At 67.0% G+C, this 112,938-nt stretch carries 106 protein-coding genes, 1 tRNA gene and 2 riboswitches (2 of these 109 cut by a window edge); of the genes, 52 read left to right on the top strand and 55 right to left on the bottom strand.

The genetic code is table 11. The features are described from left to right. Window positions 1–294 carry the end of an ATP-binding protein gene (locus ABUE11_RS07865; protein WP_367068496.1) on the top strand. The gene continues 1,119 nt to the left of window position 1, outside the view, so 294 of the gene's 1,413 nt are visible here — the last part of the coding sequence; its start codon lies beyond the left edge, outside the window; its stop codon occupies window positions 292–294. On the opposite strand, the gene ABUE11_RS07860 is transcribed toward ABUE11_RS07865, so the two are convergent. Then, on the bottom strand, window positions 224–643 hold the full coding sequence (locus ABUE11_RS07860; RefSeq protein WP_367068495.1) for a thioesterase family protein: 420 nt from the start codon (window positions 641–643) through the stop codon (window positions 224–226). The genes ABUE11_RS07865 and ABUE11_RS07860 overlap by 71 nt on opposite strands. Before the next feature lie 178 nt (window positions 644–821). On the opposite strand from ABUE11_RS07860, the gene ABUE11_RS07855 reads away from it, so the two are divergent. The 5 genes from ABUE11_RS07855 (at window position 822) to ABUE11_RS07835 (ending at window position 7,097) form a co-directional block, all read left to right on the top strand. Further along, window positions 822–2,528, top strand: a complete 1,707-nt coding sequence (locus ABUE11_RS07855) for an electron transfer flavoprotein-ubiquinone oxidoreductase (protein ID WP_367068494.1) — start codon at window positions 822–824, stop codon at window positions 2,526–2,528. A 233-nt stretch (window positions 2,529–2,761) separates the two neighbouring features. Then, window positions 2,762–3,730 (top strand): ABC transporter substrate-binding protein, encoded by a 969-nt coding sequence (locus ABUE11_RS07850; protein ID WP_367068493.1) that lies wholly within the window; start codon window positions 2,762–2,764, stop codon window positions 3,728–3,730. A 79-nt stretch (window positions 3,731–3,809) separates the two neighbouring features. Next, entirely contained in the window at window positions 3,810–4,697 is an 888-nt protein-coding gene (locus ABUE11_RS07845) for an ABC transporter permease (RefSeq protein WP_367068492.1), read from the top strand. A gap of 22 nt (window positions 4,698–4,719) precedes the next feature. Next, window positions 4,720–5,514, top strand: coding sequence for an ABC transporter ATP-binding protein (locus tag ABUE11_RS07840; protein WP_367068491.1), 795 nt, complete (start codon window positions 4,720–4,722; stop codon window positions 5,512–5,514). 101 nt (window positions 5,515–5,615) lie between these two features. After that, window positions 5,616–7,097: an amino acid permease gene (locus ABUE11_RS07835; RefSeq protein ID WP_367068490.1), complete on the top strand. Its 1,482-nt coding sequence runs from the start codon at window positions 5,616–5,618 to the stop codon at window positions 7,095–7,097. 73 nt (window positions 7,098–7,170) lie between these two features. On the opposite strand, the gene ABUE11_RS07830 is transcribed toward ABUE11_RS07835, so the two are convergent. Then, window positions 7,171–7,626, bottom strand: a complete 456-nt coding sequence (locus ABUE11_RS07830) for an Lrp/AsnC family transcriptional regulator (RefSeq protein ID WP_367068489.1) — start codon at window positions 7,624–7,626, stop codon at window positions 7,171–7,173. Window positions 7,627–7,998: 372 nt separating this feature from the next. On the opposite strand from ABUE11_RS07830, the gene ABUE11_RS07825 reads away from it, so the two are divergent. From ABUE11_RS07825 to ABUE11_RS07815, 3 genes are all read left to right on the top strand, one after another. Further along, window positions 7,999–9,126, top strand: a complete 1,128-nt coding sequence (locus tag ABUE11_RS07825) for a TRAP transporter substrate-binding protein (RefSeq protein WP_367068488.1) — start codon at window positions 7,999–8,001, stop codon at window positions 9,124–9,126. Window positions 9,127–9,242: 116 nt separating this feature from the next. After that, complete coding sequence (locus ABUE11_RS07820) at window positions 9,243–9,854, top strand: TRAP transporter small permease subunit (RefSeq protein ID WP_367068487.1); 612 nt, start codon at window positions 9,243–9,245, stop codon at window positions 9,852–9,854. Further along, a complete protein-coding gene (locus ABUE11_RS07815) occupies window positions 9,854–11,842 on the top strand; it encodes a TRAP transporter large permease subunit (RefSeq protein WP_367068486.1) in 1,989 nt (662 codons plus the stop codon). Before ABUE11_RS07820 ends, ABUE11_RS07815 begins: the two co-directional genes overlap by 1 nt. 50 nt (window positions 11,843–11,892) lie before the next feature. Here ABUE11_RS07815 and ABUE11_RS07810 read toward each other — a convergent pair whose 3' ends face one another. Continuing rightward, window positions 11,893–12,999, bottom strand: coding sequence for an MBL fold metallo-hydrolase (locus ABUE11_RS07810; RefSeq protein WP_367068485.1), 1,107 nt, complete (start codon window positions 12,997–12,999; stop codon window positions 11,893–11,895). A gap of 88 nt (window positions 13,000–13,087) precedes the next feature. Beyond that, window positions 13,088–13,182: riboswitch (glycine riboswitch) on the top strand. Window positions 13,183–13,199: 17 nt separating this feature from the next. Beyond that, window positions 13,200–13,306: riboswitch (glycine riboswitch) on the top strand. A 38-nt stretch (window positions 13,307–13,344) separates the two neighbouring features. Between ABUE11_RS07810 and gcvT the strand changes: the two genes are divergently transcribed. The 11 genes from gcvT to ABUE11_RS07755 all read left to right on the top strand — a co-directional run bounded on the left by gcvT (window position 13,345) and on the right by ABUE11_RS07755 (window position 25,259). Continuing rightward, window positions 13,345–14,478, top strand: coding sequence for a glycine cleavage system aminomethyltransferase GcvT (gene gcvT / locus ABUE11_RS07805; protein WP_367068484.1), 1,134 nt, complete (start codon window positions 13,345–13,347; stop codon window positions 14,476–14,478). Window positions 14,479–14,575: 97 nt separating this feature from the next. Then, window positions 14,576–14,950 carry a glycine cleavage system protein GcvH gene (gene gcvH, locus ABUE11_RS07800; RefSeq protein ID WP_367068483.1) on the top strand — a complete coding sequence of 125 codons (375 nt, stop codon included), beginning with the start codon at window positions 14,576–14,578 and terminating at the stop codon, window positions 14,948–14,950. A 293-nt stretch (window positions 14,951–15,243) separates the two neighbouring features. Beyond that, window positions 15,244–18,132 carry an aminomethyl-transferring glycine dehydrogenase gene (gene gcvP, locus ABUE11_RS07795; RefSeq protein WP_367068482.1) on the top strand — a complete coding sequence of 963 codons (2,889 nt, stop codon included), beginning with the start codon at window positions 15,244–15,246 and terminating at the stop codon, window positions 18,130–18,132. 281 nt (window positions 18,133–18,413) lie between these two features. After that, window positions 18,414–18,641 (top strand): hypothetical protein, encoded by a 228-nt coding sequence (locus ABUE11_RS07790; protein WP_367068481.1) that lies wholly within the window; start codon window positions 18,414–18,416, stop codon window positions 18,639–18,641. Continuing rightward, entirely contained in the window at window positions 18,634–18,693 is a 60-nt protein-coding gene (locus ABUE11_RS07785) for a DUF1010 domain-containing protein (protein ID WP_367068777.1), read from the top strand. Before ABUE11_RS07790 ends, ABUE11_RS07785 begins: the two co-directional genes overlap by 8 nt. 156 nt (window positions 18,694–18,849) lie before the next feature. After that, on the top strand, window positions 18,850–19,248 hold the full coding sequence (locus ABUE11_RS07780; RefSeq protein ID WP_367068480.1) for an FKBP-type peptidyl-prolyl cis-trans isomerase: 399 nt from the start codon (window positions 18,850–18,852) through the stop codon (window positions 19,246–19,248). Window positions 19,249–19,269: 21 nt separating this feature from the next. Beyond that, window positions 19,270–21,450, top strand: a complete 2,181-nt coding sequence (locus tag ABUE11_RS07775) for an ATP-binding protein (protein ID WP_367068479.1) — start codon at window positions 19,270–19,272, stop codon at window positions 21,448–21,450. Then, complete coding sequence (locus tag ABUE11_RS07770) at window positions 21,440–22,096, top strand: RluA family pseudouridine synthase (protein ID WP_367068478.1); 657 nt, start codon at window positions 21,440–21,442, stop codon at window positions 22,094–22,096. The genes ABUE11_RS07775 and ABUE11_RS07770 overlap by 11 nt, the downstream gene beginning before the upstream one ends. A gap of 35 nt (window positions 22,097–22,131) precedes the next feature. Beyond that, the gene (locus tag ABUE11_RS07765; RefSeq protein WP_367068477.1) at window positions 22,132–22,902 is read left to right on the top strand and encodes an SDR family NAD(P)-dependent oxidoreductase; all 771 of its coding nucleotides are present in this window, start codon (window positions 22,132–22,134) and stop codon (window positions 22,900–22,902) included. A 108-nt stretch (window positions 22,903–23,010) separates the two neighbouring features. After that, a complete protein-coding gene (gene bktB, locus ABUE11_RS07760) occupies window positions 23,011–24,195 on the top strand; it encodes a beta-ketothiolase BktB (protein WP_367068476.1) in 1,185 nt (394 codons plus the stop codon). Between the two features lie 74 nt (window positions 24,196–24,269). Next, window positions 24,270–25,259, top strand: a complete 990-nt coding sequence (locus ABUE11_RS07755) for a tripartite tricarboxylate transporter substrate binding protein (RefSeq protein WP_367068475.1) — start codon at window positions 24,270–24,272, stop codon at window positions 25,257–25,259. A 75-nt stretch (window positions 25,260–25,334) separates the two neighbouring features. Here the strand turns inward: ABUE11_RS07755 and ABUE11_RS07750 are convergent, their stop codons facing one another. Then, complete coding sequence (locus ABUE11_RS07750; protein WP_367068474.1) at window positions 25,335–25,775, bottom strand: universal stress protein; 441 nt, start codon at window positions 25,773–25,775, stop codon at window positions 25,335–25,337. Window positions 25,776–25,870: 95 nt separating this feature from the next. Continuing rightward, the gene (locus tag ABUE11_RS07745) at window positions 25,871–26,629 is read right to left on the bottom strand and encodes a 2OG-Fe dioxygenase family protein (RefSeq protein ID WP_367068473.1); all 759 of its coding nucleotides are present in this window, start codon (window positions 26,627–26,629) and stop codon (window positions 25,871–25,873) included. Window positions 26,630–26,933: 304 nt separating this feature from the next. Between ABUE11_RS07745 and ABUE11_RS07740 the strand changes: the two genes are divergently transcribed. Further along, window positions 26,934–27,941 (top strand): D-2-hydroxyacid dehydrogenase family protein, encoded by a 1,008-nt coding sequence (locus ABUE11_RS07740; protein ID WP_367068472.1) that lies wholly within the window; start codon window positions 26,934–26,936, stop codon window positions 27,939–27,941. Window positions 27,942–28,013: 72 nt separating this feature from the next. Here ABUE11_RS07740 and ABUE11_RS07735 read toward each other — a convergent pair whose 3' ends face one another. The 4 genes from ABUE11_RS07735 to ABUE11_RS07720 all read right to left on the bottom strand — a co-directional run bounded on the left by ABUE11_RS07735 (window position 28,014) and on the right by ABUE11_RS07720 (window position 31,644). Then, the gene (locus ABUE11_RS07735) at window positions 28,014–29,147 is read right to left on the bottom strand and encodes a branched-chain amino acid ABC transporter substrate-binding protein (RefSeq protein ID WP_367068471.1); all 1,134 of its coding nucleotides are present in this window, start codon (window positions 29,145–29,147) and stop codon (window positions 28,014–28,016) included. 129 nt (window positions 29,148–29,276) lie between these two features. Continuing rightward, a complete protein-coding gene (locus ABUE11_RS07730; RefSeq protein WP_367068470.1) occupies window positions 29,277–29,690 on the bottom strand; it encodes a hypothetical protein in 414 nt (137 codons plus the stop codon). A 3-nt stretch (window positions 29,691–29,693) separates the two neighbouring features. Further along, on the bottom strand, window positions 29,694–30,128 hold the full coding sequence (locus ABUE11_RS07725) for a DNA polymerase III subunit chi (RefSeq protein WP_367068469.1): 435 nt from the start codon (window positions 30,126–30,128) through the stop codon (window positions 29,694–29,696). 25 nt (window positions 30,129–30,153) lie between these two features. Further along, entirely contained in the window at window positions 30,154–31,644 is a 1,491-nt protein-coding gene (locus tag ABUE11_RS07720) for a leucyl aminopeptidase (protein WP_367068468.1), read from the bottom strand. Between the two features lie 75 nt (window positions 31,645–31,719). Between ABUE11_RS07720 and lptF the strand changes: the two genes are divergently transcribed. From lptF to rho, 8 genes are all read left to right on the top strand, one after another. Further along, a complete protein-coding gene (gene lptF, locus ABUE11_RS07715; protein ID WP_367068467.1) occupies window positions 31,720–32,817 on the top strand; it encodes an LPS export ABC transporter permease LptF in 1,098 nt (365 codons plus the stop codon). Then, window positions 32,814–33,914: an LPS export ABC transporter permease LptG gene (gene lptG, locus ABUE11_RS07710; protein WP_367068466.1), complete on the top strand. Its 1,101-nt coding sequence runs from the start codon at window positions 32,814–32,816 to the stop codon at window positions 33,912–33,914. The genes lptF and lptG overlap by 4 nt, the downstream gene beginning before the upstream one ends. 33 nt (window positions 33,915–33,947) lie before the next feature. Further along, on the top strand, window positions 33,948–34,328 hold the full coding sequence (locus ABUE11_RS07705) for a CbiX/SirB N-terminal domain-containing protein (protein WP_367068465.1): 381 nt from the start codon (window positions 33,948–33,950) through the stop codon (window positions 34,326–34,328). A 36-nt stretch (window positions 34,329–34,364) separates the two neighbouring features. Next, entirely contained in the window at window positions 34,365–35,306 is a 942-nt protein-coding gene (locus tag ABUE11_RS07700; protein ID WP_367068464.1) for a CysB family HTH-type transcriptional regulator, read from the top strand. After that, window positions 35,303–36,454: a pyridoxal phosphate-dependent aminotransferase gene (locus ABUE11_RS07695; RefSeq protein ID WP_367068463.1), complete on the top strand. Its 1,152-nt coding sequence runs from the start codon at window positions 35,303–35,305 to the stop codon at window positions 36,452–36,454. Before ABUE11_RS07700 ends, ABUE11_RS07695 begins: the two co-directional genes overlap by 4 nt. Window positions 36,455–36,465: 11 nt before the next feature. Further along, window positions 36,466–37,638, top strand: a complete 1,173-nt coding sequence (locus ABUE11_RS07690; RefSeq protein WP_367068462.1) for a VanZ family protein — start codon at window positions 36,466–36,468, stop codon at window positions 37,636–37,638. A gap of 131 nt (window positions 37,639–37,769) precedes the next feature. Continuing rightward, on the top strand, window positions 37,770–38,102 hold the full coding sequence (gene trxA / locus ABUE11_RS07685; protein WP_367068461.1) for a thioredoxin TrxA: 333 nt from the start codon (window positions 37,770–37,772) through the stop codon (window positions 38,100–38,102). A 218-nt stretch (window positions 38,103–38,320) separates the two neighbouring features. Further along, window positions 38,321–39,583: a transcription termination factor Rho gene (rho, locus tag ABUE11_RS07680; RefSeq protein WP_367068460.1), complete on the top strand. Its 1,263-nt coding sequence runs from the start codon at window positions 38,321–38,323 to the stop codon at window positions 39,581–39,583. A 58-nt stretch (window positions 39,584–39,641) separates the two neighbouring features. Here the strand turns inward: rho and ABUE11_RS07675 are convergent, their stop codons facing one another. Continuing rightward, entirely contained in the window at window positions 39,642–40,457 is an 816-nt protein-coding gene (locus ABUE11_RS07675; RefSeq protein ID WP_367068459.1) for a crotonase/enoyl-CoA hydratase family protein, read from the bottom strand. 393 nt (window positions 40,458–40,850) lie between these two features. Between ABUE11_RS07675 and ABUE11_RS07670 the strand changes: the two genes are divergently transcribed. The 3 genes from ABUE11_RS07670 to ABUE11_RS07660 all read left to right on the top strand — a co-directional run bounded on the left by ABUE11_RS07670 (window position 40,851) and on the right by ABUE11_RS07660 (window position 44,275). Beyond that, window positions 40,851–41,105 (top strand): type B 50S ribosomal protein L31, encoded by a 255-nt coding sequence (locus ABUE11_RS07670; RefSeq protein WP_367068458.1) that lies wholly within the window; start codon window positions 40,851–40,853, stop codon window positions 41,103–41,105. 105 nt (window positions 41,106–41,210) lie between these two features. Then, window positions 41,211–42,911 carry a hypothetical protein gene (locus ABUE11_RS07665; RefSeq protein ID WP_367068457.1) on the top strand — a complete coding sequence of 567 codons (1,701 nt, stop codon included), beginning with the start codon at window positions 41,211–41,213 and terminating at the stop codon, window positions 42,909–42,911. Then, window positions 42,911–44,275 (top strand): MATE family efflux transporter, encoded by a 1,365-nt coding sequence (locus ABUE11_RS07660; protein WP_367068456.1) that lies wholly within the window; start codon window positions 42,911–42,913, stop codon window positions 44,273–44,275. The genes ABUE11_RS07665 and ABUE11_RS07660 overlap by 1 nt, the downstream gene beginning before the upstream one ends. A 2-nt stretch (window positions 44,276–44,277) precedes the next feature. Here the strand turns inward: ABUE11_RS07660 and glmM are convergent, their stop codons facing one another. From glmM to ABUE11_RS07640, 4 genes are all read right to left on the bottom strand, one after another. Then, complete coding sequence (glmM, locus tag ABUE11_RS07655; RefSeq protein ID WP_367068455.1) at window positions 44,278–45,612, bottom strand: phosphoglucosamine mutase; 1,335 nt, start codon at window positions 45,610–45,612, stop codon at window positions 44,278–44,280. Further along, entirely contained in the window at window positions 45,609–46,463 is an 855-nt protein-coding gene (gene folP / locus ABUE11_RS07650; RefSeq protein ID WP_367068454.1) for a dihydropteroate synthase, read from the bottom strand. Before folP ends, glmM begins: the two co-directional genes overlap by 4 nt. Window positions 46,464–46,522: 59 nt before the next feature. Further along, window positions 46,523–48,445, bottom strand: coding sequence for an ATP-dependent zinc metalloprotease FtsH (gene ftsH / locus ABUE11_RS07645; RefSeq protein ID WP_367068453.1), 1,923 nt, complete (start codon window positions 48,443–48,445; stop codon window positions 46,523–46,525). A 156-nt stretch (window positions 48,446–48,601) separates the two neighbouring features. Continuing rightward, window positions 48,602–49,255: an RlmE family RNA methyltransferase gene (locus ABUE11_RS07640; RefSeq protein ID WP_367068452.1), complete on the bottom strand. Its 654-nt coding sequence runs from the start codon at window positions 49,253–49,255 to the stop codon at window positions 48,602–48,604. 20 nt (window positions 49,256–49,275) lie between these two features. Between ABUE11_RS07640 and ABUE11_RS07635 the strand changes: the two genes are divergently transcribed. After that, window positions 49,276–49,749, top strand: coding sequence for a YhbY family RNA-binding protein (locus tag ABUE11_RS07635; RefSeq protein WP_367068451.1), 474 nt, complete (start codon window positions 49,276–49,278; stop codon window positions 49,747–49,749). Then, window positions 49,749–50,486 carry a glycosyltransferase gene (locus ABUE11_RS07630; protein WP_367068450.1) on the top strand — a complete coding sequence of 246 codons (738 nt, stop codon included), beginning with the start codon at window positions 49,749–49,751 and terminating at the stop codon, window positions 50,484–50,486. Before ABUE11_RS07635 ends, ABUE11_RS07630 begins: the two co-directional genes overlap by 1 nt. A 48-nt stretch (window positions 50,487–50,534) precedes the next feature. Here the strand turns inward: ABUE11_RS07630 and ABUE11_RS07625 are convergent, their stop codons facing one another. The 19 genes from ABUE11_RS07625 to ABUE11_RS07535 form a co-directional block, all read right to left on the bottom strand. Continuing rightward, window positions 50,535–51,890, bottom strand: a complete 1,356-nt coding sequence (locus ABUE11_RS07625; RefSeq protein ID WP_367068449.1) for a ferric reductase-like transmembrane domain-containing protein — start codon at window positions 51,888–51,890, stop codon at window positions 50,535–50,537. A gap of 45 nt (window positions 51,891–51,935) precedes the next feature. Beyond that, window positions 51,936–52,349 carry a DUF4149 domain-containing protein gene (locus tag ABUE11_RS07620; RefSeq protein ID WP_367068448.1) on the bottom strand — a complete coding sequence of 138 codons (414 nt, stop codon included), beginning with the start codon at window positions 52,347–52,349 and terminating at the stop codon, window positions 51,936–51,938. Between the two features lie 31 nt (window positions 52,350–52,380). After that, complete coding sequence (gene greA / locus ABUE11_RS07615; protein ID WP_367068447.1) at window positions 52,381–52,857, bottom strand: transcription elongation factor GreA; 477 nt, start codon at window positions 52,855–52,857, stop codon at window positions 52,381–52,383. 127 nt (window positions 52,858–52,984) lie between these two features. After that, window positions 52,985–56,230 carry a carbamoyl-phosphate synthase large subunit gene (carB, locus tag ABUE11_RS07610; protein ID WP_367068446.1) on the bottom strand — a complete coding sequence of 1,082 codons (3,246 nt, stop codon included), beginning with the start codon at window positions 56,228–56,230 and terminating at the stop codon, window positions 52,985–52,987. Next, window positions 56,230–57,408 carry a glutamine-hydrolyzing carbamoyl-phosphate synthase small subunit gene (gene carA / locus ABUE11_RS07605; protein ID WP_367068445.1) on the bottom strand — a complete coding sequence of 393 codons (1,179 nt, stop codon included), beginning with the start codon at window positions 57,406–57,408 and terminating at the stop codon, window positions 56,230–56,232. The genes carB and carA overlap by 1 nt, the downstream gene beginning before the upstream one ends. Before the next feature lie 431 nt (window positions 57,409–57,839). Continuing rightward, a tRNA-Pro gene (locus ABUE11_RS07600) sits at window positions 57,840–57,916 on the bottom strand. 33 nt (window positions 57,917–57,949) lie between these two features. Then, complete coding sequence (locus ABUE11_RS07595) at window positions 57,950–58,372, bottom strand: MerR family transcriptional regulator (RefSeq protein WP_367068444.1); 423 nt, start codon at window positions 58,370–58,372, stop codon at window positions 57,950–57,952. Window positions 58,373–58,462: 90 nt separating this feature from the next. Then, the gene (locus ABUE11_RS07590; RefSeq protein ID WP_367068443.1) at window positions 58,463–58,804 is read right to left on the bottom strand and encodes an integration host factor subunit alpha; all 342 of its coding nucleotides are present in this window, start codon (window positions 58,802–58,804) and stop codon (window positions 58,463–58,465) included. Then, window positions 58,801–61,245 (bottom strand): phenylalanine--tRNA ligase subunit beta, encoded by a 2,445-nt coding sequence (pheT, locus tag ABUE11_RS07585; protein WP_367068442.1) that lies wholly within the window; start codon window positions 61,243–61,245, stop codon window positions 58,801–58,803. Before pheT ends, ABUE11_RS07590 begins: the two co-directional genes overlap by 4 nt. Window positions 61,246–61,366: 121 nt before the next feature. Beyond that, window positions 61,367–62,419 (bottom strand): phenylalanine--tRNA ligase subunit alpha, encoded by a 1,053-nt coding sequence (gene pheS, locus ABUE11_RS07580; protein ID WP_367068441.1) that lies wholly within the window; start codon window positions 62,417–62,419, stop codon window positions 61,367–61,369. 108 nt (window positions 62,420–62,527) lie between these two features. Continuing rightward, on the bottom strand, window positions 62,528–62,887 hold the full coding sequence (rplT, locus tag ABUE11_RS07575) for a 50S ribosomal protein L20 (RefSeq protein WP_367068440.1): 360 nt from the start codon (window positions 62,885–62,887) through the stop codon (window positions 62,528–62,530). A 26-nt stretch (window positions 62,888–62,913) separates the two neighbouring features. Then, window positions 62,914–63,117 (bottom strand): 50S ribosomal protein L35, encoded by a 204-nt coding sequence (gene rpmI, locus ABUE11_RS07570; RefSeq protein WP_367068439.1) that lies wholly within the window; start codon window positions 63,115–63,117, stop codon window positions 62,914–62,916. A gap of 178 nt (window positions 63,118–63,295) precedes the next feature. Beyond that, window positions 63,296–63,895: a translation initiation factor IF-3 gene (gene infC / locus ABUE11_RS07565; RefSeq protein ID WP_367068438.1), complete on the bottom strand. Its 600-nt coding sequence runs from the start codon at window positions 63,893–63,895 to the stop codon at window positions 63,296–63,298. 77 nt (window positions 63,896–63,972) lie between these two features. Continuing rightward, complete coding sequence (gene thrS / locus ABUE11_RS07560) at window positions 63,973–65,892, bottom strand: threonine--tRNA ligase (protein WP_367068437.1); 1,920 nt, start codon at window positions 65,890–65,892, stop codon at window positions 63,973–63,975. A gap of 244 nt (window positions 65,893–66,136) precedes the next feature. Then, the gene (locus tag ABUE11_RS07555) at window positions 66,137–67,774 is read right to left on the bottom strand and encodes a dipeptide ABC transporter ATP-binding protein (RefSeq protein ID WP_367068436.1); all 1,638 of its coding nucleotides are present in this window, start codon (window positions 67,772–67,774) and stop codon (window positions 66,137–66,139) included. Window positions 67,775–67,933: 159 nt separating this feature from the next. Then, window positions 67,934–68,983, bottom strand: a complete 1,050-nt coding sequence (locus ABUE11_RS07550) for an ABC transporter permease (protein WP_367068435.1) — start codon at window positions 68,981–68,983, stop codon at window positions 67,934–67,936. An 8-nt stretch (window positions 68,984–68,991) separates the two neighbouring features. Continuing rightward, window positions 68,992–70,032 carry an ABC transporter permease subunit gene (locus ABUE11_RS07545; protein WP_367068434.1) on the bottom strand — a complete coding sequence of 347 codons (1,041 nt, stop codon included), beginning with the start codon at window positions 70,030–70,032 and terminating at the stop codon, window positions 68,992–68,994. Window positions 70,033–70,050: 18 nt separating this feature from the next. Further along, on the bottom strand, window positions 70,051–70,512 hold the full coding sequence (locus ABUE11_RS07540; protein ID WP_367068433.1) for an isoprenylcysteine carboxylmethyltransferase family protein: 462 nt from the start codon (window positions 70,510–70,512) through the stop codon (window positions 70,051–70,053). 272 nt (window positions 70,513–70,784) lie between these two features. Further along, window positions 70,785–72,605, bottom strand: a complete 1,821-nt coding sequence (locus tag ABUE11_RS07535) for an extracellular solute-binding protein (protein ID WP_367068432.1) — start codon at window positions 72,603–72,605, stop codon at window positions 70,785–70,787. 59 nt (window positions 72,606–72,664) lie between these two features. Between ABUE11_RS07535 and fabI the strand changes: the two genes are divergently transcribed. Beyond that, window positions 72,665–73,465: an enoyl-ACP reductase FabI gene (fabI, locus tag ABUE11_RS07530; RefSeq protein WP_367068431.1), complete on the top strand. Its 801-nt coding sequence runs from the start codon at window positions 72,665–72,667 to the stop codon at window positions 73,463–73,465. Window positions 73,466–73,543: 78 nt separating this feature from the next. Beyond that, a complete protein-coding gene (gene yddG, locus ABUE11_RS07525; RefSeq protein ID WP_367068430.1) occupies window positions 73,544–74,443 on the top strand; it encodes an aromatic amino acid DMT transporter YddG in 900 nt (299 codons plus the stop codon). A gap of 61 nt (window positions 74,444–74,504) precedes the next feature. Here yddG and ABUE11_RS07520 read toward each other — a convergent pair whose 3' ends face one another. Further along, complete coding sequence (locus ABUE11_RS07520) at window positions 74,505–74,729, bottom strand: DUF465 domain-containing protein (protein ID WP_367068429.1); 225 nt, start codon at window positions 74,727–74,729, stop codon at window positions 74,505–74,507. Window positions 74,730–74,879: 150 nt separating this feature from the next. On the opposite strand from ABUE11_RS07520, the gene ABUE11_RS07515 reads away from it, so the two are divergent. After that, on the top strand, window positions 74,880–75,791 hold the full coding sequence (locus tag ABUE11_RS07515) for a DNA ligase (protein WP_367068428.1): 912 nt from the start codon (window positions 74,880–74,882) through the stop codon (window positions 75,789–75,791). Between the two features lie 32 nt (window positions 75,792–75,823). Here the strand turns inward: ABUE11_RS07515 and ABUE11_RS07510 are convergent, their stop codons facing one another. Continuing rightward, on the bottom strand, window positions 75,824–77,554 hold the full coding sequence (locus tag ABUE11_RS07510) for a GMC family oxidoreductase N-terminal domain-containing protein (RefSeq protein ID WP_367068427.1): 1,731 nt from the start codon (window positions 77,552–77,554) through the stop codon (window positions 75,824–75,826). A 68-nt stretch (window positions 77,555–77,622) separates the two neighbouring features. Next, window positions 77,623–79,146, bottom strand: coding sequence for a CoA-acylating methylmalonate-semialdehyde dehydrogenase (locus tag ABUE11_RS07505; protein ID WP_367068426.1), 1,524 nt, complete (start codon window positions 79,144–79,146; stop codon window positions 77,623–77,625). A gap of 127 nt (window positions 79,147–79,273) precedes the next feature. On the opposite strand from ABUE11_RS07505, the gene ABUE11_RS07500 reads away from it, so the two are divergent. After that, complete coding sequence (locus tag ABUE11_RS07500) at window positions 79,274–80,245, top strand: LysR family transcriptional regulator (protein ID WP_367068425.1); 972 nt, start codon at window positions 79,274–79,276, stop codon at window positions 80,243–80,245. Between the two features lie 22 nt (window positions 80,246–80,267). Here the strand turns inward: ABUE11_RS07500 and ABUE11_RS07495 are convergent, their stop codons facing one another. Further along, window positions 80,268–80,768 carry an NAD(P)H-dependent oxidoreductase gene (locus tag ABUE11_RS07495; RefSeq protein ID WP_367068424.1) on the bottom strand — a complete coding sequence of 167 codons (501 nt, stop codon included), beginning with the start codon at window positions 80,766–80,768 and terminating at the stop codon, window positions 80,268–80,270. A gap of 26 nt (window positions 80,769–80,794) precedes the next feature. After that, complete coding sequence (gene icd, locus ABUE11_RS07490; protein WP_367068423.1) at window positions 80,795–82,057, bottom strand: NADP-dependent isocitrate dehydrogenase; 1,263 nt, start codon at window positions 82,055–82,057, stop codon at window positions 80,795–80,797. Window positions 82,058–82,192: 135 nt separating this feature from the next. On the opposite strand from icd, the gene ABUE11_RS07485 reads away from it, so the two are divergent. Then, window positions 82,193–82,678, top strand: coding sequence for a DUF192 domain-containing protein (locus ABUE11_RS07485; protein ID WP_367068422.1), 486 nt, complete (start codon window positions 82,193–82,195; stop codon window positions 82,676–82,678). A gap of 89 nt (window positions 82,679–82,767) precedes the next feature. On the opposite strand, the gene ABUE11_RS07480 is transcribed toward ABUE11_RS07485, so the two are convergent. From ABUE11_RS07480 to xseA, 5 genes are all read right to left on the bottom strand, one after another. Continuing rightward, window positions 82,768–83,652 carry a PEP-CTERM sorting domain-containing protein gene (locus tag ABUE11_RS07480; protein ID WP_367068421.1) on the bottom strand — a complete coding sequence of 295 codons (885 nt, stop codon included), beginning with the start codon at window positions 83,650–83,652 and terminating at the stop codon, window positions 82,768–82,770. Window positions 83,653–84,017: 365 nt separating this feature from the next. Then, on the bottom strand, window positions 84,018–84,911 hold the full coding sequence (locus ABUE11_RS07475; protein ID WP_367068420.1) for a PEP-CTERM sorting domain-containing protein: 894 nt from the start codon (window positions 84,909–84,911) through the stop codon (window positions 84,018–84,020). 291 nt (window positions 84,912–85,202) lie between these two features. Then, window positions 85,203–87,440: an NADP-dependent isocitrate dehydrogenase gene (locus ABUE11_RS07470; protein WP_367068419.1), complete on the bottom strand. Its 2,238-nt coding sequence runs from the start codon at window positions 87,438–87,440 to the stop codon at window positions 85,203–85,205. 277 nt (window positions 87,441–87,717) lie between these two features. Then, window positions 87,718–88,299, bottom strand: a complete 582-nt coding sequence (locus ABUE11_RS07465; RefSeq protein WP_367068418.1) for a Fe-Mn family superoxide dismutase — start codon at window positions 88,297–88,299, stop codon at window positions 87,718–87,720. A gap of 139 nt (window positions 88,300–88,438) precedes the next feature. Further along, window positions 88,439–89,776, bottom strand: a complete 1,338-nt coding sequence (gene xseA / locus ABUE11_RS07460; RefSeq protein ID WP_367068417.1) for an exodeoxyribonuclease VII large subunit — start codon at window positions 89,774–89,776, stop codon at window positions 88,439–88,441. A gap of 362 nt (window positions 89,777–90,138) precedes the next feature. Between xseA and ABUE11_RS07455 the strand changes: the two genes are divergently transcribed. From ABUE11_RS07455 to adk, 6 genes are all read left to right on the top strand, one after another. Next, complete coding sequence (locus ABUE11_RS07455; RefSeq protein ID WP_367068416.1) at window positions 90,139–90,768, top strand: MotA/TolQ/ExbB proton channel family protein; 630 nt, start codon at window positions 90,139–90,141, stop codon at window positions 90,766–90,768. A gap of 8 nt (window positions 90,769–90,776) precedes the next feature. Further along, window positions 90,777–91,202, top strand: a complete 426-nt coding sequence (locus tag ABUE11_RS07450; protein WP_367068415.1) for a biopolymer transporter ExbD — start codon at window positions 90,777–90,779, stop codon at window positions 91,200–91,202. A gap of 4 nt (window positions 91,203–91,206) precedes the next feature. Next, a complete protein-coding gene (gene lpxK, locus ABUE11_RS07445) occupies window positions 91,207–92,202 on the top strand; it encodes a tetraacyldisaccharide 4'-kinase (RefSeq protein ID WP_367068414.1) in 996 nt (331 codons plus the stop codon). Window positions 92,203–92,211: 9 nt separating this feature from the next. Then, complete coding sequence (locus tag ABUE11_RS07440) at window positions 92,212–92,394, top strand: Trm112 family protein (RefSeq protein WP_367068413.1); 183 nt, start codon at window positions 92,212–92,214, stop codon at window positions 92,392–92,394. Between the two features lie 8 nt (window positions 92,395–92,402). Next, window positions 92,403–93,188, top strand: a complete 786-nt coding sequence (kdsB, locus tag ABUE11_RS07435) for a 3-deoxy-manno-octulosonate cytidylyltransferase (protein ID WP_367068776.1) — start codon at window positions 92,403–92,405, stop codon at window positions 93,186–93,188. A 122-nt stretch (window positions 93,189–93,310) separates the two neighbouring features. Next, window positions 93,311–93,967, top strand: a complete 657-nt coding sequence (gene adk / locus ABUE11_RS07430; protein WP_367068412.1) for an adenylate kinase — start codon at window positions 93,311–93,313, stop codon at window positions 93,965–93,967. 50 nt (window positions 93,968–94,017) lie between these two features. On the opposite strand, the gene ABUE11_RS07425 is transcribed toward adk, so the two are convergent. After that, window positions 94,018–94,980, bottom strand: coding sequence for an asparaginase (locus tag ABUE11_RS07425; protein WP_367068775.1), 963 nt, complete (start codon window positions 94,978–94,980; stop codon window positions 94,018–94,020). A 76-nt stretch (window positions 94,981–95,056) separates the two neighbouring features. Here ABUE11_RS07425 and lexA point away from each other — a divergent pair, with 76 nt between their 5' ends. The 3 genes from lexA (at window position 95,057) to ABUE11_RS07410 (ending at window position 96,775) form a co-directional block, all read left to right on the top strand. Then, window positions 95,057–95,731, top strand: coding sequence for a transcriptional repressor LexA (gene lexA, locus ABUE11_RS07420; RefSeq protein ID WP_367068411.1), 675 nt, complete (start codon window positions 95,057–95,059; stop codon window positions 95,729–95,731). Between the two features lie 135 nt (window positions 95,732–95,866). Beyond that, complete coding sequence (locus tag ABUE11_RS07415; protein ID WP_367068410.1) at window positions 95,867–96,214, top strand: hypothetical protein; 348 nt, start codon at window positions 95,867–95,869, stop codon at window positions 96,212–96,214. Window positions 96,215–96,277: 63 nt separating this feature from the next. After that, complete coding sequence (locus ABUE11_RS07410; RefSeq protein WP_367068409.1) at window positions 96,278–96,775, top strand: pyridoxamine 5'-phosphate oxidase family protein; 498 nt, start codon at window positions 96,278–96,280, stop codon at window positions 96,773–96,775. Between the two features lie 3 nt (window positions 96,776–96,778). Here ABUE11_RS07410 and hrpA read toward each other — a convergent pair whose 3' ends face one another. From hrpA to ABUE11_RS07370, 8 genes are all read right to left on the bottom strand, one after another. Further along, window positions 96,779–100,825 carry an ATP-dependent RNA helicase HrpA gene (gene hrpA / locus ABUE11_RS07405; RefSeq protein WP_367068408.1) on the bottom strand — a complete coding sequence of 1,349 codons (4,047 nt, stop codon included), beginning with the start codon at window positions 100,823–100,825 and terminating at the stop codon, window positions 96,779–96,781. Window positions 100,826–100,892: 67 nt separating this feature from the next. Next, window positions 100,893–102,233, bottom strand: a complete 1,341-nt coding sequence (locus ABUE11_RS07400; protein ID WP_367068407.1) for a Gfo/Idh/MocA family oxidoreductase — start codon at window positions 102,231–102,233, stop codon at window positions 100,893–100,895. A 103-nt stretch (window positions 102,234–102,336) separates the two neighbouring features. Further along, window positions 102,337–103,047 carry a nitroreductase gene (locus ABUE11_RS07395; protein ID WP_367068406.1) on the bottom strand — a complete coding sequence of 237 codons (711 nt, stop codon included), beginning with the start codon at window positions 103,045–103,047 and terminating at the stop codon, window positions 102,337–102,339. Continuing rightward, entirely contained in the window at window positions 103,041–104,198 is a 1,158-nt protein-coding gene (locus ABUE11_RS07390) for a thiolase family protein (RefSeq protein WP_367068405.1), read from the bottom strand. Before ABUE11_RS07390 ends, ABUE11_RS07395 begins: the two co-directional genes overlap by 7 nt. Continuing rightward, window positions 104,195–105,649, bottom strand: a complete 1,455-nt coding sequence (locus ABUE11_RS07385; RefSeq protein WP_367068774.1) for an AMP-binding protein — start codon at window positions 105,647–105,649, stop codon at window positions 104,195–104,197. Before ABUE11_RS07385 ends, ABUE11_RS07390 begins: the two co-directional genes overlap by 4 nt. A gap of 71 nt (window positions 105,650–105,720) precedes the next feature. Then, entirely contained in the window at window positions 105,721–106,305 is a 585-nt protein-coding gene (locus ABUE11_RS07380) for a biotin transporter BioY (protein WP_367068404.1), read from the bottom strand. A 27-nt stretch (window positions 106,306–106,332) separates the two neighbouring features. Next, entirely contained in the window at window positions 106,333–106,926 is a 594-nt protein-coding gene (locus ABUE11_RS07375; RefSeq protein ID WP_367068403.1) for a CbiQ family ECF transporter T component, read from the bottom strand. Between the two features lie 36 nt (window positions 106,927–106,962). Beyond that, a complete protein-coding gene (locus ABUE11_RS07370) occupies window positions 106,963–107,787 on the bottom strand; it encodes an ABC transporter ATP-binding protein (protein ID WP_367068402.1) in 825 nt (274 codons plus the stop codon). Window positions 107,788–108,104: 317 nt separating this feature from the next. Between ABUE11_RS07370 and ABUE11_RS07365 the strand changes: the two genes are divergently transcribed. From ABUE11_RS07365 to ABUE11_RS07350, 4 genes are all read left to right on the top strand, one after another. Continuing rightward, a complete protein-coding gene (locus ABUE11_RS07365; RefSeq protein WP_367068401.1) occupies window positions 108,105–109,310 on the top strand; it encodes an MFS transporter in 1,206 nt (401 codons plus the stop codon). 85 nt (window positions 109,311–109,395) lie between these two features. Further along, window positions 109,396–110,001, top strand: a complete 606-nt coding sequence (locus ABUE11_RS07360; RefSeq protein WP_367068400.1) for a class I SAM-dependent methyltransferase — start codon at window positions 109,396–109,398, stop codon at window positions 109,999–110,001. Next, window positions 109,998–110,681 (top strand): tRNA-uridine aminocarboxypropyltransferase, encoded by a 684-nt coding sequence (locus ABUE11_RS07355; RefSeq protein ID WP_367068399.1) that lies wholly within the window; start codon window positions 109,998–110,000, stop codon window positions 110,679–110,681. Before ABUE11_RS07360 ends, ABUE11_RS07355 begins: the two co-directional genes overlap by 4 nt. A gap of 19 nt (window positions 110,682–110,700) precedes the next feature. Further along, on the top strand, window positions 110,701–111,285 hold the full coding sequence (locus ABUE11_RS07350; RefSeq protein WP_367068398.1) for a peroxidase-related enzyme: 585 nt from the start codon (window positions 110,701–110,703) through the stop codon (window positions 111,283–111,285). Window positions 111,286–111,315: 30 nt separating this feature from the next. Here the strand turns inward: ABUE11_RS07350 and ABUE11_RS07345 are convergent, their stop codons facing one another. The 3 genes in view from ABUE11_RS07345 to ABUE11_RS07335 are tightly spaced (each overlapping or abutting the next) and all read right to left on the bottom strand, a layout consistent with a single transcriptional unit that may run on beyond the window. Continuing rightward, window positions 111,316–112,011, bottom strand: a complete 696-nt coding sequence (locus ABUE11_RS07345) for an ABC transporter ATP-binding protein (protein WP_367068397.1) — start codon at window positions 112,009–112,011, stop codon at window positions 111,316–111,318. Next, window positions 112,011–112,799: an ABC transporter ATP-binding protein gene (locus ABUE11_RS07340; RefSeq protein WP_367068396.1), complete on the bottom strand. Its 789-nt coding sequence runs from the start codon at window positions 112,797–112,799 to the stop codon at window positions 112,011–112,013. The genes ABUE11_RS07345 and ABUE11_RS07340 overlap by 1 nt, the downstream gene beginning before the upstream one ends. Beyond that, window positions 112,799–112,938, bottom strand: partial view of a branched-chain amino acid ABC transporter permease gene (locus ABUE11_RS07335; protein WP_367068395.1) — the 3' portion only. Its footprint extends 1,156 nt past the window's final position; 140 of the gene's 1,296 nt are visible here — the last part of the coding sequence; its start codon lies beyond the right edge, outside the window; its stop codon occupies window positions 112,799–112,801. The genes ABUE11_RS07340 and ABUE11_RS07335 overlap by 1 nt, the downstream gene beginning before the upstream one ends.

The following is a 112,938-nucleotide window of genomic DNA, read 5'->3' as shown; positions in this document are numbered from 1 at the left end:
GGCCCCATGCTCGCGGTGCGCGATCATGGCCCCGGCGTGAGCGCGGACCGGCTCAAGTCCCTGCAGCAGCGCCATGTGCGCCAGAGTGCGGACCGCGCGGGCTATGGGCTGGGCCTGTCCATCGTGGCCACCATCGCGGCCAAGCACGATGCCCGGCTCACCTTGACATCACCCTTGCCGCACGAGAGCGGCGGTTTCGAGGCGCGCATGCAATGGACGGTGGCTACACCACCAGAGCGCGCATCCAGTCGGGCAGCGGCGCCGCCTTCTGCGCCGGAAAGTCCACCCAGATGACCGTGGCGCCACCGGCGGCCGCCAGCACGCCGGGCCGATCCACGCGCTCGATGGTGGTCCATGTCTCGAACGTGGTGCGCGCCGGGTCGCTCACATAGAGCCTGAGCAGCAGCTGCGCCGGATACTCGAGCTGGCGATAGAAATTGCAGAACGCGTTCACGATCACCGGCCCCTCGCCCCTGGGGTCGGGCTCGCAGCCCACGGCGCGCATCCACTCCACGCGCACGCTCTCCATGTAGCGAAAGTACACCGTGTTGTTCACATGGCCCATGGCATCCATGTCGCCCCAGCGCACGTCCATGTGCATGCTGTGGACCAGCTTCTTGTGCTCGGCAATCTCAATCTTCATCGTTGTTCCGTTCCATCCCGGGCGCGCCCGCGGTGCGCCCTGCACGCGCGACAGTCGCCTAAAGCAACCCGTGCGGCCGAGCCGCGCCCGCGCGTGAATACAATCGTCGCCAGTGGTGCATCAGCCGCTGGGCTGCGCTGCACGGCGATTTTCAATGATCCAAGCAAAAGAGACACCCATGACGAATGAAGAGATTCTTGCCCAGTACGGTCCGCGCGAAGCCATGGAATACGACGTGGTCATCGTCGGCGGCGGGCCCGGCGGGCTGGCCACGGCGATTCGCCTCAAGCAACTGGCGGCCGAGAAAGGCCAGGACGTATCCGTCGTGGTGCTCGAAAAGGGCTCCGAGCCCGGCGCCCACATTCTCTCGGGCGCCATCATGGACCCGAAGGCGCTCACCGAGCTGATCCCCGACTGGAAGGCCAAGGGCGCCCCGCTCAACCAGCCCGTGACCGACGACGCCATGGTGTTCCTGGGCGAAAACTCGTCGTTTCGCACGCCCAACTTCCTGCTGCCCGCGTGCTTTCAGAACCATGGCAACTACATCGTCAGCCTGGGCAACGTGGTGCGCTGGCTGGCCGAGCAAGCAGAAAGCCTGGGCGTGGAGATCTTCCCCGGCTTTGCCGCGGCCGAGGTGCTCTACAACGAGAACGGCTCGGTCAAGGGCGTGGCCACGGGCAACATGGGCGTGGGCAAGGACGGCGAGCCCACGGGCGACTTCCAGCTCGGCATGGAACTGCACGCCAAGTACACCATCTTTGCCGAGGGCGCACGCGGCCACCTGGGCAAACAGATCATCGCGCGCTACCAGCTCGACGCCGAAAGCGACCCGCAGACCTACGGCATAGGCATCAAGGAGCTGTGGGAGATCGACCCGCAGCGCCACCAGCCCGGCTTCGTGCTGCACACCGCCGGCTGGCCCATGGACAACAACACCTACGGCGGTGCCTTCCTCTACCACCTGGAGGACAACAAGGTGGCGCTGGGCTTCATCACGGGCCTCGACTACAGCAACCCCTATCTGAGCCCGTTCGAGGAGTTCCAGCGCTGGAAGACGCATGCCAACATCCGCTGGTACCTCGAGGGTGACGAATCCAAGGGCATCAAACCGGGCAAGCGCCTGAGCTACGGCGCGCGCGCGATCACGGCCGGCGGGCTGTTGAGCCTGCCCAAGTTCGTCTTCCCCGGCGGCGCCCTGGTGGGCTGCGATGCGGGCTTCCTGAACGTGAGCCGCATCAAGGGCAGCCATGCGGCCCTCAAGACCGGCATGCTCGCGGCCGAGGCCGCCTTCGACGCCATCGCCGCGGGGCGCCAGCACGATGAGCTGACGGCCTACCCCAAGGCCTTCGAGGCGAGCTGGCTCTATACGGAACTGAACAAGTCGCGTAACTTCAAGGCCTGGTTCAAGAAGGGTCTGGTCACGGCCACGGTGATGAATGGCATAGAGCAGTTCGCGCTGCGCGGCCACATTCCCTGGACGCTGCACCGCGACACGCCGGATCACGCCTACCTCAAGCCTGCGGCCGAGTGCAAGCCCATCGTCTATCCCAAGCCCGATGGCAAGCTGACCTTCGACCGCCTCTCCAGCGTCTTCATCAGCAACACCAACCACGCGGAGAACCAGCCCGCGCACCTGACGCTCAAGGACGCAGCAGTGCCCGTGAACGTGAACCTGGCCAAGTTCGCCGGCCCCGAGAGTCGCTACTGCCCGGCCGGCGTGTACGAGTTCGTGCCCGACGAGGCGCGCGGCGGCAACGCCCAGCGCCTGCAGATCAACGCGCAGAACTGCGTGCACTGCAAGACCTGCGACATCAAGGATCCGACGCAGAACATCGTCTGGGTGGCACCCGAGGGCGGCGGTGGCCCCAACTACTCCGGCATGTAAGGCGGCAGCGAGGCATTGCATGCATTTTTTGATAGCTTGCGACGCTTGCCCATCAAGCGTGGCAGGCCGTTTTGACTACATGTCGTCATGCCTCGCCCCCTACGGGAAAACAACGGACGCGCCTGCCCTGCACAGGCGCTAGACTCGCCTGCCAAGGCCGCATGACCTTCCTGCATCGGTCTGCAACAAGAAGCACAGGAAACACCGCACGTTCAATTGGAGAGAGAACCGAAATGAAGAGCTTGTCTTGGGCCCCTCTGGGCGCATTTGCCCTGGCCATGGCCGCCCTGGCCCCCGTCGCGCATGCGCAGCAAAAATCCGTCGCCGTGACGGCCATCGTGGAGCACCCTGCCCTGGACGCCGTGCGCGATGGGGTTCAGGCCGCCTTGAAGGCCGAGGGCTACGAATCCGGCAAGAACCTCAAGTGGCAGTACCAGAGCGCCCAGGGCAACACCGGCACGGCGGCGCAGATTGCGCGCAAGTTCGTCGGTGACAAGCCCGACGCCATCGTCGCCATCGCCACGCCCTCGGCCCAGGCCGTGGTCGCCGCCACCAAAACCGTGCCCGTGGTGTTCTCCGCCGTGACCGACCCCGTGGCCGCCAAGCTCGTGCCGAGCTGGGAGCCCTCCAAGACCAACGTGACCGGCGTGTCCGACCTGCTGGCCCTGGACAAGCAGATGGACCTCGTCAAGCAGGTCGTGCCCAATGCCAAGCGCGTGGGCATGGTCTACAACCCCGGCGAGGCCAACTCCGTGGTCGTCGTCAAGGAACTGCAGAAGCTCCTGCCCCAGCTGGGCCTGACGCTGGTCGAAGCCGCCGCGCCCCGCTCGGTGGACGTGAGCAGCGCCGCGCGCAGCCTGATCGGCAAGGTGGACGTGATCTACACCAACACCGACAACAACGTGGTCTCGGCCTACGAGTCGCTGGTCAAGGTGGGCCAGGACGCCAAGATCCCGCTCGTGGCCTCCGACACCGACAGCGTCAAGCGCGGTGCCATCGCCGCCCTGGGCATCAACTACCGCGACCTGGGCGAGCAGACCGGCCGCATGGTGGCGCGCATCTTGAAGGGCGAGAAGCCTGGCGACATCAAGCCCGAAACCAGCACCAAGCTGGAACTGTTCGTGAACCCCGGCGCGGCGGAGAAGCAGGGCGTGAAGCTGTCCGACACGCTGGTCAAGTCGGCCGCACAGGTCGTGCAGTAACGTCAAGGCCTCTGGCCCATAGTGCAGGAGCCCCCGGGCTCCTGCTTTGTTTTCGCAGCAGCCTTCCAAGCCCGCACCCATGTCTCTTTTTTCCTTGCTCGGCGCCATTGAAATCGGCCTGATCTTCAGCCTGGTGGCGTTGGGGGTTTACATCTCCTTTCGGCTGCTGCGCTTTCCCGACCTCACGGTGGACGGCAGCTTTCCGCTCGGCGGCGCGGTCTGCGCCATTCTGATCTCCACCGGCACCAACCCCTGGCTGGCCACGCTCGCAGCCACGGCGGCCGGCGCCGTGGCGGGCCTGATCACGGGCTGGCTCAACGTCAGGCTCAAGATCATGGACCTGCTGGCCTCCATCCTGATGATGATTGCGCTGTACTCGGTGAACCTGCGCATCATGGGCGGGCCCAACGTGCCGCTGATCAACGACCCCACCCTCTTCACCCTGTTGCAGCCCGAGAGCATCGCCGACTATGTGGCGCGCCCCATGATTCTGTTCGTGGTGGTGCTTCTGGCCAAACTGCTGCTCGACTGGTTCTTTGCCACCGAGCGCGGCCTGGCCATTCGCGCCACGGGCTCCAACGCCCGCATGGCACGCGCCCAGGGCATCAACACCGGTGCCATGGTGCTGCTGGGCATGGCCATCTCCAACGCCCTGGTGGGCCTGGCCGGCGCGCTGTTTGCGCAGACCCAGGGCGGCTCGGATATTTCCATGGGCATAGGCACCATCGTCATCGGCCTGGCGGCCGTGATCGTGGGCGAATCCATCCTGCCCTCGCGGCGCATCGTCTGGGCCACGCTGGCCGTGGTCGTGGGCGCCATCGTCTACCGCTTCTTCATCGCCGCGGCGCTCAACAGCGACTTCATCGGCCTCAAGGCCCAGGACCTGAACCTGGTCACGGCCGTGCTGGTCACCGTGGCGCTGGTGATTCCGCAACTCAAGCGCAAGCTCGGCAATCGCAAGGGCTGACATGCACCCGGGAGAACACGCCATGCTGAGCGCACAGGACCTCTACATCACCTTCAACCCCGGCACGCCCATCGAGACCCGCGCCCTGCGCGGCATGTCGCTGGAGATTCCGGCCGGGCAGTTCGTCACCGTCATCGGCTCCAACGGCGCGGGCAAGTCCACGTTTCTGAACGCCATCTCCGGCGACCTGAGCGTGGATACGGGCCGCATCGCCATCGACGGTCTGGACGTGACGCGCCGCCCCGTGTGGGAGCGCGCCGAGCGCGTGGCGCGCGTGTTCCAGGACCCCATGGCCGGCACCTGCGAGGACCTGACCATCGAGGAGAACATGGCCCTGGCCCAGCAGCGCGGCACGCGCCGCGGGCTGCGCGGCGCCGTCAAGCAGGCCGAGCGCGCCATGTACCGCGAGCGCCTGGCCACGCTGGGCCTGGGGCTGGAGAACCGCCTCACCGACCGCATCGGCCTGCTCTCGGGCGGCCAGCGCCAGGCCGTGAGCCTGCTCATGGCGGCGCTGCAGCCCTCGCGCATCCTGCTGCTCGACGAGCACACGGCCGCGCTCGATCCGCGCACGGCCGACTTCGTGCTGCAGCTCACCGCCCGCATCGTGGAGGAAAACAAGCTCACCTCCATGATGGTCACACACAGCATGCGCCAGGCGCTCGACGTGGGCCAGCGCACGGTGATGCTGCACCAGGGCCAGGTGGTGCTCGACGTCTCGGGCGAGGAACGCGCACGGCTGGACGTGCCCGACCTGCTCCAGATGTTCGAGAAGGTGCGCGGCGAAAAGCTGGCCGACGACGCCCTGCTGCTGAGCTGACGCCTCGCCCCATTCGGTCCTCGACCACTTCATCATCCAGCCCCGGCCGCAGCCCCCCGGCTTCACAAGAGTCGACGCGGCCCCGCACACAAGTCCATCCCATGACTGCCAACACCCTCTCGTCGACCGCCAGCGAGCTGCACCGCTCGCTCAAGGCGCGTCACCTGTCCATGATCGCCATCGGCGGCTCCATCGGCACCGGCCTGTTCGTCGCCTCGGGCGCGACGATCTCCCAGGCCGGCCCCGGCGGTGCCGTGCTGGCCTACATGGTCGTGGGCCTGATGGTCTACTTCCTCATGACCAGCCTGGGCGAGATGGCGGCCTATCTGCCCACCTCGGGCTCGTTCGCCACCTACGGCGCGCGCTATGTCGACGAGGGTTTCGGCTTCGCCCTGGGTTGGAACTATTGGTACAACTGGGCCGTGACCATCGCCGTGGACCTCGTGGCCGCGCAGCTGGTCATGGCCTACTGGTTCCCCGATGTCGACGGCGTGGTCTGGAGCGCAGGCTTCCTGGCCCTCATGTTTGCGCTCAACGTCATCTCGGTGCGCGGCTTCGGCGAGGCCGAGTACTGGTTTGCGGCGATCAAGGTGGTGACCGTCGTCATCTTCATCGGCGTGGGCCTGCTGATGATCCTGGGCATTCTGCGCGGCGACGCCCAGCATGAGGGCCTGTGGTCGCATCTGCAGCTGTGGACCATGGGCGACGCACCGTTTGCCGGCGGATTTGCCGCACTGATCGGCGTGGCCATGATCGTCGGTTTCTCGTTCCAGGGCACGGAGCTCATCGGCATTGCCGCGGGCGAATCGGAAGACCCGGCGCGCAACATCCCGCGCGCCGTGCGCCAGGTGTTCTGGCGCATTCTGCTGTTCTACGTGTTCGCCATCCTGGTGATCAGCCTGATCATTCCCTACACGGACCCTCAGCTGCTGAAGAACGACCTGGGCGACATCGCCGTCAGCCCCTTCACGCTGGTGTTCCACCGTGCCGGTCTGCTCTCGGCCGCCGCCGTGATGAACGCCGTGGTGCTGACCTCGGTGCTGTCGGCGGGCAACTCGGGCATGTACGCATCCACGCGCATGCTCTACACCCTGGCCTGCCAGCGCATGGCGCCGCGCATCTTCGCCAGGGTCAGCGCGAGCGGCGTGCCCGTGATGGCCCTGATCGCCACCACCGTGGTCGCCGCGCTGTGCTTTCTGACCAATATCTTCAGCCCGCAGCTGGTCTATGTCTGGCTGCTCAACCTCTCGGGCATGACGGGCTTCATCGCCTGGCTGGGCATAGCCATCAGCCACTACCGCTTCCGCAAGGGCTACGAGGCCCAGGGCCTGCCGCTGTCGGCCCTGCCCTACCGCGCCTCGGCCTTCCCGTTTGGCCCCATCTTCGCCTTCGTGCTGTGCATGACCATCACGCTGGGGCAGAACTACCAGGCCTTCCTGCAGGACAGGATCGACTGGACCGGCGTCATCGCCACCTACATCGGCCTGCCGCTGTTCCTGCTGATCTGGCTCGGCTATCGCCTGGTCAAGGGCTCGCGCATCGTGCCCTATGGCGAAATGCGGGTGAGGCCGGAATCCGTGTAGGCGGAAGAATCCAAGTAAAAATGGCCTCTGACGCTTTCCCACCAAGCGTCAGAAGCTATTGTTTTGATAGCAATCAGACTCCGAGCGGCAGATCGGCCTTCTTGAGCGTGCGCAGCACAAAGCTTGAACGGCTGTGGCGTATGCCCTTGATCCTGTAGAGCTTCTCGCGCAGCAGGCGCTCGTAGTCGCGCGTGTCCTTGACCACCACGCGCAGCAGGTAGTCGTAGTCGCCCGAGACCAGGTGCGCCTCCACCACCTCGGGAATGCTGGCCAGCACCTCGCCAAACTTCTCCAGCGTGTTGTCCGAGTGGCTGTCCAGCGTCACCTGCACCAGCACCGTGTCCGCAAGACCGAGCGCGAGCGGGTTCAGGCGCACGGTATAGCCCTCGATCACGCCGGCCTCTTCCATCTTCCTGATGCGCCCCCAGCACGGTGAGGGAGACAGCCCCACGGCAGCGCCAATCTCCTGCAGGCTGGCGCGGGCATTGGCCTGCAGCACAGAGAGAATTTTTCGGTCAATCTTGTCCATGCCGAACATTATTCATCCTCAAGCCGCTTCGCAGAAAACTTTTCTGCAAAACAGAAAACCAAGGAGAAATTCAGCAAAACCATCTACCCGGACGCGCGCATACTCACTGCATCAAGGCGCTCTTACCGGGGCGCACGACATTGACCAGAACCCACCCGGTTACCGCCGGGCTGGGTCTTGGCAAGGCCGCCAGGCTAAAGGCCTGTCACGCCCACGCATGCGGCGCCCCGCGACAAGGGCCCGTTGACACGCGCGGTACGCACCTGCGCGTAAACCCTCTTTGCGTAAACCCTCTTTGTTACGACCTGCTGCTCGCCAAAGATGTGCGCACTGGACTGTCCAGGCAACCACATCAAGGAAGGAGACAGGTAGATGACCGAGAAGACCACCACCACGGGCCGCCGCAAGCTACTCAAGGGCGCCGCCGTGGGCGCGGGCGCCCTTTCCGTGCCGATGATCAGCACCGCCCAGACCACCACGTTGCGCTTTCAGAGCACCTGGCCGGCCAAGGACATCTTCCACGAGTTCGCGCAGGACTACGCCAAGAAGATCAACGACATGGCCGGTGGCCGTCTGAAGATCGAGGTGCTGCCCGCCGGCGCCGTGGTGCCGGCCTTCCAGTTGCTCGATGCCGTGGCCAAGGGCACGCTCGATGGCGGCCATGGCGTGGTGGCCTACTGGTATGGCAAGAACCAGGCCGTGGCGCTCTGGGGCTCGGGCCCGGCCTTCGGCATGGACGCCAACATGGTGCTGGCCTGGCACAACTACGGCGGCGGCAAGGAACTGCTCGATGAGATCTACAAGACCCTGAATCTGGACGTGGTCTCCAAACTCTACGGCCCCATGCCCACCCAGCCGCTGGGCTGGTTCAAGAAGCCCGTGGCCAAGGTGGAAGACCTGAAGGGCCTGAAGTTCCGCACCGTGGGCCTGGCCGTGGACGTGTTCACGGAGATGGGCGTGGCCGTCAATCCCCTGCCCGGCGGCGAGATCGTTCCGGCGCTCGACCGCGGCCTGCTCGACGCGGCCGAGTTCAACAATGCGTCGAGCGACCGCGTGCTGGGCTTCCCCGACGTGGCCAAGAACTGCATGCTGCAGAGCTTTCACCAGTCCAGCGAGCAGTTCGAGGTGCTGTTCAACAAGACCAAGTACGACGCGCTGCCGGCCGAGCTCAAGGCCATCATCGACTACGCCACGCAGGCGGCCAGCGCCGACATGAGCTGGAAGGCCGCCGACCGCTACGCCAAGGACTACGCCGAAATGGCCTCCAAGCAAGGCGTGAAGTTCTACAAGACGCCCGACGCCATCCTGCGCGCGCAGCTCGCCGCCTGGGACAAGGTGACGGCCAAGAAGGCGGCCGAGAACCCCATGTTCAAGAAGGTCATGGAGTCCATGCGCGCATTTGCCCAACGCAGCGGGCGCTGGCAGAACGACACCACCATCGACTACCGCATGGCGTGGAACCATTACTTTGCCCCGAAGAAGGGCGCAAAGCAGGGCTAGGCCCCGCCGTGCATGGGAAGGCCTGCGCAAGGCCTTCTTTTTTGCCCCCACTGGGCCCTGCGCGTGGCCAGCCCAGTGGCTTCACCTTGTTGCCCGGCCCTCGCGGCCGTACTGCCATGCAAAAATTTCTTCTCGGGATCGACGCCGTGTCGACCTTCATCGGCAAAGCCGCCGCCTGGGCCTGCGTGCCCCTGACCCTGCTGATCTGCTGGGAGGTGTTCTCCCGCTACGCGCTCAACAAGCCCCATGCCTGGGTGCTGGACGCGCAGATCATGCTCTACGGCACCATGTTCATGATGGCCGGCGCCTACACCCTGGCCAAGAACGGCCATGTGCGTGGAGACGTGCTGTACGGCTTCTTCAGCCCGCGCGTGCAGGCCGGGCTGGACCTGCTGCTCTACATCGTGTTCTTTCTTCCCGGCGTACTCGCCATGACCTGGGCCGGCTGGAACTACGCCCAGGAGTCCCTGGCGATCCGCGAGCAGACCTTCTCCGCCGAGCCCCTGCCGCTCTACCCCTTCAAGTTCGTCATTCCCCTGGCCGGCGCGGCATTGCTGCTGCAGGGCGTGGCCGAGATCACGCGCTGCGTGATCTGCCTCAGGCAGGGGGCGTGGCCGCGCCGCGGCGACGACGTGGAGGAAGTGGACGTCGAGAAGCTCAAGCAGATGGTGCATGTGGAGGGCACGGCCTATGACGCCAGCCAGCCCGTGAAGCGGGAGGGCCAGTGATGAAGATCCGCAAGGAACTCTGGTTTGGCCTGACCATCATGGCGCTCGTGGTGGGCAGCGCCGCCTGGCTGCTGCTGAGTGTGGAGACCGTCACCAACGGCCACCTGGGCCTGCTCATGCTGTCGCTGGTGGTGGTGGCCATCATGCTCGGCTTTCCCACGGCGTTCACGCTCATGGGCATGGGCATGGTCTTCACCTGGCTCGCGTATGACCGCGACATCACGCGCACGCTCGACCTCATGGTGCAGGCCGCCTACAAGAGCATGGCCAACGATGTGCTGATCGCCATCCCGCTGTTCGTCTTCATGGGCTACCTGGTCGAGCGCGCCAACCTGATCGAAAAGCTGTTCAAGAGCCTGCACCTGGCCATGGCGCGCGTGCCGGGGTCGCTGGCCGTGGCCACGCTTGTGACCTGCGCCATCTTCGCCACCGCCACGGGCATCGTCGGCGCGGTGGTCACGCTGATGGGGCTGCTGGCGCTGCCGGCCATGCTGCGCGCGGGCTACAGCATCCCGATGTCCGCGGGCGCCATCACCGCCGGGGGCTGCCTGGGCATTCTGATTCCACCCTCGGTGCTGCTCATCCTGTACGGCGCCACGGCCGGGGTGTCGGTGGTGCAGCTGTATGCCGGCGCCTTCTTCCCCGGCATCATGCTCGCGGGCCTGTATGTGGCCTACGTCATCATCATGGCCAAGCTCAAGCCCGCCTGGGCGCCGCCGCTGTCGGACGAGGAGCGCCAGGTGCAGCTGCCGCCCAGAACCGAGGCCCTGCCCGCACACACCCGGCAGTACGCGCCGTGGCGCCTGCTCAACGCGCTCAAGGGCCAGCGCAATGCCGACATACCCGTGGGCTATGTGATGCGCCAGCTCGTCGTGGTGGTGCTGCCGGGCCTGCTGTTTCTGACCCTGGCCCTGACCTCATGGCGCGCCGTGACCACGGTGCAGGTGCAGGAGGCCTACGACATCCAGCCCATTGGCTTCGCCGACGAAGGCCCGAGCAGTTCCGGGCTGGCGGAGCCGCCCGGATCCTCCGAAGACGTCGGTCTGCAGGAACCGCCGGCCGACGACACGCTGCAGGAGCCTCCACAGACGGATGCCGCGCAAGAAACCGACACCCTGCAGGAAATAACCCCGGACATGGCCGTTGACGACGCCCCGTCGGACCAGCCCCCACCCAACGCCGGCGTGGCCGAGCCCGCAGCGCCCGACGCCGCGGCGAACGGCACGCAGAGCCAGCCGGCCCCCACCTGGTGGTGGGTGGGCTTTGCCATCCTGGGTGCGGTCACGGCGCTGTTCTATGTGTTCCTGAGCTTTGCGCGGCTCGAGATCTTCAAGATGCTGCTGGGCTCGTTCTTCCCGCTCATGGTGCTGATCCTGGCGGTGCTGGGCTCCATCGTCTTTGGACTTGCCACGCCGACCGAGGCGGCCGCCATGGGCGCGTTCGGCGGCTTTCTGCTCGCGGCGGCATACAAGCGGCTGAGCATGAACGTGCTCAGCGAATCGGTCTACCTCACCGCCAAGACCTCGGCCATGGTGTGCTGGCTGTTCGTGGGCTCGGCCATCTTTTCGTCGGCCTTTGCGCTGCTCGGCGGCCAGGAGGTGATCGAGAAATGGGTGCTCTCCATGAACCTCAGCAAGGTGGAGTTCATGATCCTGTCGCAGGTCGTCATCTTTCTGCTGGGCTGGCCGCTCGAGTGGACGGAGATCATCGTCATCTTCATGCCCATCTTCATCCCGCTGCTGAGCCACTTCGGGGTGGACCCGCTGTTCTTCGGCCTGCTGGTGGCGCTGAACCTGCAGACGGCCTTTCTGTCACCGCCCGTGGCCATGTCGGCCTTCTACCTCAAGGGCGTGGCGCCGCCCTATGTCACGCTCAACCAGATCTTCCTGGGCATGCTGCCCTTCATGGGCATCCAGGTGCTGGCCATCGTCATGCTCTACATCTGGCCGGCCATCGGCCTGTGGCTGCCGCAGCTGCTCTACAAGTGAGGCGGCCGCGCCATCGGGCCCCGGCCCGGTGGCGCGCACTCATGCTGCACTCATGCCGCAGCCACCCGTTGATACCAGAAGCAGCCGTCGTCTCCCAACGTCCGGGTGATCTCGCCGCGCGCGAGCAGATAGTTCAGGTGCGCCAGGGTTTCGCCCGTGGCCAGGCTCATCTGCATGTTGTCGGCCCCCACGGGGCGCGCGAACAGCACCTCGTACAGATCGACCACGCGCCGCGGCTGATCCAGGGCCGCGCGCAGGCGCTCGAGGCCGCGCATCTCGCCGGCCCGCAGCGCGCCAACGCGCTGATGCAGGCCGAGGAAGGGCTCGTTGTGCGAGGGCAGCACCAGCAGGTCGCCCGGCAGTTCGCGCTCGATCCGGTCGAGCGACTGCAGCCAGTCGGCCAGCGGGTTGGCGTCGGGCTCTGCCGGGAACACCGACACGTTTGATGAAATGCCCGGCAGCACCTGGTCGCCCGATATCAGCAGCTTCAGATCGGGGCAGTACAGGCAGGCATGCTCGGGCGAATGGCCCGTGCCCATGAGCACGCGCCAGCGGTGCCCGCCAATCGTGATCTCCTCGCCATCGTGCAGCCGCCGGTAGCTGTCGGGCAGCGCGTAGATCAGCTTGCCAAAACTGCCAAAGCGCGTGCGGTAGGTCTCCACCGCCTCGTCGTTCCAGCCCGCACGCTGGATGAAGCCAATGGCGTCGTCGGGCGCCTCGCGCCCGGTGTCCACGCTGAGCGCGCGGCAGCTCAGGTACTCCAGGCGGCTGATCCACAGCCGGCAGCCGAACTTGCGCGTCAGCCAGCCGGCCATGCCGATATGGTCGGGGTGCATGTGGGTCACGAAGACGCGCGTCACCGGCCCCGTCAGCACATCGGCAAACAACTGGCGCCAGGCGGTGGCCGTGGCGTCGGACCAGATGCCCGTATCCACCAGTGCCCAGCCATCGCCGTCGCGCAGCGCCCACAGGTTGATGTGGTCCAGGCTGAAGGGCAGCGGCATGCGTATCCACCACAGGCCGGGGGCGATCTCCCTGGCGCTGCCCGCGGCCGGCGGCTGCCCGCAGGGGTAGCTCAGGCCATGGCGGTCTGTGCGTGCATCGGCTGGGGTGTCGGCAGGGATGTCAGCGGGGGCGGCGGTGGCTTGCGGGTTCATCGTCTTCCTTTTCTTGTGGCCGCAGCTTATCGGAAATGCCGCACGCGCATGGCCCAGGCCCCACGGACGCCCCGCCCCAAGGTAGAATTTGCGGCTGTCAGGAGAGAGCCGGTCCCATGCACCGGCCGCCGAAGGCGCAGGCAGATGAGCCAAACGCTCAGGCAAAAGGACTGACGACGCGCCCGCTTTGCAATGGCGGGCGTTTCCTTGCTGGAGAGAGGCGCGCAACCCGTCTTGGGCGCCCACCGAAGGAGCAAACCCGCATCGCCGGGTGAATCTCTCAGGTAAAGAGGACAGCAGGGCAAGCACCGTGGCTCAGGCCATGGCCCGCATTTGCCCTGGAGAATGATCTTGTCCACCACCGAGCTCCTGACCACTCCCCTGAACGCCCTGCACCTCGAACTGGGCGCCCGCATGGTGCCGTTTGCCGGCTACTCCATGCCCGTGCAATACCCGACGGGCCTGATGACCGAGCATCTGCACACGCGCGAGCACGCGGGCCTGTTCGACGTCTCGCACATGGGTCAGCTCAAGCTCATCGGCCCCGACGCCGCGGCCGCGCTCGAGAGCCTGATGCCCGTGGACGTGATCGGCCTGCCCGTGGGCAAGCAGCGCTACGGCCTGCTGCTCAACGACGAGGGCGGCGTGATCGACGACCTGATGTTCTTCAACCAGGGCAACGACACGCTGTTCCTGATCGTCAACGGCGCCTGCAAGGCCGGCGACATCGCCCATATTCAGGCGCGCATCGGCCACCGCTGCCAGGTCGTGACCATGCCCACCCAGGGCCTGGTCGCGCTGCAGGGCCCGCAGGCCGTCACGGCCCTGGCGCGCCTGGTGCCGGGCGTGGAGCAGCTGGTGTTCATGAGTGGCGCCAGCTTCGCCTGGAACGGCGCCGAGCTGTTCATCACGCGCAGCGGCTACACCGGCGAGGACGGGTTCGAGATCTCCGTGCCCGGCGACCAGGCCGAGCAGCTCGCCCGCGCGCTGCTGGCCCAGCCCGAGGTCAAGCCCATTGGCCTGGGCGCGCGCAATTCCCTGCGTCTGGAGGCCGGCCTGTGCCTGTACGGCAACGACATCGACACCACCACCACGCCCGCCGAGGCCGCACTCAACTGGGCCATACAGAAGGTGCGCCGCACGGGCGGCGCGCGCGCCGGGGGCTTTCCGGGTGCGGACAAGGTGCTCGCGCAGATCGACGACGCGAGCCTGCTCACGCGCAAGCGCGTGGGCCTGGTGGCCAAGGAGCGCGTGCCCGTGCGCGAGCCCGCGCCGCTTGAGAACATGGACGGCCAGTCCATCGGCCAGGTGACCAGCGGGCTGCTCGCGCCCTCGCTCAACCAGCCCATCGCGCTGGCCTATGTGCAGCCCGACTACGCCCAGCCCGGCACCGAGATCTTTGCCATGGTGCGCGGCAAGCCCGTGCCCATGGTGGTCACGCCCACGCCCTTCCTGCCGCCGCGCTACCACCGCGGCTGAGCGCACAGCAAAGCTGCTTGCCTTTTCGCCCCTCCAGGGCGGCTACATTGCGCCCTGGGTCTTGTCTGCAACCTGTTTACTCTTTTCGGAGACTTTCATGAGCATCAAATTTTCCAAGGACCACGAGTGGGTCAACGCCGCCGACGCCGGCGCCGCCGTGGTCGGCATCACCGTGCATGCGCAGGACGCGCTCGGCGACGTGGTGTTTGTCGACCTGCCCGAAGTGGGCAAGACCTACGCCCAGGGCGACGTGGCCGGCGTGGTCGAATCGGTGAAGGCCGCGGCCGACGTGTACATGCCCGTCGGCGGCGAGGTGGTCGAGGTCAACGAGGAGCTGCGCGCCGACCCGTCGCTGGCCAACAGCGACCCCCAGGGTGCCGGCTGGTTCTTCAAGGTCAAGCTCGCCAACGCGGCCGAGCTCGACGCCCTCATGGACGAGGCCGCCTACCAGGCATTTGCCGCCAGCGCCTGAGGCCTGTCGGGGCGCCGTGCAGCACATGCGCCGCCGCGCCCCAGGCCTTGCAATGCCACAAATTCGGCTCAAGTAGCGATGCCTGTTGATTGCACGCGATGCCCGCAAAACCCACCGTCATCCCCGCGAAAGCGGGGATCCCCAGCAGTGCCGAATCAACGGCTTGCATAGCACTTGGATCCCCGCTTTCGCGGGGATGACGGAGCCAATAGGCAACGCTACTTGATCCACAAAATCGATAGCTGCTCGCGCTTGTCCAGAGCGGCTTTCAAGTCATTTTTTCCTCAAGACCCATGACTGCCGCCCTGCCCCTGACCGCGCTGGAGAACGCCAGCGAATTCATCCCCCGCCATATCGGCATCGACGCAGCCGACGAGGCGCACATGCTCAGCGTGATCGGCGACGCCTCGCGGCGCGCCCTGGTCGGCTCCATCGTGCCGCGCTCCATCGCGCGCGCGCAGGCCATGGACTTGCCGCCTGCCTGCACCGAGGCCGACGCGCTGGCCGAGCTCAAGGCCATCGCCGGCAAGAACAAGATCCTCAAGAGCTTCATCGGCCAGGGCTACTACGGCACGCACCTGCCTACCGTCATCCTGCGCAACATTCTGGAGAACCCCGCCTGGTACACCGCCTACACGCCCTACCAGGCAGAGATCTCCCAGGGCCGCATGGAGGCACTGGTCAACTTCCAGACCATGGTGGCGGATCTGACGGCCATGGACATCGCCAACGCCTCCATGCTCGACGAGGCCACGGCCGCGGCCGAGGCCATGACGCTGGCCAAGCGCTCCGTCAAGGCCAAGGGCAACGTCATCGTCGTGAGCGGTGACTGCCACCCGCAGACCATCGAGGTGGTGCAGACCCGCGCCACGCCGCTGGGCCTGACGGTGAAGGTCGTGAACAGCGAGGCCGAATGGAACGCCGCCCTCGCCGGCGACGACTACTTTGCCGCCCTCAACCAATACCCCGCCAGCAGCGGCTGGCTGGCCGACTGGCAGGCCAGCAGCGAGGCCATCCACGCCAAGGGCGCGGCCTTCATCCTGGCGGCCGACCTGCTGGCCCTGACCCTGCTCAAGGCCCCGGGCGAGATGGGCGCCGACATCGTCGTCGGCACCACCCAGCGCTTTGGCATGCCCATGGGCGCGGGCGGCCCGCATGCGGGCTACATGGCGTGCAAGGACGCATTCAAGCGCTCCATGCCCGGGCGCCTGGTCGGCGTGAGCGTGGACACCCATGGCAAGCCGGCCTACCGCCTGGCGCTGCAGACGCGCGAGCAACACATCCGCCGCGAAAAGGCCACCAGCAACATCTGCACCGCACAGGTACTGCCCGCGGTGATAGGCAGCATGTACGCCGTCTACCACGGCCCGGCCGGCCTCACGCGCATCGCCCAGCGCGTGGCGCGGCTCACCGCCATCCTCAAGGCGGGGCTTGAGCAGCTGGGCCATGGCCAGTACCACCACGGCACGGCGTTCGACACGCTGTGCCTCAAGACTGGCGACGCTACCAATGCGATAGCTGCCCGCGCAGTCCAGATGGGCGCAAACCTGCGAAAAGCCTGGGACAACTACCTGTGCATCAGCCTGGATGAGACCAGCACCCGCGCCGACGTGGAGCTCCTGTGGAAGATCTTTGCCCAGGACGGCCAGCCGTTGCCCAGCGTCGCCGCGCTGGAAGGCGGCGTCGATACGCTGATTCCCGCCGCGCTGCGCCGCACGAGCAGCTTCCTCACGCACCCGGTGTTCAACACCCACCATTCCGAGACGGCCATGCTGCGCTACATCCGCCAGCTGTCCGACAAGGATCTGGCGCTCGACCGCAGCATGATCCCGCTGGGCAGCTGCACCATGAAGCTCAACGCCACCAGCGAGATGATCCCCATCACCTGGCCGGAGTTTGCCCACATCCACCCCTTTGCCCCGGCCGACCAGCTGGCCGGCTACGCCGAGCTCGACCGCCTGCTGCAGCGCTGGCTGTGCCAGGCCACGGGCTACGCGGGCGTGAGTCTGCAGCCCAACGCAGGCAGCCAGGGTGAGTACGCGGGCCTGCTGGCCATCAAGGGCTGGCACGCGGCCCAGGGCAACGCGCACCGCAACATCTGCCTGATCCCCAGCAGCGCCCACGGCACCAACCCGGCCAGCGCGCAAATGGTGGGCATGCAGGTGGTCGTCACCAAGTGCGACGAGAACGGCAACGTGGACATGGCAGACCTGCAGGCCCAGTGCGAAAAGCACAGTGCCAATCTGGCCTGCGTGATGATCACCTACCCCAGCACGCACGGCGTGTTCGAGACCCAGGTCAAGGAGCTGTGCCAGATCGTGCACAGCCACGGCGGCCGCGTGTACGTGGATGGCGCCAACATGAACGCCTTGGTCGGCGTGGCCGCGCCGGGCGAGTTTGGTGGCGACGTGAGCCACCTGAACCTGCACAAGACCTTCTGCATCCCCCACGGCGGCGGCGGCCCGGGCGTGGGCCCGGTGTGCGTGGTGGAGGACCTCGTGCCCTTCCTGCCCGGCCACGCCAGCGCCGGAATTACTAGCAAAACAGGAGCTGTCAGCGCCGCCCCTTTGGGCAATGCAGCCGTTTTGCCCATCAGCTGGATGTACATCCGCATGATGGGCGCCGAGGGCCTGACGGCCGCCACCGAGGTATCCATCCTCAGCGCCAACTACATCAGCGCGCGCCTCAAGGACCACTACCCCACGCTGTACGCATCCGCCAACGGCCATGTGGCGCACGAATGCATCCTGGACCTGCGCCAGTTGAAGGAATCGAGCGGCGTGATGGCCGAAGACGTGGCCAAGCGCCTGATCGACTACGGCTTTCACGCGCCGACACTGTCCTTCCCCGTGGCCAACACGCTGATGGTTGAACCCACCGAGAGCGAAGACCTGGCCGAGCTCGACCGCTTCATCGCCGCGATGATTGCCATCCGCGAGGAGATCCGCCAGATCGAAACCGGCCACTGGCCCAAGGACGACAACCCGCTCAAGAACGCCCCGCACACCGCCGAGAGCCTGATGGCCCAGGACTGGACCCACCCCTATTCCCGCGAAGTCGCCGCCTACCCCGTGGCCAGCCTGCGCGGCACCAAATACTGGGCCCCCGTGGGCCGCGTGGACAACGTCTATGGCGACCGAAACCTGTTCTGCAGCTGCGTGCCGGTGAGTGAACTGGCGTAAGGCGAGCACCACATGGCTGCACGCGTTGAACGCAGTGCAGCATTTTTAATTCAAAGGCCCGGAAACGGGCCTTTGTGCTTTATAGAATGGCCGAGGCGGCATCGAATGGCAGGCGCGACGGCACACCACCGCAGCCCAGCCAGGCAAGCCGCCATCCGCTGTTTTTTAGGTTTGCCTATTTGGCAGTCATCGAGGGGACATGAGGGGGGCTTGCAATGTTGGCCGACAGGGGTGGTCGCTATACTTGTCGCCTAATTCTAGTTAGAAAGCAGGAATTCAAAATGAGTGATTGGGACTTTCTTCACGAAATGCATGATCGTGGTTATAGCGCAGAAGACATCGCTGACGCCGCAGGATGTGGCTATGCCCCTTGGGAAGCTGCCTATGTCGCAGAGCAGGAAACGAAAGACGCGTTAAAAGAATTACTAGCCCTACGAAGCGCTCAAGAAATTTCTCGTGAGGAATTTTTGAAGGCGAGAGCAAGAATTCTTGGGCATCGCAATGTCTAACCCGGCAGTCAAGCCGACCCGCCTTCGGCGGGCGGCTTACTTTGTGCGTTAGCCGTACCACGCACTACCCGGCGGTCTCAACTCCGAAGTGCAACGCAACGCAAGAGTGTGCAGCGGCGCATGGATGCCGGTCCTCCTGCCCGCCCCGCACCATGCACCCCCACCCAAAGGCCCTACCATCGGGCCTTTGTCGTTTGCGGAAATCATGATGCGCTCCACCTTGGCCCTCGCCATTGCACTGCTGGTCTCAGGCGCCGCCCTGGCGCAGCCTGCGCCCGTCACCACGGCCAGCGGCGTGGTCTATGAGTCGCTCGTCGAGGGCACGGGTATCCGGCCCCAGGGCAACGACCGGGTCAAGGTGCATTACCGCGGCATATCGGCCCAGGGCAAGGAGATCGACAGTTCCTACCAGCGCGGCGAGCCGGCGGAGTTTCCGCTGCAGCGCGTGATTCCCTGCTGGCGCGAGGCGCTCAGGCTCATGCAGGTGGGCGGCAAGGCCAGGATCACCTGCCCGCCCGCAACGACCTATGGCATGCGCGGCTCGACCTCCCTGATTCCGTCCAACGAGACGCTGCAGTTCGAGATCGAGCTGCTCGACGTGCGCTGAACGCCAGCACCCAGGACCGCCATGGACCAACCCGATCTGTCCTTTCTGACGCGCGACGCCGACGAGGCGCCGCCGTCCGCTGCAGCAGCGCAAGCGCCGGCCGCCATGCCCGAGCGCCGCGGGCCCAACCGCGCCAGTGGCGCCGTGGGCCAGCTCATTGCCGAGCTGCGCGCCTCGCAGGCGGAGCTGGAGGCGCAGAACAAGGTGCTGCGCTACAGCCAGGCCGTGGCCGAGAGCGCGTCCGAGCGCTTCGAGGCCTTGTTCTCCAATGTGCCGCTGTCTCTCATGGTGCTGGATGAGCACGACATGGTGGTGCAGGCCAATTCCATGGCGCAGCGCTCGTTCCAGCCCACGGAGCGCGATCGCCCGCTGGTGGCGCTCATGCCCTTCGTGAGCGAGACGCATGCGCCGCGCGTGCGGGCCGCGTTTGCCACGGCCCTGCACGAGGGCACGGCCGAGGCGACCGAGGTGGTGTTCCAGATCGACGCGGACCGGCGCATCACGGGCGACCTGCATATCGCGCGCATCGAGTCCCGCGGGGATGACGGCACGCCGCTGGTCCAGTACCTGTGCGCAGTCATCGACCAGGGGCCGTTGCTGGCCGAGCGCCAGGCGCTGCAGCGCAGCGCCCAGGAGCTGCAGGAGCGCAACGCCCAACTGCACGCGGGCGAGCGGCGGCTGGAGGCGGTCATCAACTCGGCGCTGGACGCCATCATCTGCGTCGACCAGAGCGAGCGCATCACGGTCTTCAACCCCACGGCCGCGATGCTGTTCCAGTGCGCCGCGCGCGATGCCCTGGGCAGCCCGCTGAGCCGCTTCCTGCCCGATGCGCAGCAGATACTGACCTTTGCCCAGGTCACGACCCAGGCCGCGCTGGGCGAGATGACGGCTCTCACCGCCTCGGGGCGCGAGCTGGCCGTGGAGATCAGCGTCTCGTTCGAGCGCCATGCCGAGGGCGAGACCACCACCGTGTTTGCGCGCGACCTCACGGGCAGGAAGCGCGAGGAGGCGCGCCGCAGCGCGCTGGAGGTGCAGCTGCGCGAGTCGCACAAGATGCAGGCCATTGGCACCATGGCCGGCGGCATCGCGCATGACTTCAACAACATACTGCACGCCATCCTGGGCAATGTGGAGCTGGCCAAGGCCGACTGCCAGCCGGGCACACCGCTGCACGAGAGCCTGCTGGAGATCGACAAGGCCGGCCGCCGGGCACGCGACCTGGTGCGCCAGATCCTGACCTTCAGCCGCAACGAGGCGCCTCAGCGCAGCGCCGTGGCGCTTGCGGAGGTGGCGCACGACACCGAGCGCCTGCTGCGCGTGACGCTGCCGCCCGAGATCCATCTGCGCATGCATCTGCCCCCCGACCTGCCTGCGGTGCTGGCCGACGCCACCCAGGTGGAGCAGGCGCTGCTCAACCTGTGCACCAACGCCATCCACGCCATTGGCGAGCGGCGCGGCCATATCGACGTGGATGCCACCGTGGCGCAGCCCGATCAGCACCAGCGCGAGAGGCTGGGCCTGGCCGCGGGCGACTATGTGGCGCTGCACGTGCAGGACGACGGCCCGGGCATGGACGAGGCCACGCTGTCGCGCATCTTCGAGCCCTTCTTCACGACCAAGCCCGTGGGCCAGGGCACGGGGCTTGGCCTCGCCGTGGTGCATGGCGTCATGCGCACGCATGGCGGCGGCATCGACGTGCAGAGCACGCCCGGCCGGGGCAGCCGCTTCACGCTGTACTTTCCCGCGGCGGTGGCCGGGGCCTGCAGCCCGGCACCCGCTGCGGCCCCGGCGCCGGCCGCACCCGCGTCCGCCGCGCCCGGCGCCAGCGAGCGGCCGCGCCATGTGATGTACGTGGACGACGACACGGCCCTGGTGTTCCTGGTGCAGCGCCTGCTGCGCCGCAGGGGCTACGAGGTCAGCGGCTTCAGCGACCCGCACGAGGCCACGCAGGCGCTGCGCGCCGCGCCCGAGCGCTACGACCTGCTCGTCACCGACTACAACATGCCCGGCTACTCGGGCCTGGACCTGCTGCGCGCGGCGCGCGCCATACGGGCCGATCTGCCCGTGGCCCTGGCCTCGGGTTATGTCACCACCGAGATCGAGCAGTCCGCCCTGGCCGAGGGTGCGCGCGCCCTGATCCACAAGCCCAACGATGTGCAGGAGCTGTGCGCCACCGTCGACCGCCTGGCCCATGAACGCTGAGCCGCCCTGCCTGCATGCCGACGACAGCCTGCTGGTGCTGGACAAGCCCGCGGGCCTGCTGTGCGTGCCCGGGCGCGGCCCGGACAAGCAGGACTGCCTGAGCGCACGCGCGCAGGCCCGCTGGCCCGATGCGCTCATCGTCCACCGGCTGGACCAGCCGACCTCGGGCCTGGTGCTGATGGCGCGCGGCCCGGCCATGCAGCGCGCGCTCAGCCAGGCGTTTGCCGAGCGGCGCGTGCACAAGCGCTACCAGGCCGTGGTCGGCGGCCGGCTGTCCGCACCAGGCGACGCCGACGCCGAGGGTTGGAGCGACATCACCCTGCCCATTGCCGCCGACTGGGAGCGGCGCCCGCTGCGCGTCATCGATGGCGCACGCGGCCAGCCCAGCCACACGCGCTGGCGCGTGCTCGCGCATGACGACGCGGCGGACACGACGCGCGTCGAGCTCGAACCCGTCACCGGCCGCACGCACCAGCTGCGCGTACATCTGGCGGCCCTGGGCCACCCCATCCTGGGCGACGCGCTGTACGCCGATGCCGCCACCCAGGCCCGCGCGCCGCGCCTGTTGCTGCATGCCTGCGCCCTGGCCTTCGCGCATCCGCTGCATGGCCGGTGGTATTCCTTTGATGTGCAACCTCCGTTTTGACTAGCCGCGGCGCGATGTGCGGCTACCATGGCGGGATGAGTGAACAGCTTTTCATCCTCACGGGTGCATCGCGCGGCATGGGCCTGGGCCTGGCCCTGCAGCTGCTGCAGCCGGGGCACACGCTGGTCTGCATGTCGCGCCACAGCCGGCCGGAGCTTGCAAGCGGCGCACCGGCCGGCGCCACGCTGGAGCAATGGGAGGTCGATCTCGCCCAGCCCACCCAGGCCGCCGCGCGGCTGCGCGACTGGCTGGCGGCCCAGCCGGCGACGCGCTATGCGGGCGCCACGCTGATCAACAACGCGGGGGTGATCCCACGCATCGCGCCGCTGTCGGCCTGCACCAGCGCGGCTGACCTGGCCGACCAGGCCAACGCCCTGCGCGTGGGGCTGGAGGCGCCCATGCTGCTCACGGCGGCCTTCCTGGGCGCCACGGAGGGCTGGACGCAGACGGCGCGCAAGGTGCTCAATATCTCCTCGGGACTGGGGCGGCGCGCCATCGCGTCGCAGGCAGCCTACTGCGCGGCCAAGGCGGGCATGGACCATTTCACGCGAAGCGTGGCGCTGGACGAGGCCGCCAAGCCCCATGGCGCCAAGGTCTGCTCGCTGGCGCCCGGCGTGATCGACACCGACATGCAGGTTCAGCTGCGCGGCGCCGATCCGGCCGGCTTTCCCGATGTGCAACACTTTGCAGCCCTCAAGGCGGGTGGATCGCTGAGCACGCCGCAGGCTGCGGCGGCCCGCGTGCTGGCATGGCTTGAGCGCGAAGACTTTGGCAGCAAGCCCGTGGCCGATGTCCGCGAGGCCTGATGCGGGGTGAAAACATCGCCTGCCACTACATGTTTCATAGCTGCCAACGCCCACCCATTGGGCGCTGGAGCCCGATTTCCCTTAAACCACCTACCATAGGAGATAACCATGAGCCGTGAAGTTGTAGTCGTCAGCGGTGTGCGCACCGCCATCGGAGGTTTTGGCGGCAGCCTGAAGGACACCCCCACCGTCGATCTGGGGGCGCTGGTGGTCAAGGAGGCGCTGGCGCGCGCCAACGTGGACGGCAAGGACGTGGGCCATGTGGTCTTCGGCCATGTCGTCAACACCGAGCCGCGCGACATGTACCTCTCGCGCGTGGCGGCCATCAACGGTGGCTGCGCCAAGGAAACCCCGGCCATGAACGTCAACCGCCTGTGCGGCTCGGGCCTGCAGGCCATCGTCAGCGCCAGCCAGGCCATTTTGCTGGGCGACTGCGACATCGCCATCGGCGCCGGTGCCGAGAACATGAGCCGCGCACCCTACGCGAGTCTCGCCACACGCTTTGGCGCCCGCATGGGTGACACCAAGATGGTGGACATGATGGTGGGTGCGCTGCACGACCCCTTCCACACCATCCACATGGGCGTGACGGCCGAGAACGTGGCCGCCGAGCATGGCATCACGCGCGAGGAGCAGGACGCGCTGGCGCTCGAGAGCCACCGCCGCGCCGAGGTCGCCTGGGCCGAGGGCCGCTTCAAGGACCAGATCGTCCCGGTCATGCTCAAGAGCCGCAAGGGCGAGGTGGCGTTCGACAAGGACGAGCATTTCCGCCCCGGTGCCAAGCTGGAGGACTTCCAGAAGATGAAGCCCGTGTTCGTCAAGGAAAACGGCACCGTCACGGCCGGCAACGCCAGCGGCATCAATGACGCGGCCGCCGCCGTGCTGCTGATGGAGGCCGGCGTCGCCAAGGCCCGCGGCGCCAAGCCGCTCGCGCGCCTGGTGGGCTACGCGCACGCGGGCGTCGAGCCCAAGACCATGGGCATTGGCCCGGTGCCGGCCACGCAGATGCTGCTGAAGAAGCTGGGCATGACCATCGACCAGATGGACGTCATCGAGGCCAACGAGGCCTTTGCCGCCCAGGCCTGCGCCGTCACCAAGGGCCTGGGCGCCGACCCGGCCAAGGTCAACCCGAATGGCTCGGGCATCTCGCTGGGTCACCCCATCGGCGCCACGGGCGCGCTGATCACCGTCAAGGCGCTGTATGAGCTGCAGCGCATCCAGGGCCGCTACGCGCTGGTGACCATGTGCATAGGCGGCGGCCAGGGCATCGCCGCGATCTTCGAGCGCATGTAAGCAACAGGCGCAGCCGCAGCCGCAGCGGCTGCGGCTGCGCCCGCACCTTCCTGACCCACTTCACCGGTTCATCCATGCATCGCAGACATCTTCTTTCCCTCGCCGCCCTGGCCTGCACGCTGGGCAGTGCCGGCGTTTACGCCCAAGGCGCCCCAGCCGCAGGCAGCTATCCGAACAAGCCCATTCGCATGATCGTGCCCTTCCCTCCCGGCGGCGGCACGGACATCCTCGCGCGCCTCGTGGCGGCCAAGCTCACCGAGGCCAATCAATGGACCGTGGTCGCCGACAACAAACCCGGCGCCGGCGGCACCATAGGCATCACCGAGGCCACCAAGGCTGCCCCCACGGGCTATGACCTGGTCATGGGCCAGAAGGACAACCTGGTCATCGGCCCATGGCTGTACAAGAACCTGCCCTGGGACCCGACCCGCGACCTGACGGCCGTGGCCCATGTGGCCTGGACGCCCGTGCTGATTGCCACCAGCGTCAACTCCAAATACAAGACGCTGGCCGACGTGGTGGCCGCGGCCAAGGCGGCTCCGGGCGCCATCACCTATGGCTCGCCGGGCAACGGCACTTCCATCCACCTCGCCGGCGACCTGTTCGAGAAGGCCGCGGGCATCCGGCTCAGCCATGTGCCCTACAAGGGCTCCAACCCCGCGCTCATGGACGCGCTGGCCGGCAACGTCGAGCTGCTGGTGTCGTCCGTGCCCTCGGCCATGGGCCAGATCAAGGCCGGCAAGCTGCGCCCGCTGGCCGTCACATCGGCCAGGCGCAGTTCCTCGCTGCCCGACGTGCCGACGGTGGCCGAGTCGGGCTTCAAGGGCTTTGACGTGAGCACCTGGTATGGCGTGTTCGCCCCCGCGGGCACACCCGCGGCCGTGGTCAACATCCTCAACAGCGAGGTCAACAAGCTGCTCGCCAAGGACGATGTCAAGGCCGCCATCCAGGCCCAGGGCGCCGAGCCCCAGGCCATGACGCCGGCGCAACTGACCAGCCAGCTCAAGTCCGAGTATCAGCAGTGGAAGGCCATCGTCGAGGCCTCCGGCGCCAAGATCGAGTAGGGCCGAACAAGACCGGTCAGCCCCTCGCAACAACGGCTCCCGCGGGAGCCGTTGTCGTTCGTGCCAAAGCGCGGTTTATTCGCGCACGACCAGCACGGGCACACGCGCGACGCTCAGCACCTTCTGGGTCACACTGCCCAGCACGAGCTTCTCCAGGCCGCGCCGGCCATGCGAGCCGATGACGATGAGGTCGGCCCCAGTGCTCTCCACCGCGCGCTGAATGCCATCGTGCACGGCGTGGCCCTCGCCCACCATGGTGCTCACATCCGTCACCCCCGCCTGGGTGATGGCGGACTTGGCTGCATCCAGTGCAGCGTTCGCCTCGGCGGTGGCCGCGCTCAGGTACTGGGCCTGACCGTAGGCGAAATCGGCCCCCACGCCCGTGAACGGATAGGGATCGATGACATACAGCGTGGTCACCGCACTGCCGAACGCCTTGGCAAGGGCCGCCGCCTTGGCAACGGCCCTCATGGACGTTTCCGAACCATCGACGGGAATCAGGATGTGCTTGAACATGGAACCTCCTTGTAGAAACAGAAACGGATGACAGGCCATTGACCCGGTGCTACTCACAGTGTGGCGTCAGACGACGCCCCTATTCTTGATGCGAATCAATTGTCGGATGCATCTTCGAGGAAACCGCCGCGCCGGCATGTGAGCACCAGCGTGTCCCGCCAGCCATGCTGCACTCCATCGGGCTGCACGGGCGTGGTTTCGTGGATCATGCGCACATCGTCGAGCAGCATGACGGACCAGGGCTCGGCGAGCGTGAACCGCTGTCCGTTGGGCCCGTTCGCCTCGAAGATGCGGGTCTCACCACCCTTGATCCCATGGCGACCGACGAGGAACACCGCCACCAGATCGACACCATCACGATGCGCCCCCTCGGGTGTCGGCCGTCCGATGCCACCCTGGGTATCGATCCGGAACTGGTGCGCCTCGATGAACCAGCGCTCGGGCCTGTCGGCCAGCACCTGCTGCGACAGCGCCGCAACGGCCTTCAGCAACTGCGCCCACACCGGCGCCTGCACGGTCTCTTCATGCATGGGCGCAAACCAGCGCCGCATGCCGCCATGCAGGGCGTTGTACTGCAAGGGCTGCCAATGCGCACGGTGGGGCACCTGCTCCACCTGCCCGTCTTCGACGATGAAGCACGAATGCCGCCTGCGCCGGTAGCGACCGCCGTCCTTCAGGAACTCGTCGGGGGACAGGTCGTCCCAGTCCGGCGCCAGGTCCTGCAGTCGGGCCAGATCACAGCCGGCCCAGGCTGCCGTGTCCTCGGGCTGCAGAACGGCATAGCCGCGGTCGCGCAACTGCCGCACCACCTGACTGGCCGGCGTGTAGGGAGGACATAAGCTGATGTGTGCCATACCTGACAGCTTAACGACTTTGGCGCTGCCGATCGGGCATGCACGGCATGCCGCGCCACAGCCCACGCCACTACGCGCAGCACCTGTAGAGGCCACGTACCCGAACATGTCTGCACGGCAGGGATTCGCGGGCAATATGTAAGCTTGTGTCGCAGTTCGCCGGGATCGGGCGCCACCGGACCCGTGACGCTGCCGCGATCAACGACAATCGACCTCTTCGGTCAATGCCATTTCTTGCACTTCAGCATCCAAGGGCCAAGGGGTGCTCCCTCGCACTGAAAGCACAGCCCGGATGGATTCGACAATGAACATCGTAATACTCGACGACTACCAGGACGCCGTGCGCAAGCTGCATTGCGCGGAACGGCTCGATCCCTACTCCGCCAAGGTCTATACCAACAATGTCAAGGGACTTGGCCAGTTGTCGGTGCGCTTGCGTGACGCAGACATCATTGTCCTGAACCGCGACCGCACGCACATCACGCGCCAGCTCGTGGACAAGCTGCCGCGACTCAAGCTGATTGCCCAGACGGGCCGTGTCGGCCCTCACATCGACATCGCGGCCTGCACCGAGCGCGGCATTGCCGTCACCGATGGCGTGAGTTCCCCCGTGGCTCCGGCCGAGCTGACCTGGGCGCTGATCATGGCGGCCATGCGGCGCCTGCCCCAGTACATCTCCAACCTCAAGCATGGTGCGTGGCAACAGTCGGGGCTGCGCGCTGCATCCATGCCCCCCAACTTCGGCCTGGGCAGCGTGCTGCGCGGCAAGACGCTGGGCATCTGGGGCTATGGGCGAATCGGCCAGATCGTGGCGAGCTACGGCCGCGCGTTTGGCATGAACGTCAAGGTCTGGGGTCGTGAAGCATCCCGCGCGCAGGCGCTCACGGATGGACTGCAGGCAGCGAGCACGCGCGCAGATTTCTTCTCGCAGTGCGACATCGTGTCCATTCACCTGCGGCTCACCGACGAGACGCGCGGCATGATCACACTGGAAGACCTGTCCCGCATGAAGCCCACGGCGCTGTTCGTGAACACCTCGCGCGCCGAGCTCCTGGAAACCGATGCATTGCTCGCCGCGCTCAATCGAGGGCGGCCGGGCATGGCGGCCATCGATGTCTTCGAAAGCGAGCCCATCCTGCAGGGCCACGCGCTGCTGCGCCTGGAGAACTGCATTTGCACGCCCCATATCGGCTATGTCGAACAAGACAGCTACGAGCTGTACTTTGGCGCGGCTTTCGACAACGTGGTCAACTACATCAAGGGCACGCCCACCAACGTGGTCAACCCGGGAGCACTCCAGGTGAGGCGGTAGTCCCCGCCAGCGCCAGGAACGAAAAAAGGGCTTCGTCGAAGCCCTTTCCTGTACTGGTTGCGCGGCAACCGATCAGTTCATCGGCACCTTCTTGCCATCCTTGTACACATAGAGCGTGATCGCGGGGTTCACCAGCTCGCCATTGGGCTCGAACTTGATGTTGGCCGTCACGCCCTTGTAGTTGGACTTGAGCAGTTCGGGGATGTACACCTTGGGGTCCCAGGAACCTGCGCGCTTCATGGCGTCGACGAGCAGCATGGTGGCATCGTACTTGTAGGGGCTGTAGAGCACGAACTGGCCGGGGTACTTGGCGTCGTAGCGCTTCTTCCACTCCAGGCCGCCGGGCATCTTGGCCAGCGAAGCGCCGCCTTCTGCACAGATGACGTTGCCAATCGTCTTGGCGCCCGCAGAGAGCTTGGGCAGCTCGGTGGTGCAAATGCCGTCGCCACCGAAGTACTTGACGTTGGACAGGCCCAGCTGCTCCATCTGGCGCAGCATGGGGCCGGCCTGGGGATCCATGCCGCCGAAGAAGATGCCATCGGGGTTCTTGGCCTTGATGGCCGTGAGAATGGCCATGAAGTCCGTGGCCTTGTCCGTGGTGAACTGCTCGTCGACGACCTTGATGCCCTTTTCGGCGGCCGCGCGCTTGAACACGTTGGCCACGCCCTGGCCGTAGGCCGTGCGGTCGTCGATGACGGCCACGCTCTTGAGCTTGAGCGTCTCGGCCGCGTAGACCGCCAGGCCCACGCCCAGCGCGTTGTCATTGGCGATGATGCGGAAGGTCGTCTTGTAGCCGGGCTTGGTCAGGTTCGGGTTGGTGGCGGCGCCCGTCACATGGGGAATGCCGCAGTCGTTGTAGACCTTGGATGCGGGGATGGTCGTCCCGGAATTGAGGTGTCCCACCACGCCGGCCACCTTGGCATCGCACAGCTTCTGCGCGGCCGCCGTGCCCTGCTTGGGGTCGGATGCGTCGTCTTCGTTGAGCAGTTCCAGCTTGACCTTCTTGCCGCCGATCACCACGCCCTGCGCGTTCATGTCGTCGATCGCCATGCGCACGCCGTTCTCGATGTCCTTGCCGTAATGCGCCTGAGGACCGGACATGGGAGCGACGTTACCGATCCGCACCACCGTGACGTCCTGGGCGCCTGCGATGCCGGCAACCGCTGCGATTGCGGCAGCGACGGTCAGTTTCAACTTCAATTGCATTTGGTTCTCCGATGATTTAAGACGCTGGATCTTCTGAACTGTCCAACACGAAGAAACATATCGCAATTTTTGGTCAGTCCGACCAGGAATCACGCAAGAAAGCCGAAAACACCACAGGGACATACCCGGTCAACGGCTTGCATCCCGTGCGCCGTCCTCTCTGAGCTCCTGCGCGACGGCCTCGTACACGGCATGGCGGACCACGGATTCCACCTCTTCGCGCAAACGCACGACGATGGAGCGCGTCTGCTCCTGCACCACCGCGGCGATGGCCTCGCGCAGCTGCTGGTCCAGCACCAGATCGACGCGCTGCATGAGCCTGTGCACCACGTATTCCTCGATGCCGTCGGGAAGCGCGCCGTCCGACCAGCCCCGGTCAGATGGCGCGACAACCGGCACGACCGGCACTGTTGGTGCGGCAACGCCCTGCGGCGCGGCCCCGCCCACATCCCGGGGAGCGGGCGACTGCGCCCCTTCCGGCAGATGGACCACATCGGTGAGCGTGGGCACGAATCGCGGCGGAAGCCGAGGCGGTGTGCTCATGGACTACCCCTCCTTCAGGACCAGGTCGTGACGAACGATCGCGTAGCCCTGCTCGGCATAGTGGCGCCAGCGCGCTCTGGCCCGGGCCCTGTCGCCTTCATCGGCCTGACTCACCACCTCGACCAGGCGGGCATAACGCTCAAAGCCTGCGGGCACCGCGTCACCCACATTCACGAGCACGTCACACAGGCTGGTGGAAGCAGGATCCGTCGTGAGCAACACCGGGCTGAGCTCACGCAGCTGATCGTCGGCGCCGTCCGCGCAATGCGCGACGAAGTCGACGGGCCTCATGGCCCACAGCATGCGATCGAGGCGTTGCAGATCGGGCCCGCTTCCCGTGATCACCACGCGTGCATCCTGGCGCAACGCCTTGCGCGCAAACCGGCAGACATAGGCGAGCTTGTCGGGCGCATTGAAGTGAAATGCCACCTCGGTCATGAACGCGCGGCTCCCTGCCTGGCCATCACACCGCACGCGCGCGCCTGGGCGCCGCCGCCTTGCGCCGGCTGCCGCTCGTGGCCGCAACGTCGAGCAGGTAGTGCAGCAGCAGGCCAACCGGACGCCCCGTCGCCCCCTTGGCCGCGCCGCCCTTCCATGCCGTGCCCGCGATGTCCAGATGCGCCCAGGGCAGGTCACCGACAAAGCGCTGCAGAAACTTGGCAGCTGTGATGGCGCCGCCTGCGCGCCCGGCAACGTTTGCCACGTCGGCAAAATTGCTCTTGAGCCCATCGGCATAGTCGTCGTCGAGGGGCATGCGCCAGCAGGGGTCGAGCGCCGCGTCGCCGGCCGCCTGAAGGCGTGCGGCGAGCTCGTCGTCGGATGCAAACAAGCCGCTGCGCAGCGCGCCCAGCGCCACGACACAGGCGCCCGTCAAGGTGGCAATGTCGATCAGGGCCTGCGGCTTGAAGCGCGCGGCGTAGGTCAGCGCATCGCAGAGCACGAGGCGCCCCTCGGCGTCGGTGTTCAGTATCTCTATGGTCTGGCCGCTCATGCTCGTCACCACGTCGCCGGGTTTGACGGCCCTGCCGTCGGGCATGTTCTCGCAGGCAGGAATCAGGCCCACGACGTTGACGGCGGGCCTGAGTTCGGCGAGCGCCCGGAACACCCCGAGCACGCTCGCGGCGCCGCCCATGTCGAACTTCATTTCGTCCATCTCGGCTGCGGGCTTGAGCGAGATGCCTCCGGTGTCGAAGGTGATGCCCTTGCCCACCAGCACCACGGGCGCCTGCGTGCGCGGCGCGCCGTCGTACCGGAGTTCGATGAAGCGCAGCGGCTGGTCCGAGCCCTGGGCCACGGCGAGAAAGGCGCCCATGCCCCACTTGGCCACCTGCGCCGGCCCATGCAGCTTGCACTGGATGCCCGCATGCCTGGCCAGCGCCTTGGCCGCATCGCCGATCAATGTGGGGGTGGCGTGGTTGGCCGGGCGGTTGGCCCAGTCGCGCGCGTATTCGATGCCGGTGACCAGGGCCGCCGCGGTAGCGAACTCTGCGCGCGCCGCGGCCGCGTCAGCGACTCCCACCGTCACGCGCGACAGCGCACGCGGTTCGGCCTTGGGCTTGGTGGCGGTGTAGACATAGCTCGCGTCGGCCATCGCACGCACGGCGGCGCCCACGGCGCCCACTTCGGGTTCCATGCAGAACACCAACGCGGCGCGCTTGATGGCCGCGCTCTTCAGGGTAGCGCCCAGGGCCTGCACCGCCTGGCGCACGGCATGCGCGCCGCCCTTGCCGCATCCGAGCAGCACCACCCGGCGCGCGGCAATGCCGTGCGGCGCATACAGCGACAGCTGCTTGCCGGGCTTGGTCTCGAGGTCTCCATCCTTGATTGCGCTGGCGACGAGTTGGGACAGGGCGTCGGCCTGCGGCGCAAGGCCTTCGGGCACCAGCAGCACCAGCAAATCACATTTGTGCGATGCCGCCGCGGCGAGCGAAAGCGTCTTCAGTTCGAAGTTCATAATCGGCGTTTTCTTTCCAGAGCGAGCCATGCGCTCTTGCGTACCCGCGCAACAGCAGCCTCAGGCCCGTTACCAATGTTATTCGATTCATCCATTCGCAAAGAGCTGGCCCGCAGCTTTGGCGCGACCCTGGTGGTGCTGATCACGGTGGTCATGACCATGATGCTCATCCGCACGCTGGGGCAGGCCGCGCGCGGCAACGTGGCACCGGCGGACGTGATGCTCGTGATGGGCTTCACGGTGCTGGGCCAGCTTCCCACGATTCTCGGCCTGAGCCTGTTCGTCACCATCGTCGGGACGCTCTCGCGCATGTACCGCGACAGCGAGATGGCCATCTGGTTCTCCGCGGGCCGCGGCCTGCTGAGCCTGCTGGCGCCGCTGCTGCGCTTTTCCTGGCCGGTCATGCTCGCCATTGCGGCGCTGTCGCTCGCGATCTGGCCCTGGGCCAATCGCCAGATCCAGGAGCTCAGAACGCAGTATGAGCAGCGCAGCGACGTCGATCGTGTCGCGCCCGGGGAGTTTCAGGAGTCGTCCAACGGCTCGCGCGTGTTCTTCATCGACAAGGACTCACCCACCGCGAATGCGGCCAACAACGTCTTCATCGTCACGCGCGAGAAGCAGCGCGAGACCGTCACGTCCGCGCAGAGCGCGCGCCTGGAGGTGCGCAATGGCGAGCGCATGGTGCTGCTGAGCAATGGCCAGCGCCTGGAGGAAGCCATGCAGGACGGGCATGGCCTGCGCATCAGCGAGTTTGCCGAGTACGGCACGCTGCTCGACAGTCACCCGGACGGTGGCATGGATTCAAACAGCGTGAAGATTCGCGACACCTGGGATCTGGCCCGCGACCCGCAGGCCCAGTCCCGCGCCGAACTGGGCTGGCGCATAGGCATGCCCCTGGCCGCACTCAACTTCGTCGTGCTGGGCCTGGCCGTCGCCATCGTCAATCCGCGCGCGCACCGCAGCGGCGGCCTGATGATGGCCCTGTTTGCGTTCATGGTGTACTACAACCTCATGACCGTCGGTCAGGCCTGGGTGGGAACGGGCCGCGTGGGCATGCTCACCTTCCTGCTGGGGCTTCATGGCGGCGCGCTGGCGCTTGCGCTGCTGCTGGTGGCGGCGCGGCACAACCACTGGTCGCTGCGCGCGCTCCTGCGGCACAAGGAGGTCGCGTGAACACCATCCGCCGCCTCATCTACCGCGAGGTCATCGTCAGCGTGGCCTTTGTCACGCTCGCGTTTCTGGCGCTGTTCTTCTTCTTCGATCTGGTGGACGAGCTGCGCTGGACCGGCCGTACAGGCCTGGCCTATCCACTGACCCAGGCCCTGTTGTCCGTCGCGCTGGGCCTGCCCCAGCATCTGTATGAGCTGCTGCCCATCTCCGTGCTGATCGGCACGATCTTCGTCATGGCACGGCTGGCGCAGAGTTCGGAATTCACCATCATGCGCACCAGTGGGCTGGGGCCATGGCGGGCGCTGAGCACGCTGCTGGTGCTCGGCTGTGCCTTCGTCGTCCTCACGATTGCCGTGGGCGACTACCTGGCACCGGCCACCGAGCGCACGGCCGCGCTGATCCGCGCGCGCAGCCAGGGCCAGATCAGCACCGGCGCCACCGGCGCCTGGCTCAAGGAGCGCCAGGGCGACCATTCCTTTGCAGTGAACGTGCGCGCCATCGACGCCGACGGCCAGATGCGCGGCGTACAGATCTTCGAGTTCGATGCCCGAGGCCGCGTGGCATCCACCACGTCGGCCGAGCAGGCGCAGTTCGCCGAAGACGCCTGGGACCTGCAGCAGGTCCAGCGCACGGTCTTCGACCAGCGGGCCAATGGCGACATCGGCGTGACCCGCGTTCGAGAGCCAAGCATGCAATGGCCCACGCGCATCAGCGCCGACATGGTCGCCGCATCCGTGCTCAAGCCCGACAAGATGGCCACGATCGACCTGTTCCACTACATCCGCCACCTGGAGGCCAATGGCCAGTCCGCGCAGCGCTATGAGATCGAGTTCTGGCGCAAGGTGTTCTACCCCCTGAGCTGCCTGGTGATGGTGGTGCTGTCCCTGCCCTTCGCCTACCTGCATTTCCGCTCGGGCGGCATCGCCGGCTATGTGTTCACGGGCGTCATGGCCGGCATCAGCTTCTTTCTGCTCAACAACGTCTTCGGCTTTGCCGGCAACCTGCAGAACTGGTCACCCTGGCTCACGGCGGCGGCTCCGGGCCTGATCTACTCCCTGCTGTCTCTGGCCGCGTTCGGATGGCTGGTGCTGCGGCGCTAGCAGCATTTCAAGCGTTTTTGGGCTCCAAGGCTTATGGATAAAGCGCAAGCAGCTATCATTTTATTGGCCCATGGCTCGCGCGACCCACTCTGGCGCCGCCCCATGGAGGCCGTTGCGGCGCGCATCCAGGCCCGGCAGCCCGATCTGGCCGTGCGCTGCGCCTACCTGGAGCTGTGCGGCCCCGACCTGGGCACGGCACTCGATGGTCTGGTGGCGCAGGGCGCGCGGCATATCGGCATCGTGCCCCTGTTCCTGGGCGCCGGCCGCCATGTGCGCGACGACCTGCCGCGGCAGGTGGCAGCGCTGGCGGCGGCACATCCACAGATCACATTGCGCCTGCAGCCGCCCATTGGCGAGGACGACCGCCTCATCGCGCTGATGGCCGAGATTGCCACCGCATCGTTATACGAATGACGTCATAATGACGCGACTTCTTAAGCGTCATAAGACATGAACCTGCACCAGTTCCGCTTCGTCCAGGAGGCCGCACGCCGCAACCTCAATCTGACGGAGGCCGCCAAGGCGCTGCACACCTCGCAGCCGGGCGTCTCCAAGGCCATCATCGAACTGGAAGACGAACTGGGCGTGGACATCTTCGCGCGCCACGGCAAGCGCCTCAAGCGCATCACCGAACCCGGCCAGCATGTGCTCAGAAGCATAGAACTCATCATGCGCGAGGTGGGCAACCTCAAGCGCATCGGCGAGCAGTACAGCGCGCAGGACAGCGGCACCCTGGGCATTGCGACCACGCACACCCAGGCGCGCTATGTGCTTCCACTGCCCGTGGCCAGGCTGCGCGAGGCCTATCCCAAGGTCAACATCAGCCTGCACCAGGCCACGCCGCACGAGGTGGCGCGCATGGTCATCGACGAGGTGGTCGAGATCGGCATGGCCACGGAGTCGCTGGCCGACTACCCGGACCTCGTCACCCTGCCCTGCTACGAATGGCAGCATGTGCTCGTGCTCCCCCCCGGCCACGCGCTGGCGCAGAAGGAGCGCATAGGGCTGGAGGACATCGCGCACGAATCGCTGATCACCTACCACCCCTCGTTCACGGGCCGCGGCAAGATCGACCAGGCCTTTGCCACGCGCAAGCTGCAGCCGCGCATCGTGCTCGAGGCCATCGATTCCGACGTCATCAAGACCTATGTGCGCCTGGGTCTGGGCGTGGGCATCGTCGCCGAAATGGCCATGCGCGAGGACCCGATCGGGGACCTGGTGGTACGCCCCCTGGGCCATCTGTTCGGCCAGAACGTGGCGCGCGTGGCCTTCAAGCGCGGCGCCTATCTGCGCAACTTCGTCTACAAGTTTGCCGAGCTGCTCAGCGACCGCCTGAGCCGCGACCTCATCGCCCGCGCCATGACCGGCCATGTCAACGACTACGAGCTATGAGCACACCTGCATTTCCGAGCCGCCTGCCCCAGGTGGGCACCACCATCTTCAGCGTCATGTCGGCGCTGGCGCTCGAACACCGGGCCGTCAACCTGGGCCAGGGCTTTCCGGACTTCGACTGTGACCCACGGCTCGTGAACGCCGTCACGCACGCCATGCAGGCGGGTCACAACCAATACCCGCCCATGGCCGGCGTGCCCGCCCTGCGCCAGGCAGTCGCTTCCAAAATTGAAGCAATGCACGCGCGCCGGTACGACCCGGAGGCCGAAATCACCATCACGGCCGGGGCCACCCAGGCCATCCTCACGGCCATACTCGCCTGCGTGCATCCGGGCGACGAGGTCATCGTGCTCGATCCCTGCTACGACAGCTACGTGCCCAACATCGAGCTCGCCGGCGGTGTGGCCGTGCGCGTGGCGCTCACGCCGGGCAGCTTCAGGCCCGACTTCGCGAGGATCGCCGCCGCCATCACGCCGCGCACGCGCCTCTTGATCATCAACAGCCCGCACAACCCCAGTGCCACCATCTGGTCGGCCGAGGAGATGCGCGAGCTCGAGGAGCTGCTGGCGCCGACCAATGTGCTGCTCATCAGCGACGAGGTCTACGAGCACATGGTCTTCGACGGCGCCGAGCACCAGAGCGCGGCGCGCTTTCCCGGCCTGGCCGAGCGCGCCTTCATCGTCTCGAGCTTCGGCAAGACCTTTCACGTGACGGGCTGGAAGGTGGGCACGGTGGCCGCGCCCGCGAGCATGACGGCGGAGCTGCGCAAGGTGCACCAGTTCAACGTGTTCACCGTCAACACCCCCATGCAGCACGGCCTGGCCGAGTATCTGAAGGACCCCGCGCCCTACCTGCAACTGCCCGCCTTCTACCAGGCCAAGCGCGACCTGTTCCGCGCCGGCCTGGCCGGCTCGCGCCTGAGACTGTTGCCCAGCAGCGGCAGCTATTTCCAGTGCGTGGACATTTCCGCCGTCAGCGACCTGGGCGAGGCCGATTTCTGCCAATGGCTCACGCGCGAGATCGGCGTCGCCGCCATACCGCTGTCGGCCTTCTACGCGGACGCCTTTGACCAGCGTGTGGTGCGCTTTTGCTTTGCCAAGAAGGACGAGACGCTGCGCGCGGCCATAGAGCGCCTGCGCAGGCTGTAGGCACACCGCCGATGCGCGCCCTGCTGCTGCTGATCGCCGTGCTGATCGGCTACGGCTCGCTCTACCCTTTTCACTTCGCCGCCGACCCGCATTGGCCGCAGGAGGCCGCAGCACTCTTGACCGCGCCGCTGTGGCCCATGGGCCGCGGCGATCTGGTGGGCAACGTGCTGCTGTTCGCGCCCTACGGCCTGGTCGCGGCCCTGCTGTGCGCACCACAGCGCAGGGGTTATTCCCGGCTGGGCCTGCTGCTCGCACTCGGGGCGCTGCTGGCCCTGGCGCTGCAGATCGTGCAGCTGTGGGTGCCGGGCCGGGTCGCCGCCCTCAACGACGTGATCGCCAATGTCGCAGGCATGTTGCTGGGCGTGGCCATCGCCGTACCGGCACACAGGCTCATGCCCGCCCTGGCTCACCACAGCGCGGGCAAAGTGGCGGGCAAAGGGACGGCCAATGTCATGCCACGCGCCCTGCTGCCGGCCGCGCTGATGCTGCTGTGGGTGGGCTACCAGTGGTTTCCGCTGGTGCCCACGCTGGACCTGCAGAACATGGTCAACGCCGTCAAGCCCCTGCTGCGTGCGCCGCGCATCGACGCCGTGCGCGCCCTGCACCTGGCGCTCGCCTGGCTGGCCTTCTGCATGCTGTGGGATCTGTCCACATCCGGGCGCGTGCGCGCCTGGACCATGGCCGTCGCGGCCTGCGCCATCGTCGGCGCCAAGCTGTTCATCACGGGCGGCAGCGTCTCGCCGGCCAATGCCATCGGCCTCGCGCTGGCCCTGGCCTGCCTGCCCTGGCGCCACCACCGTTTCGCGCTGCCGGCGCTGACCATGGCCATGGTGGTGAGCCTGTTCGCCAGCGGGCTGACGCCGTTCACGCCACTGGCGCAGGCGCAGCCGTTTCACTGGGTGCCGTTCTCCGGCATGCTCGAGGGCAGCATGGGCGTGAACCTGCTGAACCTGCTCGAGAAATGCTTTTTCTACGGCGCATTGATCGTGTTGATCAGCGCCCGGAGCGGCCAGCCACTGGCCGCAGCCAGCCTGGTGGCCCTCTGTCTGGGCCTGATCGAGGCCGCGCAGATGTTTCTGCCGCAGCGCACGGCCGAGTCCACCGACCCCGTTCTGGCGCTGCTGCTGGGCCTCGTCGCATGGCTTGCACGGCCGCAGGCGCCGCCCCGGTGCGTCAGGGCCTGATATCGCCTTTCGCTATGACTGTCATAGCGTCTGGCGATCCGGGCACACCCACCGACGGGGGATTGGTTTCTGTCACAATGCCCCGCATTCAACCTCTGTCCCATTCGCAATATTCCAAGGAACATTCCCCCATGGCCAGCGACCTCATCAAGCAACTGTCTGACGCCAGCTTCGAAGCCGACGTGCTCAAGTCCTCCACCCCCGTGCTCGTGGACTACTGGGCCGAATGGTGCGGCCCCTGCAAAATGATCGCCCCCATCCTGGACGAAGTGGCCGGCGCCTACCAGGGCAAGCTGCAGGTCGCGAAGATGAACGTGGACGAGAACCGTGAGATCCCCGCACGCTTCGGCATTCGCGGCATTCCCACGCTGATGCTGTTCAAGGACGGCCAACTGGCCGCCACCAAGGTCGGTGCCCTGAGCAAGGCACAGCTCACCGCCTTCATCGACCAGCAACTGGGCTGATCGGCCCGCACGCTGGCCCGCCCCGCGCAGGACGGGCCAGCGTCATTCCGTGCGACTGCGGAATTTTTCCTGTCATAATCTGCGCTGACCGCCGCCGCCATCGTCCAACGGCCGGTTTCAGGTCACAGGCTCGCCAGGGCACCCATCGGTCCCGCACGGCACAGCAGCCACCTCCCTCCAGTCACAAGACCTATCTACTCCGCTGCAGGAGTCATTCCATGCACCTTAACGAACTCAAGGCACTGCACGTGTCTGAAGTGCTCAAGCAGGCCGAAGCGCTTGAGATTGAAAACGGCGGCCGCATGCGCAAGCAGGAACTGATGTTCGCCATCATCAAGAAGCGCGCGAAGGCCGGCGAGCAGGTGTTTGCCGATGGCGTGCTGGAAATCCTGCCCGATGGCTTTGGCTTTCTGCGCAGCCCCGACACGAGCTACACGGCCAGCACCGACGACATCTACATCAGCCCCAGCCAGGTGCGCCGCTTCAACCTGCACACGGGGGACATGATCGAGGGCGAGGTGCGCACGCCCAAGGATGGCGAGCGCTACTTCGCGCTGACCAAGCTCGACAAGGTCAACGGCGGCCCGCCCGAGCAGAACAAGCACAAGGTGATGTTCGAGAACCTGACGCCACTGTTCCCCAAGGAGCAGATGCGGCTCGAGCGCGACATCAAGGGCGACGAGAACATCACCGGCCGCATCATCGACATCATCGCGCCCATTGGCCGCGGCCAGCGCGCGCTCATCGTCGCCCCCCCGAAGAGCGGCAAGACCATGATGATGCAGAGCATCGCGCACGCCATCACGGCCAACCACCCGGACGTGCACCTGATGGTGCTGCTCGTCGACGAGCGCCCCGAGGAAGTGACCGAGATGCAGCGCTCGGTCAAGGGCGAAATCATCGCCTCCACCTTCGATGAACCCGCCGCACGCCATGTGCATGTGGCCGAGATGGTGATCGAGCGCGCCAAGCGCCTCGTGGAGCTGAAAAAGGACGTGGTCATCCTGCTCGACTCCATCACACGTCTGGCACGCGCCTACAACAACGTCGTGCCCTCCAGTGGCAAGGTGCTGTCGGGCGGCGTGGACTCCAACGCGCTGCAGCGCCCCAAGCGCTTCTTCGGCGCGGCGCGCAAGGTCGAGGAAGGCGGCAGTCTGACCATCATCGCCACGGCGCTGGTCGACACCGGCAGCCGCATGGACGAGGTGATCTTTGAGGAATTCAAGGGCACGGGCAACTGCGAAATCCACCTCAACCGCCGCCTGTACGAAAAGCGCGTGTTCCCGGCCATCGAGCTCAACAAGAGCGGCACGCGCCGCGAGGAACTGCTGCTCGCGCCCGAGATTCTGCAGAAGACGCGCATCCTGCGCCAGTTCATGTACAACATGGACGAGATCGAGGCCATGGAGCTCATGATCAAGAACATGAAGGCCACGAAGACCAATGTGGACTTCTTCGACATGATGCGCCGCGGCGGCTGACCCACCGGCTCACGCGCACACCACGAACGCCCTGCTCCACGCAGGGCGTTTTGCTTTGTCAGTCGCGGAACTTCGGCTCCTGTTTCTGCATGCTGGCCGCCATGGCCTGCTTCAGGTCCTCGCTCTGCAGCATGGCGGCGTTCCAGGTGGCGACGTAGTTCAGGCTGTCGGCCACGCTGTGGTCGCGCGCGTAGTTGAGCATCTCCTTGCTGCCGCGGATCGACAGCGGCGACTTGGCCGCGATGCTCGCGGCGATCTCCTGCACGCCCGCGTACAGCGCCTCGCGGCTCGCGAACACGCGGTTCACGAGGCCCATGTCGCGTGCCTCCTGCGCGCCGAACACGCGACCGGTGTAGGCGAGCTCGCGCGCCATGCCCTGGCCTATGAGCCTGGGCAGGCGCTGCAGCGTGCCCACGTCGGCCACCATGCCGATGTCGATCTCCTTGATGGTGAAGCTCGCGTCCTCGCTGCAGTAGCGCATGTCGGCGCAGGTGACGAGGTCTATGCCGCCACCTATGCAGCCGCCATGGATGGCGGCGAGCACGGGCTTGCGGCAACGCTCCAGACTGCTCAAGGTGTCCTGCAGGTCGAGGATGAGGCGGCGCAGCTTCTCGCGCTGGCGGCCCTCGCAGTCGTCGGCCACCAGCGCGCCCAGGCCCAACATCATCTGCAGGTCTATGCCCGCGGTGAAGTACCGGCCCTCGGCCTGCAGCACGGCCACGCGCACCTCGGGCGTCTGGTCCACCCACTCAAAGGCCTGGCGGATCTCCTGCCACATGGCAGCGTTCATGGCATTGGCCTTCTCGGGCCGGTTCAGGCGCACGGTGGCGACGTGTGCGTCGAGCGAGACAGCCAGGGTCTCAAAGCTTGGCATGGTGATGACTCCCTGTGTAGAAAAACGCCGTTGAGGCTTGCGTCGGCCAACCTGCGTGCGCCGGATGTCATCCATCTCGAAAAATTGGCGACAAGCCCTTTTGCAGAAAGCGCAAACAGCTATCTTTCCAATAGCAAACAGATCACCCAACCGCGTGCGCAAGGCAAACGTTGGTGCCGCAAGCCCCGCATCATCGGCACGGTTGGCGGCCCTGCATGTCGCCGGATGGACAGCCCTTGCCCGCCGCGCGCCAACGCCCGGTCGGCCGCGGCCACCGCGCAATGCGCCAAATATGCAATAATCAAAGGCTTTTTGCGGAAAGTACGCCGAGTTTTCAATGGGCAAATGGTTGCGCATGGCCGGCACGGCTCCCGCTGACGTGAGAGAGAGATCATGAAAGAAGGCATTCACCCCAACTACCGCGAAGTGCTGTTCGTGGACCTGTCCAACGGCTTCAAGTTCGTCACGCGCTCCTGCGTGACCACCAAGGAAACCGAGACCTTCGAAGGCAAGGAATACCCGCTGTTCAAGCTGGATACCTCGTCGGAATCGCACCCCTTCTACACCGGCACGCAAAAGTCCGTGGACAACATGGGCGGCCGCGTCGAGAAGTTCCGCAACCGTTTCGGCAAGACCGCAGCGAAGTAAGCAGCTTGGCCCGCCCACCCGTGCGTGGGCCTGCTCGTTTCGCAGCCAAGGCAGCCCGGGTTTCACCGCGCTGCCTTTTTTCTTTGTTTCTTCTCCGACGCCCGAGTGAACCTCCCGACCCCCGCCATCGTCGCCCAGAGCGCCGTCCGGCCGCTGCCGCGCTGGGCGCTGCTGCTGCTGTGTCTGGCCTATGCCGTGCCGGGCTTCATCGGCCGCGCGCCCTGGCGCAATGACGATGTGGCGTCGCTCGGCTACATGCTGGAGCTGGTGCAGGGCCGCACCAACTGGTTGCACCCGCTGCTCGCCGGCATGCCGGGCGACAGCGACGGACTGCTGCACTACTGGCTGGGTGCCTGGGCCATGCAGGCGCTCGGCGACTGGCTGCCCCTGGACCTGGCGGCGCGCGTGCCCTTCGTGGCGCTGCTGCTGCTGACACTCTGCGCCACCTGGTACGGCGTCTACTACCTGGCACGAGGCCCGGGCGCCCAGCCCGTGGCCTTCGCCTTCGGGGGTGAGGCCAGCCCCACCGACTACGCCCGCGCCATGGCCGATGCGGGCCTGCTGGCCCTCATCGCCTGCCTGGGCCTGGCCCAGCTCTCCCATGAGACCACGGGCTATCTCACGCAGCTCGCCAGCACGGCCCTGCTGTTCTTTGCCGGATCGGTCATGCCCTGGCGCATGGCCTGGGGGGCGACGGCCGCGCTGGCCGGAATGACGGGCCTGGTGCTCAGCGGCGCGCCCACGGTGGCCCTGCTGCTGGGCCTGGGATGCGCCGCGCTGCTGTGGTGTTCCAGCCAGGACGCGCCGGCGCGCACGCGTCTGGTGGCCGCGCTCATCCTGCTCGGGCTGACGCTGGCTGCCGCCGCTCTGGCCACGGGGCTGGAGATGTGGCGCTGGCGCGTCGTGGGCGCGCAGGACGGCAAGAGCTGGTCCAGCCTGCTGCGCCTGCTGATCTGGTTCAGCTGGCCGGCCTGGCCCCTGACGCTGTGGACGCTGTGGCGCTGGCGGCGGCTGATCGCGAGCGGACAATGGCATCGCCATCTGTGGCTGCCGCTGTGGTTTGCCCTGGTCGCCATAGGCGCCACGCTGACCACCCGCCCGGCCGACCGCGCCCTGCTGCTGGGCCTGCCCGCGCTGGCGGCGCTGGCGGCGTTTGCGCTGCCCACGCTCAAGCGCAGCATCGCGGCGCTGATCGACTGGTTCACGCTGCTGTTCTTCAGCGCCTCGGCCATCACCATCTGGGTCATCTGGCTGTCGGTGCAGACCGGCGTGCCCGCCAAGCCCGCGGCCAATGTGGCACGCCTGGCACCCGGCTTCGTGCCGACCTTCTCGGGCCTGGAGTTCGCCGTGGCGCTCGCCGGCACCCTGGCCTGGTGCGCAGTGGTGGCCTGGCGCACGGCGCGCAACCGCCCCGCCATCTGGAAGAGCCTGGTGCTGCCCGCGGGCGGCGCCACCCTGGGCTGGCTGCTGCTGATGACGCTGTGGCTGCCCATGCTCGACTACGACCGCAGCCTCGCGCCGCAGGTGGCCGAGGTGCGCCGCATCATGGCCAGCCCGAAGGGGTGCGTGGGCGCCCATGGCCTGAGCCGCGCCCAGGTGGCGGCGCTGATGTACCACGGACAGATGCGCGTGGTGGACCTGTCGCAGCTCGCGCCATGCGAGTGGCTGGTGGCCGACCCCGATGAGAGCCCCTCCATCGTCACCCTGCTGCCACCGGGCCAATGGGTGGAGGTGGGCACGGTGCATCGCCCCACCGACCGAAACGACCGGATGATGGTGCTGCGGCGCCTGGACGCCGGCCACTGATGCGCGAGCTCTCCACCATCGCCCGTCATGCGCTCACCGTGCTGGCCGGGCAGCTGGCCGTCATGGCCTTTGGCGTCACCGACACCATCGTCGCCGGCCGCTATGCGCAGGAGGCGCTGGCCGCCCTGTCCATAGGCTCGGCAGTGTTCGTGAGCGTCTATGTGGCGCTGATGGGCGTGCTGCAGGCGCTGATGCCCGTGTGGGCCGAGCAGCGCGGCGCCAACGCACGGGCCGCCATCGGCGTCAGCCTGCGCCAGTCGCTCTACCTGTGGGCCCTGGCCACGGTGCTGGGCATGGCCGTGCTGCTCTCGCCCGGCCCCATACTGGACTGGACCGAGGTGCCGCCCGAGCTGCGCGGCGCGGTGCGCGACTATCTGGCCATACTGGCCTTCGGACTGCCGCCGGCGCTGCTGTTTCGCATCTACAGCACGCTCAACCAGGCCTTGGGCCACCCCCAGCTCGTGACCTGGCTGCAGGTCGGGTCGCTGGTCGTGAAGCTGCCGCTGTCGATCTGGTTCACCTTTGGCGGCGCGGGGCTCGCACCGCAGGGCGTGGCCGGCTGCGCCTGGGCCACGCTCGTGGTGAACTTTGGCCTGGCCCTCGTGGCAGTGGTGATGCTGCGCCGCCACCCGATGTATGAACCGCTGGCCCTGTGGCGCCCGCTCGAGCGCCCGGACGCGGCACAGCTCGGGCATTTTCTGCGCCTGGGTCTGCCGGCCGGTCTGTCCATCCTCGTCGAGGTGACGTCATTCACGCTGATGGCGCTGTTCATCGCGCGCCAGGGCGCGCTGGCCTCTGCCGCGCACCAGATCGCCTCCAACCTCGCGGCCGTGGTCTACATGGTGCCGCTGTCGCTGGCCATTGCCACGAGCGCGCGCGTGAGCTACTGGCGCGGCGCCGGCGACGAGCGCCTCGCAGGCACCACGGCCTTGAAGGGTTTTTGGCTTGCAGCGCTTATGGGCATTACGCTGGCAGCTACGCTTTTAATAGTAAGAGAGCCTGTGGCGGCGCTCTATTCCACGAGCGCCGACGTGGTGGCGCTGGCCAGTGCGCTGCTGGTCTGGGTGGCCGCCTACCATGCGGCCGACGCGCTCCAGACGCTGTGCATCTTCGTGCTGCGCAGCTACCGCATCACGATCGCGCCGCTGGTCATCTACGGCGTGCTGCTGTGGGGCGTGGGCCTGTACGGCGGATACCGGCTGGCCTACCACGGCTGGGCCGGCATGGCGCCCATGCACTCACCGGCCCCGTTCTGGATGGCCAGCGCCGCGGCGCTCGCGCTCACGGCCCTGGCCTTCACCGCCCTGCTGCTGGCCGTGGTGCGCCTGCATCGGCGCCGTGAGGCGCCCACCAAGCTGGCGTAGGCTTACCCCGCCTGAGCGGCCTCTGCAAGACGCTGGGCGCAGCGCTCGGCCTGGGCGGCGTCGCGCGCCTCGACCATGACGCGCAGCAGCGGCTCGGTGCCGCTGGCGCGCACCAGCACGCGGCCGCCGTCACCGAGCTCGCCCTGGACTTGGTGCGTGGCGTCGGCCAGCGCGGCGTTGGCCTTCCAATCCTGCCCGGGCTTGAGGCGCACATTGAGCAGCACCTGCGGGAACAGCGGCACATCCGCCAGCAGCTGCGCCAGGGTCTTCTCGCTGCGCACGCAGGCCTGCAGCACCTGCAGCGCACTGATCAGGCCATCGCCCGTGGTGTGGCGATCGAGCGCCAGCAGGTGGCCCGAGCCCTCGCCGCCAAGCAGCCAGCGCTGGCGCTGCAGTTCCTCGAGCACGTAGCGGTCGCCCACCTTGGCGCGCACGAACTTCACGCCACGGCGCTGCAGTGCCTCCTCGATGGCCATGTTGGTCATCAGCGTGCCCACCACGCCGGGCACATGCTCGTCGCGCGCGAGGCGCTCGGCGGCCATCAGGTACAGCAGCTCGTCGCCGTTGTACAGGCGCCCCTCTGCGTCCACGACCTGCAGGCGGTCGGCGTCGCCGTCCAGGGCAATGCCGAAGTCCGCATGGTTGGCGCGCACGGAGCGCACCAGGGCGTCCGGGTGGGTGGCGCCCACCTCGTGGTTGATGTTCAGGCCGTCGGGCGCGCAGCCGATGGCGATGACGTCGGCACCCAGCTCGTGGAACACCTTGGGCGCGATGTGGTAGGCCGCGCCATGGGCGGCATCGACCACGATCTTCAGGCCGCGCAGCGTCAGGTCATTGGCAAAGGTGCTCTTGCAGAACTCGATGTAGCGGCCGGCCGCATCGTCGAGGCGGCGGGTCTTGCCCAGCGAGGCCGAGTCGGCCCACACGGGCGGCTGCTGCAGTGCGGCCTCGACCTCCTCCTCCCAGGCGTCGGGCAGCTTGGTGCCCTGGGCGCTGAAGAACTTGATGCCGTTGTCCTGATACGGGTTGTGGCTGGCGCTGATGACCACGCCCAGGCTGGCGCGCTGGGCACGCGTCAGATAGGCCACGCCCGGCGTGGGCAGCGGCCCGAGGAGGATCACGTCAACCCCGGCGGAGTTGAAGCCAGCCTCCAGCGCCGCCTCCAGCATGTAGCCGGAAATGCGCGTGTCCTTGCCGATCAGCACCGTGGGGCGCGCCTCGGAACGGCGCAGCACGCGCCCCACGGCATGGGCCAGGCGCAGCACGAAGTCGGGGGTGATGGGCGGCTGGCCTACGGTGCCGCGTATGCCATCGGTGCCGAAGTATTGACGGCTCATGGTGTAGTTCCTCTTGTTGAATGAATGGGGTCTTGCGTGGCGCGCCATACGGCCAGCGCCGCCACGGTGTCGCGCACGTCATGCACGCGCACCACATGGGCGCCGCGCTGCACGGCGAGCAGGGCCGCGGCCACGCTGGCGCCCAGGCGCTCCTCGACCGGCAGGCCGGTCACGGCCCCGAGCGATGACTTGCGCGACCAGCCCGCCAGCAGCGGCCAGCCCGGGCCCAGCAGTTCCTGCTGGCGCGCGAGCAGGCTGAAGTTCTGCTCCACGGTCTTGCCAAAGCCAATCCCGGGGTCGATGCAGATTCGAGCCTTTTCGACACCGAGGGCTTGCAGGGAAAGCGCATGCAGCTGCAAAAATGAGAGTACCTGTGGCACGGCGTCGCCGTCCATGGGGCTGAGCTGCATGGTCTGCGGGTCTCCATGCATGTGCATCAGGCAGATGCCGCAGCGTGGATGCGCTGCCAGCACCTGGGCGCTGCCGCCTTGGCGCGCGGCCCAGATGTCGTTGATGATGTCGGCGCCCAGGTCGAGCACGGCCTGCATCACCGCGGGCTTGTAGGTGTCGACGGAAATGGGCACACCCATGCGCACGGCCTCGCGCACCACGGGCAGCACGCGCGCCAGCTCGTCTTCCAGCGAGACCGGCGGGCTGCCGGGACGCGTCGACTCACCGCCGATATCGAGGATGTCCGCGCCCTCCTTGAGCAACTGCTCGCAGTGGCGCAGCGCGGACGCGGTACTCGCGTGCTGACCCCCGTCGGAGAACGAGTCCGGCGTCACGTTGACGATGCCCATGACCCGCGGGCGCGTCAGGTCCAGATCGAAGCGGGTGGTCTGCCAGTGCATGGAAAACAAAAACGTTGGGCGCCTTGCGACGCCCAACGCTCAAGAGCCGTACCGCCGGATCACGCTGCGGAAGGCGATGGGTCGGGCTTGACCGCCGGCGTGCCGCCATCGGCGCCGCCGCCACCCGAGGGGGGGGTGCGCGGCGTCCAGTCCTTGGGCGGACGCGGCTCCTTGCCGGCCATGATGTCGTCGAGCTGCTCGGCGTCTATGGTTTCCCAGTCGAGCATGGCCTTGGCCATGGCGTGCATCTTGTCCTGGTTGTCCTCGATGAGCTTTCTGGCCAGGGCGTACTGCTCGTCGATGATGCGGCGCACCTCGGCATCGACCTTCTGCATGGTCTCCTCGGAGATGTTGGTCGTCTTGGTCACAGAGCGGCCCAGGAACACCTCGCCCTCGTTCTCGGCATAGACCATGGGGCCGAGCGCCTCGCTCATGCCGTACTTCATGACCATGTCGCGTGCCAGATTGGTCGCGCGCTCGAAGTCGTTGGACGCACCCGTGGTCATCTGGTGCATGAACACCTCTTCGGCGATGCGGCCGCCGAACAGCATGGCGATCTGGTTGAGCATGTACTCCTTGTCGTAGGAGTAGCGGTCCTTCTCGGGCAGGCTCATGGTCACGCCCAGCGCACGGCCGCGCGGGATGATGGTGACCTTGTGCACCGGGTCGCACTTGGGCAGCAGCTTGCCGATGAGCGCGTGGCCGGCCTCGTGGTAAGCGGTGTTGCGGCGCTCCTCCTCGGGCATGACCATGCTCTTGCGCTCGGGGCCCATGATGATCTTGTCCTTGGCCTTCTCGAAGTCCTGCATCTCCACCGTGCGCGCGTTGCGGCGAGCGGCCATCAGCGCGGCCTCGTTGCACAGGTTGGCCAGGTCGGCACCGCTCATGCCGGGGGTGCCGCGGGCGATCACGGCCGGGTTCACGTCCTGGCCCACGGGGATCTTGCGCATGTGCACGTTCAGGATCTGTTCGCGGCCGCGGATGTCGGGCAGCGTCACATAGACCTGACGGTCGAAGCGCCCCGGGCGCAGCAGCGCCTGGTCCAGAATATCCGGCCTGTTGGTGGCCGCGACGACGATCACGCCGAGGTTGGTCTCGAAGCCGTCCATCTCGACCAGCATCTGGTTGAGCGTCTGCTCGCGCTCGTCGTTACCGCCACCCAGGCCCGCGCCACGCTGGCGACCCACGGCGTCGATCTCGTCGATGAAGATGATGCAGGGCGCGTTCTTCTTGGCGTTCTCGAACATGTCGCGCACGCGCGCGGCACCGACGCCGACGAACATCTCGACGAAGTCCGAGCCCGAGATGGAAAAGAACGGCACCTTGGCCTCGCCGGCGATGGACTTGGCCAGCAGCGTCTTGCCGGTGCCGGGCGGGCCGACCAGCAGCAGGCCGCGCGGGATGCGGCCGCCGAGCTTCTGGAACTTCTGCGGATCCTTGAGGAAGTCCACCACCTCCTTGACCTCTTCCTTGGCCTCGTCGCAGCCGGCCACGTCGGCAAAGGTGACGGTGTTGTTGTTCTCGTCGAGCATGCGCGCCTTGGACTTGCCAAAGCTGAACGCGCCGCCCTTGCCGCCACCCTGCATCTGGCGCATGAAGTACACCCAGACGCCGATGAGCAGCAGCATGGGCCCCCAGCTGACCAGGAGCGTCATGAGGAGCGACCCCTCCTCGCGGGGCTTGACGTCGAACTTGACGTTGTAGTTGATCAGGTCGCCGATCAGGCCCCGATCCAGATAGGTGGCCGTGGTGCGGATGCGGCGGTCATCGTTGGTGATGGCCAGGATCTCGGTACTGCCCCCGGGGCCTTCCTGGATGGTCGCACTCTTGATGCGATGCTGGCGCACGTCCTCCAGGAACTCGGAATAGCCCACAGCCCCCGCGCCCATGCCCGTACGGGTGTCAAATTGTTTGAACACCGTAAAGAGCACCATGGCGATGACCAGCCAGACTGCGACTTTAGAAAACCACTGATTGTTCAAGCGGGGCTCCAGATTCAGAAATGGGAAACGGCCGGCGCCGCCTCATGCGGATGTCCCGGCACATTTGGGGATCATTTTAGGCCTTTCAACCACGGCCCTCCCCGCAATTAACCCCGAATCGCCCGATGGTCAAGCGCCCGCGCGGCGCCGAGGAGGCTACTTGAGGCCGATGCCGACCAGAAAGGTCTCGGACGACCTGTCCCGCGACGCCTTGGGCTTGACGGGCTTGACGACGCGGAAGGTGTCCCGGAACAACTGCACCAGCTGGCTGTAGCCGCTGCCGTGAAACAGCTTCACGACCAGGGCGCCCTCGGGCCTGAGGTGGTGCACGGCGAAATCCACGGCCAGCTCGATCAGGTGGCTGATGCGCACGGCATCGACCGACTCCACGCCCGACAGATTGGGCGCCATGTCCGACACCACCACGTCCACAGGCCTGCCCTGCACCGCCTGCTGCAGGCGCGCGAGCACCTCCTCGTCGCGAAAATCCCCCTGCAGAAAGGTTACGCCCTCGATGGGCTCCATGGGCAGGATGTCCAGCGCGATGATGGTGCCCGCAAGCTTGCCCACGGCCGCGCCGCCGGGCGAGAGGCGCCGGCGCACATACTGGCTCCAGGCGCCGGGCGAGGAGCCGAGATCGACCACCGTGCAGCCCGGCCTGATGAGGCCGAACTGCTCGTCGATCTCCTTGAGCTTGTAGGCCGCGCGGGCGCGGTAGCCCTCTTTCTGCGCGAGTTTCACATAGGGATCATTGACATGGTCGTTGAGCCATGCCTTGTTGACCTTCTTGCTTTTGGTCTGAACTTTCATGCGTTGAGATAATACGTCCTATGCCCCAAATTCAATTGACTCCGGCCGAGCGCCGGGAACACCGCGCACAGGCCCACCATCTGGACCCCGTGGTCATGATCGGCGCCGATGGTCTCACGCCGGCGGTGCAAAAGGAAATCGACGCCGCGCTCAACGCCCATGGCCTGATCAAGGTGCGCGTGTTCGGCGACGACCGCGCCGCGCGCGAGCAGATGTACCAGCAGCTCGCCGACGATCTCAACGCCGCACCCATCCAGCACATCGGCAAGCTGCTGGTGCTCTGGCGCCCGATCCCGCCCAAGGAAAAGGCGGTGGACGAGGGCCGCATGCCCGGCCCGCGCGACGTCAAGGTGCTCAAGTTCGGCCGCCCCGGCCAGCGCCCCGAGGTCAAGCAGCTGCGCGTGCTGGGCAACCAACGCCTCACCGCCGGCGGACAGATCAAGCGCGCCAAGAAGGCCAAGCCCAAGTCCATCAAGAAGAGCCAGGGCCAGTGATGAGCCAGTCGCCACAGCGCCATGTGATCTGCATGAAATGGGGCACGAAATACGGCCCCGAGTATGTCAACCGGCTCTACGCCATGGTGCGCCGCCACCTGAGCGGCGACTTCAACTTCGTCTGCCTGACGGACGACACCCTGGGCATTCGTTCCGAGGTGCAATGCCTGCCGATTCCGCCCCTGAAGCTGCCCGCGGGCATTCCCGAGCGCGGCTGGAACAAGCTGGCCACCTTTGCCGCCGACCTGCACGGCCTCAAGGGCACGGCGCTGTTCCTGGACGTGGACGTGGTGGTGGTCGGCTCGCTCGATGACTTCTTCACCCAACCCGGTGAATTTCTCATCATCCACGACTACAAGCGGCCCTGGCGCATCACGGGCAACTCCTCCGTGTATCGCTTCGAGCTGGGCGCGCACCCGGACGTGCTGGAGTACTTTCGCGGCCACTTCGAGGAGATTCGGCGCAAGTTCCGCAACGAGCAGGCCTATCTGTCCGACGTCATGCACAAGCAGGGCAAGCTGCAGTACTGGCCCAAGGCCTGGTGCCCGAGCTTCAAGTACCACGGCATTCCGCGCTGGCCCACCAACTACTGGAAGGCGCCCTTTGTGCCGCCCGGCGCGCGCGTGGTCATCTTCCACGGCGAATGCAACCCGCCGGACGCCCTAGCCGGTCGGCGCAACCGGCGCTTTCGCCACATCGAACCCGCCACCTGGGTGGCCGAGCACTGGCGCGAGTAAGCTCAAGCCAACGCGCGCTGGCGCGTCACCCCACGGGCGCCAGGCGCATCAGCGCATGGCGAACAGCTCCTGATGAAAGCGCCGGGCCACCGGCATGCCGCTGGCGGCAAAGTCCCTGCGCAGGGCCGCGCCAAAGCCCGCAGGCCCGCAAAACCAGATGCTGGCCTGCTGCCAGTCCGGCACGGTCTGGCGAATGCGCTCGCCCGTGAGCCGGCCGTCGCGCCCATCGTGCAGCACATGCAGGCGTATGCCGGCCGCCTCGGCGTCGGCCCTGAGCTGGGCGATGGCGTCCTCGCTCCAGTCGGCCGTGGTGTGAAAGAGGTCGACCTGCTGCACACGCGGGCGGCCCACATAGGCCTGCCGGTCCATGGCCAGCTGCTGCATGCGGGCAATGAAGGGCGTGATGCCTATGCCACCGCCTATCCAGATCTGCCGCGCGCAATCGTCCTCGAAGGTAAAGCAGCCGTAGGGGCCCTCGATGCGCGCGGGCTGGCCGATGTGCAGCACCTCGGGCAGACGCTGCGTGTAGTCGCCCAGTTCCTTGGTGACGAAGGTGAGCCGCGGCTCGGCCGGATTCCAGGCCGAGGCGATCGTGAACGGGTGTGCATCGTCGGTGTCGCCCGTCGTGACGAAGGCGAACTGACCCGGCTTGTGCCCCGGCCAGCCTTGGGGGATGTCGATGTCGCCCCTGAGTACGCGCAGCTCCGGAAAGTATTGCAGCTGGGTCACCGTGCCAGCCACCTTGCGGCGCGCGCCCACGCGGCGCGCCAGCACCACCAGCGCCGCGGCGCTTGCATAGGCCAGCAGGAGCGCCATGACCAGGCCCAGGGGGCTGGACCAATACGGGAGTTTCATCAGCACCACGGTGTGAAACACCAGGACCAGGTAGGCCAGCGCCAGCCACCTGTGCGTCTGGTAGAACGCGCGGTAGGAAATGCGGTGGATGAGCGCCACGGCGATCAGCAGCACGGCGGCGTAGAAGGCCCATTCACCAATGCCTTCGGCCGTGCCGCGCCAGGTGCGCAAGACCTCCTCGACCGCACTGCCGGCCGCAGGCCGCGGCCCGCGCTCGGGGCGGGTCAGCCAGCCGAAGCCGACGGCCCACTTGGGCCCCTTGGCCCAGAGCCAGTGGACGATGGCGAGCACCAGCCCGCCTATGCCCAGCCACTTGTGCAGGCGGTACATCTTGTCGAGCCCGCCGATCCAGCGCTCGGGCCAGCGCGGCCGCAGCGCAAGAATCATCGCCACGCTCATGCAGGTCATGGCCAGAAGGCCGCTGATCTGCACCATGGCGCCGCGCAGCGGAAAGAACCCGGCCACACGCAGCGCCGCGGGGTCGGCAGCAAACCAGAGCACGGCGACCAGCGCCAGCGCGGCCCAGAAGATGGTCTTGATGCGTGTCATCAACAAATCTCCGCGCCGCACAAACAACCGAAGCTGCCCTGCAGGCTACTCACCCTCACGCGCCGTGATCCACAGCACGCGCAGCGCGCACAGCCACTGCAGCAGATACATCAGGCTGCCGGCACCATGCCACAGGCGCAGGTTCTGGCGCGCCACGATGCGCGGCGCCACGCCGTACTGCACGAGCAGCGCGAGCAGCAGGCCGCCGATCACAAAAACCATAGCTGTTCGCGCCCAGCGGGCTTGCGTTTGCGCATGTTTTGGCTTTGAAATGACCAGAAGAAGTGCGCAGCATGCTATGGAAACATAGGTCTGCGCCTCGAACAGCCTTGCCGCCATATTCCCCGCCTGCGCCGGCGTGGGCAGGTGGGCGAACAGCAGCGGCACGGCCAGAAAGCCGATGGCCGACAGGCTGCCCCACCACAGGGCGGCGGAGAGGACGGGAAGGCGTTCGCGCATGGGCTGCGGGGGTCTAGAGGCTCCCGGCCGCTCAGATGTAGCTGACCGCGACCACCTCGTAGCGGCGCACGCCGCCCGGGGCCTGAACTTCGGCGGTGTCGCCCTCTTCCTTGCCGATCAGGGCGCGCGCAATGGGGCTGGAGACGTTGATGCGACCGAGCTTGAGGTCGGCCTCGTCCTCGCCCACGATCTGGTAGGTGACGGTGTCGCCGCTGTCCTCGTCCTCGAGCTCCACGGTGGCGCCGAACACCACGCGGCCGCCCGCATCGAGCTGGGCGGGGTCGATGATCTGGGCCGCCGACAGCTTGCCCTCGACCTCGAGGATGCGGCCCTCGATGAAGCCCTGGCGGTCCTTGGCGGCCTCGTACTCGGCGTTCTCGCTCAGGTCGCCCTGGGCGCGCGCCTCGGCAATGGCGTTGATGACGGCGGGGCGCTCTACGGTCTTGAGGCGGTGCAACTCGGCCTTCAGTTGCTCGGCGCCGCGCTTGGTGATGGGAATGGTGGCCATGGGTCAGTCTCCAGATTCCAGAAGCAAAAAGCAAACCGCCGCGCGTTGCCGGGCGGCGGTTATTCATTCAGGCGTGGATTATGCCGCGTTTGCCGCGCGGCTCGTCCACTAAAACCCGCTGCTGCACTCAGGCGGCCAGGCGCGCATGCAGTTCCTGCACGGAGTACACGTCGAGCTTGTCCAGATGCTTCATGCCCTCGACCGCGGCCTCGGCGCCGAAGATGGTCGTGAAGGTGGTCACACGCGCCAGCAGCGAGCTGGTGCGGATGGCGCGCGAGTCGGCGATCGCGTTGCGGCGCTCCTCCACCGTGTTGATGACCATGGCGATCTCGTCGTTCTTGATCATGTCCACGATGTGCGGGCGGCCCTCGGTGACCTTGTTGACCACCTGCACGGCCACGCCGGCATCGGCGATCGCGGCCGCCGTGCCCTTGGTGGCCAGCAGCTCGAAGCCCATGGCCGCCAGGTCGCGTGCAATCGCCACGGCACGCGGCTTGTCGGCGTTCTTCACGGTGAGGAACACCTTGCCCGAGCGCGGCAGGCGCGTGCCGGCACCCAGCTGGCTCTTGACAAAGGCCTCGCCGAAGGTCGCGCCCACGCCCATGACCTCGCCGGTGGACTTCATCTCGGGGCCGAGGATGGTGTCCACGCCGGGGAACTTCACGAACGGGAACACGGCCTCCTTGACGCTGAAGTACGGCGGCGTGACCTCCTTCGTGATGCCCTGCTCGGCCAGGCTCTGGCCCGCCATGCAGCGCGCCGCCACTTTGGCCAGCTGCACGCCCGTGGCCTTGCTGACGAAGGGCACGGTGCGGCTCGCGCGCGGGTTCACCTCGAGCACGTAGATCACGTCGCCCGCGTCCGTTTCCTGGATGGCGAACTGCACGTTCATCAGGCCGACGACGTTCAGGCCATGGGCCATGGCCGTGGTCTGGCGCTTGATCTCGGCCACCGTCTCGGCCTTCAGGTAGTACGGCGGCAACGAGCAGGCGGAGTCGCCCGAGTGCACGCCGGCCTGCTCGATGTGCTCCATCACGCCGCCGATGAAGACGGCGCCGGTGGCATCGCGCACGCAGTCCACGTCGCATTCGATGGCGTTGGACAGGAAGCGGTCGAGCAGCACGGGCGAGTCGTTGCTGACCTTGACGGCCTCGCGCATGTAGCGCTCGAGGTCGCGCTGCTCGTGCACGATCTCCATGGCACGGCCGCCGAGCACGTAGCTCGGACGCACCACGAGCGGGTAGCCGAGCTCGGCCGCCTTGGTCAGCGCCTCTTCCTCGGTGCGAGCCGTGGCGTTGGGCGGCTGGCGCAGGCTCAGGTCATTGAGCAGCCTCTGGAAGCGCTCGCGGTCCTCGGCCGCGTCGATCATGTCCGGCGTGGTGCCGATGATGGGCACGCCCGCGCGCTCCAGGCCCAGGGCGAGCTTGAGCGGCGTCTGGCCGCCGTACTGCACGATCACGCCCTCGGGCTTTTCCTTGTCCACGATCTCCAGCACGTCCTCGAGCGTGACGGGCTCGAAGTACAGGCGGTCCGAGGTGTCGTAGTCGGTGGAGACGGTCTCGGGGTTGCAGTTGACCATGATGGTCTCGTAACCATCCTCGCGCATGGCAAGTGCCGCATGCACGCAGCAGTAGTCGAACTCGATGCCCTGGCCGATGCGGTTGGGGCCGCCGCCAAGCACCATGATCTTCTTCTTGTCCGTGGGCCGCGCCTCGCATTCCTCGTCGTAGCTGGAATACATGTAGGCGGTGTTGGTTGGGAACTCCGCCGCGCAGGTGTCCACGCGCTTGTACACGGGGCGCACGTTGAGGCGCTTGCGCGCATCGCGCACGTCCTGCTCCGTCGTGTGCAGCAGCTTGGCCAGGCGCCGGTCGGAGAAGCCCTTTTGCTTGAGCGCGCGCAGCTCGGCCGCGCCGATGCTGGCCAGCGCCGCGTCACCCTTTTCGGCGTAGAGCTTGTCCAGGTCGAGCTCGATCTTCACGATCTGCTCGATCTGCACGAGGAACCAGCGGTCGATCTTGGTGAGCTCGAACACCTCTTCCACCGACATGCCCTGGGCAAAGGCGTCGCCCACGTACCAGATGCGCTCGGGGCCGGGCTCGCCCAGCTCCTTTTCCAGCGTCTCGCGGTCCTGGGTCTTCTCGTTCATGCCGTCCACGCCCACTTCAAGGCCGCGCAGGGCCTTCTGGAAGGATTCCTGGAACGTCCTGCCCATGGCCATGACCTCGCCCACGCTCTTCATCTGCGTGGTCAGGCGGCTGTCGGCGGTAGGGAACTTCTCGAACGCGAAACGCGGAATCTTGGTGACCACGTAGTCGATCGAGGGTTCGAACGAGGCCGGCGTGGCGCCGCCCGTGATGTCGTTGCGCAGTTCGTCGAGGGTGTAGCCCACGGCCAGCTTGGCAGCGACCTTGGCGATCGGAAAGCCCGTGGCCTTGGACGCCAGCGCCGAGGAGCGGGAGACGCGCGGGTTCATCTCGATCACGATCATGCGCCCGTCCTTGGGGTTCACCGAGAACTGCACGTTGGAGCCGCCCGTATCCACTCCGATCTCGCGCAGCACGGCAATGCTGGCGTCGCGCAGCAGCTGGTATTCGCGATCGGTCAGGGTCTGTGCCGGGGCCACGGTGATGGAGTCGCCCGTGTGAACGCCCATGGGGTCGAGGTTCTCGATCGAGCAGACGATGATGCAGTTGTCCGCCTTGTCGCGCACCACCTCCATCTCGTACTCCTTCCAGCCCAGGAGCGATTCCTCGATCAGGAGCTCATTGGTCGGCGAGGCCTCCAGGCCGCGCTTGCAGATGGTCTCGAACTCCTCGGGGTTGTAGGCAATGCCGCCACCCGTGCCGCCCAGCGTGAAGCTCGGGCGGATCACCGTGGGGAAGCCCACATGCTTCTGCACGGCCCAGGCCTCGTCCATGCTGTGGGCAATGCCCGAGCGGGCGGACTCGAGCCCGATGCGCGTCATCGCATCCTTGAACTTCAGGCGATCCTCGGCCTTGTCGATGGCCTCGGGCTTGGCGCCGATGAGCTCGACCTTGTACTTGTTGAGCACGCCGTTCTTCCACAGGTCGAGCGCGCAGTTGAGCGCCGTCTGCCCGCCCATGGTGGGCAGGATGGCGTCGGGGCGCTCCTTGGCGATGATCTTCTCGACCGTCTGCCAGGTGATGGGCTCGATGTAGGTCACATCGGCCGTGGCCGGGTCGGTCATGATCGTCGCGGGGTTGCTGTTGATCAGGATGACGCGGTAGCCCTCCTCGCGCAGCGCCTTGCAGGCCTGCACGCCAGAGTAGTCGAACTCGCAGGCCTGGCCGATGATGATGGGGCCGGCGCCGATGATGAGAATGCTTTTGATGTCTGTGCGCTTGGGCATTATTTTTTCTCCTGGCTCGCCGCCGCCATGGAGTCGATGAAGCGGTCGAACAGGTGGCCGATGTCGTTGGGGCCGGGCGCGGCCTCGGGGTGGCCCTGGAAGCTGAAGGCCGGGCGGTCGGTGCACTCCAGGCCCTGCAGCGTGCCGTCGAACAGGCTCACATGGGTGGCCCGTGCGTGCGCGGGCAGCGAATCAGCCTCCACGGCAAAGCCATGGTTCTGGCTGGTGATGCAGACATGGCCGCTGTCCAGCGTCTTCACCGGGTGGTTGCCACCATGGTGGCCATGGGGCATCTTGAAGGTCTGCGCCCCCAGCGCCAGGGCCATGATCTGATGCCCCAGGCAGATGCCGAAGACCGGCATGCTACTGGCCAGGAAGGTGCGCGCGGCCTCGATGGCGTAGGTGCAGGGCTCCGGGTCGCCAGGGCCGTTGGAAAGGAAAATGCCATCGGGCTTGAGCGCCAGCGCCTCCTGGGCGGAGGTCTGCGCCGGCACCACGGTCAGCTTGCAGCCGCGCTCGGCCAGCATGCGCAGGATGTTGCGCTTGACGCCGAAGTCATAGGCCACCACATGAAAGCGTGGCGCCTCCACCTTGCCGAAGCCCTTGCCGAGTTGCCACTCGGTCTGCTCCCAGACGTAGGGGGTGGGCGTGCTGACCACCTTGGCCAGATCGAGGCCGGCCATGCTCGGTGCATTGCGGGCGGCGTCCACGGCGGCGGCGATGCGCTCGTCCGTCACCTCCTCACCGGCGGCCAGGCCCACGATGGCGCCGTTCTGCGCCCCCTTCTCGCGCAGCAGGCGCGTGAGCTTGCGGGTATCGATGTTGGCAATGGCCACCGTGCCCTGGGCGGCAAGAAACTGCGGCAGGCTTTGCTGCATGCGGAAGTTGCTCGCGATGAGCGGCAGGTCGCGAATGATCAGGCCCGCCGCCTGCACCTTGGCGGACTCCATGTCCTCTTCGTTGACACCGTAGTTGCCGATGTGGGGATAGGTCAGGGTGACGATCTGCTGGCAGTAGCTGGGATCCGTGAGGATTTCCTGGTAGCCCGTCATGGCGGTGTTGAACACCACTTCGCCGACGGTGGTGCCGGCGCTACCGATGGAATTGCCAATAAAGACCGTGCCGTCTGCGAGCGCCAGGATGGCTGGCGGAAAAGCTGTCTTGAGAGACGAAAGCACTGGGTTCTCCGAAGTGAGTCGGGTCGCCCGGAATCCGCAAAAAACTGTCTTGCGGACTGCTGCTTGGTTGGGATTTGCTTTGGATGCGGCCGGGCGACGTTTTTGCGGGAAAGCCTCTCATTATAAATCGATAGGCGCCCAGACTTGCTTGCGGCCGATGCCACAACCCGTCAGCATGCCAAGACCCCAGAGCGGGACGCGGAAACCATCAGCGCATCAAAAAGGCCCACAGTGCACCAAAGCCTTCTGAACTGTGGGGGCAAACGTGGGGGCAAACCTACCTGCAAACAGTTCCATACAAAGAGGAAGCAGCAAAGGCAGCCTTGCCGAGCACCCCTCGGGGCACGTGCGTCAGTTGGTACAACGAGCCCATCGCGGGCCAGAAAGAGAAAAGGACTTAGCCCCTTTTCGAAGCTAAGTCCTTGTATAAATGGTCGGCGTGGCGGGATTCGAACTCGCGACCCCTTGCACCCCATGCAAGTGCGCTACCAGGCTGCGCTACACGCCGACAAGACTTGTATTCTATATTGAAAATTTGGCGCTAAAGAAGAAAAGCGCGAATTTCTTCCAATTCTTTTCGGAGCTGCGCGACGTCAAGGGGTGTGCAGGGACGTTCGTCCAATGGCGTACCGGTCTGTGCGGAGGGCGCGGCCTCGACGTCTTCGACCTCGACGGGCAGATCTGCCGCGTGGACCTCCCTGTCCGAATGCGCCAGTTCCTGCAGGCGGTTGCGTGCGCCGCTGATGGTGAAACCCTGGTCGTACAGCAGATCACGAATGCGCCGGATCATCAGCACCTCATGGTGCTGGTAGTAGCGGCGATTGCCACGGCGCTTGACCGGGCGCAGCTGCGAGAACTCCTGCTCCCAGTAGCGCAGGACATGGGGTTTGACGCCGCACAACTGTGCCACCTCACCGATGGTGAAGTAGCGCTTGGCCGGAATGGGAGGCAGCACAGAGCTCATGAGGTCAGTGTTGGGGCCGCAAAGCGTTGGAGCGTACTACCGCCACCAGCGGCTTGCCAGCCCCGCGGGCCGTAGAAACGCAAAGCAGGGTCAACTGCCCTGGATCTGCTCCTTGAGCTTGCTGCTGGCGTGAAAGGTCACCACGCGCCTGGCCTCGATGGGGATGGCCTCGCCCGTGCGCGGGTTGCGCCCGGGCCTGGGGGCCTTGGTGCGCACCTGGAAGTTGCCGAAGCCCGAGAGCTTCACGTCCTCGCCCGCCACCAGGCTTTGCACGATGCGTTCGAAGAACGCGTCCACCATGTCCTTGGATTCACGCTTGTTCAGCCCGATCTGCTCGAACAGCAGATCGGCCAGCTGCGCCTTGGTCAAGGCCTGCGTCTCGAGGCTATCCACCGTGAATTCGAACGCCTCGGGTTCGGTACCCAATGTCATCGCAACCTCGCTCCAGTCTGTTGGCCCAGGGCCTGCAGTACGGTTTGTACGGCGCTGTCGATCTGCGCCTCGGTGAGTGCCTCTGCATCGCTGCCCAGGGACAGGCGGATGGCAAGGCTTTTCTCGCCCTGGGCCAGGCCGCCCGCGGGCACGCCCTCGCCTGCGCGCTGCGGCTGGGGGCGGAACACGTCGAACAGCGTCGCCGAGCGCAACAGCTGCGCGGGCAGTGCCGCCGCAATGGCGCCCATCACTTCGTCGTGGGTGACGCGCTCGGCGACGACCACGGCGATGTCGCGCTCGACCAGCTGGCGCTTGGCGACGGCGCGGAAGGCCGGCACCTGGCGCTGCAGCACGGCGTCGAGCTTGAGCTCGAACAGCACCGGCGCACCGGGCAGGTCCCAGGACTGGCGCCACTGCGGGTGCAGCTCGCCGACGAAGCCTATGGCCTGGCCATCGAGCAGCACGCGTGCGCAGCGGCCCGGGTGCAGCGCGGGGTGGGTGGCGAGCTCGAAGCGGGGTTTCAGCGGTGCCAGCAGCGCCTCGACATCGCCCTTGGCATCGTAGAAGTCCACGGCCTTGTCCTTGCGCCCCCATTGCAGCGCATCCGACGCGCCATAGGCCAGGCCCGCCACGCGCATGGGCTGGGCATAGCCGGCCACGGTGCTGTCGCTGGCCGGCACGCTGGCGTCGCGCAGGAACACGCGGCCGAGCTCGAACACGCGCACGCGGCCGGCCTTGCGGTCCAGGTTGAACTTCAGGACCTGCAGGAGCGAGCCCAGCAGCGACGAGCGCATCACGCTCAGCTGGCTGGCGATGGGGTTGAGCAGGCGAATCGGCGCTTCGTTGCCGGCCAGCTCCCGCTCCCATCGTTCCTCGACGAAGCTGAAGTTGATGGTCTCCTGGTAGCCGAGCGCGGCGAGCTCGCGGCGCACGGCAAAGCTGCTGCGGCGCGCCTCGGCGCGCAGCTTGGGGCTGGTGGGCGCGAGCGGCGCGGTGGTCGGCAGGTTGTGGTAGCCCACAACGCGCGCCACTTCCTCGATCAGATCCTCCTCGAGGCGCAGGTCGAAGCGGAAGGACGGCGGCACCACGGTGACCTCGCCCTCGCCCTGCTCTACCGGCAGTCCCAGGCGCTCGAGTGCATCGACGCATTGCGCCTGCGTGAGCGGCATGCCGATGACCTTGGCCGCGCGCGCCACGCGCATGCGCACGGGGTTGCGGGCGGGCATGTTGGCGCGCTGGTCGTCGATGGGCGCGCAGACGGTGTCGGACGTGCCGCAGATCTCGACGATGAGCGCGGTGATGCGCTCGATATGCTCGACGGTGAGCTCGGGGTCCACGCCGCGCTCGAAGCGGTGGCCGGCGTCGGTCGAGAAGTTGTAGCGGCGCGAGCGGCCGGCGACGGCCTCGGGCCACCAGAAGGCGGCCTCGACATAGATGTGGCGGGTGTCATCGGACACGGCCGTGGCGTCGCCACCCATGATGCCGGCGAGCGACTCCACGGCCTCGTCGTCGGCGATCACGCCGACCTTCTCGTCGACGCCGATGGTGTTGCCGTTGAGCAGCTTGAGCGATTCGCCCGCCCTGCCCCAGCGCACATCCAGGCCGCCGTGGATCTTGTCGAGGTCGAAGATGTGCGAGGGGCGGCCGAACTCGAACATCACGTAGTTGGAGATGTCCACCAGCGGCGAGACGCTGCGCTGGCCGCAGCGCGCCAGGCGATCGACCATCCACTGGGGCGTAGCCGCACGCATGTTGACGTTGCGGATCACGCGGCCCGAGAAGCGCCCGCACAGGTCGGTGGCACTGATGCGCACGGGCAGGCGGTCGTCGATGGCCGTGGCGACGCGGGGAAACTCCGGCGCCTTGAGCGGCGCGCCGGTGAGCGCGGCGACCTCGCGCGCGATGCCGTAGACGCTCAGGCAATGCGCGAGGTTGGGCGTGAGTTTCAGCGTGAACAGCGTGTCGTCCAGATTCAGGTACTGGCGGATGTCCTGGCCCAGCGGCGCGTCGGCGGGCAGCTCGAGCAGGCCGCCATGGTCCTCGGAGAGCTTGAGCTCGCGCGCCGAGCACAGCATGCCAAAGCTCTCCACGCCGCGCAGCTTGCCGACCTTGATGAGAAAGGGCTTGCCATCCTCGCCCGGGGGCAGCTCGGCGCCCACCATGGCGCAGGGCACCTTGATGCCCACGCGCGCATTGGGCGCGCCGCAGACGATGGTGAGCGGCTCGGGCGCGCCCACATCGACCTGGCACACGCGCAGGCGGTCGGCGTTGGGGTGCGGCTGGGCGTCCTTGATCTCGCCGACGACGATCTTGGTGAACGGCGGCGCCACGGGCGCGAGCTCTTCGACCTCCAGGCCGGCCATGGTCAGGGTGTCGGCCAGCTCTTGGGTGGTCAGCGGCGGGTTGCAGAACTCACGCAACCAGGATTCGGGAAATTGCATAGTCAGACTTCTTTGGCGTGCTCTTGAAAAGAGAGCTGGACGCGCTTGCCCAGTGGATGATTCAGCAGTGAAATAAATGGAAGATGGCTCAGGACAAGCGCGAGCAGCTCACTTTTTTGCGTTACTGGAACTGCGACAGGAAACGGATGTCGCCGTCGAAGAACAGGCGCAGGTCATTGACGCCATAGCGCAGCATGGTCAGGCGGTCCGGCCCCATGCCGAAGGCAAAGCCGATGTAGCGCTCGGGGTCCAGCCCCATGTTGCGCACCACGTTGGGGTGCACCTGGCCGCTGCCCGCGACCTCCAGCCACTTGCCGGCCAGCGGGCCGCTCTGGAACTGGATGTCGATCTCCGCGCTGGGCTCGGTGAACGGGAAGAAGCTCGGGCGAAAGCGCAGCACCAGGTCGTCGCTCTCGAAGAAGGTCTTGCAGAACGCCGTGAAGGTGACCTTCAGGTCCTTGAAGCTGACGTTCTCGCCGATCCACAGGCCCTCGCACTGGTGAAACATGGGCGAGTGCGTGGCGTCCGAGTCCACGCGGTAGGTGCGGCCCGGGGCAATGACGCGGATCTCGGGCATGGCCTGGCCGGCGTCGATCAGATGGCGGTATTTCTTGACATGCTGTACGGCGTAGCGCACCTGCATGGGGCTGGTGTGCGTGCGCAGCAGGTGCGGCGCCTCGCTCGTGCCGCCCTCGACGTAGAAGGTGTCGTGCATGGAGCGCGCCGGGTGATCCTCGGGCGTGTTCAGGGCCGTGAAGTTGAACCAGTCGGTCTCGATCTCGGGGCCGTCGGCCACGTCAAAACCCATGGAGCCGAAGATGCCCTCGATGCGCTCGAGCGTGAGCGACACCGGGTGCAGGCCGCCGCGTCCGCGCTGGCGCCCGGGCAGGGTCACGTCCAGCGCCTCGGCCTTGAGTTGGCGCTCGAGCTCGGCATCGGCCAGCGCCTGGCGTCGTGCCGTGAGCGCCGCCTCGATCGCCTGCTTGGCCACATTGATGGCGGCGCCGCGCGTCTTCTTCTCCTCGGGCGACAGCTGGGCCATGCCCTTCATGAGCTCCGTGAGGCGCCCCGACTTGCCCAGGAACTGCGCCTTGGCGTTCTCCAGATCGGCGGGAGTTGCGGCCTGCGCAAACAAATCGCGGGCGCCCGCCACCAGGGTATCCAACTCGTTCATAGCGTTCTTGGAATGCGTGAAATAAACAAGGGCCAGTGCCTTTTCAAGCCCTGGCCCTTATTGGTAGTGCGCGAGCAGCTATTGAATCAATAGCCGCCTATCGTGTACTCAAGCAGCCAGCTTGGCCTTGACCTGCTCCACGATGCTGCCGAAGGCAGCCTTGTCATGCACCGCGAGGTCGGCCAGCATCTTGCGGTCGATCTCGATGGCCGCCTTCTTCAGGCCGTTGGTGAACTGGCTGTAGGTCAGACCCAGCTCACGGGCAGCGGCGTTGATACGGGCGATCCACAGCTGGCGGAACACGCGTTTCTTGTTGCGGCGATCACGGTAGGCGTATTGCCCAGCCTTCATCACCGCCTGCTTGGCAACGCGGAAGACGTTGCCGCGGCGACCGCGGAAACCCTTGGCAAGGGCGAGGACCTTCTTGTGACGGGCGCGGGCCGTTACACCACGTTTGACGCGAGGCATGTGTTTTCTCCTTGTTCGTCAGTTGATTACAGGCCGGCGCTGGGCAGCATCTTGGCGATGGAACCCATGTCACCTTCGTGCACGTTGACAATGCCACGCAGGTGGCGCTTGTTCTTCGTGGTCTTCTTGGTCAGGATGTGACGCTTGAAGGCTTGACCGCGCTTGACGGTACCACCCGGACGAACGCGAAAACGCTTCTTCGCGCTGCTCTTGGACTTCATTTTGGGCATGTGAATGCTCCTGTTGCTTGTGCTCGCGAGGCGCCTGCACCCACTGTGCAGGCTTGTTGGCCCCGAGCCACTTCTTGAACGGCAGACCTTTCGGCCCACCGGGCGGTGGTGCGCTGGCACCACCATCGAACCGACCCCGCCTTGCGGCAGTGCCGGACGAATCTGTCGTTGACCCCGCTTATGCCGCGCTCGCAGCGCCTTCGGCCGCGGGCTTGGCCCCGGGCTTCTTGCGCGCCGGCGCGATCATCATGACCATCTGGCGGCCTTCGAGCTTGGGGAACTGCTCGACCTGGATGGTGTCGGCCAGGTCGTCACGCAGCCGGTTGAGCAGGGCCAGACCCAGCTCCTGGTGCGTGATCTCGCGGCCGCGAAAGCGCAGCGTGACCTTGACCTTGTCGCCATCGGCCAGAAAACGGCGGATGTTGCGCAGCTTGATGTTGTAGTCGCCATCGTCGGTGCCAGGACGGAACTTGACCTCCTTGATGTCGATGACCGTCTGCTTGGCCTTGGCCTCGGCCGCCTTCTTCTGCTCCTGGTACTTGAACTTGCCGTAGTCCATCAGGCGGCAGACGGGCGGATTGGCCGTGGCGGCAATCTCCACCAGGTCCACATCCAGGTCGCCCGCCATGCGCAGGGCTTCCTGCAGACTGACGATGCCAATGGGCTCGTTGTCAGGGCCAGACAGGCGCACTTCGGGCGCCATGATTTCCCGGTTCAGGCGATGCTTGCGCTCCTCGCGCTGCCGACGGTCACGAAATTCAGTAGCGATGGTTTTCACCTTCAATCAAAAAAGCTACGAAAAGCGTAGCTGCTCACGCACCACCTGTGCGCTCTCACGCCAGTCTTGATTCAAAATCAGGCTTTGGAGGCGATGTCCTGTGCGATCAGTTCGACAAAGGCGTCGATGGACATCACACCCAGGTCTTTGTTGCCCCGGGCGCGCACTGCGACCGCTCCGGCGGCCTTTTCCTTGTCGCCCGCGACGAGGATGTAGGGCAGCTTTTGCAGCGCATGCTCGCGTATTTTATACGTGATCTTCTCGTTGCGCAGATCAGTCACCACCCTAAGGGCTTGATGCGGCAGCGCTTTTTGCAGCGTTGCGGCAATTTCGCGACAGTAGTCGGCCTGTGCATCGGTGATGTTGAGCACCGCCACCTGCACGGGCGCAAGCCATGTGGGCAGCGCACCGGCATGCTGCTCGATGAGGATGCCGATGAAACGTTCGAGCGAGCCCACGATGGCGCGGTGCAGCATCACGGGGCGGTGGCGATTGCCGTCCTCGCCCACGTATTCGGCGTCCAGTCGCTCGGGCATGGAGAAGTCCACCTGGATGGTGCCGCACTGCCAGTGACGGCCGATCGCGTCCTTGAGCGTGTACTCGATCTTCGGGCCGTAGAAGGCGCCCTCGCCGGGCGAGATCTCGAACGCGCAGCCCGAGGCCTCGAGGCTGTGGATCAGGGCCGCCTCGGCCTTGTCCCAGATCTCGTCGGAGCCGATGCGCGCCTCGGGGCGCGTGGCCACCTTGTAGATGATGTCGGTATAGCCGAAGTCGGCGTACACCTTCTGCAGCAGGCGCGTGAAGGCCAGCACCTCGGGCTGGATCTGATCCTCGGTGCAGAAGATATGGCCGTCGTCCTGCGTGAAGCCGCGCACGCGCATGATGCCGTGCAGGCCGCCCGTGGGCTCGTTGCGGTGGCATTGGCCGAACTCACCGTAGCGCAGCGGCAGGTCACGGTAGCTCTTGATACCCTGCTTGAAGATCAGGATGTGCCCCGGACAGTTCATGGGCTTCAAGGCATAGTCGCGCTTTTCCGACTCCGTCGTGAACATGTTTTCGCGGTACTTGTCCCAGTGGCCGGTCTTCTCCCACAGGGTCTTGTCCAGGATCTGCGGGCCCTTGACCTCCTGGTAGCCGTTGTCGCGATACACGCGGCGCATGTACTGCTCGACCTCCTGCCACAGAGCCCAGCCCTTGGGGTGCCAGAACACGGTACCGGGCGAATGCTCGTCGATGTGGAACAGGTCGAGCTCGCGCCCCAGCCTGCGGTGGTCGCGCTTCTCGGCCTCTTCGAGCATGCGCAGATAGTTCTGCAGATCGTCCTTGCTGGCCCAGGCCGTGCCGTACACGCGCTGCAGCATCTCGTTGCGGTGGTCGCCGCGCCAATAGGCACCGGCCACCTTCATGAGCTTGAAGAATTTCAGCTTGCCGGTGCTCGGGACATGGGGGCCGCGGCACAGATCCTCGAAGCCGCCCTCGCGGTACAGGCTGACCTCCTCGTTCGTCGGGATGCTGGCGATGATCTCGGCCTTGTAATGCTCGCCCAGGCCCTTGAAGTACTCGACCGCCTCATCGCGCGGCAGCACGCGGCGCACCACGGGCTCGTCCTTGGCGGCGAGTTCCGCCATGCGCTTTTCGATGGCGGCCAGGTCCTCGGGGGTGAACGGGCGCTTGTAGGCGAAGTCGTAGTAGAAGCCGTTCTCGATCACCGGGCCGATGGTCACCTGCGCGTCGGGGAACAGTTCCTTGACGGCATAGGCCAGCAGGTGGGCGGTGGAGTGGCGAATGATCTCCAGGCCCTCGGCGTCCTTGGCGGTGAGGATGGACAGAGGGCTGTTTTCCTTGATCAGGTAGCTGGTATCGACCACCTTGTCGCCAATCTTGCCGGCCAGAGCCGCCTTGGCCAGGCCCGAGCCGATCGAGGCCGCCACCTCGGCCACGGTCACCGGGCCGGGGAACTCACGTTGCGAGCCATCGGGAAGCGTAATCTGAAGCATCTGTGCAAATCCTTGTTCAACTGTATGAATCGTGGCGCGCTTTCGGCCCCAGAAAGCAAAAAGCGCGGAACATGGTCCGCGCTTGGTGTGGGGGAGAAAAGCTCTCGTGCAGGCGCGAACGGCCAGCCCTAGCGGCTGGTGGAGGTCTCCGTGGTAGTTCGCGGTGTCATAACCGACATTGCCTTTCTCGCCCTTGCTGAATTGGAAAAGCCTGCATTTTAGCGCGCCAGAGGCCGCCACGTGCTCACGGCGCGCGCGCCGCCTCCACCAGGCGCTGCGTGTAGGGGTGGCGCGGGGCGTCGAGCACCTGCTGCACGCTGCCGCTCTCCACCACCTCGCCATCCTTCATGACGATCACCTCATGTGCCATGGCGCGCACCACGGCCACGTCGTGGGTGATGAGCAGGTAGGACAGCGCCCGCTCCTTCTGCAGCCGCTGCAGCAGGGCCAGCACCTGCTGCTGAATGGTCACGTCGAGCGCGCTCGTGGGCTCGTCGAGCACGAGCAGCTGTGGCTCCAGGATGAGGGCGCGCGCCACGGCCAGGCGCTGGCGCTGGCCGCCCGAAAACTCATGCGGGTAGCGCGCGAGCAGGCCGGGGAACTGCGCCTCGGTCAGGCCCACCTCGGCCAGCATGGCGGCCACGCGCGCGCGCCGCTCGGCCGCGGGCAGATGGGGCGCATGCACGTGCAGGCCCTCGCCCACGATCTCTTCGACCGTCATGCGCGGCGACAGCGACGAGAACGGGTCCTGGAACACCACCTGCACCTGGCGGCGCAGCCGCTGGTTGTGCGCGCCGTTGTGCTGCGCGGGCTGCTGCCAGCGCTGGCCCGCCACCTGCAGCTCACCGCTTGCGGGCAGCAGGCCCAGCAGCGCCTGTGCCAGCGTGGACTTGCCCGAGCCCGACTCGCCCACCACGCCCAGCGTGCGCGCCCGTGGAATGCGAAAAGCCGCCCCCTTGACGGCCACGAACTCGCCCTTGGAAAACCAGCCGCGAAAGCCCGCCAGCGGCACCGGATAGGCCACGCGCAGGCCATCGGCCTGGGCGGCGGGCGCGGCATCTTCGGCCACCGGAGCCTCGATCACGTCACGCCGCGGCGCGCTGCCGATCAAACGACGCGTGTAGTCGTGCCGGGGTGCGGCAAACACCTGGGCGACCGTGCCCTGCTCCACCAGATGCCCCTGCTCCATCACGGCCACGCGGTCGGCAAAGCGGCGCACCAGGTTCAGGTCATGCGTGATGAGCAGCACAGCCATGCCGGTCTGGCGCTGCAGGTCCGACAGCAGGTCCAGGATCTGGCCGCGCAGCGTCACGTCGAGGGCCGTGGTGGGCTCGTCGGCCAGCAGCAGTTTGGGGCGACTGGCCAGCGCCATGGCGATCATGGCCCGCTGGCGCTGCCCGCCCGAGAGCTGGTGCGGAAAGCTCGCGGCGCGGCGCTCGGGCTCGGGGATACCCGTGCTTGCTAGTAACTCAATAGCTGCTTGCGCGCTCTGCGCCTTGGTCAGGGCCTGTTTCAGCATCAAGACCTCGGCCACCTGCTGACCCACGGGCATGAGCGGGTTGAGCGCCGTCATGGGCTCTTGGAACACCATGGCGATGTCGCCGCCGCGCACGCCGCGCAGCTCGCGCTCGGGCAGCTGCAGCAGGTCGCGCCCCTGCATCAAGGCGCGGCCCTCCAGCCGTGCATCGCCCGCCAGGCGCAGGAGCGCCAGCGCCGTCACGGTCTTGCCCGAACCCGACTCGCCCACCAGGGCCAGCTTTTCGCCGGGTGCGATGTCGAAGCTCACGCCGTGCACGACCTCCTTGGCGCCGAAGTGCACGCGCAGGTCCTGCACCTGCAACAGCGGCGCGGGCGATGGGGACAAGGGAGGCGTGATGCGCATGTCAGAAATCCTTGACGCGATACGCCGCGCACATCGCACGATACTGGCGCGGCCGAAGCGTGGGCCACCGCGCAAGGGCCGCCCCGCCGCGCTGGCGGCGTTCCCCCTCCCAGCGAAGCGCAGAGAGGGGGGAAGGCGCGAAGCGACTCAGGGGGGTGTTCATTGCTTTCGCGGGTCGAGCGCGTCGCGCAGCGCGTCGCCCATGAAGGTGAGCAGCAGCAGCGTGGTCACCAGCACGGCAAAGGTGAAGATGGAGATCCACCAGGCGTCGATGTTGTTCTTGCCCTGGCTGAGCAGCTCGCCCAGGCTGGGCGTACCCGGCGGCACGCCCAGGCCCAGGAAGTCGAGCGAGGTCAGCGCCAGAATCGCCGCGCCCATGCGAAACGGCAGAAACGTGACCACGGGCGTCATGCTGTTGGGCAGGATGTGGCGCCAGATGATCTGGCCGTTCTTCACGCCCAGCGCGCGCGCGGCCTTCACGTAGTCGAGCTGGCGGTTGCGCAGAAATTCGGCGCGCACATAGTCCGACAGCCCCATCCAGCCAAACAGGCTCAGCAGCACCAGCAGCAGCGCAATGCTGGGAGCGAACACGGCGCTGAAGATGATGAGGAGGTAGAGCTCGGGCATGGAGCCCCAGATCTCTATGAAGCGCTGGAAGGCCAGGTCCGTCTTGCCGCCAAAGAAACCCTGGATGGCGCCCGCGGCCACGCCCAACGCCACACCCACCACGGTGAGCGCCATGCCGAACAGCACGCTGACGCGAAAGCCGTAGATCAGCTGCGCGAGCAGGTCGCGCCCGCGGTCGTCCGTGCCCAGCCAGTTGTCGCGCGACGGCCCCGAGGGGTTGGGCGCCTTGGCAAAATAGTTCAGCGTCTGCGGGCCATAGGGGTTGAGCGTGTACAGCGCCCAGTTGCCGCCCTCGGTGATGCGCTGGCGCACATAGGGGTCGAGATAGTCGGCAGGGGTCTGGAAGTCGCCGCCGAAGGTGGTCTCGGGGTAGTCCTTGAACATCGGGAAATAGGTCTGTCCCTCGTAGCGCACGATGAGCGGCCGATCGTTGCTGACCAGCTCCGCACCCAGGCTGATGACGACCAGGGTGCAGAACACGACCAGGCTCCAGAAGCCCAGGCGGTTGGCACGAAAGCGGCGCCAGGCACGGCTGCCGGGCGACAGCGACGCGGACGAGGTGATGCTTGGGGGAGCGGACATGCCCATGGTCAATCGAACTTCACGCGAGGGTCCACCCACACGTAGCACATGTCGGAGATCAGCTTGGTCACCAGGCCGATCAGGGTGAACAGGTAAAGCGTGCCCAGCACCACGGGGTAGTCGCGGCGGATCACGCTCTCGTAGCTCAGGAGCCCCAGGCCGTCGAGCGAGAACAGCGTCTCGATCAGCAGCGAGCCCGCAAAAAATGCGCCGATGAAGGCCGAGGGAAAGCCGGTGATGATGGGAATCAGCGCGTTGCGAAACACATGCTTGTAGAGCACCTGGCGCTCGGACAGGCCCTTGGCGCGCGCGGTGAGCACGTATTGCTTGCGGATTTCTTCCAGAAACGCGTTCTTGGTCAGCATGGCCGTCACTGCGAAGCTGCCCGCCACCATGGCCGTGACGGGCAGGGTGATGTGCCAGAGGTAGTCCGTGACCTTTCCCATGAGGGAGAGGCTCTCCCAGTTGGCCGAGGTCAGCCCGCGCAGCGGAAACCACTGCAGCTGGCCGCCGAAGACCACCAGCAGCGCCACGCCCAGTACAAAGCCCGGAATCGCATAGCCCACGAGGATGATGAGCGTGGTGACCAGATCAAAGCGCGAGCCCGCGCGCACGGCCTTGGCCACGCCCAGCGGCACGGCGACCAGGTAGCTGATGAAAAAGGTCCACAGCCCCAGGCTGATGGAGACAGGGAGCTTTTCCTTGACGAGCTGCCACACGTCCTTGTTCTGGAAGAAGCTGCGCCCCAGGTCGAAGCGCGCAAAGCGCCCGAGCATCTGGATGAAGCGCTCGTGCGCGGGCTTGTCGAAGCCGTACAGCGCCTTGATCTGCTCCAGGCGCTTCGCGTCCACACCCTGCGCGCCGCGGTAGGCCATGCCGCCGCCCTCGCCGCCCCCGCCGCCGGCCCCCACAGCGCCGGCCTTGGCCTCGGCCAGGTACTGCTCCACGGGGCCGCCGGGCACGAACTGGATGACCACAAAGGTCAACAGCAGCACGCCCAGCAGCGTGGGCAGCATGAGCAGGATGCGCTTGAGGATGTAGGCGAACATGGCGCTTGGATTATGGGTTCATATCCAGCGCCGCACGCTGCGCATGTACGCCAGATAGGCCTCGCCAAAATGCTGCGCCAGCGCCCGCTCCTCGGGCAGGATCTGAAAGCGCGTGATGTAGGCCACGAACGCCGCCGGCGCCAGCAGCGCCAGCGGGTTGCCCAGGTAGGCGCACCAGGCCAGCAGCTGAAGGGCCAGGCCCAGGTACATGGGGTTGCGCGTGAATCGGTACGGCCCGGACTGCACCACGGTGCGCGCGCGCTCGGGTGTCATGGGGTTGGGCGTGGTGCGGTGGCGGCGAAAGGTCCACAGCCCCCACAGCTCTATGGCCAGGCCCACGCCCGCGAGGAGCAATGCCAGCGCCAGCGCGCCCGGCAGATGCAGCGCCAGGGCCGGCGCCACACGGGCCAGCCACCACGCCAGGGCCGCGCAGGCCAGGCCGATGACGGGTGGGGGGATCTTGTGGTCCAGGTTGATCATTTGTATCAAATCGGGCTGCAAGGCTTGTCCATCAAGCGCAAGCAGCTATGGTTTTCTCAATCAGCGGCACCTATTGACTCCGTCATCCCCGCGAACGCGGGGATCCATGTGTTTCACAAGCCGTTGATTCGGCACTGCGGTGGATCCCCGCGTTCGCGGGGATGACGGGGGGGCCTTGTCGGCGGGGACGTCGACCCATGTTGCCGTGGATCTCCGCGTTCGCAGGGACGAGGGTGGGCTTTGCCAGCATCACGTGCACTCAACAGGTATCGCTACTTGAGTGGCTTTTTGGACCACCAGGTGTCTATGACCCACATCTCGCCGGGCGAGTAAGGCGGCACGACCTCGGGCTTGGCCAGGTGCCAGGCGTCGTACACCATGCGGTGCGTGGGCGCGGACCATTGCGGGATCAGGTAATGCTCGTGGGCAATGATGCGGTCGAGCGCGTGGCAGGCGGGCAGCATCTGCTCGAGCGTCTTGGCCGACACCATGGCCTGGATCACGGCATCGACGGCCGGGTTCTTCACGCCGGGGAAGTTGCCCGAATCCTCCTGGTCCGCGGCCTTGCTGCCGAACAGGTCGGCAAACTCCTGGCCCGGGTTGTTCGTGCCCTGGTAGGCGATGGTGGTGATATCGAAGTCGAACTTCTGCAGCCGCTGCTGGTAGAGCGCAAAGTCCACCGAGCGGAACCTGAGCGTGATGCCCAGCTTGGCCAGGTTGCGCTGCCAGGACGAGAGCGTGCGCATGCCGCCCTCGGTGCTGTCCATGTATTCGAGCTCGAAGGGCTCGCCGCGCGCGTTGCGCAGCACGCCGTTCTTCACCTCCCAGCCCGCGTCCTTGAGCAGCACCAGCGCGCGGCGCAGATGTTCGCGCAGGGCCATGGCGTCCTTGGTGACGGGCGGCTCGAACATGGGGCCGAAGACCTCGGGCGGCAGCTCCTTGCGCCAGGGCTCGAGCAGGGCCAACTCCGCGGGCGTGGGGCTGCCATGGGTCTCGCACATGGTGTTGCCGAAGATGCCGTGCACGCGCTGGTAGGCGCCGTAGAACAGCTGGCGGCTCATCCACTCAAAATCAAACGCCAGGCCCAGGGCCTCGCGCACGCGCCTATCTTGAAGCAGCGGGCGGCGCGTGTTCAGCACATAGCTCTGAAAGCCCGTGGGCAGCTTGTTCGGGAATTCGGCCTTGACCAGCTCGCCCGTGTCGAACTTCTTGCCGTTCACGCGCCGTGCCCAGTCGCCCGCGCTGAAGAAACGCATCAGGTCGAACTCGCCGGCCTTGAGCGCCTCCAGCCGCGCCGTGTTGTCCTTGTAGATCTTGACCTGCACGCGGTCGAAGTTGGCCGTGCCGCGGCGCACGTTGAGGTCGCGCGCCCAGTACTCGGGGTCGCGCACATAGGTGATGTCCTTGCCGAAGTTGACCGGGCCAATTCGGTACGGCCCGCTGCCGATCGGAATGTCCATCACCACCTGGTCGAAGGGCTTCGGATTCCCATCCTCGCCCAGGCCCCAGTCGCGGCTGAAGACCGGCAGGCCGCCCACGGTCAGCGGCAGCTCGCGGTTGGGCTTGTGAAATCGGTAGCGCACGGTGCGCGCATCCAGCACGTCCACGCCCGCCACGTCGATGAGCATGGTCTTGTAGCCCGGCGAGGTGTAGGGCCCGACCAGCGTGTCGTAGCTGTGCTTGACGTCCTGGGCCGTGACCGGCTTGCCGTTGTGAAAGCGTGCCTCGCGCCGCAGACGGAAGGTGGCCGACAGGCCATCGGGCGCCACCTGCACGTCCTCGGCCAGCAGGCCGTAGCCCGTGGCGGTCTCGTCCATGGAGCCCGACAGCAGCGTGTCGAACATCAGCGCCGACAGATAGGCCGGCGCGTTGCCGCGCATGGTGAAGGGGTTGTACTTGTCGAAGGTGGAGGCGCGCAGATTGCTCACCAGGCGCAGCTCGCCGCCCTTGGGCGCGGCCGGGTTCACATAGGGCAGATGGTCGAAGCCGGCCGGCAGAGCCGGATCACCCCACATGGCGTAGGCGTGCGCGGCCCAGGTGACGGGGGCCCACAGGCCCAGGAGGGAGAGCAAGCAAAGGCGCCGAAACTGCATGCGACAATTCTGCCCCACGCGCACGCTGCGCCTCCCCTCTATCTTTCAGGAGAACAACAATGGGTTTCCTCGCCGGCAAGAAGCTGCTCATCACGGGCGTGCTGTCCAACCGTTCCATCGCCTACGGCATCGCCCGCGCCTGCCACCAACAAGGTGCAGAGCTCGCCTTCAGCTACGTGGGCGAGCGCTTCAAGGACCGTATCAGCGAGTTTGCCGCCGAGTTCGGCTCCAAGCTGGTGTTTGACTGCGACGTGGCCGACGACGCGCAGATCGAGAAGATGTTTGCCGACCTGGGCGCCGCCTGGGGCCAGTTCGACGGCTTTGTGCACAGCATCGGCTTTGCCCCGCGCGAGGCGATTGCCGGCAACTTCCTCGACGGCCTGTCGCGCGAGGGCTTTCGCATCGCCCACGACATCAGCGCCTACAGCTTCCCGGCCATGGCCAAGGCCGCCCTGCCCTATCTGAACGACAAGTCCTCGCTGCTCACGCTCTCCTACCTGGGCGCGCTGCGCAGCATCCCCAACTACAACACCATGGGCCTGGCCAAGGCGAGTCTTGAGGCCAGCGTGCGGTATCTCGCCGAGGCCGTGGGCCGCACGGCAGACGGGCGCAGCATTCGCGCCAATGGCATCAGCGCCGGCCCCATCAAGACCCTGGCCGCCAGCGGCATCAAGGACTTCGGCAAGCTGCTCGGCCGCGTGGCCGACGCCGCGCCGCTGCGCCGCAACGTGACGATTGAAGACGTGGGCAACGTCGCGGCCTTCCTGCTCTCGGACCTGGCCAGCGGCGTGACGGCCGAGATCACCTATGTGGACGGCGGCTTCAGCCAGACGGCGGGGCTGTCTGCCGATCAGGTGTAAGCCACTGCATCCAAAGGCCCCGCCGGCTCTGCGGCCCGCGGGGCCTTTTTGCGTCGACACCAATCCCCTTGAGGCCAGATGAAGAACCGCAACCAGGCCACGCTGATCGGCCTCGTGGCCATCTTTTTGTGGAGCGCCATCGTCGGCCTGATCCGCAGCGTCAGCGACCACCTGGGCCCCACGGGCGGCGCGGCCATGATGTACAGCGTGGCCTCGGCGCTGCTGCTGCTGACGGTGGGCTGGGTCAGGCTGGGCGAGTTTCCCCGGCGCTATCTGGCCTGGGGCAGCCTGCTGTTCGTGTCCTACGAGCTGTGCCTGGCGCTCTCCATCGGCTACGCCCACAACAGCCGCCAGGCCATCGAGGTGGGCATGGTCAACTACCTCTGGCCCAGCTTCACCATCGTCGCTGCCATCATGTTCAATGGCCAGCGCGCCAATCTGTGGATAGTCCCGGGCTTTGTCCTGTCCCTCATCGGCATCGCCTGGGTGCTGGGCGGCGAGCAGGGGCTGGACCTGCCGGGCATGTGGGCCAACCTGCAGGACAACCCGCTGAGCTACGGCCTGGCCTTTGCCGGCGCCGTGATCTGGGCCGCCTACTGCGCCCTCACCGCACGCATCGCCCAGGGCAAGAATGGCGTGACGCTGTTCTTCATGCTGGTGTCCGCGGCGCTGTGGGTCAAATACCTGCTCGAGGGCGGCGGCGCCATGGCATTCACTCTGCCAGCCACGGCCTACCTGCTGCTGGCCGCGGCCGCCATGGGCTTTGGCTATGCGGCCTGGAACGTGGGCATTCTGCACGGCAACGTGACCCTGCTCGCCGGCGCCTCCTACTTCATCCCGGTGTTCTCGGCGGCGCTGTCCATGCTGGTGCTGCGCACGCCGCTGTCGCTCGCCTTCTGGCAGGGCGCGGCCATGGTCTGCGGCGGGGCGCTGCTGTGCTGGTGGGCCACGCGCGTGCCGCAAGCCAGGCCGACCTGAGTCCATCCGGGCACAAAAAAGCCGGGAATCCCCGGCTCGTTGTGTGACTGTCAGGCGCCGATCAGGCCTGCGCCCCGTCCAGGCGGCGCAGATGGGCGTAGATCTGGTCCTTGAGCAGCAGCTTTTCCTTTTTCAGCTTCTCGATTTCATGGGCCGTGGCGGCGACCATGCGCTCCTCCATATTTCTGATGCGCTGATCGAGCTCGTTGTGCTTGTCAAACAGCCGTGTGAAATGCAGGTCCTGCCCCTTGATCCTGGTGATCAGTTCACGATATTCGGGAAACATCGGTACTCCTTGCTTGGGTGAATGACCCCTACAGTTTAAGGACATACCCGACGAAGATCCCGGGGAGGCCTCGTGGCCGGCATGGAACAAGAGACGCTACCCACGGCCGCCAATGCGAGACAAGGCATGCACTTCACCCATCCGCTCTCAATGACAGTAGCGCACGTTTTTTTGGCTCATTTTGGCCGCAAATTCTTTGCCATCAAGCGCTGGCAGCTACTGATTTTGATAGCCTTTGCAAGCCTGCCGGCGTGGTCGCTGCCCCCTGCTCCCACGCTGGCGCAACCATACCGCCCTGGCATCGACGTGCGCGCCTACTGGGTCAGCGAGAAGTACGACGGCGTGCGCGCGCTCTGGACCGGGCGGGAGCTGCTGAGCCGCCAGGGGCTGCCGATTCGCGCACCCGCCTGGTTCACGGCGGGCTGGCCCGCCGAGCCGCTCGATGGCGAGCTGTGGGCTGGGCGCGGCAGGTTTGCTGCCGCACAGTCCGCCGTGGCGTCGGCCGCGCCCGATGATGCGCAGTGGCGCCGGCTGCGCTACATGGTGTTCGACGTGCCGGCCGCGCCCGGCGGCTTTGGCGCACGCCTGCCCGTGCTGCAGCGCAGCGTGGCGGCCATGGGCCAGCCCTGGGTGCAGGCCGCACCGCAGTGGCGCGTGGCCAGCCACGGCGAACTGATGGCGCAGTTGCGCCAGCATGACAGGGCCGGTGCCGAGGGGCTGATGCTGCGCCGCGATGACGCGCCCTACCGGGGCGGGCGCAGCGAGGATCTGCTCAAGCTCAAGACCTTCGAGGATGCCGAGGCCCGCGTCGTCGGCCATGTGCCGGGCCAGGGCAAGTACGCGGGGATGACGGGCGCACTGCTGGTGGAGCTGGAGGATGGCCACCGCCTGCGCCTGGGCAGCGGCCTGCCCGATGCGCTGCGCCGCCAGCCGCCGCCCGTGGGCAGCATGGTGACCTACCGCCACAACGGCACGCACGCCAGCGGCCTGCCGCGCTTTGCGCGCTTTTGGCGCGTGCGCGCCGATGCGCCACCAACGAACCTGCAGGCGCCGGACCGCTAACCATCGGGGGCGGAGCGCCCCCAGAGGCCGCCTCATTGCCCCGTGCGGATCCAGTGGGCGGCCCGCTCGGCAATCATCAGCGTCGGGCTGTTGGTGTTGCCGCTGGTGATGGTGGGCATGACGCTGGCGTCCACCACGCGCAGTCCGGCGACGCGGCCGCCGCGGCCGTCGAGCACGCGCAGGTGCGAATCGACCACGGCCTCGGGGTCGCTCTCGCGGCCCATCTTGCAGGTGCCCACCGGGTGGAAGATGGTGGTGGCGATGTCGCCCGCCAGGCGTGCCAGGTCCTCGTCGCTCTGGTACTGCACGCCGGGCTTGTATTCCTCGGGCTGGTAGCGCGCGAGTGCCGGCTGGCCGACGATGCGGCGCGTCACGCGCAGGCTGTCGGCGGCCACCTGGCGGTCCTCCTCGGTGCTCAGGTAGTTGGGCGCAATCGCCGGCGCGTCCCGGAAGTTGCCGCTCTTGAGGCGCACGCTGCCGCGCGAGGTCGGGTTGAGGTTGCACACGCTGGCCGTGAAGGCGTCAAAGCCGTGCAGCGGCTCGCCAAAGGCCTCCAGGCTCAGGGGCTGTACGTGGTACTGGATGTTGGCATGCGGGTAGCGATCCGACGAGCGCGTGAACGCGCCGAGCTGCGAGGGCGCCATGCTCATGGGGCCGCTGCGGTGAAGCAGGTATTCGAGCCCGATCATGCCCTTGCCCCACAGGCTGCCCGCGCGGGTGTTGAGCGTGCTGACGTTGCTGACCTTGTAGACCGAGCGGATCTGCAAGTGGTCCTGCAGATTGCCGCCCACGCCCGGCAGCTCCACCTGGGTCTCGATGCCATGGGGCTGCAGGTGCTGCGATGCGCCAATGCCCGACAGTTGCAGGATCTGCGGCGAGGCCACCGCACCCGCGCAGAGCACGACCTCACGCTGCGCGCGCACGCTCACGACCTCGTGGCCCCTGACGAGCTCAACGCCCGTGCAGGCCATGCCGCCATCGCCGCGCCGCTCCAGCAGCAGGCGCTTGACCTGCGCGCCCGTCCACACCGTGAGGTTGGAGCGCTCAAGCGCCGGGCGCAGAAACGCCTTGGACGTGTTCCAGCGCCAGCCGCCGCGCTGGTTGACCTCGAAGTAGCTCACGCCCTCGTTGTCGCCGCGGTTGAAGTCATCCGTCTCGGGGATGCCTGCCTGGACGGCTGCCTGGGCAAAGGCGTCCAGAATCTCCCAGCGCAGACGCTGGCGCTCCACACGCCATTCGCCGCCGGGCACGTCAAACGTCTTGCGGGCCGGGTTGCCGCTGTCGCTGGCATTGCTGTGCAGGCGCAGGAATTCGCGGCGCTGCGCATCGCTCCAGCCCTGCTGGCTGCCAGGGTCGAGCCGGTAATGATCCTCGTGCGCGCGAAATGCCTGCAAGACCTCGCTCCAGCGCCAGGCATCGTCGCCCGTGAGCGTCGCCCACTGGTCGTAGTCGCGCGCCTGGCCGCGCATGTAGATCATGCCGTTGATGCTGGAACACCCGCCCAGCGTCTTGCCGCGCGGATAGCGCAGCGTGCGACCGTTGAGGCCGGGATCGGCCTCGGTGAAGAAACACCAGTCGGTGCGCGGATTGCCAATGCAATAGAGATAGCCGACGGGGATGTGGATCCAGTGGTAGTCGTCCTTGCCACCGGCCTCCAGCAACAGCACCCGCACCTGCGGGTCGGCACTCAGGCGGTTGGCCATCAAGGCACCGGCCGTGCCTGCGCCCACGACGATGTAGTCAAAGGTGTTGCGGTCCTGCATGGTCTGTCTCCTTGTTCGTGGTCTGCGGACAATCGAAGGGCAGCCCCCATGGGCTGCCCTTGACGGTCTTACTGACTGGTGGGCATCACAAACTCCGCCCCCTTGGCGATGGATTCCGGCCAGCGCTGCATGATGCTCTTTTGCTTGGTATAGAAGCGAATGCCCTCCTCGCCGTAGGCATGCATGTCGCCGAACAGGCTCTTCTTCCAGCCGCCAAAGCCATGCCAGGCCATGGGCACGGGGATGGGCACGTTGATGCCCACCATGCCCACCTGGATGCGGCGGCCGAACTCGCGCGCGATATGGCCGTCGCGGGTGTAGCAGCTCACGCCGTTGCCAAACTCGTGCCGGTTGATGAGATCGACCGCCTGGCCGAAGTCCTCCACACGCACACAGGCCAGCACGGGGCCGAAGATTTCTTCCTTGTAGATGCGCATCTCGGGCGTCACATGGTCGAACAGCGTGCCGCCGAGCCAGAAGCCGTCGGCGCAGCCCTCGCCGGCCGTGCTGCCGTCAAAGCCGCGGCCGTCGACCAGCAGCTGCGCGCCTTCCTTCACACCCTGCTCGATGTAGCCGGTGATGCGGTCATGCGCCGCACGCGTGACGATGGGGCCCATCTCGGCCTCAAGATTGGTGCCGTTGAGCACCTTGAGCGCGCGGGTGCGCTCTATGAGCTTGGGCAGCACCTTTTCGGCCGTGCCCTCGCCCACGAACACCGCCACGCTGATGGCCATGCAGCGCTCGCCGGCCGAGCCATAGGCCGCGCCGATCAGCGCATCGACGACCTGGTCCATGTCCGCGTCGGGCATGACCACCAGGTGGTTCTTGGCGCCGCCCAGGGCCTGCACACGCTTGCCGTGGCGCGCGCCGGTTTCATAGATGTAGTTGGCAATCGGCGTGGAGCCCACGAAGGAAATGGCCTGCACGTCGGGGTGCTCGAGCAGCGCATTCACCGCCTCCTTGTCGCCCTGCACGACGTTGAACACGCCATCGGGCAGGCCGGCCTGTCTGAGCAACTCGGCCATGAACAGGCTGGGGCTGGGGTCGATGGGGCTGGGCTTGAGCACAAAGGTGTTGCCCGCGGCCAGCGCCATGGGGAACATCCACATGGGCACCATGACGGGGAAGTTGAACGGCGTGATGCCCGCAACCGCACCCAGGGGCTGGCGCAGCGTCCAGTTGTCGATGTTGGTGGAGACCTGGTCGGTGAAGTCGGTCTTGAGCAGCTGCGGCGCGGCGCAGGCGAATTCGACGATCTCGATACCGCGCGTGACCTCGCCCTGCGCGTCGGTGAAGACCTTGCCATGCTCGGCCGTGATCATGCGGGCCAGGTCGTCGCGGTGCTCGTTGAGCAACTGCAGGAACTTGTTCAGGATGCGGGCGCGGCGCAGCGGTGGCAGATTGCTCCAGGCCGGGAAGGCGGCCTTGGCCGAGGCCACGGCGGCATCCACATCGGCACCGTTGGCCAGTTGCACATGGCCGGTCACGGCGCCGGTGGCGGGGTTGTAGACGGGCAGTTGCTGGCCACTGGTGGCGGCCACCTGGGCGCCGGAAATCCAGTGGGTGATGGTGCTGTGGTTGCTCTGCGTCATGTCGATCTCCTTGAATCAGGTGTGAGGCTGTGAGGCTTTGGATGGCCCGCAGTGTAGGTAGCCCCCCAGCGCCTGAGAAGGCCAAAAATCCAATTACATTGTTTGAGCAAATGAACAATGAATCGCTATGACACAGGAATCCGCCACCACATTGAGCAAGCTGCCCGTGCTTGCCGACCTGCACCTGCTGCTGGTGATAGGCCAGACGCGCAGCTACACCCAGGCCGCCCGCCGCCTGGGCATCTCCAAGGCCACGGTCAGCCAGCGCATCGCGGCGCTGGAGCGCGCCACGGGCGTGCCGCTGGTGCAGCGCACCACGCGCGCCGTGGCGCTCACCGCCGCGGGGCAACAACTGGTGGACGACACGGCGCCATCGTTTGCCCAGATCGAGCAAAGCTACGCCGCCATCCGCGACCTGGCCAGCACGCCACGGGGCCTGGTGCGCATGACGGCCCCGGTGGCACTGGGGCGCCAGCATGTGTTGCCGGCACTTTCCGCCTTCCTGCTCGAGTACCCGCAGGTGCGCGTCGAACTGGATCTGAACGACAAGCTGAACAACCTCGCCCAGGAGGGCTATGACCTGGCCATACGCCACAGCCACCAGCCGCCCGAGACCTATGTGGCCTGGCTGCTGTGCGAAACCCGGGCCATGCTGGTGGCCAGCCCCGGCTATCTGGAGCGCCGCGGCACGCCCGCCCATCCGCGCGAGCTCGCGGAGCATGACTGCCTCGTCTATCTGCGCGGCAGCATCAGCGTGCAGAACTGGACATTGATGCGCGAGCACCCGCGCAAGGCGCCCGAGCTGTGCCATGTGCCGGTGCAGGGGCCCCTGAAGGCCAACAACAGCGAGGCGCTGCGCGAGGCCGCGCTGGCCGGCCTGGGCATTGCGCTGCTGCCGGACTTCAGCGCCAGCGTGCAGCCGCAGGACAGCCGCCGACTCGTGCCCGTGCTGCCCGACTGGCAACCCCAGGGCTTCTTCGGCGGACGCATCTTCGCCATACGCCCCTGGGCACCACGCGTGCCCCGGGCCGTGCAATGCCTGGTCGAGCATCTGCAGGACTGGTTCGGGAACAAGGCCCCGAACCAGCGGCGCGATTGAAGCAAGGCCCAGCTACAGTTACCTAAAAGACGCCCAGCGCCAGACCCGTCGCCATCGCCTCGCCCAGTGCGCGGCAACGCTCCAGATCCTCGGCGCCGATCTGCTTGGGGGCAAGAATGGCCTCGGGCGTCTGGGCATGGGTACACACGATGAGCGGCTCGGCCACCTCCTTGAGGCGCCAGCCCGTGGCGATGCGCGCGATCTGCCGCGCCGCGTTCTGCCCGTCGCTGCCGGCGCAGATCAGGCTGGCGTAGGGGCGGCCATTGATGCGGTCGAGCGCGGGGTAGTAGCAGCGGTCGAAGAAGTCCTTGAGCTGGCCGCTCATGGCCGCGAGGTTTTCGGGCGTGGCAAACAGATAGCCCTGGGCCGCAAGCACATCGGCCGGCCCCACCTGCGCCGCGTGCAGCAGGTGCACGGCCACATCGCTCTCGCTGGCGGCGCCGGCAGCGGCCGCATCGGCCATCTGGCGCGTGCCGCCCGTCAGCGAGTGATAGACGATCAGCAGGACTCTGGATGGGTTCATGCAACCATTGTCCCGCCTGCGGCAGATCAGTCCATGGCCTCGATCATGACCTTGCCAAAACCCGAGCAACTGACCTGCACCGCGCCCTCCATGAGGCGGGCAAAGTCGTAGGTCACGCGCTTGCTCTCAATGGCCTTTTCCATGGCGCGGATGATGAGGTCGGCGGCCTCGGTCCAGCCCATGTGGCGCAGCATCATCTCGGCCGACAGGATCTCGGAGCCGGGGTTCACGTAGTCCTTGCCCGCATACTTCGGCGCCGTGCCATGCGTGGCCTCGAACATGGCCACCGAGTCCGACAGATTGGCGCCCGGCGCAATGCCGATGCCGCCCACCTGCGCCGCCAGGGCGTCGGAGATGTAGTCGCCATTGAGATTGAGCGTGGCGATCACGCTGTACTCGGCCGGGCGCAGCAGGATCTGCTGCAGGAAGGCGTCGGCAATGCTGTCCTTGATGGTGATCTCGCGGCCCGTGCGCGGATTCTTCAGGCGCATCCAGGGGCCGCCGTCGATCAGCGTGGCGCCGAACTCCTGGGCCGCGAGCTCATAGCCCCAGTCGCGGAAGGCACCCTCGGTGAACTTCATGATGTTGCCCTTGTGCACCAGGGTCACGCTGGGCCTGTCGTTGTCGATGGCGTACTGAATGGCCTTGCGCACCAGGCGCTGCGTGCCCTCGCGCGAGACGGGCTTGACGCCTATGCCCGAGGTCTCGGGGAAGCGGATCTTCTTGACGCCGAACTCGTCCTGCAGGAATTTGATGAGCTTCTTCGCCTTGTCGGACTGGGCCTCGAACTCGATGCCGGCATAGATGTCCTCGGAGTTCTCGCGGAAGATCACCATGTTGGTCTTGTGCGGCTCCTTGACCGGCGAGGGCACGCCACGGAAGTACTGCACGGGCCGCAGGCAGACATACAGGTCCAGCTCCTGGCGCAGCGCCACATTGAGCGAGCGGATGCCGCCCCCCACGGGCGTGGTCAGCGGCCCCTTGATCGAGACCACATAGTCGCGCACGGCGTGCAGCGTCTCCTCGGGCAGCCAGACATCGGGGCCGTAGACGCGCGTGGATTTTTCGCCCGCATAGACCTCCATCCAGTGGATCTTGCGCGCGCCGCCATAGCTCTTGGCCACGGCGGCATCGACCACCTGCAGCATCACCGGCGTGATGTCCACGCCCGTGCCGTCGCCCTCGATATAGGGAATGATGGGCTCGTCCGGCACGTTCAGGGACATGTCGGCGTTGACGGTGATCTTCTGGCCTTGGGCAGGCACCTTGATGTGCTGATAGCTGGTCATGTAGTGGGTCTCCAATCGTGATTGCCGGAGGCAAAAGCCAAAAATGATTCTAGCCTCCACCTATGGCCCGGGCGACGCGCACAAGCCTGCACAATAGGATCAACTACCCGCCCAGGCATCGACCGATTTCCGCCCATGAAGCTCAGCACTCCCGCCCTGTCCCGCTTGCGCCTGCCCCAGACACTCGCCCTGCTCGCCCTCTGCGTCAACCTTTGCGGCAATACATGGGCGCAGGATGGACCGCAGTTGAACCTACAACGAGTGGAGCTCACCGCCGGTATGTACCGCATCCAGGCACAGGTAGCGGCCACGCCGCAACAGCGGTCAACCGGCCTGATGATGCGCCGCCAGATGCCCCAGCACGAGGGCATGCTGTTCATATTCGAGCAGCCGGCCACGCAATGCTTCTGGATGAAGAACACACCGCTGCCGCTCACCGCGGCCTTTGTGGCCGACGATGGCACGATCGTGAATCTGGCGGACATGCAGCCCCTGAGCGAAGCCTCGCATTGCTCTGCCAGGCCCGTGCGCTATGTGCTGGAGATGAACCAGGGCTGGTTTGCCAAGCGCGGGATCAAGGCCGGAGCCCGGCTTGGGGGAGCGGTTTTCCAGAAAAAGTAGCTTCCGCAAAACCAAAAGCCGGTCACCCGTACAGGTGACCGGCTTTGTCGGTGATTGGGTGGGAGCGGACGTCCCACCCATGCCAGCACTCAAGCCTTGCGGCGGCGCGAAGCCAGACCCGCACCCAGCAGGGCCAGGCCGGCCAGGGCCATGGTGCCGGGCTCGGGCACAGCATTGCCCTTGATCTGACCAGAGGAAGTCACCGTCCAGCCAATGTTGCTGGCTGCACCATCGGCGTCGTTGAAGGTGATGTCCATGAACAGGTCGTGCTTGTGGCCGTCTGCGTCGATCAAGCTGTCGGTATCGAACTGTGCCCGCGCGGTGCCTCCGTTAACCTCCAGATAGGCCTGGCCTGCACCAGCCAAGGTGTCGGTATTGTAGGTCGACGTGTAAGTTGTGGCGCCATCAGCAGCGATTACACCCACCCCAAAGTAACCTGACAGCCACGGAGTGCCCCCCGAGATACCTGGATACGACAAAGCGTTCAGATCCCCGGCCAACGGCCCCAGCGCGGGATTGTAATCAACTGTATTCATCCACAGTGCCCACGTTCCACCTACGGATCGCGTCGATGTCACGTTGGAGCTCCCGATGCTGCCGGCATCCACGTAGTGGTCTTGCAAATTGCCAAAAACACCGGTGAGATATTCACCCGGGCCCTTCTGCCAGAACACAGACCCATCCGAAATGCGCGAGATCTGAGCCACCGAGAAGATACCCATGGTATCGGCACTGGGGTTGCTGGAACCCACCGAGCCCGGAGCCGGGGCAATGCCCGCAACACTGTCACATGACCCAACACTATTGCAGACGGGCGTCCCATTAGGGTACTTGGTGGTACCCGAGTCATAGTTGTCAATGGTGAACTTGAAGTCACCACTGATCAGGGTCAGCGGTCCCGCCTGCACGGAACCCATGACACCGACCGACAGGGCCGCGGCGGCGGCCAAAGAGGCAAGTTGCAATTTCAGCATTTCCCACTCCTTGTAATGAAACGGGGCCAAGAGCCGTTTCAGTCACCTACAAGCAGGTACTATGCCAACGAAGTGAGTAACCGCCAACCTCATGAAATTAAAGGAGATTCTCCAAACCCCTAGTCAGGCTGACAAGACACTGTAAAGTTCTCCGACACTCGTACAGCCCAGATAGCCATGGATCGCATTACACCCCTGGGTTGGACGTGTAAAAAATCCCGACACATCGATTCGTGACACTCCAGCACCACGTTCTCGGGGTAGACAATGCGCACCCAAACAAAAAGGCCGGCCCCTAACAGGTGGCCGACCTCGCCCGGTGTCCGGGTGGTGGCGCCGGAGACGCCCCACCCAGCACAACACACTCAGGCCTTGCGGCGGCGAGAGGCGAGACCCGCACCCAGCAGGGCCAGGCCGGCCAGGGCCATGGTACCGGGCTCGGGAACCGCATTGCCCTTGATCTGGCCGGCGGAAGTCACCGTCCAACCAATGCTGCTGGCCTTGCCATCGGCGTCGTTGAAGGTGATGTCCATGAACAGGTCGTGCTTGTTGCCGTTCAAGTCGGTCAGGCCATTGGTGTCGAACTGGTTCTTCGCGCTGCCGCCGGTAACATCCAGATAGGCCTGACCACCACCTGCCAGGGTGGCGGTGTTGTAGGTCGACGTGTAGGTCGTGGTGGTGTCGCCAGCAATGGCACCTGTACCAAATACACCCGACAGCCACAGGGTGCCACCGGTGATGCCGGGGTACGTCAGGGCATTCAGATCCTTGCCAGGGCCGACCAGCGGACCCAGCGTGGGATCGTAGTCGACGTTGTTCATGTACAGCGCCCAGGTACCACCAACGGAATTGGCCGAAGTTACGCAGGAGGTACCGATGCAGCCGGCGTTCACCTCATGGTCCATCAAATTGCCAAAAACCCCGGTGAGATATCCGTCTGTGCCCTTCTGCCAGAAGACCGTATTGTCCGAAATACGCGTAATCAGGGCCACGGAGAAGATACCCATGGTGTCGGCACTGGTGTTGACGGAACCCACGGAGCCCGGCGCCTTGTTGATTCCAGCAGCAGTGTCGCAGGACGCAACCGTGTTGCAGACGGGGGCGCCATTGGGGTACCGCGTAGTGCCCGAGTCGTAGTTGTCAATGGTGAACTTGAAGCCACCACTGATGATGGTCAAGGGATCGGCCTGAACGGACCCCATGACGCCGAGCGACAGGACTGCAGCAGCAGCGACCGAAGCAAGTTTGGTTTTCAGCATTTTCCACTCCTCCTGGTGAATTTGAACAATGAACCCTTCACCAAGAGATAAGCAGATATCGTGCCAGCCACGCAATAAGAACCCAAGTTATTGTATTAAAAGAGTTTTTTCGTGATGCAAATCAGGTGGCGGCGGTGCCTGTAAAATTTTCCGACACTTACCCGGCCCATTCGACTACGGAACGGAAGGCGGTCCGGATTGAACGGTGGAGCTTGCTCGCCGTTTCCTTTTACCTCACACAGCCGCCGGAGCCTCCCCACCGCAGACAGTGGGGAGACGTACCTCACCACGTCAGGTCGCCAGCGTCGCGAGCGCAGCGTTGAACGTGGCGCTGGGGCGCATCACGGCATCGAGCTTGGCGAGGTCTGGCTGGTAGTAGCCGCCGATGTCCACTGCCTTGCCCTGGATGACGTTCAGTTCTTCGACGATCTTGGCCTCGTTGTCGGTCAGCTGCTTGGCCAGGGGCGCGAACTTGGCGGCCAACTCTGCGTCCTCGGTCTGGCCGGCCAGTTCCTGCGCCCAGTACATGGCCAGGTAGAACTGGCTGCCGCGGTTGTCGAGCTGGCCGGTCCTGGGGCTGGGGTTCTTGTTGTTGTCCAGCAGCTTGCCGGTGGCGGCGTCCAGTGTCTTGGCCAGCAGCTTGGCGCGGGCATTGTGGTTCTTGATGCCCAGGTCTTCCAGCGACACGGCCAGGGCCAGGAACTCACCCAGGCTGTCCCAGCGCAGGTGGTTTTCCTCCACCAGCTGCTGCACATGCTTGGGCGCGGAGCCGCCCGCGCCCGTCTCGTACATGCCGCCGCCGGCCATCAGCGGCACGATGGACAGCATCTTGGCGCTGGTGCCCAGCTCCATGATGGGGAACAGGTCAGTCAGGTAGTCGCGCAGGATATTGCCCGTGGCGCTGATGGTGTCCAGGCCACGCACGACGCGCTCGAGCGTGTAGCGCATGGCGCGCACCTGACTCATGATCTGGATGTCCAGACCCGTGGTGTCGTGCTCGTGCAGGTACATCTTGACCTTGGTGATCAGCTCGCGCTCGTGCGGGCGGTACGGGTCAAGCCAGAACACGACCGGCATGCCGGAATTGCGCGCGCGCGTGACGGCGAGCTTGACCCAGTCGCGAATCGGAGCGTCCTTGACCTGGCACATGCGCCAGATGTCGCCTGCTTCGACGTTCTGGCTCATCAGCACCTCGCCGGTGTTCAGGTCGGTGATGTTGGCCACGCCGTCCTCGGGGATCTCGAAGGTCTTGTCGTGGCTGCCGTATTCCTCGGCCTGCTGTGCCATCAGGCCCACGTTGGGCACCGTGCCCATGGTCTTGGGGTCGAAGGCACCGTGCCACTTGCAGAAGTTGATCATCTCCTGGTAGATGCGGGCAAAGGTCGACTCGGGCATCACGGCCTTGACGTCCTTGAGGCGCCCGTCGGCGCCCCACATCTTGCCGCCGTTGCGGATCATGGCGGGCATGGAGGCATCGACGATGATGTCGTTGGGCGAATGGAAGTTGGTGATGCCCTTGGCCGAATCGACCATGGCGAGCTCGGGGCGGTGCTCGTGGCAGGCGTGCAGGTCGCGCTTGATCTCATCCTGCAGGCTCTGCGGCAGCGTGGCAATCTTGTTGTACAGGTCGACCATGCCGTTGTTGACGTTCACACCCAGCTCGTCGAACAGCTTCTGGTGCTTGGCAAACGCGTCACGGTAGAAGATCTTCACGCAATGGCCGAAGACGATGGGGTGGGAGACCTTCATCATCGTCGCCTTCACGTGCAGGGAGAACATCACGCCGGTCTTGCGCGCGTCCTCGATCTGCTTTTCATAGAAGTCCACCAGGGCCTTCTTGCTCATGAACATGGAGTCGATGACCTCGCGGTCCTGCAGGCTGACCTTGGGTTTGAGGACGATGGTCTTGCCGGACTTGGTGATCAGCTCCATCTTCACGTCGCGCGCCTTGTCCAGGGTCATGGACTTCTCGCCGTGATAGAAGTCGCCGTGCATCATGTGCGACACATGCGAGCGCGAGGCCGGACTCCACTCGGCCATGCTGTGCGGGTTCTTGCGCGCAAACTCCTTGACGGCGCGCGGTGCGCGGCGGTCGGAGTTGCCCTCGCGCAGCACCGGGTTCACGGCGCTGCCGATGCACTTGTTGTAGCGCGCGCGGATGGCCTTTTCTTCGTCGGTCTTGGGGTCTTCGGGGAAGTCGGGAATGGCGTAGCCCTTGTCCTGCAGCTCCTTGATGGCCGCCTTGAGCTGCGCCACCGAGGCACTGATGTTGGGCAGCTTGATGATGTTGGCGTCGGGCTGCAGCGTCTTCTTGCCCAGCTCGGTCAGCGTGTCGGGCACGCGCTGCGCGTCGCTCAGGCAATCGGGGAACTGGCCCAGCACGCGTGCCGCGACCGAAATGTCACTCTCGGCCACATCGATGCCGGCAGCCGACGCGAAGCCGCGCACGATGGGCAGAAACGACGCCGTCGCCAGGCGAGGAGCTTCGTCGGTCAGGGTGTAGATGATGGTGGGTTGCTGGGTGCTCATTTCGTCTCTCTGGTAACAAAAACAAGGGTCTTGCGTTGCCGACGGGCGGCCGCGCGCCGTCATCCGATGTGACAGCCCCCGATTGTGCGCGAGTCGCCCGAGAAAATTCGTGCAATTTGCAATCGAATATCGCATTGCAAAAATTTGCCGCTCAATTGGACGATTTATTTTCAAGTCTTATAGAAGACTGACAGCCGACCCACAAAAAAGGGCCTGGAGGTAAACCTCCAGGCCCCGGGCCATGGTGCGGACGGCGCCCGTGCGGGCGCCCCTGGCATCAGGCGAAGTTGGCTTCGGCAAACTTCCAGTTCACGAGCTTGTCGAGGAAGGTCTCGACGAACTTCTGACGCAGGTTGCGGTAGTCGATGTAGTAGGCATGCTCCCACACGTCCACCGTGAGCAGGGCCTTGTCGGCCGTGGTCAGGGGCGTGCCGGCGGCGCCGGTGTTGACGATGTCCACGCTACCGTCGGCCTTCTTGACCAGCCAGGTCCAGCCCGAGCCGAAGTTGCCCACGGCGGACTTCACAAAGGCCTCCTTGAAGGCGGCGTAGCTGCCCCACTTGGCGGCAATCGCCGCGGCCAGCGCGCCCGTGGGCTCGCCGCCGCCGTTGGGCGTCATGCAGTTCCAGAAGAAGGTGTGGTTCCAGATCTGCGCGGCGTTGTTGTAGATGCCGCCGCTGGACTTCTTGACGATCTCCTCGAGCGTCATGCTCTCGAACTCGGTGCCCTTCTGCAGGTTGTTCAGGTTCACCACGTAGGCGTTGTGGTGCTTGCCGTGGTGGTACTCCAGCGTTTCCTGGCTGTAGTGCGGGGCCAGGGCGTCGATGGCGTAGGGCAGAGCTGGCAGTTGGTGTTCCATGGTCAAGTCCTTCGTGGGTTGTGTTGAGGGAGGGCCGCCGCTGCGCACAGTGACGGGACAGCTGGCATTGTAGAAAGTAATAGCACAGCGCGCTTCCAGTCCGCCCGACCCCTGCCCTGCCGTGCGGGATTGGGCCGCGCTAGAGCAGCCGGCGCGGCGCTACGGTGAGGTCGAGCTCACCCTCGGCCAGGCGCGCGTGCACGGCCTCGCCCAGGCGCACCTGGTCGGCGCGGCACAGCGGCTGGCCCTGCATGTCGGTCAGCAGCGCATAGCCGCGCTGCAGCACCAGCTGCGGGTTGAGCAGCTCCAGACGCAGCGCGGCACGCTCGAGCCGCTCCCGCTGCTGCGCCAAGCCGCGCTGCACGACATGAGGCAACTTGGCCTCCAGCGCTTGATGAGATTGCGCAAGGCGCTGCATTTTCAGGAGTAAACCATGGCGCATACGCTGGGCCATGCCGCCCAGCCGCAGCTGCTGGCGCGCGACCAGGCCCGAGGGCCGGCCCAGGCGCTGGGCGGCCTGGTCCAGGCGCTGGTGGCGCAGGTCGACCTGGCGCTGCAGGCCATCCTGCAGCCGCCCGGCGAGCAGATCGAGCGCGCCCAGCCAGGTCGCGCGCGGCTCGCTGACCATCTCGGCCGCGGCCGTGGGCGTGGGCGCGCGCAGATCGGCGCAGAAGTCGGCGATGGTGAAGTCGGTCTCATGGCCCACGCCGCTGATCAGCGGCACGGGGCTTTGCACGATGGCGCGGGCCACGCGCTCGTCGTTGAAGGCCCACAGGTCCTCGATGGAGCCGCCGCCGCGCACCAGCAGGATGACGTCGATGGCGGGCGGCGCATCTCGATTGGCAGTCAAATTGCCACCCAATGCGCTCTGGCCCTGCGCAAGCAGATACAGTTTTGATAGTGCATCGACGATGGACGCCGGCGCCTGCGTGCCCTGCACCAGGGCCGGCACCAGCACCACGGGGATATGCGGCACGCGCCGGCGCAGCGCCGTCACCACATCGTGCAGTGCGGCCGCGCCCGGCGAGGTGACCAGCCCTATGCCGCGCGGCATGGCCGGCAGCGCCCGCTTGCGCGCGGCGTCGAACAGGCCCTCCGCCTCCAGCTGCGCCTTCAGGCGCAGAAACTGCTCGAACAGCGCGCCCTGCCCCGCGCGGCGCATGCCTTCGACGATGAGCTGCAGGTCGCCGCGCGCCTCGTACACGCCGAGCTGGCCCTGCACCTCGACCAGCTCGCCATCGCGCGGCATGAAGTCCAGAGCGCTGGCCGCGCGCCGGAACATGGCGCAGCGGATCTGCCCCTGCGCGTCCTTGAGCGAGAAGTAGCAATGCCCGCTGGACGCGCGCGAGAAGCCCGTGATCTCCCCGCGCACCGCGACCGGATTGAAGCGCGCCTGCAGCGCATCAGCAATGGCGCGGCACAGCGCGCCAACTTCCCAGATTCGTGGCGCGGAGCCTGCGTTGTCGGGTTCAAACATAGGCCAGTCCTTGCGTGCACGCGTATATCAGACCGAGACTAGTCCACAGTCCAGGCCGGGCAGCACCGGCATACCCAAGTGGGTGAACACCCCGCCGCAGATCACGAGCGCACGTACAAGTCATTGATTTACAACAAATTTTCAATGTGCAAATTTTCAGCACCCCAGAGAAAGTCCGCAGTGGCGCCGCCTGGCGCGCACTGTGCACGCGGTTTCCCACAAAGTTATCCACAGAAAATGTGGGTGAGGCAGGCCATGCTGGTGGCCGCGCCGCAATACCGGTGTATGGGGATTCTCAGGCCGGGTCCGGCGCGAGCTGCGCCATAATCGCGCACTGTTTTTTATTGTGAGCGGAGTGAGAATTGCTGTCGATCATACAAGCCGCCGGCTGGCCCATCTGGCCCCTGATTGCCTGTTCCATCCTGGCTCTGGCGCTGATCTTCGAGCGCTTCGTGGCCCTGAAGACCGCCCGCGTCGCCCCGCCGAAGCTGCTCGATGAAGCCATCTCGGTATCCTCCAAGACCGTCCCCAGCCCAGACGTGGTGAGCCAGCTGGCGCAGAACTCGGCCCTGGGAGAAGTGCTCGCCAGCGGCCTGCGCACCCTGAACGGCAACCCGCAGAGCAGCGAGGCCGACCTGCGCGCCGCGATGGAGGGCACGGGCCGCAGCGTGGCGCACCGCCTGGAGAAATACCTCACGGCCCTGGCCACGATTGCCTCGGCCGCGCCGCTGCTGGGGCTTCTGGGCACCGTCATCGGCATGATCGAGATCTTCGGGTCGCAGGCCGGAGGCGGCGCCGTGGGCGGCGGCAACCCCGCGCAACTGGCGCATGGCATCTCGGTGGCGCTCTACAACACGGCGTTTGGCCTGATCGTCGCCATTCCGACGCTGATCTTCTGGCGCTACTTCAGAAGCCGCGTCGATGCCTATCTGCTGACGCTGGAGCTCGCCTCCGAGCAGTTCGTGCGCCACATCAGCCGTCTGCGCAAATAGGCACATCCATGAACTTCCGCCCCCGCCAGAAGGAAGAGCCGGAGATCAACCTGATCCCCTTCATCGACGTGCTGCTGGTGATCCTGATCTTTCTGATGCTGTCGACCACCTACAGCAAGTTCACCGAGCTGCAGCTGACCCTGCCCGTGGCGGACGCCCAGCAGCTGCGCGACCACCCGAAGGAGGTCATCGTCTCCGTCGCCGCAGACGGGCGCTACGCCGTGAACAAGACCGCCCTCGACGGGCGCCATGTGGAGCAGGTGGCGCGCGCGCTGACCGATGCCGCCCCGGCCGGCAGCGAGAGCGTGATCATCATCAGCGCCGACGCGGCCGCCCCGCACCAGTCCGTGGTCACGGTGATGGAGGCCGCGCGCCGCGCCGGCCTGTCGCAGATCACCTTTGCCACCCAGTCGTCGGCCACGGCCGGCAAATGACGCCATGAGTGCCGCCACGCGGCTGCGCCAGGCCTGGGGCCGCCGCGGCCCGCTGGCCGCGCTGCTGTGGCCGCTGTCCCTGCTCTACCGCCTGCTGACCGCCCTGCACCGCCTGCCCTATCGGATCGGCCTGCGCCGCGCCGTGCGCCTGCCAGTGCCCGTCGTCGTGGTGGGCAATGTGATCGCGGGCGGCGCCGGCAAGACGCCCGTGACCCTGGCCGTGGTGCGCCATCTGCGTGCCGCGGGCTGGCGCCCCGGCGTGATCTCGCGCGGCTATGGGCGTGCCACCGACGACTGCCGCGCCGTACTGCCCACGAGCCGGGCCGCCGACGTGGGCGACGAGCCGCTGCTGATCGCGCGCGAGGCCGGCGTGCCCGTGTTCGTCGCGCGCCGGCGCGCGGACGCCGGGCGCGCGCTGCTCGCGGCCCACCCGGAAACCGACATCCTGGTCTGCGACGACGGGCTGCAGCACCTGGCGCTGGCGCGCGACGTGGAAATCTGCGTCTTCAACGACGAGGGCCTGGGCAACGGCTGGCTGCTGCCCGCGGGCCCGCTGCGCGAGCCCTGGCCGCGCGCCGTCGATCTGGTGCTGCACGCCGGCCGCGCGCCCGGCGGGCCGGCGCCGCAGTTTGCCCTGGAGCGCACGCTGGCCGACCATGCAGTCGACGCATCGGGCCGGCAGGTGCCGCTCGATGCGCTGCGCGGCGCGCGCCTGCACGCCCTGGCCGCCATCGCCCGCCCGCAGGACTTCTTTGCCATGCTGCGCGCCCAGGGGCTGACGCTGGCGCACACCGAGGCCCTGCCAGATCACTGTGATTTTTCTAGCTGGTTGCGCTCTACAGACAAGGGCTACAGCCTGATATGTACCGAGAAGGACGCCGTGAAGCTCTGGCCCGCCCACCCCGACGCCCTGGCCGTGCCGCTGCGCCTGACCATCGCCCCGGCCTTCTTTGCGGCGCTGGACGCGCGCCTGGCCTCGCTATCATCGCCACGCCATTGAGGAACACCCATGGACCCGAAACTGCTTGAACTGCTGGTCTGCCCCGTCACCAAGGGCCCGCTGACCTACGACCGCGAACGCCAGGAGCTGATCTCGCGCAGCGCCCGCCTGGCCTACCCCGTGCGCGACGGCATCCCCGTGCTGCTCGAGAACGAGGCGCGCCCGCTGACCGACGAGGAGCTGGAGCAGTGACGGCCACCGTGCCCGTCACCGTGCCCTTCACGGTGCTGATTCCGGCGCGCCTGGCCTCCACGCGCCTGCCGAACAAGCCCCTGGCCGACATTGCCGGCCTGCCCATGGTCGTGCATGTGGCGCGCCGAGCCGCGCAAAGCGCCGCCCTGCGCTGCGTGGTGGCGGCGGACGACGCGACCATCGTCGAGGCCTGCCGCCTGCATGGCGTGGAGGCCCTGCTCACGCGCGCCGACCACGCCAGCGGCAGCGACCGCCTGGCCGAGGCCTGCGCGCTGCTCGGCCTGGCCGGCGACGACATCGTCGTCAACGTGCAGGGCGACGAGCCGCTCATAGACCCGCGCCTGATCGACGCCGTGGCCGCGATCCTGCACCAGCGCGCCGACGCCAGCATGGGCACGGCCGCGCACGCCATCGACAGCGCGGCGGACTTCGCCAACCCCAACATCGTCAAGGTGGTGCTGGACGCCCATGGCATGGCTCACTATTTCAGCCGGGCGCCGATCCCGTATGCGCGCGACCATGCCCCGGGCAGCGCCTGGTGGCAGGCCGGCCAGGGCGCGCCCGCAGGCTTTGCCCCGCTGCGCCATGTGGGCATCTACAGCTACCGCGCGGGGTTTCTGCGCCGCTTCCCGGACCTTTCGCCCGCGCCCACCGAGCAGCTGGAGGCGCTGGAGCAGCTGCGCGCGCTCTGGCATGGCCACCGCATCGCCGTGCACGTGACGGCGAGCGCCCCCGGCGCCGGCGTGGACACGCCCGAGGACCTCGAGCGCGTGCGCGCCCTGCTGGCCGGATAGCCTGCGCCGTCAGCTTGGCGCAGGAAGCGCATGCTATCCTTGCGCGCGCAAAAAAGCACCGGCCGCGCCACCACACGCCCGCCAACAGAGTGCCCACCGATTTCAAAACACCAGAGGACACCATGAGACTGATTCTGCTGGGCGCGCCAGGCGCCGGAAAGGGCACACAAGCGGCCTTCATCTGCCAGAAATACGGCATTCCGCAAATCTCCACGGGTGACATGCTGCGCGCCGCCGTCAAGGCCGGCACGCCCCTGGGCCTGCAGGCCAAGGCCGTCATGGACGCGGGCCAACTCGTGAGCGATGACCTGATCATCAACCTCGTGAAGGAGCGCATCGCCGAGCCCGACTGCGCCAAGGGCTTTCTGTTCGACGGCTTCCCGCGCACCATCCCCCAGGCCGACGCCATGAAGGCCGCGGGCGTCAAGCTCGACTATGTGCTCGAAATCGACGTGCCCTTCGACGCCATCATCGAGCGCATGAGCGGCCGCCGCTCGCACCCCGCCTCGGGCCGCACCTACCACGTCAAGTTCAACCCGCCCAAGGTCGACGGCAAGGACGACGTGACGGGCGAGCCCCTGGTGCAGCGCGATGACGACAAGGAAGAAACCGTCAAGAAGCGCCTGCAGGTCTACAGCGACCAGACCCGACCGCTGGTGGACTACTACTCCAACTGGGCCAAGAACGATCCGGCCGCCGCGCCCAAGTACCGCGCCATTCAGGGCACGGGCAGCGTGGAGGAAATCACCGAGCGCGCCCTGACGGCCTTGAGCAGCTGACCAGCCCACACACCTGCTCTACAACGCCCCGCCCTGCGGGGCGTTGTGCTTCATGCGCCGTCCATCAGCTCCAGCATCAGGCTGATGCGCGCCTTCACGGGGCTCAGTCCCTCGGCATCGCGCCAGGGCGCGCCCTCGATGGCCAGCATGCGCCCCTCGGGGCAGCGCGAGGCCGCGCGCACCGCCACGCCCGCGGCCACGGCGCGCGCCAGCGCTGCCTCGAGCGCGCGGTGCAGCGTGCCATTGCCCGTGGCCGCCACGACGATGCCACGCACGCCCTTGTCCACCAGCCAGTCCACCACACACCCATCGGCGCCGGCATGGCTATGCACAATCTCCACGCGCGGCCAGGCGGCGGTGGCCAGACCGGGCAGCAGCGCGGCATGGCGCGGCGCCGTGACGGCGGGCGCGCGCCCATGGGCCCAGCGCACCCGCCCGGCCTCCACCCAGCCCAGCGACCCCTCGTCGCCCGAGGCAAACGCATCGAGCCGCAGCGGGTGCACCTTGCTCACGGCGCGCGCGCCATGGACCACGCCGGCCGCCACCATCAGCACGCCGCACGCAGAGGGCTCGGCCGCGAGCGTCACGGCATCGAGCAGGTTCTGCGGCCCGTCGGGCACCAGGGCCGTCGCCGGGCGCATCGCGCAGGTCAGCACCACGGGCCTGGACGCGGCCAGCAGCTCGCGCAGCAACCAGGCTGTCTCCTCCAGCGTGTCCGTGCCATGGGTGATGACGATGCCGGCCACGAGCGGGTCCGCCAGGTGCTGGGCGCAGCGCCCGGCAAGCCTGGCCCAGACCGAGAAATCCATGTCCTTGCTGTCGATCTGCGCGATCTGCTCTGCCTCCAGGTTGCAGGGAGATGCCTGCGCCAGAGCGGGTACGGCGGCCAGCAACTGCTGCACGCCGATCTGCCCGGCCGTATACCCCACGTTGGCGCCGGCCACGCTGGAGGTGCCGGCAATCGTGCCTCCGGTGCCGAGCACGACAATTTTTCTTGTTGCAGCCACTTGCAGCCTTTCAAAAACTGTTCAAAAATACAGGTACTGGATTGAAATACAGTTTGCTGTTCAACCCCACCGGACTCACGCCATGCTCGACAGCCCCAAGCTCACCGCCCGCCAGCAGCAGATCCTGGACCTGATCCAGACCGCCATCGCGCAGACGGGCGCCCCGCCCACGCGCGCCGAGATCGCGGCCGAGCTCGGCTTCAAGTCCGCCAACGCTGCCGAGGAACACCTGCAGGCGCTGGCGCGCAAGGGCGTCATCGAACTCGTGAGCGGCACCTCGCGCGGCATACGTCTGTGTGGCGAGACCGTGCGCAACATCAACGCCGTGCGCGGCACCCAGTTCAGCCTGCCGATTCCGGGCCTGTCGCAGCTCACGCTGCCGCTCATAGGCCGCGTCGCCGCGGGCTCGCCGATTCTGGCGCAAGAGCATGTGGACCAGACCTACACGGTCGAAGGCAGCCTGTTCGCGCACAAGCCCGACTATCTGCTCAAGGTGCGCGGCATGTCCATGCGCGACGTGGGCATCATGGACGGCGACCTTCTGGCCGTGCAGGCCACGCGCGAGGCGCGCAGCGGCCAGATCATCGTGGCCCGCCTGGGCGACGACGTCACCGTCAAGCGCCTGCGCCGTACCGGCAGCGCCATCGAGCTGCTGCCCGAGAACCCCGACTACCCCGTGATCCGGGTGCAGCCCGGCGAGCCCTTCGAGATCGAGGGCCTGGCCGTGGGCCTGATCCGCAACACCATGCTGATGTAAGCAGCACGGCGCCGCCGCAGGTGGCGGGCGTCTGGCATGGGGCAGCTGCCCCATGTCAACCCTGCGGATAGGCGCCTCGTCCTTGGCAATCCTGCCTGTGTTCCACCTTCATGCCCTGCATGCCGGAGTCTTCACATGGGATTCGCTCTCTCCGCCCTGTCTTCACTCTGCGAGCCGCTGCGCCGCATCGCCACGTCCATGCGCGCGCGCCCCACGCACCATGGCCTGCCCGGCCTCATGCGCACCGCATACCTGGCCGACACCCAGGCCAGCAATGACCCGCGGTGCGCGGCTATCGCCGGCCCTGCGAGCCGTCGGGCCGCCACCCCTGGCCCTGCGGAGCCCGCCCGGCCGCTTGCGGGCGCGCCAGCCCGCCCGCTGCGTGTGGTGGTGAGCCGCCAGGACGGCAAGCCCTGCCGCCTGGTGATTTCCGGGCGCATGGCCGATGTCTGTGCCGAGCTCAACCGCCTGGCGCTGCATTGAGCCCAGGCCGATGAGGCGCGGCATTTCTACAATCGGCTGCACTACGCAGCCACTACCCATGCCATGCCCCACGAATCGCGCCTCGATCACTCCCTGAGGCAGTTGCTCAGCAGCCGCCGCACGGCGGCACTGGCCACGCTGCCGCCCGGCGACGACGCACGGCAGTCCGCCATGCCCATGGTGTCGTTCGTGCCGTTTGCCATCGACCCGGCCGCGGGCGCCTTCGTGATCCATGTCAGTGCGCTGGCCGCCCACACGCGCAACCTGCAGCGCCAGCCCATGGCGTCGCTGCTGATCACGGCCCCCGAGGAGCCCGGGCAACCCGTCCATGCGCTGGAGCGCGTGACCGTCTTCGGCCGCGCCACGGAGCTGGCCGCGGACGATGCCGCCGAGAGCCGCGCGGCCTATCTGGGCCGCTTCCCCGAGGCCGAGCCCATGACCGCCCTGCCCGACTTCCGCTTCGTGCGCATCACGCCGCTGGGCGCGCGCCATGTCGCGGGCTTTGGCGCGGCGCGCGACCTCTCGGCCGAGGAGCTCGCCGCCCTGCTCCTGCCCCGATAGCCGTCACGACAGCAGCTGCGCCCAGACCTTGTCCAGCCGCTTGCCACTGACCGGGTAGGGAGTGCGCAGCTCCTGGGCAAAAAAGCTCACGCGCAGCTCCTCGAGCATCCAGCGGTATTCCTGCATGCGCGCGTCCTGCTGGCCCTTGCGCTCTGCGACCAGGCGCCAGTAGCGCTGCTCCAGCGGCTGCAGCTCCTTGAACTTGGCTGCGTCGCGCGCCGGGTCGGCGCGGTATTTGTCGAGGCGCACCGTGATGGCCTTCAAGTAGCGCGCAAAGTGCTGCAGCTGCGCCCAGGGGGCCTGCGCGATGAAGTTCTTCGGCATCAGGTTTTGTAGCTGTCTGGCCGCGTCCTGTGTGGCCTCCGGCGCGTTTTTCGTGTCCTTGATCTTGCGCTGGGCTGCTGCGTATTCCTGCAGGATGGCGCCCGCCAGGCGCGCCACCTCGTTGGCAATCAGGGTCAGCCGCCCGCGCCCGTCCTGCACGCGCTGCTTGAACTGCGCCGCGTCCTGCGGCAGGGGATCCTGCAGAAAGGCGCGGTCCATGGCCACGTCGATGATCTGCGCGCGCAGCTCCTCCTGCGTGCCCAGCGGCATATAGGCCACGGCCATTTTCTGCAGGTCGGGGATGTTTTTTTCCAGGTACTTGAGCGCGTCCCTGATCTGCAGCGCGCACAGGCGGCGCAGGCCCAGGCGGTGGCGTGCGGCGGCGACCTCGGGCTCGTCGAACACCTCTATGGTCACGGCGTCGCCCTGGTCTATCAGGGCCGGAAAGCCGATCAGCGTGTGCGCGCCCTTTTTGAGCTCCATGAGCTCGGGCAGCTCGCCAAAGCTCCAATCGGTATAGCGGCTGTCGCCCTGGTGGGTGGCGGCGGGTGCTTTGTTTTCAGGAGCTTCTTGCGCTTTCCTGCTGGCGTTTTCAGATAGATTTGTCTTTTGTTCTGTTTCTGGACGGGCGTCGCCAGCTATCTTTAACGCAGCAAGCGCCTGAAACGCCCCACGCGCCTTGCCGCCCCATTCAGCCTTGAGCGCCGCGAGGTTGCGCCCCTGGCCGAGCTGGCGGCCATGCTCGTCGATGACGCGCAGGTTCATGAACAGATGGGCGCTGAGCATGTCGGGCTTGAAGTCGGCGCGCTTGATGTCGAGCGATGTTTCGTCGCGCGCCTGCTTGAGCAGCACGTCGATCAGCCCGCCCTGGCTCCAGCGCTCCTCCCGCAGAAACAGCGTGGCCAGGCGCTCGGCATGTTCGGGCAGGGGCACGAAGCGGCTCCTCGGGCGCTGCGGCAGGCTTTTGAGCAGGGCCTGGATTTTTTCCTTGAGCATGCCCGGCACCAGCCATTCGGCGCGCTCCTCGCTCGCCTGGTTCAGGGCGAACAGTGGAATCGTCACCGTGAGGCCGTCGCGCGGGTTGCCGGGCTCGTGCAGGTAGCTGGCGGCGCAGTCCACGCCGCCCAGACGCACGATCTTGGGAAACTTGTCGCTGGTGATGCCCGCGGCCTCGTGGCGCATGAGCTCGTCCTTGGACAGGCGCAGCAGCTCGGGCTGCGCCTTGCCCGCCTGGCGAAACCATTTGTCGAAGGTGGCGCCGCTGTAGACGCCCTCGGGAATGGCCTGGTCGTAGAAGGCGTAGATCAGCTCGTCGTCGACCAGCACGTCCTGGCGCCGGCTCTTGTGCTCCAGGTCTTCGACCTTGCGAATGGTCTTGTGGTTGGCAGCCAGAAAGGGCCAATGCGTCTCCCACTCGCCCTCGACCAGCGCGCGGCGAATAAAGAGCTGGCGCGCCTCGACGGGATCGACGCGGCCATAGCTCACGGCGCGCTGGTTGTAGACCACCAGGCCGTAGAGCGTGGCGCGCTCGTAGGCCACCACATCCGCCTGCTTCTTGCTCCAATGCGGGTCCAAGAGCTGCTTTCTCAGCAGATGAGCGCCCACCTCCTCGAGCCACTGCGGTTCTATGGCCGCAATGCCGCGGCCGTAGAGGCGAGACGTTTCGACCTGCTCGGCCGCGACGATCCAGCGCCCGGGCTTCTTGGACAGGTGCGCGCCCGGGTGCGGGTGGAACTTGATGCCGTGCGCGCCCAGATAGGCTTCGCTCTCCTCGCCCTTGAAGCCAATGTTGCCGAGCAACCCCGAGAGCATGGACAGGTGCACCGCCTCGTAACCCGCGGGCTGGGGGTTGAGCGGCCACTGGTGCTCGCGCACCACGGTGAGCAGCTGCGAATGGATGTCGCGCCACTCGCGCACGCGCCGGATGTTCAGGTAGTTCTGGCGCAGCAACTGCTCCCATTGGCGGTTGCTGAGCTTGTGGGTGTCGCCCTCACCCCTGCCCTCTCCCGCTGGCGGGAGAGGGAGTGAATTGCCCCCTCTCCCTCTGGGAGAGGGTGGGGGTGAGGGCTGCGCTCCGCTCGCGCGCTGGCTCACGGGCAGAAACGCCTGGTTCTTCGCCCGCCCGGGCGCGCCGGACTGCGCCGCCATCTCCTTGCGGCTGGTGGCCACCACCTTGCCGCCGCGCGCATCATGCAGCCAGTTCCACAGGCGCACGTAGCCGCTGAACTCGCTCTTCTCGTCGTCGAACTTGGCGTGTGCCTGGTCGGCCTGCGCCTGTGCGTCGAGCGGCCGATCGCGCACGTCCTGCACCGACAGGGCCGAGGCGATGACGAGCACCTCGGACAGGGCGCCGCGCTGACGCGCCTCCAGAATCATGCGCCCCACGCGCGGGTCCAGCGGCAGCCTGGCGAGCTCGCGGCCCATGGGCTGCAGGTTGCCACGGTCATCGACCGCGCCGAGCTCCTGCAAGAGCTGGTAGCCGTCGGCAATGGCGCGGCCCGAGGGGGCCTCCAGAAACGGGAAGTTCACCACGTCGCCCAGGCCCAGGCTCTTCATGCGCAGGATGACGCCGGCGAGCGACGAGCGCAGGATTTCGGGATCGGTAAAGCGGTCGCGCTGGTTGAAGTCCGCCTCGTCATACAGCCTGATGCAAATGCCGTTGGCCACGCGCCCGCAGCGCCCGGCGCGCTGGTTGGCCGCGGCCTGGCTGATGGGCTCGACCAGCAGCTGCTCCACTTTGCTGCGGAATGAATAGCGCTTGACGCGCGCCGTACCTGCGTCAATCACGTATTTGATGCCTGGCACGGTGAGGGAGGTCTCGGCCACGTTGGTGGCCAGCACGATGCGCCGCTGGCTGTGCGCGTCAAAGATCCTATCCTGCTCGGCCTGCGACAGGCGCGAGAACAGCGGCAGCACCTCGGCGCTGCGCAGCACGGGCGAATGCTGCAAATGCCGGCGCAAATGGTCTGCGGCCTCGCGGATTTCGCGCTCGCCGGGCAGAAAGATCAGGATGTCGCCACCCGCCCCGCCCTGCCAGAGCTCATCGACGCCATCGGCAATCGCGTCGTTGAGGTCGTAGTCCTTCTTCTCCTCCCATGGGCGCCAGCGCATCTCCACCGGATAGGTGCGCCCCGACACCATGATGACCGGCGCCGGGCCGTTCTTGCTCTTGAAGTGCTGCGCAAAACGCTCCGCGTCGATGGTGGCCGAGGTGACGACCACCTTGAGGTCTGGCCGCTGGGGCAGTATCTGCTTGAGATAACCGAGCAGAAAGTCGATGTTCAGGCTGCGCTCGTGCGCCTCGTCGATGATGAGCGTGTCGTAGGCTCTCAAAAGCGGGTCGGTCTGCGTCTCGGCCAGCAGGATGCCGTCGGTCATGAGCTTGACCGAGGCGCCCTTTTGCAGTGTGTCGGCAAAGCGCACCTTGTAGCCCACCACCTCGCCCAGCGGCGTTTTCAGCTCCTCGGCAATGCGCTTGGCCACGCTGCTCGCCGCAATGCGCCGCGGCTGGGTGTGGCCGATCAGGCGGCCGCGCTCGCCCTCTGGTGCGTTGCAACGGCCGCGCCCCAGGGCCAGGGCGATCTTTGGCAGCTGCGTGGTCTTGCCCGAGCCGGTTTCGCCGCAGACGATGATGACCTGGTGCTTGTCCATGGCCGCCATGATTTCGCCCCGGCGGGCAGAGACGGGAAGGGACTCGGGGAAGCTGATCTGAAACGGCAAAGGCATAGGGGGCGGGATTATCCCAGCCCGATCTCCTTCGCGCCGCACAGTCGGCCCGCGCCGGGGCGACGGCTCAGGCGGCGAACAGCGCCTCCATCTCGCGTCGCACGCGGTAAGCGGCGCTGTCCTGGTCCATCGCCACATCGTCCCAGCACAGGCTCTGGCCCTTGGCGACGGGGCGCAGCACGCGCACGCCATGGGCCAGGCCCAGCGGCAGGCCGCCGAGCGCGCGCGACGTGGCGGCCGGCAGCAGCTTGCCCCAGACGGTGTAGCCGCCCTCGCCGTCAAGCAGCTCGCCCACGCGCAGGTCGCGCTTGGCCGTGGCCACCACATCGGCGTTCCAGTCCTGTGGCGCGCCCGTGGCCTCGCCGCGCAGCGCCACGCTGGCCACCGACATGCCGACCTCCAGCCCGATCAGGTGCCAGCGCTTGTAGAGCGTGAAGTAACGCCCGCTCGGGTCGGTGTGGGCGTTGTATTCCTCGAAGCAATGGCGGATGTAGTCGGTCTCGGCCTCCACCGTCACCCACACGCCCATGCGGATGTCATACGGAATCTGGCGGCCGTCCTTCTCCAGCGAGGAGATCACCTCCACCATGCCCTTTTTCTCCAGCACGCCGCCCTCGGCGATGGGGCGGGTGACGAAAGGGATGTCCTCCACGCTCGCGGGCGGGTAGCTCAGGCCGTTGGCGGGCACGGCCAGGCCCGTGGCGTTGGAGACGGCCGTGCTCTCTATGGCGGGCTTGGAGCCGTCGAGAAAGCTGTTGAACATCTTGGGGTTGAGCCCGCCGCGCGCGGCCTGCTCGGGCGTGAGGCCGTAGTAGCCCCAGACCGTCTCGGGCGTGGACTCACAGAAATGCGGCAGCCACTTGTGGCCGCGCCCTGCCGCCACCACCGGAAAGCCGCAGGTGCGCGCCCAATCGACGAGGTCGCAGATCATGGCCGGCTGGTCGCCGTAGGCGAGCGAATAGATGACGCCCGCGGCCCGCGCCTTGCGCGCCAGCAACGGGCCGCAGAAGGCGTCGGCCTCCACGGTCACGTTGACCACATGCTTGCCGTGGGCGATGGCCTCCAGGATGTGATCGACCGCGGCCAGCGGGTTGCCCGTGCATTCCACGACGAGCTCGATGCGCGGATCGCGCACCAGCGCCTGCCAGTCGTCCGTGACCCAGGTCGTCCCCTGCGCCAGCGCCTGCGCCATGGACGGCGCCGCGGCCTGCTCCGGCCCCCAGCCCACGCGCGCCAGATTGGCATGGGCGCCGGCCGGGTTCAGATCGGCAATGCCGACCAGATGCACGCCGGCCATGCGCGGCACCTGCGCCAGGTACATGGCGCCGAACTTGCCGGCGCCGATCAAGGCAATGCGAATGGGGCGGCCCTGGCGAGCGCGCTCGAGCAGAAGATGGTGAAGGCTCATGGAACGTGGAAGAAATGAGGCGCCGCCCAGGCGCGGAGGTCAAGGCCGAGGCACCGTAGCGCAGGAGGCGTCCAGCGTCTCTCGGGTCAAAACCTGATCCGTCTCAGCCCAGCACCTGAAAGTACTGCGCCAGCGGCTCGCGCGCGGTGCGCGTGCGGTTCACGGGCGCCTGCCCATCCTCCCAGCCCAGGGCCATGCCGCAGACCACGAGCTCCGACGCGGGCAGGCAGAGCGCCTCGCGCACGATCTGCGGGTAGCTGGCCAGCGCGCCTATGGCGCAACTGGCCAGGCCCTGGGCCTCGGCGGCCAGCATCAGCGCGTGCAAACACATGCCCAGGTCCATGAAGCCGCCGGGGCCGAATGCACCGTCTATGGTGACGACCAGGGCCACGGGCGCATCGAAGAAGCGGAAGTTGCGCTCGAACTGCGCCGCCCTGCCCGCCGCATCGCCGCGCGCCACGCCCAGGGCGCCATAGAGCGCCTGTGCCGCGGCCACCTGGCGCTTGCGCAGCTGCAGCGGCATGGGGCGCGGAAAGTAAGCGTAGTCCTCGGCCTCGGGCAGCTCGTCGCGCCAGGCCTGCGTCAGCGCGTCGGTCAGGCGCGCACGCGCCGCGCCCTGCACGGCCCAGAAGCGCCCGGGCTGCAGATTGGCGCCGCTGGGCGCAAGCCGCGCCGTACGCAAGAGCCTCTCAAGCAGTGCCTGCGGCACGGGCCGGTCCAGATAGGCGCGCACGGAATGGCGCGCGCGTGCCAGCGCCTCCAGCCCATCGGCGGCCTCGGCCATGGGTTCTGCCATGGGTTCTGCCCTCAACATGGCGCGGCCTCCACCCAGGTCGCCGTGCCCAGACCGCCCGCGCCCGCGATGCAGGCCATGCCGCGCCGTGGCCCGGCGCCGGGCATTGCAGACAGCTGCGCCAGTACCCGCACCAGCGCGATCGCGCCCGACGCGCCAATGGGGTGGCCGCGCGCCAAGCCCCCGCCGCCCGCGTTGATGGCCGCTGGCGACAGGCTCAGGGCATCGCAGAAGGCCAGGCCCTGGGCAGCAAAGGCGTCGTGCAGCTCCAGCGCATCAAGGCTGTCCAGTCGCCAGCCACTGCGCACTGCCGCGGCGCGGGCCGCATCCACGGCGCAGAGCATGGGACAGTCGGGTGCACCGCCCACGCTGGCGCTGCCGCACCAGTGGGCGCGCGCTCGCAACCCCAGGCGCTCGCAGGCCTGCCGGCTGGCCAGCAGCAGCAGCGCCGCGCCATCGGCGCGGGGCGAAACGGCCACGGTGCTCAGGCTGCAGTCCATGCCGTCGCCCGCCCGGCCCGCGGCCACGGCGGGCATGCGTGCCACGCGCTCGGCGCGCAGGGCGCGGGGGTAGGCGTCATGGTCCAGGCCGTTGATGGGCACGATCTCGGCCGCCAGGCGCTCGCGCGCGGCCAGCGCGCGGGCGTGGCTGGCGATGGCGTAGCCGTCCTGCGCGGCGCGCGGCAGGCCCAGGCGCCGCGCGCCGCCCAGCGCGGCCTGCAGCATGTCGGGGTCGCGCTCGGGCCAGGGTGTGAAGGCCGGCTGCTCGTAGGCCAGGGGTGCGCCGCCATCGGCCGGCCGGTGCATGCGCAGCGGCGCGCGGCTCCAGGCCTCGGCGCCGCCGGCAATCACCACCTGCGCCTGGCCCAGGGCCAGCAGGCCGCAGGCATGGGTGATGGCGTCCAGCCCGGCGCAGCATTGGCTGTCGAGCGTGATGGCGGGCACCTGCTCTGGCAGGCCCGCCGCCAGCGCCAGCACGCGCGCGGGGTTGCCGCCCGCGCCAAGCGCGTTGCCCAGCACCACGGCGTCCACGGCGCTGGGCGCCAGGCCCGCGTCGCGCAGCAGGCGCGCGACCAGCGGCGCGGCCAGCTCATGCGGCTGGCAGCCGGCCAGCGCGCCACCCACGGGCGCCACGGGCGTGCGCGCCCAGGCCAGGATGGGCATGGCGTTCATAACAAGGGCTCCAGAAAGCTGTCGGGCTTGGAAATCGCCGGCTGCAAATCGGCCAGCGCGCGACCCACGGCGGCATGGTCGGTCTTGCCGCTCGCGGTCTGGGGCCAGTCGCCGCGCCACAGCCACCAGTGGCGCGGCGTCTTGTAGGGCTCGAGCGCCGCGCGGCACCAAGCGGCCAGGTCCTGCACCGTAGGCGCCACCGCCCCGGCCCGCCATTGCAGCACGGCATGCACGCGCATGCCTCGCAGACCGTCGGCCCGGCCCTGCAGGCTGGCCTGGGCCACGGCCGGGTGGGCCAGCAGGCGCGCCTCGACCTCCTCGGGAAACAGGTTCTTGCCCTGGGTGACGAGCATACGGCTCTCGCGCCCGCACAGGTGCAGCAGGCCACCCTCATCCAGATAGCCATGGTCGCGCACCGACAGCCAGTCGCCCACGCGCAGCGCGGCCGTGGCGTCGCCGGGGTTCACATAGTCCATGAACAGCATAGGGCTGCGCACCCAGATCAGGCCGGGCTCGCCGGGCGGCAGCTGCGGGCCATGGGGGTGCGGCGCGATGCGCAGCTCCACATTGCTGAAGGGCCGGCCCACGGCCTGGGCCGGCGCGGCGGGGTCGGCGTCCATCCAGGCGATGTAGCTGGCCTCGGACGCGCCATAGAACTCGACGATGCGCGCGCGCGGAAACAGCGCGCGCAGCGCGGGCGTGCGCTCGCGCAGCCAGCGCGCGCCGCTGATCAGCACCAGTTCCACACCCGCAACCGGCGCCAGGCGCCTGCGCCGCGCATGCTCGAGCATCAGCACGAGCTGGCTGGGCACAGCGACCAGCAGCGGCGCGGCGCCCGCACGCAGCGTGGCCAGCGCGCGCGGCGCGGAAAAGCGCTCCTGCAGCACGGCGCCCGCGCCCGTCCACAGTCCGAGCATGGCGCCGAACAGAAACAGCGAATGCGACATGCGCCCGGGCGCGAACACGCGCGTGGCGGCTGCGGCGCCAAAGTCCCGCTGGCTGACGCGAAAGCTCTCCACCCAGGAGCGGTGGTGGCGCACAAAGCCCTTGGGCAGGCCGGTGCTGCCCGAGGTAAAGCCCGTGTAGAACGGCGACAACGGTGAGATCGGCGAAAACGGCGTGGCCCGGCCCGGCTGGCCGGCCTGGGGCAGCCGCGCGGCCACGGCCTCGGCCACGCCGGCGGGCCATTGCGCATCGCCCATGGCGGCGCAGCGCCCGCTGGCGATCACGCCCAGAAACGCGACCACGCTCTCGAGCGTGCCCATGGCGCCCGAGAGCAGCACGCTCGCGGGCGCGCGTGCGGCATCGAGCCGGCGCGCCTCGGCCTGCACGCGCGCGTGCAGCTCGGCATAGCTCAGGCCCTGGTTCTCGTTGGCCAGCGCCAGCGCATGGGGCCGCTCATGCGCCCAATGGGCGAGCGGCCCGTGGACCAGCTCGAACGCATCGTGCATGGCATCGGCCAGGCCATCGTGCGGCAGGCCCGCCATGGGCGTGGCGGGCGCCTCGGCCAGGTTGGTGCAGCTCAACGCTCACGCCCGCCAAACTGCCAGTCGGGCAGGGCCTTGGCCACCGTGTGCACGACCACCGCGCACAGCACGCACTTGACCAGGTCGCCGGGCACGAACACCAGATCGGCCATGAAGGCCTTGGCCAGCGGCATCTGCGCCAGCATTACCAGGCCCGCGATGCCCATGGCATGCAGGAACACCAGGCCACCGAGCACCGAGGCGATGAAGGCGCTCACCGCCGTGCGCAGCGGGCGGCCCTGGGGCAGCGCATACATGAGCGCGCCCGTCACGCCCGCGGCGAGCGCGTAGCCCACGAGATAGCCCGCCGAAGGCGCCATGAACACGCCCAGGCCGCCGCGCCCGCCCGACAGCAGCGGCAGGCCCGCGGCCACGGCCACGAGAAACAGCAGCAGCGCCTGAAAGCCCCGGCGCGCGCCCAGCAGGCAGCCCGCGAGCATGACGCCCAGCGACTGCAGCGTGATGGGCACGCCCAGCGGCAGGTCGATCTTGGGCACCAGCCCCATCACCGCCATGAGGGCGGCAAACAGCGCCACCAGCGCCATGGAGTGGGAAGACTTGCGGGAGACGGCAGCAGTCATGAACAGTCCTTGAAAGAAAACAGGGGGTCACCCGCCCAGGCGGGCATAGAGGGCATCGGCCACGCGCCGCGCAGCCTGCAGCATCTGCACCGTGAGTGGCGCGATGAGCCGCAGGCCACCGGGGCGGCCCGTGCGCAGGCGGTGGGCCTCGTCGAGCCGGCGCCACTGCACGAAGAAATGCTCGGTAAAGCGCAGCATCAGCGCCATCTGCAGCGACCAGCGCTCGGGCCGCAGGCCCAGGCGCGCGAGCGGCGCCATCCATGCGTCGAGCACCAGCAGCAGATCCGTGGGACGCGTGCTCACGGTGAGCGCCACGCCCAGCGTGGACGCGCAGGCCAGGCGCAGCGCGCTCACGGCCGCCACGTCGGGCCGGCCCATCCACAGGTGAAAGCCCGCGACCAGCGCCGCCGCCACGAGCACCGAGACCATGAGCCGGCGCGCCACGCGTGTGGCCGCCCCCAGGCTGGCCCAGAGCAGCGCGCAGCCCAGCGCGGCCAGCGCCAGCATCCACGGCGCAGGCAGCAGAAACAGCAGGCTGCCGAGCAGCGCCATGGCCACGAGCTTGTGGCCCGCGCCCAGGCGGTGCAGCCAGGTGAGGTGTTCGCTGTAGAGACTGCCCATGGCCTTGATCCTTGCGTGCGTCCGACCCCGACAGCCCTAAGCGGCCAGCGCCATCGCGGCCTGGGCGCCCTCCCCGGCCCCTTCCTCGACCCCATCCTCGGTCTTTTTCTGGGCCTTTTCCTCGGCCAGCTCCTCGGCCACGGCCGCCTCGTAGGCCGCGCAGACCTCGCGCCCCGGCCCGTCGCCGCGCACGCGGCCGGCATCGAGCCAGATCACGCGCGGCCAGTGGCGCACGGGTTCGAGCACATGGGTGGACACCAGCAGCTGCTGCGTGCAGGCTGCCATGTCATCGGCCAGGCGCGCGCGGCCCGGCAGGTCCAGGCTGGCGAAGGGCTCGTCGAGCAGCAGCGTGCGCGGGCCGGCGAGCTGCAGGGCCAGCCAGCAGACGCGCTGGCGCTGGCCCTGGCTCAGACTGCCCACGGCGCGCGCGGCCCAGTCGGCCAGGCCGCGCGCGGCCAGAAACTCACGCGCGCGGGCCAGCGCCTCGCGCCGCGCCAGGCCCTGCGGCTGCAGGCTCAGGGCCAGCTCCTCCTCCACCGTGGGGAAGATGATCTGGTCATCGGGGTTCTGGAACATCATGCCCACGCGCCGGGCGCGCTGCTCACCCTGGGGCAGCGCGTGCAGGTCCTGGCCCTGGGACAGCACCTGGCCCGAATGCGGCTGCTCCAGACCGCAGAGCAGGCGCAGCAGGCTGGTCTTGCCCGCGCCGTTGTGGCCTATCAGGCCTATGCGCGGCTCATCGAGGCGCAGGTCCAGGCCCGCGAACACCGCCCTCGTGCCCCGGCGCAGGTGCAGCTGGCGCAGCTCCAGCAGCGGCGCGCTGGCAGCGGCGGTGGCGGATGGGGGCGGGACGACCGGCATGTGGGCAATTCAGAACATGGAACGGGCAGATTGTACCCATCACAAATTCACCCATCACGCATTCAAAAGCATTCATTTTTCAACAACTTCTTTCATCTCTCGTGCAATTCCATCGCGCAAATGCATTCAACTGCAGCCAAAGTTCACGACAGATATGCGTCATTTGGCCCATGCTGACGCGAGATGCAGCAACAGCCCATCTTCTTCACGCTATCTGCCGTCTTCTTTCAGCATGATGATGCAATGCTCACGCAGCGCCCTGCGCGGGCCGGCAGGGCACAATAGACGCCTGCCACAGCCCCAGTTCCACCATCTTCATGACCACCACCCACAAGGCGCTCGAGCGCCGCAATCTCGGCCTGCTCGTGGCCGTGCAGTCGCTGGGCGGCGCCTCGCCACCCATCATCATTTCGCTCGGCGGGCTCGTGGGACAGATGCTCTCGAGCACGCCCACGGCCTCCACCCTGCCCGTAAGCCTCTACCAGCTGGGGCTGGCGCTGTCCACGCTGCCCGCGGCCTGGCTCATGCACCGCGCGGGGCGGCGCACGGCCTATCTGCTGGGGGCGGTGATGGGCATGCTGTCGGGGTTGGTGGCGGCCTGGGGCATCAGCCAATCGGACTTCCTGCTGTTCTGCCTGGGCACGACGCTGGCGGGCTTTTACGGCGCCTGCGTGCAGAGCTACCGCTTTGCCGCGCTCGATGCCGTGGGCGACCCGGCGCGCCATGCGGGCGCGATCTCGCGCGTCATGGTCGGCGGGCTGATCGCGGCCATCATCGGCCCGCAGGTGGTGATCTGGACGCGCGACAGCCTGCCCGCCACGCCGTTTGCGGGCAGCTTCTACAGCCAGGCGGCGCTGGCGCTGCTCGCGCTGCCGCTGCTCATGCTGCTGCGCCTGCCGCCCGCGCCTCCGAAGGCCGTGGCCCATGGCGCGCGGCCGCTGCCTGAAATCGTGCGCACGCCGCAGTTCGTCGTGGCGGCCACGGCGGGCGTGGTCAGCTACGGGCTCATGGCGTTTCTGATGACGGCCGCACCCATGGCCATGGTGGGCTGCGGCCACAGTGTGGGAGAGGCGGCGTTGGGCATTCAGTGGCATGTGCTGGCCATGTTCGGCCCGAGCTTCTTCACGGGTCGGCTCATCGAGCGCTTTGGCAAGCGCAGCATCACGGCGCTGGGGCTGGTGCTGATTGCGGCCTCGGGGGGGCTTGCGCTCATGGGCCTGGCGCTCACGCATTTCTGGGGGGCGCTGGTGCTGCTGGGTCTGGGCTGGAACTTCGGCTTCATCGGCGCCACGGCCCTGCTGGCCGAGGCCTATCGCCCATCCGAGCGCGCCAAGGTGCAGGCGCTCAACGACTTTCTCGTGTTCGGCACGGTGGCCGTGGCCTCGTTCGGCTCGGGCCAGCTGCTGCACAGCGTGGGCTGGGGCGGCATCAACGCCGGCATGCTGCCCATGGTGGCCGTGGTGCTGGCGCTGCTCGCATGGCAGGGGCTGCGCCCCAGCGGACGGGCGCCAGTCGGCGGCTGATGCATTTACTATATGTTTGATAGCTGTCTACGCTTGACTGACAAGCGTCAGAGGCCAAAAACACCAAAACTTCTCAGGAGCACGCGTGCAATCTGCCAGCGAGCAATGGTTTGACGAGGCGTATTACCAGCGCTTTTATTACGACAAGAAGACCCGCGTCATCGACCCGGGCCATACCGAGCGGCTGGGCGCCTTTGTCTGCAGCTATCTGCACTACCTGCGCGTGCCCGTGGCGCGCGTGCTGGACATGGGCTGCGGCATCGGCCTGTGGCGGGATCTGGTGGCGCGCCACCTGCCCGGGGCCCAGTACCAGGGCGTGGAATACAGCGCCTATCTGTGCGAGCGCTTTGGCTGGCAGCGTGGCTCGGTCGTCGACTACGAGGCCGCCGAGCCCTTCGACTTCGTCATCTGCCAGGGCGTGCTGCCCTACCTGAGCGCGCAGGACCTGCGCCACGCCCTGGACAACCTGGGCCGGCTGTGCCGCGGCGCGCTCTACCTGGAGGCCGTGACGCTGGAGGACTACGAGCGCGGCACCATCGACGAGGAGCTGACCGACGCGCGCCAGTTTCGCCACCGCGCGGCGCTGTACCGGCGGGGCCTGGCGCGGCATTTCCGCGACCTGGGCGGCGGCCTGTGGCTGAGCCACAGCGCGCAGTTGCCGCTGTTTGCGCTGGAAAGCCCCGGCGAATGACCGACCAGGGCCAGCAGGGACACCAGGGCACGCGCCGCGCCCAATGCCCGCGCTGCCTGCGCCCGCTGGCCACCTGCCTGTGCGCCGCCGTGCACACCACGGCGCACCAGGTGCAGGTGCTCATCCTCATGCACCCGCTGGAGCAGCGCCAGGCCAAGGGCACGGGCCGGCTGCTGCACCTGTGCCTGCCGGGCAGCCGCCTGCTGGTGGGCGAGCAATTCGCGCCCGAGCTGCTGCACGAGGCGCTCACCGCCCCCTGGTGCGACGCGGATCGTGCCGCCCCGCGCCGCGCCCTGCTGCTCTACCCCGCCACCGCGGCCAGCGCCCCCTGCGCCGCGCCGCCCCCGCTGCCACCCGACTGGCTGGCCCGCCCCGACCGGCTGCGCCTGGTGGTGCTGGACGCCACCTGGCGCAAGAGCCGCAAGATGCTCTGGACCCACCCCGCCCTGCAGGCCCTGCCGCGCCTGGCACTGCAGGACATGGCGCCATCGCGCTACGTCATCCGCAAGGCCCATGCCGCGCACCAGCTGTCGACGCTGGAGGCCACGCAGCGGGCGCTGCAGCGGCTCGAGCCCACCAACACCGGCATCGCCGCACTGGGACTGGCCATGCAAGGCTTCATGGCGCAGCAGAGCGCCTACTGGCCGGCGGCGCGCTCGGCTATGCTCGACGGCAGCTGACAAACCCACAGGAGACTCCATGACCGAGCGCTACCCCCACCCCGACCTGAACAGCCTGCCCGAGGACATTCGCGCGCGCATCCTGGAGGTGCAGGAGAAGGCCGGCTTCATCCCCAACGTGTTCCTGGGCTTTGCGCGCCGGCCGGCCGAATGGCGCGCCTTCTTCGCCTACCACGACGCGCTCATGCTCAAGGAGGAAGGCAGCCTCACCAAGGGCGAGCGCGAGATGATCGTCACCGCCACCAGCGCCGTGAACCAGTGCCTGTACTGCATCGTCGCCCATGGCGCCATCCTGCGCATCTACGAGAAGAAACCGCTGGTGGCCGACCAGGTGGCCGTGAACCACCGCAAGGCCGACATCAGCCCGCGCCAGAAGGCCATGCTGGACTTTGCGATGAAGGTCTGCAAGGAGGCGCACCTGATCGAGGACGCCGACTTCGAGGCCCTCTACCCCCACGGCTTCGACGACGAGGACATCTGGGACATTGCGGCCATCACCGCCTTCTTCGGCCTGTCCAACCGCATGGCGAGCTTTGCCGGCATGCAGCCCAACCCGGAGTTCTATCTGATGGGCCGCGTGCCGCGCGAGAAGAAGTCCTCGTGAGTCAAGCGCCAGTAACGTTGCACGCGCGCGTCACACCTCCAGCCACTCCTTGCGCACATAGGCATTGGCGCGCAGCGCGTCGGGCGTGCCCTCGAAGACGATGCTGCCGTGGCCCATGACCAAGGCGCGGTCGGAGATGCTCATGGCGATGGTGAGCTTTTGCTCGATCAGCAGCACGGAGACGCCGCGTTCCTTGAGCCTGACGAGGTAGTCGGCCACGAGCTCGACGATCTTGGGCGCGAGGCCCTCGGTCGGCTCGTCGATGATGATGAGGTCGGGGTCGCCCATGAGCGTGCGGCACAGGGTCAGCATCTGCTGCTCGCCGCCGGACATCACGCCGGCCTCGATGTCGCGCCGCTCCTTCAGGCGCGGAAACATGGCGTACATGTCGTCAAAGCTCCAGCGACTGTTCCTGCCGCGGCCCTTCTGGCCCAGCACCAGGTTCTGATGCACCGTGAGGTTGGGAAACACGTCGCGGCTCTCGGGCACGTAGCCCAGGCCCAGGTGGGCGACCTCGTAGGCCTTTTTGCCCTTGAGGCTCTGACCCTTCCAAGTTATGCCGCCCTCCCAGTCCACCAGGCCCATGATGGCCTTGGCCGCGGTGGAGCGCCCCGAGCCGTTGCGCCCGAGCAGCGCGACGATCTCGCCCGCGCCCACCTCGAAGCTCACGCCATGCAGCACATGGCTCTTGCCGTAGTAGGCATGCAGTTTCTCCACGCTGAGCATCAGTGTCCCCCTGCCTGCTGCGCCGCGATCACCGAGCCCAAGTAGGCCTCCTGCACGCGCGGGTTGGCGCGCACGGCCTCGGGCGTGTCGAAGGCGATGACCTCGCCATAGACCACCACGGCGATGCGGTCGGCCAGGCCAAAGACCACGCCCATGTCGTGCTCCACGGTGAGCAGGGTGCGCCCCTCGGTCACCTGGCGGATGAGGTGGATGAAGCGCGCAGTCTCGCTCTTGCTCATGCCGGCCGTGGGCTCGTCGAGCAGGATGACGCTGGCGCCGCCGGCAATCGTGATGCCGATCTCCAGCGCGCGCTGTTCGGCGTACGTCAGGTTCATGGCCAGGGTGTCGCGCTTCTTGTGCAGGTGGATCATCTCCATGAGCTGCTCGGCGCGCTCGTTGGCGTCCTGCAGGCGCGACAGAAAGCGCCAGAACGCGTAGCGGTAGCCCAGGCTCCAGAGCACGGCGCAGCGCAGGTTCTCGAACACGCTCAGGCGCCCAAAGATATTGGTGATCTGAAAGCTACGCGACAGGCCCATGCGGTTGATCTCGAAGGGCTTCTTGCCATCAATACGCGCGCCGTGCAGCAGCACCTGGCCGCTGGTGGGCGCAAAGCGCCCGCTGATCAGGTTGAACAGCGTGCTCTTGCCCGCGCCGTTGGGGCCTATGACGGCCACGCGCTCGCCGGCGCGCACGGCAAGGTTGGCGCCGCGAATGATCTCCGTCTTGCCAAAGCGCTTGTGCAGGTCGATAAGCTCCAGCGCGTGGCCGGCTGCCTTGTCCGCGGTCATCACAATGCCTCCTGGCGCTTGATCTCGCGCTCTATCTCTTCCTGCGCCTCGCCCCATTGGCGGAGGAACTCGCGCCGGCACAGCTCGAACAGGCCCAGGCCGGTGAGCAGCACAAAACCCGCGCCAAACCAGCTCGTGA

The sequence above is a fragment of the Oryzisolibacter sp. LB2S genome (assembly GCF_040732315.1).
GTDB classification, from domain to species: Bacteria; Pseudomonadota; Gammaproteobacteria; order Burkholderiales; family Burkholderiaceae_C; genus Alicycliphilus; species Alicycliphilus soli.
This window is presented reverse-complemented; position numbering and strand designations above follow the sequence as displayed.

Coding starts and splice junctions, on each gene's coding strand:
- ABUE11_RS07380 (WP_367068404.1), bottom strand. CDS start 106,305: ATGACTGCTGCCGTCTCCCGCAAGTCTTCCCACTCCATGGCGCTGGTG.
- ABUE11_RS07340 (WP_367068396.1), bottom strand. CDS start 112,799: ATGACCGCGGACAAGGCAGCCGGCCACGCGCTGGAGCTTATCGACCTG.
- ABUE11_RS07660 (WP_367068456.1), top strand. CDS start 42,911: ATGCGCGAGCTCTCCACCATCGCCCGTCATGCGCTCACCGTGCTGGCC.
- ABUE11_RS07515 (WP_367068428.1), top strand. CDS start 74,880: ATGACAGTAGCGCACGTTTTTTTGGCTCATTTTGGCCGCAAATTCTTT.
- ABUE11_RS07390 (WP_367068405.1), bottom strand. CDS start 104,198: ATGAACGCCATGCCCATCCTGGCCTGGGCGCGCACGCCCGTGGCGCCC.
- glmM (WP_367068455.1), bottom strand. CDS start 45,612: ATGAGCCGTCAATACTTCGGCACCGATGGCATACGCGGCACCGTAGGC.
- ABUE11_RS07780 (WP_367068480.1), top strand. CDS start 18,850: ATGCGCTCCACCTTGGCCCTCGCCATTGCACTGCTGGTCTCAGGCGCC.
- rpmI (WP_367068439.1), bottom strand. CDS start 63,117: ATGCCCAAAATGAAGTCCAAGAGCAGCGCGAAGAAGCGTTTTCGCGTT.
- ABUE11_RS07700 (WP_367068464.1), top strand. CDS start 34,365: ATGAACCTGCACCAGTTCCGCTTCGTCCAGGAGGCCGCACGCCGCAAC.
- ABUE11_RS07480 (WP_367068421.1), bottom strand. CDS start 83,652: ATGCTGAAATTGCAACTTGCCTCTTTGGCCGCCGCCGCGGCCCTGTCG.
- ABUE11_RS07545 (WP_367068434.1), bottom strand. CDS start 70,032: ATGTTCGCCTACATCCTCAAGCGCATCCTGCTCATGCTGCCCACGCTG.
- gcvT (WP_367068484.1), top strand. CDS start 13,345: ATGATCTTGTCCACCACCGAGCTCCTGACCACTCCCCTGAACGCCCTG.
- pheT (WP_367068442.1), bottom strand. CDS start 61,245: ATGCAATTTCCCGAATCCTGGTTGCGTGAGTTCTGCAACCCGCCGCTG.
- greA (WP_367068447.1), bottom strand. CDS start 52,857: ATGGCCACCATTCCCATCACCAAGCGCGGCGCCGAGCAACTGAAGGCC.
- ABUE11_RS07365 (WP_367068401.1), top strand. CDS start 108,105: ATGACCACCACCCACAAGGCGCTCGAGCGCCGCAATCTCGGCCTGCTC.
- pheS (WP_367068441.1), bottom strand. CDS start 62,419: ATGAACGAGTTGGATACCCTGGTGGCGGGCGCCCGCGATTTGTTTGCG.
- ABUE11_RS07855 (WP_367068494.1), top strand. CDS start 822: ATGACGAATGAAGAGATTCTTGCCCAGTACGGTCCGCGCGAAGCCATG.
- icd (WP_367068423.1), bottom strand. CDS start 82,057: ATGACCAGCTATCAGCACATCAAGGTGCCTGCCCAAGGCCAGAAGATC.
- ABUE11_RS07840 (WP_367068491.1), top strand. CDS start 4,720: ATGCTGAGCGCACAGGACCTCTACATCACCTTCAACCCCGGCACGCCC.
- hrpA (WP_367068408.1), bottom strand. CDS start 100,825: ATGCCTTTGCCGTTTCAGATCAGCTTCCCCGAGTCCCTTCCCGTCTCT.
- lptF (WP_367068467.1), top strand. CDS start 31,720: ATGTTATTCGATTCATCCATTCGCAAAGAGCTGGCCCGCAGCTTTGGC.
- gcvH (WP_367068483.1), top strand. CDS start 14,576: ATGAGCATCAAATTTTCCAAGGACCACGAGTGGGTCAACGCCGCCGAC.
- ABUE11_RS07695 (WP_367068463.1), top strand. CDS start 35,303: ATGAGCACACCTGCATTTCCGAGCCGCCTGCCCCAGGTGGGCACCACC.
- ABUE11_RS07825 (WP_367068488.1), top strand. CDS start 7,999: ATGACCGAGAAGACCACCACCACGGGCCGCCGCAAGCTACTCAAGGGC.
- rplT (WP_367068440.1), bottom strand. CDS start 62,887: ATGCCTCGCGTCAAACGTGGTGTAACGGCCCGCGCCCGTCACAAGAAG.
- ABUE11_RS07670 (WP_367068458.1), top strand. CDS start 40,851: ATGAAAGAAGGCATTCACCCCAACTACCGCGAAGTGCTGTTCGTGGAC.
- ABUE11_RS07810 (WP_367068485.1), bottom strand. CDS start 12,999: ATGAACCCGCAAGCCACCGCCGCCCCCGCTGACATCCCTGCCGACACC.
- ABUE11_RS07350 (WP_367068398.1), top strand. CDS start 110,701: ATGACCGAGCGCTACCCCCACCCCGACCTGAACAGCCTGCCCGAGGAC.
- thrS (WP_367068437.1), bottom strand. CDS start 65,892: ATGCTTCAGATTACGCTTCCCGATGGCTCGCAACGTGAGTTCCCCGGC.
- ABUE11_RS07620 (WP_367068448.1), bottom strand. CDS start 52,349: ATGCGCGAACGCCTTCCCGTCCTCTCCGCCGCCCTGTGGTGGGGCAGC.
- ABUE11_RS07590 (WP_367068443.1), bottom strand. CDS start 58,804: ATGACATTGGGTACCGAACCCGAGGCGTTCGAATTCACGGTGGATAGC.
- trxA (WP_367068461.1), top strand. CDS start 37,770: ATGGCCAGCGACCTCATCAAGCAACTGTCTGACGCCAGCTTCGAAGCC.
- ABUE11_RS07815 (WP_367068486.1), top strand. CDS start 9,854: ATGAAGATCCGCAAGGAACTCTGGTTTGGCCTGACCATCATGGCGCTC.
- carB (WP_367068446.1), bottom strand. CDS start 56,230: ATGCCCAAGCGCACAGACATCAAAAGCATTCTCATCATCGGCGCCGGC.
- lexA (WP_367068411.1), top strand. CDS start 95,057: ATGCTCGACAGCCCCAAGCTCACCGCCCGCCAGCAGCAGATCCTGGAC.
- ABUE11_RS07630 (WP_367068450.1), top strand. CDS start 49,749: ATGAGCCAGTCGCCACAGCGCCATGTGATCTGCATGAAATGGGGCACG.
- ABUE11_RS07735 (WP_367068471.1), bottom strand. CDS start 29,147: ATGCAATTGAAGTTGAAACTGACCGTCGCTGCCGCAATCGCAGCGGTT.
- adk (WP_367068412.1), top strand. CDS start 93,311: ATGAGACTGATTCTGCTGGGCGCGCCAGGCGCCGGAAAGGGCACACAA.
- ABUE11_RS07440 (WP_367068413.1), top strand. CDS start 92,212: ATGGACCCGAAACTGCTTGAACTGCTGGTCTGCCCCGTCACCAAGGGC.
- ABUE11_RS07375 (WP_367068403.1), bottom strand. CDS start 106,926: ATGGGCAGTCTCTACAGCGAACACCTCACCTGGCTGCACCGCCTGGGC.
- ABUE11_RS07850 (WP_367068493.1), top strand. CDS start 2,762: ATGAAGAGCTTGTCTTGGGCCCCTCTGGGCGCATTTGCCCTGGCCATG.
- ABUE11_RS07835 (WP_367068490.1), top strand. CDS start 5,616: ATGACTGCCAACACCCTCTCGTCGACCGCCAGCGAGCTGCACCGCTCG.
- ABUE11_RS07485 (WP_367068422.1), top strand. CDS start 82,193: ATGAAGCTCAGCACTCCCGCCCTGTCCCGCTTGCGCCTGCCCCAGACA.
- ABUE11_RS07765 (WP_367068477.1), top strand. CDS start 22,132: ATGAGTGAACAGCTTTTCATCCTCACGGGTGCATCGCGCGGCATGGGC.
- ABUE11_RS07555 (WP_367068436.1), bottom strand. CDS start 67,774: ATGCGCATCACGCCTCCCTTGTCCCCATCGCCCGCGCCGCTGTTGCAG.
- bktB (WP_367068476.1), top strand. CDS start 23,011: ATGAGCCGTGAAGTTGTAGTCGTCAGCGGTGTGCGCACCGCCATCGGA.
- ABUE11_RS07370 (WP_367068402.1), bottom strand. CDS start 107,787: ATGCCGGTCGTCCCGCCCCCATCCGCCACCGCCGCTGCCAGCGCGCCG.
- ABUE11_RS07775 (WP_367068479.1), top strand. CDS start 19,270: ATGGACCAACCCGATCTGTCCTTTCTGACGCGCGACGCCGACGAGGCG.
- ABUE11_RS07640 (WP_367068452.1), bottom strand. CDS start 49,255: ATGAAAGTTCAGACCAAAAGCAAGAAGGTCAACAAGGCATGGCTCAAC.
- ABUE11_RS07770 (WP_367068478.1), top strand. CDS start 21,440: ATGAACGCTGAGCCGCCCTGCCTGCATGCCGACGACAGCCTGCTGGTG.
- ABUE11_RS07355 (WP_367068399.1), top strand. CDS start 109,998: ATGACCGACCAGGGCCAGCAGGGACACCAGGGCACGCGCCGCGCCCAA.
- ABUE11_RS07720 (WP_367068468.1), bottom strand. CDS start 31,644: ATGAACTTCGAACTGAAGACGCTTTCGCTCGCCGCGGCGGCATCGCAC.
- ABUE11_RS07845 (WP_367068492.1), top strand. CDS start 3,810: ATGTCTCTTTTTTCCTTGCTCGGCGCCATTGAAATCGGCCTGATCTTC.
- ABUE11_RS07860 (WP_367068495.1), bottom strand. CDS start 643: ATGAAGATTGAGATTGCCGAGCACAAGAAGCTGGTCCACAGCATGCAC.
- ABUE11_RS07505 (WP_367068426.1), bottom strand. CDS start 79,146: ATGACGCAGAGCAACCACAGCACCATCACCCACTGGATTTCCGGCGCC.
- ABUE11_RS07790 (WP_367068481.1), top strand. CDS start 18,414: ATGAGTGATTGGGACTTTCTTCACGAAATGCATGATCGTGGTTATAGC.
- ABUE11_RS07690 (WP_367068462.1), top strand. CDS start 36,466: ATGCGCGCCCTGCTGCTGCTGATCGCCGTGCTGATCGGCTACGGCTCG.
- ABUE11_RS07450 (WP_367068415.1), top strand. CDS start 90,777: ATGAACTTCCGCCCCCGCCAGAAGGAAGAGCCGGAGATCAACCTGATC.
- ABUE11_RS07385 (WP_367068774.1), bottom strand. CDS start 105,649: ATGCACGATGCGTTCGAGCTGGTCCACGGGCCGCTCGCCCATTGGGCG.
- fabI (WP_367068431.1), top strand. CDS start 72,665: ATGGGTTTCCTCGCCGGCAAGAAGCTGCTCATCACGGGCGTGCTGTCC.
- ABUE11_RS07730 (WP_367068470.1), bottom strand. CDS start 29,690: ATGAGCACACCGCCTCGGCTTCCGCCGCGATTCGTGCCCACGCTCACC.
- ABUE11_RS07625 (WP_367068449.1), bottom strand. CDS start 51,890: ATGACACGCATCAAGACCATCTTCTGGGCCGCGCTGGCGCTGGTCGCC.
- gcvP (WP_367068482.1), top strand. CDS start 15,244: ATGACTGCCGCCCTGCCCCTGACCGCGCTGGAGAACGCCAGCGAATTC.
- xseA (WP_367068417.1), bottom strand. CDS start 89,776: ATGTTTGAACCCGACAACGCAGGCTCCGCGCCACGAATCTGGGAAGTT.
- ABUE11_RS07470 (WP_367068419.1), bottom strand. CDS start 87,440: ATGAGCACCCAGCAACCCACCATCATCTACACCCTGACCGACGAAGCT.
- ABUE11_RS07740 (WP_367068472.1), top strand. CDS start 26,934: ATGAACATCGTAATACTCGACGACTACCAGGACGCCGTGCGCAAGCTG.
- ABUE11_RS07705 (WP_367068465.1), top strand. CDS start 33,948: ATGGATAAAGCGCAAGCAGCTATCATTTTATTGGCCCATGGCTCGCGC.
- ABUE11_RS07675 (WP_367068459.1), bottom strand. CDS start 40,457: ATGCCAAGCTTTGAGACCCTGGCTGTCTCGCTCGACGCACACGTCGCC.
- ABUE11_RS07820 (WP_367068487.1), top strand. CDS start 9,243: ATGCAAAAATTTCTTCTCGGGATCGACGCCGTGTCGACCTTCATCGGC.
- ABUE11_RS07395 (WP_367068406.1), bottom strand. CDS start 103,047: ATGTTGAGGGCAGAACCCATGGCAGAACCCATGGCCGAGGCCGCCGAT.
- ABUE11_RS07520 (WP_367068429.1), bottom strand. CDS start 74,729: ATGTTTCCCGAATATCGTGAACTGATCACCAGGATCAAGGGGCAGGAC.
- ABUE11_RS07595 (WP_367068444.1), bottom strand. CDS start 58,372: ATGAGCTCTGTGCTGCCTCCCATTCCGGCCAAGCGCTACTTCACCATC.
- ABUE11_RS07465 (WP_367068418.1), bottom strand. CDS start 88,299: ATGGAACACCAACTGCCAGCTCTGCCCTACGCCATCGACGCCCTGGCC.
- ABUE11_RS07510 (WP_367068427.1), bottom strand. CDS start 77,554: ATGCAGGACCGCAACACCTTTGACTACATCGTCGTGGGCGCAGGCACG.
- ABUE11_RS07400 (WP_367068407.1), bottom strand. CDS start 102,233: ATGAGCCTTCACCATCTTCTGCTCGAGCGCGCTCGCCAGGGCCGCCCC.
- ABUE11_RS07830 (WP_367068489.1), bottom strand. CDS start 7,626: ATGGACAAGATTGACCGAAAAATTCTCTCTGTGCTGCAGGCCAATGCC.
- ABUE11_RS07495 (WP_367068424.1), bottom strand. CDS start 80,768: ATGAACCCATCCAGAGTCCTGCTGATCGTCTATCACTCGCTGACGGGC.
- ABUE11_RS07345 (WP_367068397.1), bottom strand. CDS start 112,011: ATGCTCAGCGTGGAGAAACTGCATGCCTACTACGGCAAGAGCCATGTG.
- ABUE11_RS07750 (WP_367068474.1), bottom strand. CDS start 25,775: ATGTTCAAGCACATCCTGATTCCCGTCGATGGTTCGGAAACGTCCATG.
- folP (WP_367068454.1), bottom strand. CDS start 46,463: ATGCACTGGCAGACCACCCGCTTCGATCTGGACCTGACGCGCCCGCGG.
- lpxK (WP_367068414.1), top strand. CDS start 91,207: ATGAGTGCCGCCACGCGGCTGCGCCAGGCCTGGGGCCGCCGCGGCCCG.
- ABUE11_RS07635 (WP_367068451.1), top strand. CDS start 49,276: ATGCCCCAAATTCAATTGACTCCGGCCGAGCGCCGGGAACACCGCGCA.
- ABUE11_RS07500 (WP_367068425.1), top strand. CDS start 79,274: ATGACACAGGAATCCGCCACCACATTGAGCAAGCTGCCCGTGCTTGCC.
- yddG (WP_367068430.1), top strand. CDS start 73,544: ATGAAGAACCGCAACCAGGCCACGCTGATCGGCCTCGTGGCCATCTTT.
- ABUE11_RS07475 (WP_367068420.1), bottom strand. CDS start 84,911: ATGCTGAAAACCAAACTTGCTTCGGTCGCTGCTGCTGCAGTCCTGTCG.
- ABUE11_RS07550 (WP_367068435.1), bottom strand. CDS start 68,983: ATGTCCGCTCCCCCAAGCATCACCTCGTCCGCGTCGCTGTCGCCCGGC.
- ABUE11_RS07755 (WP_367068475.1), top strand. CDS start 24,270: ATGCATCGCAGACATCTTCTTTCCCTCGCCGCCCTGGCCTGCACGCTG.
- ABUE11_RS07540 (WP_367068433.1), bottom strand. CDS start 70,512: ATGATCAACCTGGACCACAAGATCCCCCCACCCGTCATCGGCCTGGCC.
- ABUE11_RS07535 (WP_367068432.1), bottom strand. CDS start 72,605: ATGCAGTTTCGGCGCCTTTGCTTGCTCTCCCTCCTGGGCCTGTGGGCC.
- ABUE11_RS07745 (WP_367068473.1), bottom strand. CDS start 26,629: ATGGCACACATCAGCTTATGTCCTCCCTACACGCCGGCCAGTCAGGTG.
- ABUE11_RS07725 (WP_367068469.1), bottom strand. CDS start 30,128: ATGACCGAGGTGGCATTTCACTTCAATGCGCCCGACAAGCTCGCCTAT.
- rho (WP_367068460.1), top strand. CDS start 38,321: ATGCACCTTAACGAACTCAAGGCACTGCACGTGTCTGAAGTGCTCAAG.
- ABUE11_RS07415 (WP_367068410.1), top strand. CDS start 95,867: ATGGGATTCGCTCTCTCCGCCCTGTCTTCACTCTGCGAGCCGCTGCGC.
- ABUE11_RS07410 (WP_367068409.1), top strand. CDS start 96,278: ATGCCCCACGAATCGCGCCTCGATCACTCCCTGAGGCAGTTGCTCAGC.